General features: G+C 57.7%; 83 protein-coding genes (2 of these 83 cut by a window edge). 34 read left to right on the top strand and 49 right to left on the bottom strand.

Translation table 11 applies throughout. The features are described 5' to 3' along the window. Together dxs and L1A08_RS00855 are read right to left on the bottom strand one after the other, a co-directional pair. Positions 1-741 carry the start of a 1-deoxy-D-xylulose-5-phosphate synthase gene (dxs, locus tag L1A08_RS00860; RefSeq protein ID WP_238753162.1) on the bottom strand. It extends 1,173 nt beyond the left edge of the window, so the window shows 741 of its 1,914 coding nt (coding positions 1-741); the start codon lies at positions 739-741; its stop codon lies beyond the left edge, outside the window. Between the two features lie 104 nt (positions 742-845). After that, complete coding sequence (locus L1A08_RS00855; protein ID WP_238753160.1) at positions 846-1,736, bottom strand: polyprenyl synthetase family protein; 891 nt, start codon at positions 1,734-1,736, stop codon at positions 846-848. A 101-nt stretch (positions 1,737-1,837) separates the two neighbouring features. Here L1A08_RS00855 and argJ point away from each other — a divergent pair, with 101 nt between their 5' ends. Further along, a complete protein-coding gene (gene argJ / locus L1A08_RS00850) occupies positions 1,838-3,040 on the top strand; it encodes a bifunctional glutamate N-acetyltransferase/amino-acid acetyltransferase ArgJ (RefSeq protein ID WP_238753157.1) in 1,203 nt (400 codons plus the stop codon). A 337-nt stretch (positions 3,041-3,377) separates the two neighbouring features. Then, positions 3,378-4,163 carry a hypothetical protein gene (locus L1A08_RS00845; protein WP_238753154.1) on the top strand — a complete coding sequence of 262 codons (786 nt, stop codon included), beginning with the start codon at positions 3,378-3,380 and terminating at the stop codon, positions 4,161-4,163. A gap of 286 nt (positions 4,164-4,449) precedes the next feature. On the opposite strand, the gene L1A08_RS00840 is transcribed toward L1A08_RS00845, so the two are convergent. The 3 genes from L1A08_RS00840 to L1A08_RS00830 form a co-directional block, all read right to left on the bottom strand. Next, positions 4,450-5,745, bottom strand: coding sequence for a cytochrome-c peroxidase (locus L1A08_RS00840; RefSeq protein WP_238753152.1), 1,296 nt, complete (start codon positions 5,743-5,745; stop codon positions 4,450-4,452). A 293-nt stretch (positions 5,746-6,038) separates the two neighbouring features. Further along, positions 6,039-6,377, bottom strand: a complete 339-nt coding sequence (locus tag L1A08_RS00835) for a P-II family nitrogen regulator (RefSeq protein WP_238753150.1) — start codon at positions 6,375-6,377, stop codon at positions 6,039-6,041. Positions 6,378-6,543: 166 nt separating this feature from the next. Continuing rightward, a complete protein-coding gene (locus tag L1A08_RS00830) occupies positions 6,544-8,022 on the bottom strand; it encodes an ammonium transporter (RefSeq protein ID WP_238753147.1) in 1,479 nt (492 codons plus the stop codon). 577 nt (positions 8,023-8,599) lie between these two features. Between L1A08_RS00830 and L1A08_RS00825 the strand changes: the two genes are divergently transcribed. Next, positions 8,600-9,247 carry a class I SAM-dependent methyltransferase gene (locus L1A08_RS00825; RefSeq protein ID WP_238753145.1) on the top strand — a complete coding sequence of 216 codons (648 nt, stop codon included), beginning with the start codon at positions 8,600-8,602 and terminating at the stop codon, positions 9,245-9,247. A gap of 172 nt (positions 9,248-9,419) precedes the next feature. On the opposite strand, the gene L1A08_RS00820 is transcribed toward L1A08_RS00825, so the two are convergent. Both L1A08_RS00820 and L1A08_RS00815 read right to left on the bottom strand, forming a co-directional pair. Continuing rightward, positions 9,420-9,932 (bottom strand): GAF domain-containing protein, encoded by a 513-nt coding sequence (locus L1A08_RS00820; protein ID WP_238753143.1) that lies wholly within the window; start codon positions 9,930-9,932, stop codon positions 9,420-9,422. Between the two features lie 30 nt (positions 9,933-9,962). Next, positions 9,963-11,081 carry a methyltransferase domain-containing protein gene (locus tag L1A08_RS00815; RefSeq protein WP_238753141.1) on the bottom strand — a complete coding sequence of 373 codons (1,119 nt, stop codon included), beginning with the start codon at positions 11,079-11,081 and terminating at the stop codon, positions 9,963-9,965. A 302-nt stretch (positions 11,082-11,383) separates the two neighbouring features. Here L1A08_RS00815 and L1A08_RS00810 point away from each other — a divergent pair, with 302 nt between their 5' ends. From L1A08_RS00810 to L1A08_RS00790, 5 genes are all read left to right on the top strand, one after another. Beyond that, entirely contained in the window at positions 11,384-13,819 is a 2,436-nt protein-coding gene (locus tag L1A08_RS00810) for a zinc ribbon domain-containing protein (protein ID WP_238753138.1), read from the top strand. Positions 13,820-14,118: 299 nt separating this feature from the next. Next, on the top strand, positions 14,119-15,864 hold the full coding sequence (locus tag L1A08_RS00805) for a hypothetical protein (protein ID WP_238753136.1): 1,746 nt from the start codon (positions 14,119-14,121) through the stop codon (positions 15,862-15,864). Between the two features lie 172 nt (positions 15,865-16,036). Continuing rightward, the gene (locus L1A08_RS00800; RefSeq protein WP_238753134.1) at positions 16,037-18,166 is read left to right on the top strand and encodes an FAD-dependent oxidoreductase; all 2,130 of its coding nucleotides are present in this window, start codon (positions 16,037-16,039) and stop codon (positions 18,164-18,166) included. Positions 18,167-18,454: 288 nt separating this feature from the next. Beyond that, positions 18,455-19,981 (top strand): serine/threonine-protein kinase, encoded by a 1,527-nt coding sequence (locus tag L1A08_RS00795; protein ID WP_238753132.1) that lies wholly within the window; start codon positions 18,455-18,457, stop codon positions 19,979-19,981. A 45-nt stretch (positions 19,982-20,026) separates the two neighbouring features. Then, complete coding sequence (locus L1A08_RS00790) at positions 20,027-20,950, top strand: D-alanine--D-alanine ligase family protein (RefSeq protein ID WP_238753130.1); 924 nt, start codon at positions 20,027-20,029, stop codon at positions 20,948-20,950. On the opposite strand, the gene L1A08_RS00785 is transcribed toward L1A08_RS00790, so the two are convergent. From L1A08_RS00785 to L1A08_RS00725, 13 genes are all read right to left on the bottom strand, one after another. Continuing rightward, positions 20,943-21,197 carry a hypothetical protein gene (locus L1A08_RS00785; RefSeq protein ID WP_238753128.1) on the bottom strand — a complete coding sequence of 85 codons (255 nt, stop codon included), beginning with the start codon at positions 21,195-21,197 and terminating at the stop codon, positions 20,943-20,945. The two genes, L1A08_RS00790 and L1A08_RS00785, sit on opposite strands and share 8 nt — an antisense overlap. Positions 21,198-21,295: 98 nt before the next feature. Then, positions 21,296-22,183: a DUF58 domain-containing protein gene (locus tag L1A08_RS00780; RefSeq protein ID WP_238753125.1), complete on the bottom strand. Its 888-nt coding sequence runs from the start codon at positions 22,181-22,183 to the stop codon at positions 21,296-21,298. Between the two features lie 243 nt (positions 22,184-22,426). Further along, positions 22,427-23,578 (bottom strand): DUF1559 family PulG-like putative transporter, encoded by a 1,152-nt coding sequence (locus tag L1A08_RS00775; protein WP_238753123.1) that lies wholly within the window; start codon positions 23,576-23,578, stop codon positions 22,427-22,429. Between the two features lie 452 nt (positions 23,579-24,030). Continuing rightward, complete coding sequence (locus L1A08_RS00770; protein WP_238753121.1) at positions 24,031-29,361, bottom strand: hypothetical protein; 5,331 nt, start codon at positions 29,359-29,361, stop codon at positions 24,031-24,033. A gap of 77 nt (positions 29,362-29,438) precedes the next feature. Further along, entirely contained in the window at positions 29,439-31,328 is a 1,890-nt protein-coding gene (locus L1A08_RS00765; protein ID WP_238753119.1) for a PulJ/GspJ family protein, read from the bottom strand. Positions 31,329-31,463: 135 nt separating this feature from the next. Beyond that, the gene (locus L1A08_RS00760; RefSeq protein WP_238753117.1) at positions 31,464-32,921 is read right to left on the bottom strand and encodes a type IV pilus modification PilV family protein; all 1,458 of its coding nucleotides are present in this window, start codon (positions 32,919-32,921) and stop codon (positions 31,464-31,466) included. Between the two features lie 86 nt (positions 32,922-33,007). Further along, the gene (locus L1A08_RS00755; RefSeq protein WP_238753115.1) at positions 33,008-34,291 is read right to left on the bottom strand and encodes a pilus assembly FimT family protein; all 1,284 of its coding nucleotides are present in this window, start codon (positions 34,289-34,291) and stop codon (positions 33,008-33,010) included. 59 nt (positions 34,292-34,350) lie between these two features. Beyond that, positions 34,351-35,448, bottom strand: coding sequence for a type II secretion system protein (locus tag L1A08_RS00750; RefSeq protein ID WP_238753112.1), 1,098 nt, complete (start codon positions 35,446-35,448; stop codon positions 34,351-34,353). A gap of 54 nt (positions 35,449-35,502) precedes the next feature. Next, positions 35,503-36,375: a type II secretion system protein gene (locus tag L1A08_RS00745; RefSeq protein WP_238753110.1), complete on the bottom strand. Its 873-nt coding sequence runs from the start codon at positions 36,373-36,375 to the stop codon at positions 35,503-35,505. A gap of 213 nt (positions 36,376-36,588) precedes the next feature. Further along, positions 36,589-37,842 carry a type II secretion system F family protein gene (locus tag L1A08_RS00740; RefSeq protein WP_238753108.1) on the bottom strand — a complete coding sequence of 418 codons (1,254 nt, stop codon included), beginning with the start codon at positions 37,840-37,842 and terminating at the stop codon, positions 36,589-36,591. Positions 37,843-37,957: 115 nt separating this feature from the next. Beyond that, positions 37,958-39,664, bottom strand: a complete 1,707-nt coding sequence (locus L1A08_RS00735; RefSeq protein WP_238753106.1) for a GspE/PulE family protein — start codon at positions 39,662-39,664, stop codon at positions 37,958-37,960. 102 nt (positions 39,665-39,766) lie between these two features. Beyond that, positions 39,767-40,882 carry a type IV pilus twitching motility protein PilT gene (locus tag L1A08_RS00730; protein WP_238753104.1) on the bottom strand — a complete coding sequence of 372 codons (1,116 nt, stop codon included), beginning with the start codon at positions 40,880-40,882 and terminating at the stop codon, positions 39,767-39,769. A gap of 579 nt (positions 40,883-41,461) precedes the next feature. Further along, positions 41,462-43,156, bottom strand: coding sequence for a GspE/PulE family protein (locus L1A08_RS00725; protein ID WP_238753102.1), 1,695 nt, complete (start codon positions 43,154-43,156; stop codon positions 41,462-41,464). 416 nt (positions 43,157-43,572) lie between these two features. Between L1A08_RS00725 and L1A08_RS00720 the strand changes: the two genes are divergently transcribed. The 3 genes from L1A08_RS00720 (at position 43,573) to L1A08_RS00710 (ending at position 46,181) form a co-directional block, all read left to right on the top strand. After that, the gene (locus L1A08_RS00720; RefSeq protein WP_238753100.1) at positions 43,573-44,871 is read left to right on the top strand and encodes an enolase C-terminal domain-like protein; all 1,299 of its coding nucleotides are present in this window, start codon (positions 43,573-43,575) and stop codon (positions 44,869-44,871) included. A 104-nt stretch (positions 44,872-44,975) separates the two neighbouring features. Then, positions 44,976-45,458: a metallophosphoesterase gene (locus tag L1A08_RS00715; RefSeq protein ID WP_238753098.1), complete on the top strand. Its 483-nt coding sequence runs from the start codon at positions 44,976-44,978 to the stop codon at positions 45,456-45,458. A gap of 72 nt (positions 45,459-45,530) precedes the next feature. Beyond that, a complete protein-coding gene (locus tag L1A08_RS00710; protein WP_238753096.1) occupies positions 45,531-46,181 on the top strand; it encodes an LON peptidase substrate-binding domain-containing protein in 651 nt (216 codons plus the stop codon). Positions 46,182-46,746: 565 nt separating this feature from the next. On the opposite strand, the gene L1A08_RS00705 is transcribed toward L1A08_RS00710, so the two are convergent. Then, on the bottom strand, positions 46,747-47,868 hold the full coding sequence (locus tag L1A08_RS00705) for a glycosyltransferase (protein WP_238753094.1): 1,122 nt from the start codon (positions 47,866-47,868) through the stop codon (positions 46,747-46,749). A gap of 200 nt (positions 47,869-48,068) precedes the next feature. Between L1A08_RS00705 and queA the strand changes: the two genes are divergently transcribed. Both queA and L1A08_RS00695 read left to right on the top strand, forming a co-directional pair. Then, positions 48,069-49,136 (top strand): tRNA preQ1(34) S-adenosylmethionine ribosyltransferase-isomerase QueA, encoded by a 1,068-nt coding sequence (queA, locus tag L1A08_RS00700; protein WP_238753092.1) that lies wholly within the window; start codon positions 48,069-48,071, stop codon positions 49,134-49,136. A gap of 289 nt (positions 49,137-49,425) precedes the next feature. Next, positions 49,426-49,902, top strand: coding sequence for a hypothetical protein (locus L1A08_RS00695; RefSeq protein WP_238753090.1), 477 nt, complete (start codon positions 49,426-49,428; stop codon positions 49,900-49,902). Positions 49,903-50,060: 158 nt separating this feature from the next. Here L1A08_RS00695 and L1A08_RS00690 read toward each other — a convergent pair whose 3' ends face one another. The 3 genes from L1A08_RS00690 to eboE all read right to left on the bottom strand — a co-directional run bounded on the left by L1A08_RS00690 (position 50,061) and on the right by eboE (position 56,464). Continuing rightward, positions 50,061-53,699, bottom strand: a complete 3,639-nt coding sequence (locus L1A08_RS00690) for a choice-of-anchor Q domain-containing protein (RefSeq protein WP_238753088.1) — start codon at positions 53,697-53,699, stop codon at positions 50,061-50,063. 793 nt (positions 53,700-54,492) lie between these two features. Beyond that, positions 54,493-55,290 (bottom strand): class I SAM-dependent methyltransferase, encoded by a 798-nt coding sequence (locus L1A08_RS00685; RefSeq protein WP_238753086.1) that lies wholly within the window; start codon positions 55,288-55,290, stop codon positions 54,493-54,495. Between the two features lies 1 nt (position 55,291). Further along, complete coding sequence (gene eboE, locus L1A08_RS00680) at positions 55,292-56,464, bottom strand: metabolite traffic protein EboE (protein ID WP_238753084.1); 1,173 nt, start codon at positions 56,462-56,464, stop codon at positions 55,292-55,294. A gap of 331 nt (positions 56,465-56,795) precedes the next feature. Here eboE and L1A08_RS00675 point away from each other — a divergent pair, with 331 nt between their 5' ends. The 3 genes from L1A08_RS00675 to L1A08_RS00665 all read left to right on the top strand — a co-directional run bounded on the left by L1A08_RS00675 (position 56,796) and on the right by L1A08_RS00665 (position 59,302). Then, a complete protein-coding gene (locus L1A08_RS00675) occupies positions 56,796-57,416 on the top strand; it encodes an RNA polymerase sigma factor (protein WP_238753082.1) in 621 nt (206 codons plus the stop codon). 100 nt (positions 57,417-57,516) lie between these two features. After that, positions 57,517-58,035: an anti-sigma factor family protein gene (locus L1A08_RS00670; RefSeq protein WP_238753080.1), complete on the top strand. Its 519-nt coding sequence runs from the start codon at positions 57,517-57,519 to the stop codon at positions 58,033-58,035. Position 58,036: 1 nt separating this feature from the next. Further along, entirely contained in the window at positions 58,037-59,302 is a 1,266-nt protein-coding gene (locus L1A08_RS00665) for a hypothetical protein (RefSeq protein WP_238753078.1), read from the top strand. 11 nt (positions 59,303-59,313) lie between these two features. Here the strand turns inward: L1A08_RS00665 and L1A08_RS00660 are convergent, their stop codons facing one another. Together L1A08_RS00660 and L1A08_RS00655 are read right to left on the bottom strand one after the other, a co-directional pair. Continuing rightward, a complete protein-coding gene (locus tag L1A08_RS00660) occupies positions 59,314-60,762 on the bottom strand; it encodes a DUF1501 domain-containing protein (protein ID WP_238753076.1) in 1,449 nt (482 codons plus the stop codon). 147 nt (positions 60,763-60,909) lie between these two features. Next, positions 60,910-63,918: a DUF1553 domain-containing protein gene (locus L1A08_RS00655; protein WP_238753075.1), complete on the bottom strand. Its 3,009-nt coding sequence runs from the start codon at positions 63,916-63,918 to the stop codon at positions 60,910-60,912. Positions 63,919-64,354: 436 nt separating this feature from the next. Here L1A08_RS00655 and floA point away from each other — a divergent pair, with 436 nt between their 5' ends. Together floA and L1A08_RS00645 are read left to right on the top strand one after the other, a co-directional pair. Continuing rightward, positions 64,355-65,314 carry a flotillin-like protein FloA gene (gene floA, locus L1A08_RS00650; RefSeq protein ID WP_238753073.1) on the top strand — a complete coding sequence of 320 codons (960 nt, stop codon included), beginning with the start codon at positions 64,355-64,357 and terminating at the stop codon, positions 65,312-65,314. Positions 65,315-65,761: 447 nt separating this feature from the next. Further along, a complete protein-coding gene (locus tag L1A08_RS00645) occupies positions 65,762-65,977 on the top strand; it encodes a hypothetical protein (protein ID WP_238753071.1) in 216 nt (71 codons plus the stop codon). Positions 65,978-66,088: 111 nt separating this feature from the next. Here L1A08_RS00645 and tsaD read toward each other — a convergent pair whose 3' ends face one another. The 4 genes from tsaD to L1A08_RS00625 form a co-directional block, all read right to left on the bottom strand. After that, a complete protein-coding gene (tsaD, locus tag L1A08_RS00640) occupies positions 66,089-67,120 on the bottom strand; it encodes a tRNA (adenosine(37)-N6)-threonylcarbamoyltransferase complex transferase subunit TsaD (RefSeq protein WP_238753069.1) in 1,032 nt (343 codons plus the stop codon). 219 nt (positions 67,121-67,339) lie between these two features. Continuing rightward, positions 67,340-68,839 (bottom strand): S41 family peptidase, encoded by a 1,500-nt coding sequence (locus L1A08_RS00635; RefSeq protein WP_238753066.1) that lies wholly within the window; start codon positions 68,837-68,839, stop codon positions 67,340-67,342. A 184-nt stretch (positions 68,840-69,023) separates the two neighbouring features. Continuing rightward, positions 69,024-69,341 carry a hypothetical protein gene (locus tag L1A08_RS00630; protein WP_238753064.1) on the bottom strand — a complete coding sequence of 106 codons (318 nt, stop codon included), beginning with the start codon at positions 69,339-69,341 and terminating at the stop codon, positions 69,024-69,026. Positions 69,342-69,475: 134 nt separating this feature from the next. Next, positions 69,476-69,946, bottom strand: coding sequence for a VOC family protein (locus L1A08_RS00625; RefSeq protein ID WP_238753061.1), 471 nt, complete (start codon positions 69,944-69,946; stop codon positions 69,476-69,478). Between the two features lie 478 nt (positions 69,947-70,424). On the opposite strand from L1A08_RS00625, the gene L1A08_RS00620 reads away from it, so the two are divergent. Beyond that, a complete protein-coding gene (locus L1A08_RS00620; RefSeq protein WP_238753059.1) occupies positions 70,425-70,733 on the top strand; it encodes a branched-chain amino acid aminotransferase in 309 nt (102 codons plus the stop codon). 196 nt (positions 70,734-70,929) lie between these two features. Here L1A08_RS00620 and L1A08_RS00615 read toward each other — a convergent pair whose 3' ends face one another. The 7 genes from L1A08_RS00615 to L1A08_RS00585 all read right to left on the bottom strand — a co-directional run bounded on the left by L1A08_RS00615 (position 70,930) and on the right by L1A08_RS00585 (position 78,768). Then, entirely contained in the window at positions 70,930-71,424 is a 495-nt protein-coding gene (locus L1A08_RS00615; protein ID WP_238753057.1) for a 6-pyruvoyl trahydropterin synthase family protein, read from the bottom strand. Between the two features lie 259 nt (positions 71,425-71,683). Then, positions 71,684-72,529 carry a triphosphoribosyl-dephospho-CoA synthase gene (locus tag L1A08_RS00610; protein ID WP_238753055.1) on the bottom strand — a complete coding sequence of 282 codons (846 nt, stop codon included), beginning with the start codon at positions 72,527-72,529 and terminating at the stop codon, positions 71,684-71,686. Positions 72,530-72,776: 247 nt separating this feature from the next. Further along, positions 72,777-74,924: an elongation factor G gene (gene fusA, locus L1A08_RS00605; RefSeq protein ID WP_238753053.1), complete on the bottom strand. Its 2,148-nt coding sequence runs from the start codon at positions 74,922-74,924 to the stop codon at positions 72,777-72,779. A 501-nt stretch (positions 74,925-75,425) separates the two neighbouring features. After that, on the bottom strand, positions 75,426-76,706 hold the full coding sequence (locus L1A08_RS00600) for a glucuronate isomerase (protein WP_238753051.1): 1,281 nt from the start codon (positions 76,704-76,706) through the stop codon (positions 75,426-75,428). A 129-nt stretch (positions 76,707-76,835) separates the two neighbouring features. Further along, on the bottom strand, positions 76,836-77,192 hold the full coding sequence (locus L1A08_RS00595) for a Spy/CpxP family protein refolding chaperone (RefSeq protein ID WP_238753047.1): 357 nt from the start codon (positions 77,190-77,192) through the stop codon (positions 76,836-76,838). Between the two features lie 193 nt (positions 77,193-77,385). Continuing rightward, positions 77,386-78,120 carry a sensor histidine kinase gene (locus tag L1A08_RS00590; protein ID WP_238753045.1) on the bottom strand — a complete coding sequence of 245 codons (735 nt, stop codon included), beginning with the start codon at positions 78,118-78,120 and terminating at the stop codon, positions 77,386-77,388. A gap of 69 nt (positions 78,121-78,189) precedes the next feature. Next, positions 78,190-78,768, bottom strand: coding sequence for a response regulator (locus L1A08_RS00585; RefSeq protein WP_238753042.1), 579 nt, complete (start codon positions 78,766-78,768; stop codon positions 78,190-78,192). A 747-nt stretch (positions 78,769-79,515) separates the two neighbouring features. Here L1A08_RS00585 and L1A08_RS00580 point away from each other — a divergent pair. The 9 genes from L1A08_RS00580 to L1A08_RS00535 all read left to right on the top strand — a co-directional run bounded on the left by L1A08_RS00580 (position 79,516) and on the right by L1A08_RS00535 (position 92,542). Then, the gene (locus L1A08_RS00580; protein ID WP_238753040.1) at positions 79,516-80,505 is read left to right on the top strand and encodes an ROK family protein; all 990 of its coding nucleotides are present in this window, start codon (positions 79,516-79,518) and stop codon (positions 80,503-80,505) included. Between the two features lie 45 nt (positions 80,506-80,550). Then, positions 80,551-82,110, top strand: a complete 1,560-nt coding sequence (locus L1A08_RS00575; RefSeq protein ID WP_238753038.1) for a Ppx/GppA phosphatase family protein — start codon at positions 80,551-80,553, stop codon at positions 82,108-82,110. A gap of 29 nt (positions 82,111-82,139) precedes the next feature. After that, complete coding sequence (ppk1, locus tag L1A08_RS00570) at positions 82,140-84,236, top strand: polyphosphate kinase 1 (RefSeq protein WP_238753036.1); 2,097 nt, start codon at positions 82,140-82,142, stop codon at positions 84,234-84,236. A gap of 172 nt (positions 84,237-84,408) precedes the next feature. Further along, the gene (locus L1A08_RS00565; RefSeq protein ID WP_238753034.1) at positions 84,409-85,380 is read left to right on the top strand and encodes a vWA domain-containing protein; all 972 of its coding nucleotides are present in this window, start codon (positions 84,409-84,411) and stop codon (positions 85,378-85,380) included. A 427-nt stretch (positions 85,381-85,807) separates the two neighbouring features. Further along, on the top strand, positions 85,808-86,818 hold the full coding sequence (locus L1A08_RS00555) for a DUF1559 domain-containing protein (protein ID WP_261362667.1): 1,011 nt from the start codon (positions 85,808-85,810) through the stop codon (positions 86,816-86,818). Positions 86,819-87,721: 903 nt separating this feature from the next. Continuing rightward, positions 87,722-88,132: an ArsR/SmtB family transcription factor gene (locus tag L1A08_RS00550; RefSeq protein WP_238753032.1), complete on the top strand. Its 411-nt coding sequence runs from the start codon at positions 87,722-87,724 to the stop codon at positions 88,130-88,132. Between the two features lie 255 nt (positions 88,133-88,387). Next, positions 88,388-89,548 carry a glutamine-hydrolyzing carbamoyl-phosphate synthase small subunit gene (carA, locus tag L1A08_RS00545; RefSeq protein ID WP_238753029.1) on the top strand — a complete coding sequence of 387 codons (1,161 nt, stop codon included), beginning with the start codon at positions 88,388-88,390 and terminating at the stop codon, positions 89,546-89,548. Positions 89,549-89,581: 33 nt separating this feature from the next. Further along, positions 89,582-90,046: a nucleoside-diphosphate kinase gene (ndk, locus tag L1A08_RS00540; protein WP_238753027.1), complete on the top strand. Its 465-nt coding sequence runs from the start codon at positions 89,582-89,584 to the stop codon at positions 90,044-90,046. Positions 90,047-90,238: 192 nt separating this feature from the next. Then, complete coding sequence (locus L1A08_RS00535) at positions 90,239-92,542, top strand: serine/threonine protein kinase (RefSeq protein WP_238753024.1); 2,304 nt, start codon at positions 90,239-90,241, stop codon at positions 92,540-92,542. Positions 92,543-92,572: 30 nt separating this feature from the next. On the opposite strand, the gene L1A08_RS00530 is transcribed toward L1A08_RS00535, so the two are convergent. After that, a complete protein-coding gene (locus L1A08_RS00530; protein ID WP_238753022.1) occupies positions 92,573-93,412 on the bottom strand; it encodes an FAD-dependent oxidoreductase in 840 nt (279 codons plus the stop codon). A gap of 372 nt (positions 93,413-93,784) precedes the next feature. Between L1A08_RS00530 and L1A08_RS00525 the strand changes: the two genes are divergently transcribed. Then, on the top strand, positions 93,785-95,395 hold the full coding sequence (locus L1A08_RS00525) for an SPFH domain-containing protein (protein WP_238753020.1): 1,611 nt from the start codon (positions 93,785-93,787) through the stop codon (positions 95,393-95,395). A 62-nt stretch (positions 95,396-95,457) separates the two neighbouring features. Continuing rightward, positions 95,458-97,122, top strand: a complete 1,665-nt coding sequence (locus L1A08_RS00520) for an SPFH domain-containing protein (protein ID WP_238753018.1) — start codon at positions 95,458-95,460, stop codon at positions 97,120-97,122. Positions 97,123-97,241: 119 nt separating this feature from the next. On the opposite strand, the gene L1A08_RS00515 is transcribed toward L1A08_RS00520, so the two are convergent. Together L1A08_RS00515 and L1A08_RS00510 are read right to left on the bottom strand one after the other, a co-directional pair. Beyond that, a complete protein-coding gene (locus L1A08_RS00515) occupies positions 97,242-97,565 on the bottom strand; it encodes a hypothetical protein (RefSeq protein WP_238753016.1) in 324 nt (107 codons plus the stop codon). Next, on the bottom strand, positions 97,555-98,619 hold the full coding sequence (locus L1A08_RS00510) for a DUF1559 domain-containing protein (RefSeq protein ID WP_238753014.1): 1,065 nt from the start codon (positions 98,617-98,619) through the stop codon (positions 97,555-97,557). The genes L1A08_RS00515 and L1A08_RS00510 overlap by 11 nt, the downstream gene beginning before the upstream one ends. 118 nt (positions 98,620-98,737) lie before the next feature. On the opposite strand from L1A08_RS00510, the gene mntR reads away from it, so the two are divergent. Together mntR and L1A08_RS00500 are read left to right on the top strand one after the other, a co-directional pair. After that, positions 98,738-99,211: a manganese-binding transcriptional regulator MntR gene (gene mntR / locus L1A08_RS00505; RefSeq protein ID WP_261362666.1), complete on the top strand. Its 474-nt coding sequence runs from the start codon at positions 98,738-98,740 to the stop codon at positions 99,209-99,211. Positions 99,212-99,256: 45 nt separating this feature from the next. Next, complete coding sequence (locus L1A08_RS00500; protein ID WP_238753010.1) at positions 99,257-100,276, top strand: hypothetical protein; 1,020 nt, start codon at positions 99,257-99,259, stop codon at positions 100,274-100,276. Between the two features lie 263 nt (positions 100,277-100,539). Here L1A08_RS00500 and ybeY read toward each other — a convergent pair whose 3' ends face one another. The 3 genes from ybeY to L1A08_RS00485 all read right to left on the bottom strand — a co-directional run bounded on the left by ybeY (position 100,540) and on the right by L1A08_RS00485 (position 104,536). After that, positions 100,540-100,998 carry an rRNA maturation RNase YbeY gene (gene ybeY, locus L1A08_RS00495; RefSeq protein WP_238753008.1) on the bottom strand — a complete coding sequence of 153 codons (459 nt, stop codon included), beginning with the start codon at positions 100,996-100,998 and terminating at the stop codon, positions 100,540-100,542. A 9-nt stretch (positions 100,999-101,007) separates the two neighbouring features. After that, positions 101,008-103,413 carry an HD family phosphohydrolase gene (locus L1A08_RS00490; RefSeq protein ID WP_238753006.1) on the bottom strand — a complete coding sequence of 802 codons (2,406 nt, stop codon included), beginning with the start codon at positions 103,411-103,413 and terminating at the stop codon, positions 101,008-101,010. A gap of 139 nt (positions 103,414-103,552) precedes the next feature. Further along, complete coding sequence (locus L1A08_RS00485; protein ID WP_238753003.1) at positions 103,553-104,536, bottom strand: PhoH family protein; 984 nt, start codon at positions 104,534-104,536, stop codon at positions 103,553-103,555. Between the two features lie 395 nt (positions 104,537-104,931). Here L1A08_RS00485 and L1A08_RS00480 point away from each other — a divergent pair, with 395 nt between their 5' ends. Then, a complete protein-coding gene (locus L1A08_RS00480) occupies positions 104,932-106,713 on the top strand; it encodes an ExeA family protein (RefSeq protein WP_238753001.1) in 1,782 nt (593 codons plus the stop codon). Positions 106,714-106,720: 7 nt separating this feature from the next. Here L1A08_RS00480 and L1A08_RS00475 read toward each other — a convergent pair whose 3' ends face one another. The 6 genes from L1A08_RS00475 to L1A08_RS00450 all read right to left on the bottom strand — a co-directional run bounded on the left by L1A08_RS00475 (position 106,721) and on the right by L1A08_RS00450 (position 112,948). Continuing rightward, a complete protein-coding gene (locus tag L1A08_RS00475) occupies positions 106,721-106,909 on the bottom strand; it encodes a CPXCG motif-containing cysteine-rich protein (protein WP_238752999.1) in 189 nt (62 codons plus the stop codon). A 54-nt stretch (positions 106,910-106,963) separates the two neighbouring features. Then, complete coding sequence (locus L1A08_RS00470) at positions 106,964-108,502, bottom strand: sensor histidine kinase (protein ID WP_238752998.1); 1,539 nt, start codon at positions 108,500-108,502, stop codon at positions 106,964-106,966. 170 nt (positions 108,503-108,672) lie between these two features. Beyond that, positions 108,673-109,368, bottom strand: coding sequence for a DUF502 domain-containing protein (locus L1A08_RS00465; RefSeq protein WP_238752997.1), 696 nt, complete (start codon positions 109,366-109,368; stop codon positions 108,673-108,675). A 26-nt stretch (positions 109,369-109,394) separates the two neighbouring features. Beyond that, entirely contained in the window at positions 109,395-110,555 is a 1,161-nt protein-coding gene (gene corA, locus L1A08_RS00460) for a magnesium/cobalt transporter CorA (protein WP_238752996.1), read from the bottom strand. Continuing rightward, positions 110,555-111,688, bottom strand: a complete 1,134-nt coding sequence (locus tag L1A08_RS00455) for a succinylglutamate desuccinylase/aspartoacylase family protein (protein WP_238752995.1) — start codon at positions 111,686-111,688, stop codon at positions 110,555-110,557. The genes corA and L1A08_RS00455 overlap by 1 nt, the downstream gene beginning before the upstream one ends. A 66-nt stretch (positions 111,689-111,754) precedes the next feature. Further along, positions 111,755-112,948, bottom strand: coding sequence for a RimK family alpha-L-glutamate ligase (locus L1A08_RS00450; protein ID WP_238752994.1), 1,194 nt, complete (start codon positions 112,946-112,948; stop codon positions 111,755-111,757). Between the two features lie 1,013 nt (positions 112,949-113,961). Here L1A08_RS00450 and L1A08_RS00445 point away from each other — a divergent pair. Continuing rightward, positions 113,962-115,343, top strand: partial view of an outer membrane protein assembly factor BamB family protein gene (locus L1A08_RS00445; protein WP_238752993.1) — the beginning only. It continues 3,736 nt past the right edge of the window; the window shows 1,382 of its 5,118 coding nt (coding positions 1-1,382); it begins with the start codon at positions 113,962-113,964; its stop codon lies beyond the right edge, outside the window.

The raw sequence follows: 115,343 nt of genomic DNA, 5'->3' as shown, positions 1-115,343 counted from the left end.
GCCGAGTTGTTCGAAGAGCATGCCGCCATGCAGCAGCGTCTTGAGAGCTTCTTTGACGTTCGACAGCCCCTTCAGAGTCGGATCGCCGACCATGGGGAACTTGTTGAGTGCCCAGGCGATGTCCCGCTTCAAACCGTTATAGAACGGCGCGACGCGAGCCTTATCGAGATACTCAGCCAGTCCTCCGACACGCGGGCAGATCCCCATCTGATTGTCGTTGAGGATGACGAGGATATCTTTATTCAGACCGGCGGCATTATTGAAGGCTTCAAAGACGACGCCAGACGGAAGCGCGCCATCTCCGATAACGGCGACCGATCGGCGGCCATCGTTGAACAGCATGTCGTCGGCGGTCTGCATTCCGAGAACGGTCGAAACCGAAGAGCCGGCGTGGCCGGTCATAAACAGGTCGTACGGGCTTTCATTGGGATTGGGGAAACCCATGAGGCCGCCGCGATCCCGAATCGTGCGGACCTGCGGGAAGCGCCCGGTGATCATTTTGTGCGGATAGATCTGATGCCCCGTGTCCCAGATCAGGCGATCTTTCGAGAAGTCGAAGACCAGATGCAGCGCAAGACACAGTTCGACGACGCCGAGATTGCTGGCGAAGTGGGCAGGCTTCGTTTCGACGATCTGGCAGAGTGCCTCACGGATTTCGGCTGAGAGTTTGGTCAGCTGGGTATCCGAGAGAGTTTTGAGATCGTGCGGCGACGAAATGAGCGGCAGGAGTTCGTAATCCATCACTTCGGAATCCGATTTCAATAGAGGCAGAAGAGAGACTCGCGTACGGCAACGTCACTCCTGCCCTGCGGTCAAAGTTGTCATCTCAGGTGGGAAAACCGTCGTCAGTGGTCTCTGACAATACTATATCGAGCCAGCGACCTTAATGCAGTGGTTTCGTTCTCAAAAATGTCGAGAGCGGCAATCGCATCAGCAACCAGTTGTTCAGCTCGCGCCCGACTTTCGTCCAGCCCGAGCAACGCGGGAAAGGTGAGTTTCGAGTGGGAATCGTCTTTAGCGACCTGTTTCCCCATTTTTTCCTGTGTTCCAGTGCGATCGAGCACATCATCGGCAATCTGAAAGGCCAGGCCGATTGCCTCCCCGTATTTCGTCAAGGCCGCAAATTGCCGTTCTGACGCATCCGCGACGATTGCTCCCATCCGAAGTGCACAACGGATCAGACACCCGGTTTTTCGCCGATGAATCTCCAGCAGGTCCGCGAATCCGAGTGCTCCGGGAGCAGCCGTTTCAGCTTCCAGATCCGCCTGCTGTCCGCCGACCATTCCTGTGGCTCCAGCGGCTTCGGCCAATTCACGGCAACAGGCTGCCGCGTGTCGCGAATCGCCGAGCCCTGAAGTGATGGTGTAGAACGCGTGCGTCAGCAGTCCATCTCCGGCGAGAATCGCGGTCGCTTCTCCAAACTGGACATGATTCGTCGGACGTCCGCGGCGGAGAGCGTCGTCGTCCATGGCCGGCAGGTCATCGTGAATCAGCGAATAGGTGTGAACCATTTCCAGGGCGATGGCGGCCGGCATGGCCTGTAACGGATCGGTTCCACAGGTGCGACAGGCGAGTAATGTCAGCACAGGGCGAAGCCGCTTACCGCCCGCGAGCAGACTGTACCGCATCGATTCACGCAGACGATCCGGGCAGTCGGCCGGGAGTTGGGTGGACTGATCGAGAGCCCGCTCGATCTGTTCGAGCAATTCGGAAACGGGATCGGGAAAGAGATGCACGAAAGGCCTGTTTTCATTACGATGCGCGGGTTTCAAAAGTGCGATGCCGACTGACAGCCAGTCGGCGCGACAGTTTAACAATTCATGGTCGAGATCACATCATGAGCAAGACGCCATCCCTGTTTCTGCCGAACGGATTCACCACGGCCGGCATTTCCTGCGGCATCAAATCCAGAGCGTCTGCCCGAGATCTGGCTCTCTTTCATTCTTCGGCTCCCTGCGTGGCTGCGGGCGTCTTCACCACGAACGCCGTTTGCGGTGCTCCGGTTCAGGTTTCGCGCTCGCGACTTCCATCCGATCAGGTCCGAGCCGTGATCATCAACGCCGGCAACGCAAACGCATGCACGGGCGACGAAGGACTCGAAAACGCCCGCACGATGACAGCGGCGCTGGCCGAACAGATTGGGTGTGCCCCAGAAGCTGTGCTCGTCTGTTCCACGGGAGTGATTGGCGTTCCTCTGCCGATTGAGAAGGTGCAGGCCGGCATTCCGAAACTGGTTGCCGAACAGGGTGACTCCAGCGTGCATGTGCAGCAGGTCGCGGAAGCGATGATGACGACAGATACGCATCCGAAGATTGTCAGTCGCCGTGTGGACCTCGAAACGGGCAGCGTGACCATCACCGGCGTCTGCAAAGGAGCAGCCATGATCGCTCCCAACATGGCGACGATGCTCGCCGTCATTATGACCGATGTCGAACTGACGGAGGCACAGGCCGAGGAGTTGCTGCCCACCGCAGTGAATAGTTCCTTCAATTGCATCAGTGTCGAAGGCCATACGAGTACCAGCGACTCTGTTCTGCTCATGGCGAATGGCAAAGCCGATGTTCGTCTCGCAGATCGCGGCGACGTCGCTCAGTTCCAGGCCGCCCTTTCCGCCGTGTGCGCGGAACTTGCTCAGAAGATCGTTCGCGATGCCGAAGGAGCCGAACACTTTATCACGGTCGATGTCGAAGGCGCCCGCAGTTACGAGGACGCTGAAAAGATCGCCCGCACGGTCGCTGATGATGTGCTCGTGAAAACAGCGATCACCGGCAACGATCCGAACTGGGGCCGCATTGTTTCCGCCTGCGGCCGCACCGGCTGCGTCGATTCCGAAGCCGACGTCTCGCTGGCGATCAACAATCAGGCCGTCTTCAAGCAGGGCAAACCGGTCGACTTCAACGAGACCACCGTCTCGAACGCGATGAAAACCGGCGAAGTCGTGATCGACATCACCCTCAAATACGGCGGCGGCCGCTGGCGAATCTGGACCTGCGACCTGACCACGGAATACGTGCGGCTGAACTCCGAATACACCACGTAGTCGACACGGATGGCACAGAGTTTTAACTCTGTGTTGCGGAGCAACAAGCGGCTTGTCTTCGACCGAGGTTCTGTTCGAGCACGCCCTTCTTTAAACCGTGCCGCGTCGAACTCGGATACCACGTTCGCTATTTATCGATCGTCTTTTCCCAGCTTGCTGATGCGTTGAAACACAGAGATCACTCTCTTTGCCATCCTTCTTTGTTTCCTCATCGCCGGACCGAGTGTACACTAATCGTGGCGAGACTGCTCACAGTCGTTTTATACACGTGTGAGAACCGTCCGCCGTTCGGCCAGTCCACTCCAGTGACAGCGCGGGGGGAAACGTGACACGAGAAATGATCGAGGGTCTGCGTACGACGAAGGACCTGATAATTCGTGTGCCGGGCGGGTTATCGCTTATCACGGAGACGACCGCAGTCGAAGACGCCACCAACGACTTCGCATTTCCGAAGGGATTGCGAGTCACGCTGAACGTTCTCTGGCCGAAGTTGCACTTGCGGGCTGAGGGGATCACTGGAGATGGCTATCAGATCGACCGGGAGTCGATTCACGACTTCGCAGAGAATATCTCGCTGGCCATCAGCCGCCCGAACGGCGAGGTCCACCGCATGCCAGGCCGTCATCCATTCTCTTCGGGATACAGCCTCTACTTCAAAGCACTGCACTGGGCCGAAGGATGGCAGAGTTATCGCGAAGGCGAGCGATCCGAAGATTCGGAATTGTGGATGCCCGAATTCATGGACGATTCGACTTACGAGATCATGGGGAACGAACGAATCGGCGAGACCGGTTGTTGGCATGCGAGAACGCTCGATGACGAACTCTGGCTGTCGCACGGCAATGGCTGGTTCGTTCACAGGAGAGTCCGAAAGCACCCGGGCACAGACGTGGTGAAATCAAGTTCGGAGATCCTCTCGTATCAGCACGTCGATGGCCTTCCGGCTCCCCTGCCTGCTGTTGTTCTTTGCAGCGAATACGACTCAGACGGAACAACGAATCTGGCCCCTACACTCGTGACGCGAACCGAACTCGTGAAAGCAACCGCAGGAGCAGTGTCTCCCGACGTGTTCGAACTGAACCTGCCTGAGAATGCTCGGATGCAGGATCTCGTCAGTCGTTGAAGTTAAATCGACTCGTCATCCAGCATGGGATGGCACAGAGTTTTAACTCTGTGTTGCGTAGCAACACCCGGCTTGTCTTCCACCGAGGCTCTGTTTGAGCACGCACTTCTTTAAACCGTGCTCCGCGTCGAACGCCATAACCTCGTTCGCTCTTCAACGATCGTCTTTTCCCAGCCTTCTGTTGCGTGGCAACACAGAGGTGAATCTCTGTGCCATCCTTTGGGGCGCATGAAAAAAGAGCCGCGATTGATCGTGGCTCTTTTTAGTTTCTCCTCGATGCTGCCGCTTACTGAGGCAGGCGGCCGCGTTCGACGATTTGCAGGTCGCCGGTGCAGGCTTCCATGAAGGCGACAAGGTCTTCCTTCTCCTGCTGGGTCAGGTTGATCTTCTCGATCTTGTCGCTCAGCCAGGGATTGGGCACGCCTCCCTTGGCGTAATGCTCGACCACTTCCATCAGTGTCTTCTGGCTGCCGTCGTGCATGTACGGAGCCGTGAGGGCGACGTTGCGAATGGTCGGCGTTTTGAACGCTCCCTTGTCTTTCTCATCGCCGGTGACGGCAAAGCGGCCGAGGTCCGGGTTCGGCTGGTCCATGCCCACGCCGATATTGTGGAACTTCTCATCGGTCAGGTTGGCCCCCACGTGGCAGGCGGCGCAGTTGACCCGTTCACTGAAGAACAGGTTGCGGCCGCGAATTGCCGATTCCGACATCGGATTGGCTTCCAGTTCGGCCATGACCGCGTCGTATTCTTCCTTCAGATCCGGATCGTCTTCAAGATCTTCCGAAGTGAAGTTCAGAAACGGCTTGAGGCGTTCGTAGTAATCATACGGCGAAGGGCCAGTCACGATGACACGTTCAAAAGAGGCAATCGCTTTGCCGATCGTTTCGATCGTCACGCCTTCCTTCGGGAAGACCTTTTCGAACTGAGCGACGTAGCCAGGAATATCGCCGACGGTCTTCACGCAGACTTCGTGCGTATTGCCCATTTCGATCGGATTAGCAATCGGGCCGACGGCCTGTTCTTCCAGCGAGGCGGCTCGCCCATCCCAGAACTGAGCAGTGCTGAGAATGCGGTTGTAGCTGGTCGGCGAGTTTCGGTTGCCGGTCAGCCCCTGAATGCCGACGCCAAACTGCGTTTCACGGGCATAGCCGACATCGGGATCGTGACAGCTGGCACAGCTGATCGAGTTATCGACCGAGAGTCGGGTATCGAAATAGAGCTGACGCCCGAGTTCGATTTTGGCCCGCGTGAGCGGGTTGGCATCCAGAACCCCGTCCGGAATCCGGGCGACATTCAAACCGAGTGGCAGTTCGACCTTGAGTGGCTTGTGAACATCGTCCCGACTGATCCAGGCTTTGATCTGCTCCATGGTCAACGGACCGGAGCCGGGAATTCCTTGTGTAAGTTCGCCATTGCCGAGCAGAACTTCGTCCGACAGTTCTTCGGCGATCTCCTTGACCTGTTCCTTCGAAAGGTCCTTCGGTGGTTTGACCGGTTCATTAGCGATTGCACTCTGCCCCAGAGTGGCGACTGCGAAAACAACTGCAACAGAAAGCAGGTTCCGACGGATCGGACTGACCATACTCAAAATCTCCCGTAAAGACGAAAATCATAGGTGGATCGATCAAAGTTTATCTTAACTGAGACGACGCTGACCTCAAGGGCCCGGGCGGCTGCGGAATCGTCGCAGTTCATAGAGTCGACATGGCCCGAGGCAGAATCTGTGTGTCACGGTAGAGCCATCCGCAGCGATTCTTCTCAGCCATTCACATCGGTGCCATAAAAAAAGAGTCACCTCCAGGGAAGTGACTCTTCAGCATTCGGCGTCGTCGTGACGCTTGTCCTGTCGTCCTGACAGTCGTTCCATCGATCGTTCTAGATTGCTTCGTCGCCGGTTTCGCCGGTGCGGATGCGAATGACCTGTTCGACATCGGAGACGAAGATCTTTCCGTCGCCAATGTTGCCGGTCCGGGCGGCGTCCGAGATGACCTGGATGGCTTTGTCGGCCATGGTATCGGAGATGACGATCTCGACTTTCACTTTCGGCATGAAGTCGACGACGTACTCAGCTCCACGATAAGTTTCCTTGTGACCCTTCTGACGGCCGAAGCCGCGAACTTCTGCGACGGTCATTCCTTCGATCTGGGCAGCAACTAGAGCAGACTTCACGTCTTCCAGCTTGAAGTGCCTGATAATGGCTTCAATCTTTTTCATAATGCGATTCCGGTCTGAGAGGCGTATTGTGTGTCCGTGATCAAGTCGCGGAGAGATTTTTGACAGTTACAGGCCGCAGGCAGATGGCTGCGGATTCTAGTGAAAAGACCGTTGGGATCAAATCGATCGTGAGAGGGATTTGATCCCAACGGCACACCAACGAGCATTAAGCGGATTCCAGGCTCTGCAGGTAAGGATAGGCCGCCATGCCATGCTCTGTAATGTCGAGGCCTCGCAGTTCCTCTTCTTCGGAGACTCGCAGTCCGATGGTCAGCTTGATGACCAGGAAGATGACGAGCGAGACACCAAAGCCCCAGACGAAGTAAGCACCGATGCCGATCAGCTGCGTGATCAGCTGGCTGACTCCACCACCGAAGAACAGACCATTGGTTCCGTTGATCGCTTCCTGAGCGAACAGACCAGCCGACAGCGTTCCCCAGGCTCCACACACACCGTGAACCGAGATGGCACCAACGGGATCGTCGACTTTGATCTTGTCGAAGAACAGGACCGAGAGAACACAGACGACGCCGCCGATCAGACCGATGATCAGAGCCGACATCGGGGAAACGTCGTAACAGGGAGCGGTGATCGAGACCAGACCAGCCAGGGCACCGTTGAGTGCGAAGCTGACATCCGGCTTGCCGAACATGATCCAGGAAAGAATCATCGAGGAAATACAGCCACCGACAGCCGACAGGTTCGTGGTGACAGCGACGCGGGCGAAGTTACCATCGTCCAGCGAAGTCGTCGAACCCGGGTTGAAGCCGAACCAGCCGAGCCAGAGGATGAACACACCCAGAGCAGCCAGCGGCATCGAATGTCCCATGATCGGGGTGACGGTTCCGTCAGCAGCGTACTTGCCTTTACGGGCACCGATTACAATGGCACCAGCCAGAGCGGCCCAGCCACCCAGCGAGTGCACCACAGTAGACCCCGCAAAGTCGATGAAGCCCATCCCTTCGAGCCATCCACTTCCATTGTAGAGGCTACCCCAGGCCCATGACCCGGAGATCGGGTAAACGATGGCCGTAATGGCCACGGTGTAGAGCAGGTAAGCGGAGAATTTCGTTCGTTCGGCCATGGCTCCCGAGACGATCGTCGCGGCGGTTGCGGCGAATACGGTCTGGAAGATCAGGAAGGCGAGTTCCCAGTTGTCATAGGCACCATCGACCATACCGTCGACGAAGAAATCGGTTGTTCCAATGTATCCGGAAGGGCTGGCACCGAACATCAGTCCGAAGCCGACAGCCCAGAAGATGATCGAACCGAGACTGAAGTCCATCAGGTTCTTCATAATGATGTTCACACAGTTCTTCGAGCGTGTGAACCCCGCTTCGACGAGGGCGAAACCGGCCTGCATGAAGAAGACCAGGAAAGCGGCAATACAGGTCCACAGCCAGCCCGTTTCCGTTTCCACGGTCTCAACCGCGGCACTGAGGGATTCGAGTGTGACAGGTTCTGCTTCTTCTTCGGCGGCTGCTTCTTCGACAGCGGGTTCTTCAGCAGCAGCGGCTGCGGTCGGCTCTTCGGCAGGAGGATCTTCCTGAGCGAAAGTCTGGGACGTGACGGATAAACATCCCACCACTGCGAGCAGCAGTGATGCCTTCCATAGCATTTGGATGTTATCGAACGCAGTTAACATTCTCAAAAAATTCATTCGTTCTCTTTCTGATGAAAATACGGAGCCGTCAAGACTACACATAGCGACTATCGCTATCGTTATTCACTGCAGATCGTTCTCAGGTTGCGACTCAAAAGGTGAGTTGTCGGCAGGACGACAGGTGTTCCCGGAGATCGACGGATTCCGGAGTCTGGAAAGTTCGCCGAAGAGGCAAAAACGGTCTTGCCTCCGAGCGATTTGTAAGTAATGCAAGTGGTGCGCCATTTTCCCTCACCGAATGCGAAGAGGGCGTGCAGACCCCTGTTTTTCAGGCGGTTTTTTTTACCTGTTTTTTTAAAACTGCCACTTGACCTTTCCTCGTCGCCCAAATCAGCAGCAGCATGCCAACGCCTTCAGCACCCGCTGCTCACTAAGGCTGCACGGGAATGTGGCAACCTTGCTTCCGGAGGTCCGCAAGAGGGAAATCAAAGTGGTCTAGGCGACTTCTGGAACTCTCTGTTAGATTCCGATCGCCCTTCTTTTACCCTCAATTTCCGTTCGGAGATGCTGGTGCGCCATTAGAGCGCGTCGTTGATCCTTCTGCAGGAGCCTTCAGATCATGGCCGATCACCAACCCACGAGCCTCGGCGAGGTTTACGAGACGCACCATAGAACGGGCGACCGCATCGGAAACTCGTTCATGGAGGACGTTCGGGCCGGCCTGTTTCGGGACTGGATTGGGGAAGGCAAAGTGATTCTGGATCTGGGCGGACGCGACGGCACGCTGACCCGGCACTTCTCAGAAGGGAATCAGGTCGTAATCGGCGACATCGATACGTCGGCCATGGCTCTTGCTGCCCAGACATTGGGCGTCGATACGATTGAGGTGAATCTCAACGAACCGCTGCCGTTTGAAGATGCCTCGTTCGACGTCATCGTCCTGGCCGAAGTTCTTGAGCATCTCCCCTACCCGGCCATCACGTTCACGCAGATCGAACGACTCCTGAAGCCGAATGGAATTCTGGTCGGCAGCGTCCCGCTGGCCTATCACCTGAAAGACCGCTGGCAGGTTCTCCGCGGCCGCAAGCTCTGGGTGAACGGCGATCCGACTCACGTCCAGTTCTTCAAATACGATGAACTGCTCTCGTTCTTCGATCGCTATCTCGACGTCGAAAACGTCGTCTCTATCAAGGGAGGCCGCAAGGCGCACATGTTCCCGAAACTGTTCGCCCGCGACGTCGCCTTCTGCTGCCGTAAGGCGGCGTGAGGCTCGTTGAGCGCGGGACATCGACGTCAGTCTCGCAGATAACGCCCGGTTTCAGGGATGGCCCAGACGCGTGCGTCTGGGTGGCAACGCCACAAGAGGAAGGTAGCCACCGACGCGATCTACATTCGACAGGATGTGCTGCTGACGCGGTTCTGGCTGGCGTTCTCGGCTACTACGTGTTCTCGGTGAGGTGCATCGAGATGGCGTCGGCGAGTTTCTGCAGTTCCTGGGGCCAGGCGTCATTCTCCTGGTACGCGTCTTTCCAGGAGACGGCGAAGACGCCGATAATGTCTTCGCCAGCCATCACCGGGCAGGACAACGAACAGCGGGCCCCGAAGCGGCCCAGCCAGCCGGCGGATTTCTGCAGATCGCCCGTCAATTCCTCGGCTCGGGCCAGCGCGGGACGGTTGTGAACGACGGCGTTTACGATGCCGAGCTGGGTCTGATCGAGCGGAACACGCCGGGTCGCAACTGTGAACTCTTTCGCGACCGTTTCGTCGAAGCCCTCGGCTGCGGCAAAGACACACAGACGAAGTTCGGTCCCTTTCTTCCGCCAGAGTCCCACAGCCCAGGCGTTGGTTTCCTGAACGAGGCGGCCGGGAAGATCGTCGGAAACCGGTGCGGAGCCGGCGTGAATCAGCAGTTCTCCCAGTTGAGCGGGGAGCGGCAGGTCGGACTGAGCCATCGAAATCTCCTCAAACGATGCGTGTCAAAATCAGCAGCAGGAACCGCCCGGACTGCAGCAATCCGTCGTCTGCAGTGGAAACGTCTGTAGTTCGGTGGAAGCAGCTGTTTCCGAAGAAACCGGGGTGATCTGCTGCCCGCAGGGAGTTTGACCGTACTGCCGCAGCGTCGAGGAACTTACACGGCTGCGTTCGCCCCGACGAAGTCGGTTTCCCTGGTCATCCACAACTTCGAGCCAGGGCCCGTTGTAGAAAACTTCTTCGGAACGATCTCCAGCATTCCCCGGAAGAGGCTTGCTGGCCTGAATCGTCATGCTGCGGAATTCGATGTCCTTCACCGTGGTCCACGGCTGCGCCTGGCGTTCGAGAATCACACACGCCTGAAAGCCCGCCTGTTCGAAGGCGGCCATGAATTGATCGTCTCGGAACGCGCCGCTGATGCAGCCGCTCCAGAGAGTCGGGTCGTTCTGCAGTTCGAGAGGCACCTCTCGATCACAGGTGATATCGCTGATGACGGCCCGGCCGCCCGGCTTCAGGACGCGGAAGATCTCGGCGAAGAGCTGACGACGATGCTCATAACTCACGAGATTCAGCACGCAATTGGACACAACGACATCGACCGTATTGTCGGGAATGAGAGGTTCTGTGCGGCGAAGTTCATCGGCTGCCCCCTGAGCGCGGAGCCAGTCGGCACTGGAGTGGACCGGGTTCTCCTGCAGATATTTCTCGAAGAGATCCAGATCGAGCTGCAGATCTTCGATGCGTCCTTTGCGGAACGAGACGACATCGTAGCCGAGCCGCTTTGCCATTTCCGGCTGGTATTGTCGAGCCAGCCCGAGCATTTCGACATTGCAGTCGACACCGATCACCTGCCCGGCCGCGCCGACGATCTGGGCGGCGATGTAACAGATCTTCCCGCCGCCGGAGCCGAGATCGAGTACGGTTTCCCCCTCCCGGACGTGCCGGGACGGATCGCCGCAGCCGTAGTCCCGTTCGATGATCTCATTGGGGATGATTTTCAGATAGCGGGCGTCGTAGTCGACCGGACAGCAGAGAGCCGCTTCCCGTTCCTGAGCAGCTCCGGAATATCGGTCCCGCACGGCTGCCTCGACATTCAGCGTGGCGTTGGACTCGTTCTGGGGCGAATTCATCTTCATTCTCCGTCCTGGTTCGTTCGTTCAGCGTTCGATCGGCTGTACATCTCCGGTTCCATGCCGAATAATAACGTAACGACCCATTCGGGTCGAAGCGTGTTCTCACGCTTTGATTCTTCAAATCACTTTCACATCTGTTATTCTGCCGATCCGGGTCAAACAGAGACCCAGCGAAAGCAGGTCTTTAAGGCTTCAGCTTCCGTGGACATTCTCTGTTCCCCACCGAAACCAGCCATTGATCAGACATCCGCGTTTCGCAGGACTGGATCGAGTCTCCGATAAAATTGAAGGATACATCTATGGATTTGCGCATGTGCCCGTCCTGCAAGCAATCGGTGCTGGACGACGAGGCTCAGGTCTGTCCGTTCTGTGGTGCCGCAATGGATGGGTCATCCGGTCCGTCGAAAGCTCCCGCGAAACCCGCCGCCAAAAAGCAGGAAAAGAAAGAGCCCGAGCCTGCGACCGCTCCAGCAGCAGCAACGACCTCGGCCGACGAAGATCCCTTCGCCGTCAAACCGAAGAAGGCCTCCAAGGCAATTCGTCTGCAGCGGAAACCGACCGCGAAGATTAATCATCGCGTCATCTGCCCGATGTGTGACACCAACGGTTTCGGAACGCCGGCTGTGGCCGGGAAAGAAGTCCGCTGCCCGAATCCGGACTGCCTGATGCCGGTCTTTGTCGCCCCGGAAATCAAGAAGGAAGCGCCCCCCCCGCCGCCGAAGCCGATCGTCACTCCGGTCCGCGTGTTCGCGCTCGCGGCTGTGCTCGTGATGGGAGGCATCGCGGGTTACTTCTACTCCCAGCTTCCTCCCGCTGAGCCGCCGGCTCCCGAAGACGATCCGCTGATCGTCACGCCGAACGTGAATCAGAATGTCAGTCCAGTGGCGACAACCACACCGGACGTCCCCGACACGCCCCCCGCTCCCGAACCCGTGGATGTCGCTGCTCTGGAGAAAACAATTCTCGAAGCGAGTATCGATGCCGCTTTGCAGCGGAACGACAACCGCAGCAAGCCGTTTTGTCGGCAGCTCAATGCGGAAGCTTTCGCCGCGGCCGGCGACATCGCCGGAGCGTTGAAGGAACTCGATGCACTCGATCGGCTGGAAGCGAATCTGAACTTCCTCAAGATTACGCCGCTGGCTCGCATTGGCTGGCTGCATTTGGAGAACGACAACAAGACCGGCGCGATGAAGATGGCCGATCAGGCGATCGAATACTCCGCTCAACTCCCGAAGGCAGGGGCGGAAGCCGTTCGGCATGCCGTTGCACTCGGAACGCTGTTGATTGCGCTCGAGCGTCATGAAGAGGCACGATCGTTGATGGAAACGCGGGAAGACGTTCAGGACGTCACGCAATCCGCGGCTCGCGTCGCCATGGTAATCGAAGATGGCACGTTCGCCCTCTCCGACAGCTACGACTGGCTGCCACGGATCCGATGGACATCTCCACTGACCCTGGCAACGGTCTACTCAGCCACCTTCCGCGGGTACGACGTCGAGGCGACCGCGTTCGTCAATGCGATTCTCGATGCGGAACGAAAGAGCGAAGCTCTGGCGGGCCTGGCCACAGGTCTGGCTCACCGGGCGACTCAAAAAGGAGAAGCCTTCAGTGTCGACAGCATTCCAGAGATCGCCGGCCTGACCGAGCAGGACCGGAATCGAGCACTGGCTCAGGCTCTGCAGTCGCTGCCAGAAGGTCCGGCGGCATCGGCACTCGGGGAAGGGATTTCGACACGGATCGCCGACTGGAGCGCCCCGGCCCCGTACGCCATTCCCGCCTTCCGCGAAATTTACGATGGCAATTTTGCCTTTGGAACTCCGGAGAGTCGGGCGGCTGCCCACACTCACCTTCTGCTCGCCCGCTACCTCGCTTCAACCGGAAAGAAAGCCGAGGCCTGGCAGCAGGTCGAGTCCGCCCTGGCCTACACGGCAACCCTCGGAGCCACTCGAGTGGAGGCTGACGAACTGGTGAAAGACGTGGAGCGAAACCGAAGTTCGATACAGTCGCGACTCGCGACCGAGCTCAACCTCACGGAGCTGATTCGACAACGTTCCGCCTTCAACCGGTATCGCAACAATGCGGGCACCATCTCGGACCGCGCTCAGCAGCGATACGAACTTGAAGCTCTCGTGTACGAGGTGGCAATTGAATGGGGACTGGCCGAGCAGTACTTCCAGGCGCTGCAGAGCGGATCGTCCCAGAGTTCGAACATGCCTCACCTCACCGAGCAATCGCTGGCCGATGATCTGACGCACGCCTTGAAGGAGGCCGGGAACCAGGAAGCCGTGACCGCGATGCAGCAGAAGCACCCGGCCGCGTCCAAGATTTCTCCGGCGTTGAAAAACCAAATTGAAATCGAGCGACTGCTGGCTGCTGGAAACGTTGCCGGCGTGCGGGAGCTGATGCGGCAGGTTCCCGAGGAGAACCGCGAGCCTTTGATTGAATTGCGCTACGCCTGCGAACTGGCCCGGGACGAATCGCCGAACGTCGTGCTGGAGTGGAACGGTAACATCTCCTCTCTGACTGAGCAGGAGCTCGCCTATCGGTTCTCCGCCATCCTGATTACCCGGCGGGGCGATGTCGAGGAGTTCTGGAAGGAGAGTCTCCGCATGAATCTCTCTGCAACCGAGATGTGCTCCCGCAATCTCGGTCTGATCGAGGGTCTGAATTCCACCGACGCCTACGACGTGACCCCGGCCGTGGTGCCTGCGCCCAAACCCAAAGCGACTCCGTGATCCCCCGCGGGCGTCGATCTCGAGCGGAACGACTCCCGCGCAACGGAAACGGTTTTCGAGCCAGAATTTGACTTGTTCAGCCAATTTTTGATCCGACAATGGAATGAAACCGACGTGACCGCCCGTCGCCGAACCGTGCTTTCGGGACGACTCACAGCCGGGACTGGGCGACGGAGAGTGTCAAATCCTCTCTTTTCCCCATTCTTCGGATTCAATACACTTACCGGCAATTCACGACCATCCCGGCCTGAAGGGTCCAGACTGCGTCTCGACTTCGCCAGATTTCGGGAGCTCTGCCAATGGACTGCGAACGCGAGACAACTATGCAATACGTGATGAAGACCATCGTGAAATGGACCTCAGACTGCCGCCCGGGACTGCTGGCAGGATTGTTGGCGGGACTGGTATTGTCAGTCGCCCCGACAGGTGATCTTTCCGCTCAGGAGAAAGAAAACCGCATCAGCTACGTCATCAGCAATGCAGACGGACTGCTCGCCGATGTCGAATATATGGTCAAGGATCTGGCCGGTCGGACCAAGACCTGGAACGAGCTGATCAAAGAAAACATCGACCTGTTCCTGGACGGTGTGAACCGCGAAGAGCCCGTTCGCATCGACATGATGTTCGACGAGAAGAATGGCGAATTCTATCGCCCGTTCTTTCCGGTGTCCGACCTGCGTGACTTCCGCAACAACGTCGATGCCTTCGGCATTACGAACAAGCCGAGGTCGAGAGTGCTCTATACGTGCACCAATGCATTCGACGGCTTCATGCTGATCCATGAGGACTACGGAATCTTCATTCCCAAAGACAAGCTGTCTCTCATCGACCCCGATGCTCCGGAGATCGTCGACCCGATTCAGCCGCTGCTCGATGCGAAATACGATGCCGGCGTTCTGATCGATCACGATGCCGCCGGAATGGAACAGCGTCGCAGCAGTCTCGCCGAAGTCCGCAACCAGGTGCTGGCTGGCATCAAGAAGAAGTCGACCGAGTCGCCGGAAGAGTTCGAGTATCGCAAGCTGCTCGCTCTAAATCGCATTCTCGAATTCGAGACCCTCTACGTTGAAATTGAACGTCTGGAAGCCGGCTGGATTACCGATCCCGCCAAAGGTTCCGGCGTTGGCACACTCAATATTTCAGGAATCGAAGGGACTGTTCTGGCAGAGACCTTCTCGAAGATTCCCGAGCTCAAGAGCCGCTTTCATGTCGTGCCTCCCGTAAAGGACTTCGTCGCTTCAGGCGACATGCTCTACCCGATCGATGCTCCTCACCAGGACCGATTCACTTCGACGATCAAGGCTTATCAGCCGATCGCCGATCAGAAGATCGATCGTAAAGACGACCTGAACGCTGATCAGAAGAAGGCCGCCAAAGAAGCCGTCGACAAGACGGTCAAGATTCTCGAAAAGGGAATCACGATGGGTGTCTTCGATGGTTTCATCGAAATGCGGAAGGCGGAACCGGGCAAGAGCGAATCGCTGCACGAAGCGGTCATCGGCCTGCGGGCGACTTCGGGTCGTGAGATCGACGAAGTCGTGAAACTGCTGCCGAAGATTCGGGACTCGTTCAAGGCGAAAGTCGACTCCGAAACCGTCGGCGATTTCCATATCCACGAAATCGTTCTCGAGTCAAACGTCCCTCCGATGATTGACTCCCTGTTCGGCACGCCGTGTCATATCTTCCTCGCCACGAGTGAAAACATGGTCCTCTTCAGTCTCGGGGAAAAGTCGCTGCCTTGGCTCAAAGAGACGTTGGAACTGGTCAACAACTCCACCGAAGAGAAGACCCCCGAGCTGTTTCTCGAGTTCAAGGGTCACGTTGGGCCGTTCGCCAAGGCCCTCAGTGCCCGCAAGCCGAATCAGGATCTCGTTAAGTTCCGCGATGCGGTCATCGAAGCGTTCTCAGAAAAGTTCACCGACGACTACATCGAAATGACCGACGAGTATGTCGACGGTACGATCAAAGGCACCCTCAACGCCGAACCCGGTCTGCTTCGCCTGCTGGGAATCATGGTCGCGAATTTCGCCGAAGAGAATCTGTAATCGTCGAGCGTGTCTCTCAAACACCAGCCGGCTGCTTTCATCATGCAGACCGGCTTTTTCTTTGCGCGGACATCAGGCCGGGGTTCCGGACCGTGCTGGACATCAGCGGATGGGCATGAAATAATCAGCACTTGTGCATATTGATTCCCACCTGAGATTAAGGCACCTTCTGATGAGATTGATTTTCACCATCTCTCGCACGCTGACCTTGCGATCGATCTATTCGATCGCGGCGGCCGTGCTCCTGATTCTATCCAGCTCCAGCGTTCGAGCAGCCGATGAACCGATCGAAGCCGACGTCATCATCTACGGCGGAACTTCGGCCGGGGTCGCCGCAGCCGTCCAGCTCGATCGCATGGGCAAATCGTCGGTCATTATTGAACCGTCCCAGCACTTGGGCGGGCTTTCCGCCGGGGGACTCGGATGGACTGATTCCGGCAACAAGTCGGTCATCGGCGGCGTCTCGCTCGAGTTCTACCAGCGAGTCAAAGACGAGTACGACAAGGAAGAAACCTGGAAGTGGCAGGACTCGGAAGACTACTCCCGCTACTCGCCAGATGCCGAAGCGATCTGGGTCTTCGAACCGCACATCGCCGAGCGCGTCTTCAACAACTGGGTCAAGGAAACGAAGACGCCTGTCTATCTGGGCGAACGTCTCGATCTGAAGGACGGCGTCACCGTCGAGAATGGCCGCATCACTGAGATCCGCATGGAGTCAGGCCAGGCCTACCGGGGAAAGATCTTCATCGACGCCACTTATGAAGGCGACCTGATGGCCAAGGCGGGCGTGTCTTACACGGTTGGCCGTGAAGGCAACGATGTCTACGGCGAGACGCTCAACGGCGTTCAGAAGGCTCGGACCGTCAGCCATCAGTTTGAACACCAGATCAGCCCGTATCGTATCCCCGGCAATCCCGCCAGCGGATTGCTCCCCGGCGTGCACGGCAACGATCCCGGCGAAGATGGCACCGGCGATCATCGGGTCCAGGCTTACTGCTTCCGCATGTGCCTGTCCAATCACCCCGACAACCGCGTCCCGTTTCCCAAGCCGGACCAGTACGACCCGGAACGCTACGAACTGCTGGCTCGCATTCTCGACGCGGGATGGAACCGGGTGTTTCAGAAGTTCGATGTCATTCCGAACCGGAAAACGGACACCAACAATCACGGCCCCTTCTCCACCGATAACATCGGGATGAACTACGACTATCCCGACGGTGACTACGAGACCCGCGAACAGATTATTGAAGAGCATCGCAATTACCAGCAGGGCCTGATGTGGTTCCTGGCCAATGATCCGCGCATTCCGACGGACATCCAGACGCGAATCCGTGAATGGGGCCTGGCTGCGGACGAGTTTCAGGACAACGGCAACTGGCCGCATCAGATCTATGTTCGCGAAGCCCGCCGCATGGTGTCCGACTTCGTGATGACCGAGTGGCATCTTCGTGCCAAGAAGCCAACTCCGGAATCGATCGGCATGGGGTCCTACAACATGGACTCGCATAACGTTCAACGCTACGTCACCGAAGAAGGCTACGCTCGCAACGAAGGCGACATCCAGATCAACCCTGGTGGACCTTATCCGGTCAGCTATCGGGCCATCGTCCCGCCGAAGAAGGAATGCGAAAACCTGCTGGTGCCGGTTTGCCTGTCATCGTCGCACATCGCCTACGGTTCCATTCGCATGGAGCCTGTCTTCATGATTCTGGCTCAGTCGGCTGCCACCGCCGCCAGCCAGTCGATCGACAATAACATCGCCGTTCAGGATGTGAAGTACGAAGATCTGCAGAAGAAGCTGCTGGAAGATGGACAGGTCCTGGAGTACTCCGGTCCCCGCCGACAGGCCCGCACGGGCATCGATCCGAAATCGCTCGAGGGCATCGTGATCGACAATACCGAAGCCAAGGTCAGTGGACTCTGGCAGCACAGCACGTCCGCGCCCGTCTTCGTGGGCGTCGACTATCTGCACAACGAAGAATTCGGCAGCCCCGACAAATCGGTAACCTTTGAATTCCTCGTCACCGAGGAAGGCGAGTACGACGTGCGACTCGGCTACCCGCCCAATCCGAACCGGGCCAGCAATGTCACCGTCGAGATTGAGAGCAAAACTGGCACATCGAGCACGAATGTGAACCAGAAGAAAACGCCTGCAATCTCGAATGCGTTCGTTTCTCTGGGAGCTTATGAGTTTTCTCCGCAGTCGCCGGGGCGCGTCATTATTCAGACTGAAAACGCCAACGGCTACGTGATCGCCGATGCGGTCTGGATTGTTCGTGTCGATGCGGACTCCAATCAGTAACGTGTCGTCATCGGTCACACTCTCCGTCGACTCGCTTCAGAAGTCGGCGGAGTCGTGGGCCTGTCCCCTCACCCATCTGATTTCGACATTCGTCGATCGGTTTTCTGAATCAAAAATTGGTCGGACTCCCGCAGAATCTTCCGACTCTTTTCTTCATATTTCACTCATTCATTTTCATGAGAGTCTTTCCGAAAACCCGTTGTCACACCGAGTCGAATCGCGAAGACGACTATAAAGACGGTTTCGGAGAGCCTCTTACTCTTCTCATGAACTCAGTTGAGGTAAGCAATGGGTGGCTCAGGCAACAGGGACAAGACCCGCGCCGAAGGCAACACCGAGCCGGCTGGTAAACCGTCCTCCTCGCAGCAGGCGAGTACGAGGAAGCAGAAGGTCCAGAAGCTCGGTGATTTCGAACTGGTTCGCAAGCTCGGCCAGGGCGGCATGGGAGCCGTCTACCTGGCCCATCAGGTGAGCCTGGACCGGAAGTGTGCCCTGAAGGTGATGTCGTCCCAGTTGTCCCAGAAGAAGGATTTTGTCGAGCGGTTCATTCGCGAAGCTCGCGTCGGAGCGAAGATCGAGCATCCCAACGTCGTCCGCTGTTACGCGGTTGGCGAGCACAAAGGCATCTACTTCGCCGCGCTCGAATTCATCGACGGCCCCAGCATGCAGGACTGGATCAAAAAGCTGGGAACGCTCGAAGTGGGCGATGCCGTCCACATCACGATCGTCTGTGCCCAGGCACTCGGCCATGCCCACAAAATGAACCTGATCCATCGGGATATCAAACCGGACAACATCCTTGTTACGAAGACGGGAATGGTGAAAGTGGCCGACCTCGGTCTGGCCAAAGCCGTTGACGACGATCAGTCGATGACTCAATCCGGGACCGGCATGGGCACACCGCTTTACATGCCTCCCGAACAGGCCCGGAACGCCAAGTATGTCGACCAGCGAAGCGATATCTACGCACTGGGCTGCACTCTTTATCGATACCTGACGGGCGTCCCTCCCTTCAAAGCCGACTCCACCATGGAGCTGATTCTCGCCAAGGAGAACTCCAAATACACGCCGGCTGCCAGGATCAATAAAGCCGTTCCGGAGAAGCTGGATCTGATCATCGATAAGATGATGGCCAAAGACCCGAAACATCGGTATCAGACCTGCGACGAACTTCTGGCCGAGCTGATCCCGCTCGGTCTTGAGAACCCATCGCTCAGTTTCATCGATTCCAACGAAAAATACGTCCTGGGAGCAGCCGCTTCAGGCGTTTCCTCGGCCGTGATTACACCGCCTCAACCGAGGAACGTTCAGCCTGAGGTCAAGGCCCCCAGATCCTCCCGCGAGGAAGCCGTCGAGCAGAAACGGGCAGAGGCGAGTTCGAAACGCGACGTCTGGCTGGTCCGTTACAAAGACCGGACCGGCAAATTGCAGGTCCAGAAGATGGCCGCCGATCAGATTCATCGCGGGCTGGCGACTCAACTCCTCGACGAAACGGCTCAGCTGTCCCGGGCGAAGAACGTTCCTTTCGCCCCGATTGGTTCTGTCAAGGAGTTTCGCGATCAGGTGGGCGAACTTCTGCTCAAGAAGAAGGACCGCAGCAAGAAACAGGAAATCAAATCGATCTACGAGAAGATCGATCGACAGCACAAGCGGCGGAAATGGTGGCGGGTGCTCGAAAATATCAAGGAAGGGACATTCGGCTGGATCAGTCTGGTGGTCTGGCTGGCCCTCGTCGGCGGCATCGGCTATGGACTCTACCTCGGCGTGCCGATGGCCTGGCAGTTGATTGCGGACAACTTCGGACTGACGCAGTAGCCCCTGCCCGGCAAACCGATTCCAGCGGGCTCACAGGAACGGGAAATGGACGTCATTGTACTCGCCGGCGGGTCTTCGGCCGAAAGAGAAATCAGCCTGAAAAGCGGAGCGGCCGCTTCCGCGGCGCTGCGTTCCCGCGGACACACCGTGACGGTCTGGGATCCAGCCGAGGTCGATCTGACCAACACCGCCATCGCGCCGCATCAGCTCGTGTTCATCGCGCTGCACGGCACGTTTGGCGAAGACGGTCAACTGCAGCGACTGCTCGAACAGCGGAAAATCCGCTACACCGGCAGCAACGCCTTCGCGTCCGAGCTGGCCTTTCAGAAAGTGCGAACCAAAAGACTCCTGAAAGAGCACGGACTACCGACTCCCGAATGGATTGTGCATGCCCCGGATCAGAGTGCACTTCACGAGACGGAGACAGCTCTCACCTGGCCGGTGGTCGTCAAGCCGAATGCCCAGGGGTCGAGCGTGGGGATCTCCATCGTCTATCACCCCGATGAATTCGCGGCGGGGGTCGAAGAGGCGCTCTGCTACGATTCGGTTGTCCTTATCGAAAACTACATCGCCGGAACCGAATGGACGGTTTCCGTGTTCGAGGATGTCGCGCTCCCGCCCATTCGAATTCAGCCGGGAGAACGATTCTACGACTACGAAGCGAAGTATCATTCCCCCGCCACCACGTATGAAGTCGTAACGACAGAGGACGAAGTCTCCAGTAGCCTGAAAACGGCTGCTCTGCAGGCCTGCCGATTGATTGGCACTGCGGGACTGGCTCGGGTCGATCTGATGCTTGACGAGACGGGGCAGCCGTGGATTCTTGAAGTCAACACCCTGCCCGGCCTCACGGAACGAAGCCTGGCGCCGAAAGCAGCCGCGGCGATCGGCTGGAGTTACGAGGATCTTTGCGAGCGGATTTGCGACTGTGCAATCGGCGGCGAGCCGCAGACCGATCCGACTACGTGATGAGTTCGGTATCTTCAGTCGAGCCAACAATGCCCATCAGTCGGCTGTAAGAGGCTCGTGTTTTCGCCGTGATATGGAAGTCGCGGTAAGGCCTGCCGACCGGAGCCAGTTCGTCGTGGAACTCGGTGATTCCATTTCGGAGCAGCTTCACTTTAAGCCGCTTGGTCGCCGGAATTCCCTTCGCTCGCACAACGCATTCCACGTGAAGTTGATCAGGTCGCAGATGGATGTGACGATTGGCTGACATGACGGGGTCCTTCGGTTGCGCGCTGACAGAAGTTCTCCCTCGATTATCCCGTATCGAGTCGCCGATCGACAAGCTCAATCTGCCTCACGCCTGCAGTTTCAGCGACCGCGGGACCGGAAGGCCAGATAGCGGCCAAGCGTGTGCACAAAGGAATCCCGGGTCGTCACTTTCAGCAGATCGACGCCGGAACGGGTACACATTTGCTCGACCCGTTTCATAAAGGCTTCGTATTGCTCCAGATAGTGCCGCCGCAACCGATGAGGATCCACGAGCATTCGCTGCCCCGCCTGCTCCAGATTGCGGAACTGGGTCGGCCGGCTGAACGGAAACTCTTCTTCTTCAGGCGCCACGGTCTGCACGACGATCACTTCGTGATGATAGTGGCGGAACCGCTTGATGGCCGCCTGGAGCGGCTCGACCTCATCGTACAGGTCGCTCAGAAGGACCACGAGACTGCGTCGCTTGAGCCGGGGAATGATGTCCGAGAAGACTTTTCCCAGGCTGGTCTCTCCCCCCGTCTCCGATTCTTCCAGCGTCTTGATCAGGCGGGGAAACTGCATGGCGTGCGTCGAAGGTTCAATCAACTGCCGCAGCTTGTTGTCAAAGATACAGAGCCCGACGGCGTCCCGCTGCCTGAGCAGAAGAAACGCAAGCACGGCTGTCATCTGCCGTGCGTAAGCGTACTTGGAGAGGGTCGACTGTCCGTATCCCATGCTTCCGGACGCATCGAGCATGAGATAACAGCGGAGATTGGTTTCATCTTCGTACTCCTTGACGTAGTACCGGCCGGTCTTGCCGTACGCTCGCCAGTCGATGTGGCGGATCTCATCGCCCGGGTAGTACTGGCGATGCTCCACGAATTCGACACTGCTCCCTTTGAAGGGGCTTTTATGCTGCCCCATCATGTAGCCCTCGACCACCAGCCGCGCGACGACATCGAGCCGCCCGAACTGAGCCAGGGCGGTCGGATCCGCGAACGCATTCATTTCAGACGATGCCGACATGGATTTTTGAGAGCGTTCCAGTGAAGTGTTCCGAATCCGCGAAAACCGAGCAAACAACCAGCGACTCGACGCAGATTCAACCGGTCAATTCTACCCCGGGAGGGCACTCACACCATTGTCACTCCCATGCCCGCCTGTCGTCCAGTGACAGCCGCATGCTCCACGAAAAAAGCCGCCGAGAAGCAATTCCCGACGGCTTGGATTCAAACGGCATCAGTCAGACGATTAGAAGTTGGTGTCTCGCAGAACATTCTGACCGTATTTGGTTCCGGCCGGAGTCATCAGACGAGCATAGACGCCCTGGTCCATCGACGCATTCAGCGAGCCGGCATGACCGTCACAGTAGAAAACGTTGACGTTGCCACCAACGTGATTCGAAGAGGGACGCCAAGCCTGTGATCCACTCGGACGATCGGCACTAATCTTAGAGTCTCCAGCCGAGAAAGAGGCCAGGCCGTAATCTTCGATCATTGCCAGTGCCCGTTCCGGATTGGAAGATCCCGCGTCATCCCCGCGGCCAAAGCCTCGGTCGTTCTGAGTCGCACTGCCTGGCACGGCTCCTGGAAGTCCCGATCCGTCAACTGGGACCTGCAGAGCGAAACCAATGTCCTGCACGAACGGACGAGACCATTCTCCAGCGTCGGTATTCTCAGAAAGCATCAGAGTTTGAGTCTGACCATCGTTATTGGAAACATAGTCCAATGTTACGATGGATCGATCACTCCCGGTATCCCGCCAGAAAACACCGGTCGACTGGCTGATCCGCTTCGATTCATCGCTGCCGATCGTGTAATTATCACGCCAGTTAATGTTGTTAAAATCATGACCAGTGCCTGCGGCCAGAATGGCATGATTCTCACTTATTCCCCATTGTCCATTTCCGTTTCCTTCAGCCGCATAGCCAGCATTCGCGACGTAGCTGATCTGACCATCGATCTGGAAGGCCGTATCGTCATCCGGGCAGCTGAAAACAGCGATCTGTGTTGCGAACAAAGTCCCGTGAGTCTGCGTCCCCGTGTTGAAGTCTTCGAGCAGCAGGCGTTGGAGAGCGGCGTTGTCCAAGACGGACAACAGGGCAACCGGCCAGCCATACTGATACGTGACATTCGGAGTCACCGTCGTATCGGTATAGGTCGTATCCCCCGACAGACGCGGCAGACGGCCGCCGTTCTGGGAGGCGAAGTTCATCGCCGCCGTGCCGATGTTGCGAATGTTGTTAACACACTGCAGGTTTCGAGCAGAGGACCGGGCGCCCTGAATACCTGGCAGAATGAGGGCTGCCAGCGTGGCGATGATAGAGATCACCACCAGCAGCTCGATAAGGGTGAATCCGCGACGACGCGAGTTGGCGACGCGGACTGTGTTTTGAATCTTCATTCCAGTGCTCCTTGAATCCCGTGAGATGTAGTGGTTCTGCCCTCGGACAGCGGCAAAGGCCCGGAACACCGCTTCCCTGATCAGGTTTGCCCGTTAAGACACAAAAAAGTTGAGTAATGAGTCCGTTGAGTAATTCGTTATCGCCAGAGACAAGGCGACTTCTGTGACGTGACTACGCTCTGTCCGCCGTACGGCTTCCGCCATGATTGCGTTCGCCGTTTCTGCGGCCGTCAGCACTGCGTGGAATCACGAGCCGGCTGAAATCGGTCGCTGCGCCCAATGAGCGAGGTCCGACAGAACGTAAGTGGCCCGTGAAACTTGATTTGCGACGTTATGCAGACAAATGCTCCTCCTATTATGCGTGATCAGACCCGCAAAAATCCAGTGCAATTCAACTGGTTCCCTAAAAATTCTTATCCGCTCACTGATTTATCGAACGTGACGGTCATGCGTCAGTTCGTCAGGTTTCGTCTCAACAGCACAAACTTCCGCCAGTCGAAGGTCTGAGTCCGGGGATCCCAGGCGTCTTCCAGCTTCGAACGGTCAATCACAAAGAACGCCCGTTTCGACTTATGTGCCGTGCCGGTCAGCTGTCCGCCCACCTGGACATTGCCGAATTCGTCCTCGGCAGCCTCGTGGAACTGCACCTGAATCCAGCAGTAGAAGACGTTGCTGCGGACCGTGGCGTTGTTGGCGACCTTGTTCAGCAACCGGTTTCTCGTGTGATAATCGACGGCGTTAATCGCAGTGCCATTGAAGTCGGCATCGATATCCGTGCGAGCCTCGAACAGCCGGCGGCGGGTCATGATGTCCCGGATATTCGCATCGAGATCCGTCGGGTCGCCTGTCCAGAGGCCGGTCAGGGCATCCGTGTTCCCGTTCTCCGGCATGATGGCCGTTGGGCTGATCGTATAAGGAAGCTGCCGCAGGATCGTGTGTTCGATGCTCTGCGTCTTATCGTAATTGGCTCCCAGCGATCCGATCGGCGTATAGCTCAACGGTCGAAATGGTCGTGATCCCGGGATACCGGGGAGATAGATCGCCGTGTACGGATCGCGACGATCGCGGCTGATGAGGAACTGCTGGTACCAGTTCCGCTCGGCTTCGTGGGGATCGAGCAGCTGCAGATACGGATACCGCATTTTCTGGTCGTCGTTATAGGAAACGACCTCTGCGGGCGTCGGGAAGCCGTCGAGATGGAAATCATCATCGATCAGTCCTGCCAGCACACCGGGCTGTCGAATCGTATTCAGGTTGATCTTGCCGGGAGAACGCGGCGAGGGCATTTCGTCGCGAATCGCTGCCTGCATTCCATCGGGAACTTCCAGGAACTCAAGCAGGCGATACCAGCGATTGTCGTCCGACGTATCCGAAGGAGTCCCCGGATCGGGAATGGCGAACTTTGTAAACGCAGTATTCAGCCCGCTCATCTCGGCAGTATCGCCATTCATTTCACTCAGCATTCCCGGCGCCACGATTGGCACGCTGAGCAGTTCGTATACCGACGTGTAATCGCGGTCGAAGTGCGGCTGCCAGAGTGTAAAGGTTTCGACGCTGTCGACGGTCGGGGCATTTGAGTTGTGAGCCACGTACGGCGTATAAGTCCCCGTGTTCGCAGGGTCGAGCGTGTTGTACGCCAGCGGAGCCTGTGGTCCGAAGGAATGACGACGCGGTCCGCCCCCCGTGCTGTTCCGGCGGCTTCCGGGAACTCCACCCGAGGCGCCGTCGCTCCGAGGATAACGGTGCATCGGTTGCGGACGTTCGATGCTGAGCTGACCATCGAAGCCGCTCAGATCGATCGCCCCCGCGTTGATCGGGTCAACCACATGGCTATCGCGGTCGACCAGCATGTAGTCCACGGGAACCCAGGGGTTGACGACCGGATCGTCGTAGATCCCGGCTCCGTCCATATGCAGACGCCGTTCGAGCACCACTTCAAACTTCCCGGTCGTTTCTCCGGAAAGGAATTCGTAGGGATCAATCGTTGTCCCGTTGCGGGTGAGGGTTCGCCATGTTTCGTGATCGGTGTGATGAATATCGAGATGGCAGAGCGGCTTGACGGCACTGGCCGAGGTGAAGTCGGCATCCATCTCGCGGCTGGGACAGATCACCTCGTTGGCCTGAATGGTGCCGTCGTCGTTTTCATCCAGCAGGATGGCAGCCGGGCCATCGTAATTCTGATCGTCGTGCGCTCCGATCCAGAAGTTCTCCCCTGCTGCGATCATGTCGAGTGGAATGGCACTCAGACGCTGAAACGCAATCGCGGGGTCATCGCTTCCGCTCACGAAATCGTCGGTGCCGACGACCCGACGCAATCGCCAGGAATCGGTGCGGTATTGAACCTTGAATGGCGAAGCATTCCGCAACTCGACGAACAGGAACTGAATCGGAGCCGTGTCCGCATCGTTCCACGGCGTCTTGTTACTGTCCGTCATTTCGCTACGGGTAATCTGAGCGTAGTACGTCTCACTCAGAGTGAGTTCCTGACGTTCGACGCCGAAAACGCGGGCGGCATCGGTTTCAGTGAGCTCTCCGGTCGAGGTGTTCTTCTCGCCGATGATGTTCCAGCCGTCCGAGAGGTTCACATCGAAGACAAACTCCGTCATCACGCTGTCTCGATCGAGCCCGTCGACATAGTTAACGGCGAACTGGGCCATCGCCTGCAGTTGATCGTTGACGCCATCTCCGTCGGCGTTGCCGTCCAGGTCGATGTCTTCATTGTCAGTCACGCCGACAGTGACCGGGTAAGGGCCGGTCGAGGGATCGTCTTCAGCCATATTGAAGGCGTCGTCGCCCGCTCCCAGCAGGTAGAGCATCACGTAAATATCGCGGGCCAGACGCTGGCGATCGTAACGGGCCCACCATTCCTGAACGAACTTGTCGCCTTCCATGGATGCGAAAGCGACTTCGGCTGGAATGGGATTGTTCGTCGAATTGCCGTACTGCTTCACGACCGAAATGTCATTCGTGTTTGTCGAGTCTCCCGGGTACATCAGCTTGAAGATCTCGTTGTCGTCTGTGTCGGCGGATTCAAAGACAGGATGCGGCGTGAGCTGACGCTGGCGGAAGCGACCTTCGGGATCCTTGTCGAGAATCCGGTTGATATTGAGCCGTCGCTGAGGCAGCGGGAAGTTGGCAAACTCCTCGTCGCGGTTCAGTTCAATCGTGAGCCACTGACGAAGTTCATGACGGAATGGATCTTCATTGTCGAAGCGGCGAACAGAACCGAATTCCGGCGGGAAGGCGAGTCGCTCGTTGTCGTTGTTAACGGGACTGAATTCCCAGCCGCGTGTCGTGTCGTAGGCGGTATCGGCTGGATCGACGATGGCGCCAATGGCCGGCGAGAACGCGAATTCCCAGCGATCCCAGCTGTCGGTCGTGTACTGACTTCGCAGCCACCAGTCGTCATCGATATCGGGTGTTGAGGTCAGATAGCCCCCTGTCACCTGCTCGAAGTTGTACCGCACCAGCTTATCGAGCCGGGAAGGTGTGGACGCCTTTGTGTCGTCCCAATCATCTTCCGAGAAGTGCAGGAACTGCATCTCTCCGACAGAGAAGAGCGTGTCGTGATCCTGATTGCGGAAGCTGTGATCGACGATGATTTCATCCGGCTCGTCGGCCAGGAACAGGTTGGCTCGCGAGTTCGACTGCTTCAGCTGATACGTCGTGACCGTGCCGTCGCTGGTTTCGCCATCGGACCAGGGGCGGACGCCGGTCCAGTCTTCCATCAGGTCGACTTCATCGACATCGCCAGCAACATCGCCTGAATAAGCGTACGAGCTGTCGAGAACCTGTCGTTCCCAACGGCTGCTGTAAGACGGCAACCGCAGCGGACTGCCGGCTTCCGGTTTCTGCGACGCCCGAAGACGGCCGTAATCGTCGGGTGCCCCGTGAACGGTATCGTTGAGGGCGAACGCGTAATCGGCATCGGTCGTGTGGAACGAAATCGATGCGTTGGAGCCCGAGAGGTAGCCGATCCCGGCAGCCGCTTCGTCGATCGGATGAACACCCGACGGCACCGTAATTCCCAGCGGTCCGAAGACGGGATCGCGGTGATTCGACCCGGCGAACTGCACCTTGCCGCCGCCGACGAGGTAATCGTCGTCATCATCGACGCCTGTATTTCCCGGCAGCGGGAACAGCGGCGATCCCCAGCTGGCGCGTGGGAATGGCGGCGTCGGAGGAAGGTCGGAAGCGATGGCATTGTCGAGACGGTTTTCGTCTCCGCTGCCAACGAATCCATTGGCTTCCCCCCAGCGACCCCAGACAATTTCATCGGTCGTTGAGTTGTCCCCGTCGGCGAACCCGACCAGCAGTCGAGCCAGTTCCATATTGGCCATATCGAGCTGAGTCACCTGATTGACGCCAACGGCTGTGCTGTAGCTGAACATCTCTTCGTAGCCGTATCCGGCTGTCGGAAGCGTGGACGCCGGGCTCGACGATGAGGTTTCCAGCGGGCGATAGAACCCGCGGCCGAGGTTCACTTCGGCGGGCGAGAGTCCCAGGTTCGAGTTCGAGACGAAATGTCCGTCGCCGAAGGGATCATCTCCTGATCCGCCAGCGGGTGTGCGGGCATGGGTGAGCTGAGTGCTCTCGCCAAACAGGTTGCCGCCGGTGTTGAGGTTCATCAGCCCGTCGGCGTCCATAATCGTGATCGCGAATATCGGCACCCGTTTCGTGCCGTCAGACATCACTTCGACACGGTGATCCAGATCGAGCAGAATCGCCTCGTTCCCGTTTTCGGAGATGCCATCGGCGTCCACGTCGTACGTGATCGTATCGTGGCCCGCGACCCCGTGCGTCCAGATTCCGGCCCGGTATCCATTGGCTGAGAAGTCCGGGAATGGGAACGGATTGGCCGGGGCCCCGCCGCCGGTGTAGGCATCGAAACCGCCGGAGGTCACATATCGCGGCACACTTTTGAAGGTCACCGAACCGCTGGAGTACTGCTTGAGCTGAACGCGGTGTTCGCGGTGAGGACGCAGCACGCGGTTGGCATAGGTCGGATCGGTGTAGATGTCGGTCAGCGGAAGAGAGTCGGCCACTTCGTGCCGCGGCAGATACTGCGGACGATGGAACGACGGAATCCAGACCTTCACCAGATTGACCGTGTTCGGATCGGGATTGGTGTCGACCAGCGAAAAGTGGCCGAGGAACATGCTGTTGATATCGGGATAGGTATAACCGGCATCCGGTTCGAAGGCTGGAATGGCGTTCGGGTGGTTGGGCTGCAGCGGCGAGAACGGAATGTTCCGTGGTCCAACCGGATTGGCCCCCGGGCTGAAGTTAATGACCTGTCCGTCGGGGGTTCCGTCGCCATCGTAGTCGAATCGCCAGTTGTCGTTGACGTTCGTCGTGTCGTTGGGCAGATGTTCGGAATCCTGCTGGAAAGTGACTGTGATGCCACGTCCGGAGAACAGGTGCAGATCGTCCGGCTTCAGATCGGGACCAAAGTTGCCGACCATGTTCGGGATGATCGAATAAACGCGGCCACCCAGAGCGGAGTTGGGAAACTCATCGGAAGGGCCGATCAGCACCTGCTGCAGGGCGAAATCGAAGTAGTCGCCTTCGGAAATCTCGCGGTTGGCAGAGATCGCGAACCAGCTCGCGCTGTTTCGTTCGGCTGAGATGTAGGAGAAGAAGAAGAATCCCAGGAAGGCCAGCATGCCGGTCATGGCGATGACGATGATCATCGCCGCTCCCCCCTTGCGGTCGCTGAGCGCGACAGCAGAGTGGGAAGACCGCCTGGTCTCCACCGTGGTTGCCAGATTTGTTTTCAACATGCCAAACATAGTCCACTCCAGAGACAAGCCCGCCTCTCGGATTGTATGAGTTCAGAACCGCCGACAGGGGTCGGTCGTCAGTCCCGGTCTTCGTTAAATGAATGCACCATCGTCACCTGCCGCAACTGCCGGCTCTGCGGATCAATCAGCCGCAACGAGATACGAATCGCTTTGATTGGGCGTCGGTTGTCGATTGCACGCCATCTGATATCTGGTTCGTTTGGATCTAATACGCTTCCGTCAACCAGTTCCACAGTGGAGCCCCAGGTTGGCTCGTTGATCGGGCTGCCTGTGTAAGTGATTGGTTGAGGAACCATGGAATCGATCTCGGCTTCCCACATGATCGCATCGCCATACGGTGGCGCCGTCGCAGGGAAGACTCTTGTGCCATCACTGATCGACATTCCGCTGCTCCAACGCTGAATGTTGATTCGTCCCGGATAGACTGCGCTGTAGTTTGTCGGCGCCGTTACACCGCTCGGATAGTTGACATACGGCACGAACTGAGCACTGCCCGTCCCAATCGCATTGACACCAAGTGACGTAATATCCGGCACGGAATGCCAGGTATCGAAGATGTTGTTCTGAATGACGGCGGTGCCGTTGATGACTCCGTATCCGCTTCCGCCAGGGTTCCGCTTCTGATTACTTTGAAAATCGGAAGCGGCACTGGCGTCGCCGATATCAACAAATCCTCCGACTCCCCCGAATGCGGTCGAATCCCAGATTTCGATATCCATGCTGTGGACACTGGTCAGGAGAATGTCGCCACCTCGGCGGGAACCTCCCACGAATCGGGGAACACGACCGGTCCCACGAAACGTATCCACATCGTAGTCCGTACGGGCGAAGACGTTCCCGGCTGTCGAGTGGGGATACTGGAACAGTCCATGGGAAGTCTCTTCATGAGTGAACCGGCCAATAAAGGCGCTGCCGCCCGGTCCGGTAATGAACTCGCGAGGCCGACCGCGAATGGCAGCCGTTCCGTTGCTGGTGTCGTTATTGAATCCGAAACGGAAGTGAGGCACGCCCAGTGGAAAGTTGTTGGTCGACGCGTGATTCAAACTGCCGTGAAAAACCGCGAGCGGCCCTGAAGCCAGCGTCGAGGACGGTGGCGTCGGGATGATCGAACTGACGACGGCGTTATACGGAGACGTTCCGAAGTGAGCCGAGTAGTCGTACGACGTGTAGAAGTTCCCGGTGAAGTCCCGCATCAAATCGCGCGGGATCTCGTAAGTGGTTCCGGAGATGGTCGTTGACTGCCAGGCTCCCGGTTGCGCCAGAGCGGTCTGGTTTCCCTGATCGAATCGCGCCATGTTCGGCGGCGTTCCGACTTTGTTGTTTCGCAGCAGGAGGACTCGGCGATACAGCGTACCGTGCCGCAGAAAGTAAACGATCTCGGCCTGTTGCGAGGAACCCACATTGTCGCCCGGAGTGCCGTCATCCCAGTCGGGCTGATCGCGTACGCCGGTTGACGACGACAGAGACAGGGCTCGGCCGAACAGCGGCAGAGGGGCTTGTCCGGCGTACCGCTGAGCCCCCGGATAGGCGCCCGTGACCGAGGTATCGACCGTGAACTGCAGGACGTCGTCGGTATCGTTATCCGGATCGTTCTCTGAGTAGTAGATGTAACCCTGCTGTTCGTCAGCCGAGCCTTCTCCGTTGTACTGCAGACCAGGGGCGAGCGGCTTGACTCCCCCGTCGCCGGTGACACTGCGATAGGACATCCGCTTCAGATCGGCATCGAGCACGGCGAAGACCGTACGGGCCTGCTGGTTGTTGTTGGCCAGGCCCTTCTGCCGGGTCATTGCCGTGACAGCCAGCGAGAAGATCTGCGCGAAGATGACCATGATGACCATCAGCAGACCGACCGCGACCAGCATTTCGGTCAGCGTGAAGGCCGCACGCCGCGAAGGCGACGCTCCGACCTGCTGTCGATGACTGTTTCTGGAAATGTTGTATGACATGATTTCACTTCTGGTGTTGAATGCGGCCCGAACTGTTCTGCGTCTCAGGTTCGATTCCGTTTCCAGGACGACTCCGTTGCACGTTCTGGATGTCTGTCACCGGCCGAGCCGATGCACCTTGTTTTCCACTGTGTTCTAGAAGCCCGGATAATCAAAGACTTCGACGACTCCTTCTGGAACCATCAGGAACTGACCACTCGCCTGGGGAGGCTTGTCGAGCAGAATGACTGCTTCCCGGTCGTTGGTGCTGTTCCGGGGTTGCTGGGACGCCCGTTCGTCGATCACGACCGATCGAATCTGATACCAGTAGCCATTGGAGGGATCGAAAACATACGCCCCTTCCTTCAGCCGCGGTTTGGAATCGGCAATGGAACTCGACCAGCGGATCGTGATCTGCGGAGGAGCGACGTTCGACTGTCCAGTCAACAGCCCCTTCCGCAGGTTGCCGGCTTCATAAACCTGTTCAGAGATCGGTGTGAAGTCGCGACGGAAGAAGACGACAACATTCGCGCCGAGGCTGCGAATCCGGTCATCGGTCCCCGGCCAGCCGACTTCACGAAAATCGTCGGCATTGGTCGTGTCGTCGTCGTCGCCGTCGAGGTTGTCATCGTCGGTCAGGTCGGCTCCCGGCGTTCCGGCTGGCCCGAGCGACATCAGTTGACGCCGCACGGTAATCATACAGCTGTATCGCGGCTCGAAGATCTCGATCACCACCTCGGAGATGTAATCGAACAGGCCATTGGTGGGGAGAGCCTTCGTGAGAACGATGGAGTTACCGCCTGCACTGGTCACAGGACTGACATGCGACTGCCGCAGGTTCTCATCGAATACGATCGCCCGCACGTTGACTCCGGAGTTGATCGTATCCTGAACCACGGCGATATCGGTGGAGTCGATGTCGTTCAGTGTCAGTTGAGTGCCGCTGGTTTTCACCACTTCGGCGGCGACCAGCGTACGGGTCCAGCTGTCGTTCGAAGAGAACATCTGCAGAGCCAGGTTACTGGCAGTGGAATTGGACAGATTGAACCCGCCGTTCTTTCGATCATTCTGAAAGAGCGGCTCGGCCCCGGCCGGGTGGAGTCCGAAGAAATCCGTGCCGAACGAAGACGTGTCGCCTACCGGACTGAGCAGAATGCCGACCGGGTCGATGACGGTGACGACCTTCGGGGAAGCCAGCCCGAGATAGTCGAGCCAGTCATCCTGTCCGTTGCCTGAGGGAGCTGGGTAATCGTCATTGGTATCGGTTGCATCGACCCCGACTCGGCCCCATGCCTTCGAGTTCGGCGTGTATTCGAGATTCGGAACCGTTCGGTCGTCCGCCAGGTTGGCGGGCGTGCCGTTGTTGTCGTAGTGGTCGCGGGTAATTTCCGGGAAGGCGCGGATGTAGTCCTCACACTGATAATTGAGCAGAGCCGCATTGGTCAGCTGTGTGGCCTGAATCGACCGCAGCATGGCAATTGGAAACAGCGACGCCACGGACACCAGTCCGACCCCCATGATCATCAGCGACATGAGGATCTCCACCAGCGTCGCACCACGGAAGTGGACTCCGTCGACCTGTCGATCTGATTGTGTCTGCCTGATATTTTTCATAACAACCGCCCCCAGCGGTTTACTTTCTCGTGTTCTCAGCCCACTCCAGTTGAACTCAACGTTTCTGTCGACCCCACGCAAAGACGTCACCTCGCCACCGAGCCGCGGATGGCGAACTCGAACAGGTTGTCGGCGATGCCGTCGCTGTTCGCATCCGTCTGATCGATCGGGCTGACGTTGACCGCGCCACTTGAGGTAAAGACCGTGACCACGCGATAGGAACCGATGTGATCGGGCTCTCCATCGCCACTATGGTCCCGCACGTCCCAGGCCTGCAGTCCAACCGTTGTGCCGCCGCTGGCTGTGGGATCGTTCTCGAAAACGGCTCGTGTATCTCGAGTTTCCGCCAGAGTAAAATGCAGCAACCCTTCGGCCGCCACCCGTCCGTAGACCGTTCCCTGCGGCGTGAAAATGACGTCGAGTTGAGGCGTCGCGTAACACCGCCAAGTCACGCCGTTGTCGACGATCGTATCATTGACATTCTGCGCGTTCTTCCAGATCGGTTGCGTTCCGCCGGAGAGGCCGCCGGCTTCGGCCCGGTAAACCCGGATGATGGTGGACGCCCCGTTATCAATCACTCCGGCGACCCAGTCGCCGACCGCATAGGTTTGGTTGGCCTGCCAGCGGTTGATATTCCAGTTACTCGGCAGCTTACTGCTCCGCAGATCGACACAGGTTCCGGTCGCCAGCACCTGCGGTTCCTCACCGGCCAGAGGCACCATGACGGAGGTCAGATCGATCTCGAAGGAGACTGGCGTCCCGGCTCCGATAACGGTGCCCCGAGGAACCCATCCCGCGACATCCAGCGGCACTTCGTTGAGCTGCATGACCGTCCCGTTCTCAATGCTGGAATCGAGAAAGTTTCGGGACGAAATCGAATACCAGGAGCCGGTTTCCGCAGGGATCCGGATCCGCATTCCGGCTCGCAACATGTCGAGCTGTCGCATCTCCAGCCAGGACATGGCACTCCCCCGTCGAACGAACTGGATCGCTTTGTCGCTGTCCGAGACGATGCTGGGATCCCCATCGTTCTCCAGATCGAGAAACCGCAGGTATCCGCGCTGATAGAGATCTCCCCCCGGGTCGACAACCGAGGAGACGAGCATCATGGTGTTGACTTCGCCGGGAAAGTTCGGATCGAGCATGAAGCGGACACCAACCGGTCGCTGCAGCTTGAAGGCTCGTGAGCGGGCCCCTTCGAGGAAGCCCTGCATCTGCCGCGAAGCCGCTGAGATCCGCTCGTTCCCCAGGTTCAGATTGAACGAGCCGACGGTCAGCGCGGTCAGCAGCACGAAGATAGACACGGCGACCAGCAACTCCACCAGAGTGAAGCCGCCCCGTCGTTCAGATTGTCGAGATGTGATGTGCATGAATAGACCGTTTGTTGCCCGCTGTAAATGTCCTCGGCTGCCCGGTATTGAAGCAGCGATTATTGATCGACTTTCAGGTTCGTCAGATTGTCGGACAGGCCGTGGTTATAAAGGTCAGCCGCATCAACATCTGGAGATTCCCCCTGGGGTTGCGCCAGATGCCCGTAGTTGGCCACGTCGTGAGGTTCGAAAAGTCCGAGAGCCAGGTCCGGTCCGCCCGAGATAATCAGGAAGTTCGTATAGGTTTCCGGTGTATGGAACGTGCAAAAATCCGGAGTACCCGAGGTGGCGTTAAACTCCGCGGCGAGCATGCCGTTCCGACCGCCTCCGAGTTGCTGAAGGTATCGGTAGAAGGCAGCCTTGGGGTCATCCGGGTCGCGACCAAGCGTGGCATTGTCGAGTTCCGCGCCGGAAACGAGTTTCCAATACTGAGGCCGAACTTTCGGCAGCAGCGACCTTTGAGAATCGGCAGGGTTGGAGCCACCAAGAGCCGTCGCACTCGGCGGAAACATCGGTCGCACCAGCCGGGTTGGCCAGCGATAGAACCGCAACGGCTCTTCCCAGGAATCGACCAGTTCCAGGAGCCCATCTTTGTCAGTGTCCTGAATCATCTTCGGCGGAATCTCACCGGCGTCGACCGTACTCGAGGCAAATGACGAGCCCTGTGTCACGATCAGGTAAAGGAGTTCAGCACTCTCAGTATCGGGGTCTTGAGTGCTTACACCCAGGTTGACTTCTCCACTCGTAATTTTGGACGCGATATAGGTCCCCAACTGTCCTCCACCGAAGGCGGTCCCATCCGCTCCATCGAGATCACCGAATCGTTGCGGGAAAGCCTGACGGAACAATCGCTTCCGTTCCAGCAGAGCCGCCACTTCCAGTCCGACATCGATCGAGCCGAGACAGACATCCTGTGTTCGCCGCGGAGGACTTGCCTCCATCGCTGAGGCGAACTCGACCTGCTGCTGTTTCAAGGTGTTGTTGACCAGGGTGATCAACGTCAACGTCTGCTTCTCCCGCGCACTCGACATTACGCCGATGAGCGTTGGCACCGTAATGGCGACCAGCCCGACGATGATGCCGATGACCACCAGCAGTTCCACCATGGTGAAACCGCGGCGGCCGTTCGAGTTCGTGTTGTGAACATTCCGCATCATGTGAAAACCTTCGCCCTGGTCCCGCAGAGAGTTGGAGAAACCGGTCAGCACCGCTTACCGAAGCGTGCCGCCGGAAAAATTCGTAATGTTGTCGGTATCTTCCACGCTCAGGTTCGAGCTGCCTTTGGTCGAATAAAGTCCGCCGGTTCCATACTCTCCATCCGCACCCGGCGAGATCAGCTGAAACGTATCCCGCTTCCAGGGAACATTCGCAGCTTCCAGATAGATGTTGGCCCCGGTGAGAGCCATGTCATCAGGGCGATAACCACGTCCCTCATACGAGCTGAAATAGACGACCGGCCGGGACTGGCCCGACAGGGTGTCCAGATATTCCATGATTCCATCCCCATCACGATCGATGATTCGATCAAGCGCGAATTCGTGATAAGGACCACGACGAACGGTACCACCCCGGGCAAACGGATTCGTCGGATTGGCCGAGAAACCGATCGGTACGTTCGCCTGGGAGGCGTTGGTCAAACCGCCGAGGAAAAACATCAGGCACTCGGCTCCGTCGAGAACCAGACGATCGGTCATGTCGCCGTCGTCGTTAATGTGAGAATCAACCGGTGTGAAATCGGGCCACAGCTTGAGAAGAGCATTCCGCGATCGCACCGCTTCTCGATAGTCCGCATGACTGGAATCATTCAGAACCGTGTTCCAGTCGGATGCGGCCTCGTACAGCAGCAGACTGCTCGGCGGATAGGAACCGAACTCCGACTGAAACTTCGCCAGATCCGTTTCAAGCGTCCGAATTTCCTGAGCACACTGAGCGGTGGCCACGGCTCGACGAGAGGCCTGGATGCCGGTCAACAGCAGTCCCGCGAGAATGGCGACGATGCTGATTGAGACCAGCAGTTCGATCAACGTAAAGCCGCGATGACCGCAATGATGATTTGTGCGCATCGGGTGATGAACTGGATGCATGTTTCAAGTTCCTTCGTGTGGCCGGGAGCCTGCGATTGGGATTGCCTGCGGAGCCAGCCAGGATCGTCTGACCGCGCAGAGCATTACCAGAAGTTCAGTCAGCGGCCCGCTGAGTGATTTGGTATCGGGTGATGTCTCGTCAGAACCGCATTCGAGTGCGATTCGGCACGGGAATCGACACGGCAACCGTGTCGACCCCACCTGCCCATTCCGTTAGCTCAGGTCGTTCATCAGCTGAATCAGCGGATAGAACAACGCGATGACAATGAATCCGACGATCAGACCGAGGACGACGACCATCAGAGGTTCGAGCATGTTGATCAAACCTTCGACGAGCACTTCCACTTCTTCCTCGTAGACGTCGGCCACTTTATAAAGCATGTTATCGAGTGCACCGGTCTCTTCCCCGACGTCCACCATGTTGACGACGATCTCATCGACGATGCGAGTTTCTTTGAGCGGCACGGCCATCGATTCCCCTTCGCGAATCGCGGCGTAGATATGATCGAACGCCCGTCGAAACACGTGGTTCCCCGCCGTATCGCGGGAAATTGAGAGGGCTTCGAGAATCGGCACACCCGACGCGATCAACGTTCCGAGCGTCCGACAGGTTCGAGCCGTGGTCGACTTCGAGAGGATCAGCCCCAGGATCGGAATCTTGAGAGCCAGCCAGTCGGTGACGTACGCCCCCGTTTTGTTCTTGCGTATGATCTTCAACATCAGCCAGACCGCGAACGGAATAGCCGGGATGAGATAGAAGTAAGTCACCACCAGGTCGCTGACCGTGATCAGCATCACCGTGATGGCCGGCAGTTCGATGCCGAAGCCCAGGAAGATCTCCTTAAACTTCGGAATGATGAAGTACATAATGAAGCCCACGATACCGCCGGCCACGGTGATGACCGAGACCGGGTAAATCATGGCCCCCTGCACCTTCCGTTTCAGGCTCTGGGACTTTTCCTTGAACTCGGCCAGACGCTGGAGAATGACTTCAAGAGCTCCCCCGGCCTCCCCGGCCTTCACCATGTTCACGTACAGGTTATCGAACGCCTTGGGCTGCCGGGACATCGCTTCGGAGAGCGTGTTCCCCGATTCGACATCTTCAATCACGCCGATCAGGGCGTTCTTCAACGGTCCCGGCTTGGACTGTGTTTCCAGAATGCGGAGAGAGCGGAGAATCGGCAGACCGGCATCCTGCAGCGTCGAGAGCTGACGGGTGAAGGCACACAGTTTCTTGGCCTTCACCTTGCCGAGACTGAAGGATTTCTTCTTGCCCTGTTGCTGCTGCGTTTTGGCAGCGACCTTGCCTTTGTCCTTCTTCTTCTTGACGCTCTTTTCCTGAATCTTCGTGACAAAGAAACCTCTCTCACGAATCTTCTGCTGAGCTTCCTGTTCGGACCCGGCCTCGATTGTCTCTTTGACTTCGAGCCCCGTATTGTCCATCGCCTCGTAAACGTACGTTGGCATGCTTCTGCTCCGTGTCCCGCTCAGTGTTGTCCGGTCGGCGTCAGACCGACAGGAGAGTCCATCAGGCACTCACCAGGGAATGAGATTCCGTTCGGAATCCCGTAATGTTCAATCGTTAGTCCAGGTCTTCCATGACGGTCTCGCGGACCACCTCGTCGATTGTCGTGACTCCGTCGAAGATCAACTTGAGTCCCGACTCCCGCAGCGTGGTCATTCCCTGGCTTCGTGCCAGGTTCCGCATTTCATCCACCGACGCGTTGCTCGACACCAGGTCGCGGATGTCGTCGTCGACATTCATCAGTTCGTACAGCCCGGTTCGACCTTTGTAACCGCCGTTGTTACAGCGGGCACAGCCCTTGCCGTAATAGAATTTGTATTGTCGTGCCTGTTGAATCGGCAGCTGAAGTTCCATCAGCAGTTCGTCGGAAGGTTCGAACTCAGACCGACATTCGGTGCAGATCTTTCGCACCAGTCGCTGAGCGAGAATCCCTTCCACAGTCGCTGTAATGAGGAACGGCTGGACTCCCATATCTCGCAGACGCGTGACAGCCGAAGGAGCGTCGTTCGTGTGCAGCGTGCTGAATACGAGGTGACCCGTGAGCGCCGACTGCACGGCGATTTCCGCCGTTTCGTAGTCTCGAATTTCGCCAATCAGAATCTTGTCCGGATCGTGCCGCAGAATGGCCCGCAGCACGTTCGCGAAGGTCACATCGATGTCCGGATTGACCGGCACCTGAATGAGACCATCGATTTCGTATTCGATCGGGTCTTCGGTCGTGATGACCTTGGTTTCAATATCGTTGAGTTCGTTCAGAGCCGAGTAGAGCGTCGTCGTCTTGCCGGACCCCGTGGGACCCGTGACCAGGACGATACCGTTCGGCAGCTTCAGCATCCGGCGGAACCGGTTGAGTGTATTGGCATCCATCCCGATCTTATTCAGATCGAGCTGAATCACGGTCCGGTCGAGCACTCGCATAACGACCGATTCGCCGTTAATGGTCGGCAGCACCGAGACACGCAGGTCGACCGGGTTGCCCCCGACGTTAAGTTCGATTCGACCGTCCTGCGGCAGACGCCGCTCGGCGATATCGAGCTCGGACATGACCTTGATTCGGGAAACAATGGCGTTCGCGAGGTGGCGTGGTGGCGGCACCATTTCGTAGAGCACGCCGTCCGCCTTGACGCGAACCTTGAATTCGTCTTCGAATGGCTCAAAGTGAATATCGCTCGCCTGGTCCTTGATGGCCAGCAGCAAAATCATATTGAGCAGCTTACGGATTGGAGCGGCATCGGACATTTCTTCCATGTCGCCGATGTCGATCCCGCGCATCTTGCCGTCGTCTTCGTTGCCCGCCTCAAGCTGGCCGATAACGTCTTCAATGCTGTCCTCGTGACCGGCATAAACCCGTGTCAGAGCCGCTTCGACATCCGCCAGTGATGAGACCGCTCCGCGAACCTCAACGCCGAGGAAGTTCCGCAGATCGTCCAGAGCCGCCACGTTGGCCGGGTTGGCCATGGCGACGGTCAGAATGCCATCTTTCTGCGAGATCGGGATGATCTTATAAACGGCGGCCATGGTTTCCGGAACAAGTTCCAGCACCTTGGGCGGGATGTTGGTCTCTGCCAGGTTGACGACCGGCATCCCATGTTGCTCCGCCAGAGCTTCCGTGACCTGTGATTCCGTCACGAAGCCCATGCGGACGGCAACCTGGCCAATCAGTTCACCGGGACTTTGCTTTTGTTCTTCAAGCACATCCCAGAGCTGATCCTCGGTCATGTAACCGAGATCGACCAGAACCTGTCCCAGCTTACGCCGTGCCATATGTCAACCTGCTTCCCGACTCATCGTTGTTGTTGGCCTGTCTTCGTTGGTTCATCCTGCGGAGTGCTCCGCGATTCCCGTCGGCTGTCACCGACCTGAGAATCAATCGTCGTCGTCTTCGTCCTCATCTTCGTCGTCCTCGAGCAGACCCTTCTTGGCCATCGTAATCTTGGCCTTGAGTTCGCCCGGGTTGTTCGACTTCATCACAACATCGTCTTCTTTACACAGACCGGTCTTCCAGAGATTGAACAGGGCGTCATCGAGCAGCTGCATCCCGTACTTACGTCCGGTCTGAATACTCGAGTTGATTCGATAGGTCTTGGCTTCGCGAATCAGGTTCGCGATGGCCGGCGTGACCACCAGCAGTTCATAAGCGGCGACCAGCCCTTTAGGCTGCTTCGGCATCAGCGCCTGGCTGAGCACCCCGATAATGGCGACCGACAGCTGGGTACGAATCTGTTCCTGCTGTGTGGTCGGGAAGACGTCGATGATTCGGTCGACCGTACCCTGGGCCCCCGTCGTATGCAGCGTGCCGAACACTACGTGGCCGGTTTCAGCCGCGGTAATCGCAGCCGAGATGGTATCGAGGTCTCGCATTTCCCCCACGAGGATCACGTCCGGATCCATTCGCAGGGCTCGACGCAACGCTTCAGGAAAGTCGGGAACGTCAACGCCGATTTCGCGCTGATTGATCGTGCACTTTTTGTGCTTGTGGTAATACTCGATCGGGTCTTCGAGCGTGATGATATGATGGTCGATCGTGTCGTTCAGGTAGTTGATCATACTGGCGAGACTGGTCGTCTTGCCCGATCCGGTCGGCCCCGTCACCAGAAACAAACCACGAGGCCGTTTGATCAAATCGGCGATAATCGGCGGCAGCCCCAGCTGGGCGAACGTGAGGAACTCGTTCGGAATACGCCGCAGCACCATGCCGATCTGGCCACGCTGCTTGAAGACGGCGACTCGGAATCGAGCCTTCTCTCCAAACGCGAAACCGAAGTCGGTCCCTCCGACTTCCTGGAGCTCCTGCTGATTTCGCTCCGGCGTGATACTTTTCATGAGCGCGACGGTGTCGTCGGGCGTCAAAGTCTTGGTTTCCAGTCGCAACATTCGTCCGCCCGAACGAATTACGGGCGGCTGCTCTGTGGTAATGTGGAGGTCGCTGACCCGCTCCCGGACCACCGTCTCCAGCAGTTTATCGATTTGGACTGTTGCCATTGGAATCCTTTTTCTCAATCACGGCGACAAGATCGAGTTATGAAAACAGCAGATGTAATTTCAATGAAGAGACAACCAAACTCGCGCGAGAACCGCGACCGAGAGAGAAAAATCAGTTCCACTCGCCATGTCTTTGACACGCCAGAAAGGATGTTTCAGTGAACGGCGAAAGGATACAGAATCGACCCAGAAGTCTCGCCGGAATAAACTCACTTCGACTTGCCGAGCGAACCTCGGCGACGCAACCGGGTTTCAGTCCCGCCTGCAGACTCATTATTCGCATCAGTAAACGTTGACCTCAAGAAAAACCTGATTCCCGGCTGAACGCCGTCGAATTGGATTCTCTGCCCACACTCCCTCCAACCGGCCCCCCTGTCGACAACCTCGCCTTCCGGCGATGCATGGCCCAATTGCCGAGACAAAGTCTCCTTCCTCCTCACCAGGCCCGACCAAGCTGCGGGATTCCCTCACCCCTCTGTAAGACTTTCCCGGAGTCCCCTCCGGCACCGCCACGCCCCTGAAACCGCATCGCGCACGAGAATCGCAATCTCTGGCGATCGGGATTCTGCGAACGCGTGATCAGTGACCTCCAGTTTTGAGCTTGTACGCTTCCGCGAGCGTCGTAACTCCTTGCATAGCCTTATCTACGGAATCTTCAACCAGTGTTTTCATCCCGAACAAACGTGCCTGTCGGCGAATGTGCTGAGTTGGCTCGCTGTTAAAGGACATTTCCCGCAACTTCGCATTCATCATCATCAATTCGAAGACGGCGCGACGCCCGCGATACCCGGTATGCTGGCAGTGATTACACCCCTTGCCACGTTGAAAATCGGCGTTCGCAATCATCTCCTGGGTTAGCCCGAACTCTTCCAGTTCGCTCGGCTCGGGCATGTACGGACCTTTACACTTTGGGCAAACGACGCGCACCAGACGCTGGGCCATGGCGGCCATAATGCTGGATGCGACGAGGAATGGCTGCACTCCCATGTCGATCAGACGTGTAATAGAACCGGGCGCATCGTTCGTGTGAAGTGTACTGAAAACTAAGTGTCCGGTCAAAGAAGCCTGAATTGCCATTTCGCCCGTCTCCGTATCTCGGATTTCTCCGACGAGGATGACGTTCGGGGCCTGTCGCAGCATCGCTCGAATGATCCGGGCAAAGGTCATCCCAATGTTGTGCTTTACTTCCACCTGATTGATCCCGGGAAGGTAGTACTCCACGGGGTCTTCCGCAGTGATGATCTTTCGGTCAGGCCGATTCAGTTCACCAAGAGCACTGTACAGCGTTGTGGTCTTACCAGAACCGGTCGGGCCGGTCACCAGAAAGATCCCGTTCGGACGGCGAATAATTTTCAGGAAGTTGCGATAATTCTGTTCACTGAATCCGAGATTGCGGATACCGACTTTAATGTTGTCGCGGTCCAGGATTCGCATGACGATCGCCTGGCCGTAGTGGGTAGGGAGAATACTGACCCGCAGGTCGAATTCGCGTCCGCCGACTCGGGTCTTGATTCGACCGTCCTGGGGACGCCGCTTCTCCGAGATGTCGATACTTCCCATGATCTTGAGACGGGACGTGAGTGCCGAGAGAAGTCGCTTCGGCGGGCTGTCGCGCTCGACGAGAACACCGTCGATGCGGTAGCGAATCCGAATCCGGTCATCGAAGGGCTCGATGTGAATATCCGAGGCCCGCATATTGATCGCTTCGGAAATCACCAGGTTCACGAGCCGCACAATAGGTGAACTTTCGTCCGCCTCTGCCTCCGCCTCGGCTTCGGAGAGTTCGGTCTCGGTGAAGTCGATCGCCGTTTCCGTGAATTCAGCGATGATCGAGTCGACCGACTCGGTCTCGTGCTGGCCGTAGTGTGTGTTGATGGCACCCTGAATCGCTTCAGTCGGAGCGACAACCACCTGGATTTCGCGGTTGAGAATGAAGCGGAGCTTATCGAGCACTTCGAGGTTCATCGGATCGTTCATGGCGACCACGAGGGCCTCGCCCCGCATTTCGACCGGGAAGACGATATTCTCGCGGGCCACCGATTCGGGAACCTGCTCAATCACAGCCGGGTTCGGCTCGACGCTGCTCAGATCGACCATCTCATAGCCCAGAGCAGCCGACTGGTACTCGCGAAGCGAAGACTGAGTCACGTAGCCGAGTTCGACGAGAACCGCTTCGGGCTTCTTGCCCTTGCTCTTGGAGATCGCCAGGGCCTCCTGCAACTGATCGGCACTGATCTGTCCGTCGGAAACCAGCTTCTTTAACCACTTTGCCATAGTTCACCTTTTCAGGACCACACCGGGTTTGAGGCCGGCATCGTTCAGGATCAGCGCTAAGAGTTCACGTGTTGAAGCAGATTGCCCGTAACCGCTGACGAGCAGTCCCGGGAAACTCCCTGCGACAAAGGACGTGCGAGCTTCCGGAATCGTAATGAAACCGATCAGCTTTCGCTATTATGAGATAGGAATCGGGCAACGGAGCGGAACCGCTCCTGCCGTTGTGATGAAAAATCCAGAGACTCGGCAAACCGACATGCAGTTCACCTGCAATCATCATCACGAGTCCGTTCTCAAATTGCAATAAGCTGAGCCCCGGAAGCCAGTTAAGTTCGGGCCGGATGACGTCCTCCCTTCGAGGCAGTAGACTGACCTCTCAGGTGCTTCGCTCATCCGAGTCATAGAAAGACCCGCTCTTGGCTACTCGCATCCTTGATCTGCACGTTGATGACCTCCGCTTCCCCACCTCCCGCGAACTCGATGGTTCCGATGCGATGAACGAGGCTCCCGACTACTCGGTCGCCTATGTTACACTCGACACCAGCGACCACGATCTGCGAGGAAACGGAATCACGTTCACAATCGGGCGGGGAAATGAGATCGTCGTCTCAGGGGTCGAGGCACTTCGTGATCGGGTTGTCGGCCTGACACTCGAAGAAATCACAGCCGACATGGGCGGCTTCTGGCGGCACATTACCAGCGACAGCCAGCTTCGCTGGATCGGGCCAGAGAAAGGCGTCATCCATCTCGCGACGGCGGCCGTGGTCAATGCGGTCTGGGATCTGTGGGCAAAGTCGACAGGCAAACCGTTGTGGAAGCTGGTCGCAGACTTTTCCCCGGAAGAGTTTGTCCGCTGTATCGACTTCCGATATTTGACCGACGTCGTCACCCCGGAAGCGGCTCTGGAACGGCTGCGGAAACTGAAGGCGACTCAACCGGAGCGACTCTCTCGGCTTCAGCAGCAGGGATACCCGGCTTACACCACCTCCGCTGGCTGGCTGGGGTATTCCGATGAGCGACTTCGGGAGCTTTGCCGGCTGCGGCTCAGTGAAGGCTGGGAGGTCTTCAAGATCAAAGTCGGTCGCGATCTGGAGGATGACCGACGCCGCTGCCGCATTATCCGGGAAGAAATTGGCCCCGATCGACTGCTGCTCACCGACGCCAATCAGGTGTGGGACGTGCAGACCGCCATCGACTGGATGCAGCAGCTCGCCGAGTTCAATCCCTGGGCCATCGAAGAGCCGACCAGTCCCGACGACGTGCTCGGATACGCCAAGATCTCAAAGGCATTGCATCCGATTCGCGTCGCCGGCGGCGAGCACTGCGCAAACCGGGTGATGTTCAAGCAGTTCCTCGAAGCAGGCGGGATGCAGGTCTGTCAGATCGATGCCTGCCGTCTCGGCGGCGTGAATGAGGTTCTGGCCGTGCTGCTGCTGGCGGCTGAGTTCGATGTCCCGGTTTGCCCGCATGCCGGTGGCGTGGGGCTCTGCGAATACGTCCAGCACCTGTCGATCATTGATTATCTCTGCGTGTCCGGCTCCCTCGAGAATCGCATGGCCGAACACGCCGGCACCTGCCACGAACACTTCGTCGATCCAATCCGCATTCGCAACGGGCACTACCTGCTTCCGAAAAAACCGGGGTACAGCATCACGATGTTCCCGGAGTCGATCGAAAAGGCGAAGTTCCCCAGCGGCGAGTACTGGCGTGATTGAACTCCGCTGAAGCAGACAGGGTTCCCGATGCATCAACCGGAGCCCTATACTGACCGGACGAAATCCCCAGCAACCGACGGCTTCCTGACGAAGACGAACAGCTCATGAAAATTGGCATAGTCAGCGACACTCACGGCAACGTGGCCAACACCGAACGAGCCGTGGAAATTCTGAGGCAGTCTGATGTTTCGGCCGTCCTGCATTGCGGTGATATCTGCGGCGTTCGCATTGTCGACCTGTTCGTCGAATGGCCGACGCATTTCGTTACCGGCAACTGCGACAATGCGATGATGATGCAGAACGCGGTCGAAACGATCGAACAGACGTGGCACGGGATGTTTGGTGAGATCGAACTCGGCAACCGCAAGATCGCCCTGCTCCACAGCCACGAACCGGGTCGGCTGGCATACGCGGCGGAATCAGGCGATTTCGACCTCGTCTGCTACGGGCATACGCATCAGCGCGAACAGCACAAGGTCGGCGAGACGCTCGTACTCAATCCGGGAGCGATTCATCGGGCCAATCCGCATACGATCGCGATAGTTGATCTGGAGACCATGACGGCGGAGCACATTGTGATCGACTGAGAAGCAATGATTGGGATCCGTTCGGGGCGGCTATAATAGAAGGCATCGAATTCTGCGAGAGAGGTGGTCGTCATGATCAGCGAATTGATTCCCCTGCCTTCCGACTTCGACGGCTCCGTGCGGCTGTTTCCGCTGCCCGATCTCGTCCTGTTTCCGCGGATGATCCTGCCGCTGCATATCTTCGAGCCGCGTTATTGCGAAATGCTCCATGACGCCCTGCAGACAGACCAGTTGATCACGATGGCAACGCTCCAGCCGAAAGATGGCGAAGCCGAAGCGATTGCCCCCACCGCCTGCATCGGGCTGGTTGTCGCTCAGGAAGAAACTGTTCAGGGAACTTATAAAGTGGTCTTGGCGGGAATCGAACGAGCCGCCATTCGACACGAAATCGAGTCGCCGAACCGGTTTCGACGGGCCATGGTTGAAGTCATCCACAGCGACAACCCCGACTCGGAAGAAACGCAGCGGCTCTTCGCCGAACGCCTGCTCGGCTGCTTCACCGAAACGGCTTCGGAAGTCGAACAGATCCGCAAGCTGATCGACGAACAGAACCTCGACCTCGGCACCCTGACCGACCTGATCACCTATCACTCCGAACTGCAAACCCAGAGTAAACTGAACCTGCTGGCCGAGCCGGAAACGGCCACACGCGCGAATCAACTGCTGCGACTCTTCGGCAACGCGAACAAGTATCCGTTCCCGCCAAAGTTCAGTGAGAATTGAATGGAAAGCAACAGCAGCACCGAACCTGCTGAGGACGGCAGGAAAGAAAGGTGGACACTGTCGAACACCATCTACACGCTTGTCATGTATGGCGTATTTTTCTGCGTGTACGTGTGGAGTGCGGTGCCGACAGCGAAGCTGCTTCAGGCGGTCGGCCCCTCCTCAGAGACGCCCCGCTGGGTACACAGGATCGTCTACGATCCCGCTCATCGATTTTCAAGAATCTGCCCGGCCTTTGAGTCGTTTCAACGGGAGCAGTCCTTCTGGTGGGAAGAGTTTGTCCTGCGTCACGTCTTGTAGACAGCAGCGGGTCACCTGTTGAGACATACTGATGTGGGGTGGCCCGTCCGCCTCAGCGGGCGGGTCGCGCAAACGACAAGAGGCAGCGCCATCCGCGTGTAGAACTGGAATCGTCCGGTATTCAAAGAAACCGCAGCCATGGCCCGTCCCATTTGAGAACACCACTCCTGTTGTCCCGCCCGGGACTACTCCAGGCAGTGCTGGGACGGCAGCCGTACTCCAGTACCGAGCACATTTGCTGGGATACGCCTTCGGCTATCCCAGCCTACTTTTTCTGCTCGAGCACCAAGAGTTCGCGGTACAGCTCCTGATACTGCTCCGCGACCGCGTCCCAGGTCGGACATCGCCCAACCGCTCGCGACGCCTGGCTCGCATATCGTTCGCGAGTTTCCGGCTGCTCAATGAGCTGTTCAATTCGCACAGCCAATGCTGCATTCTCGCCGATTGGAACAATCGCTCCTGACATATCGTCCTTTAACAGATCCTCAATCCCCTCCACGGCGGTGGAGACGATCGGCAGTCCGGCCGCCATCGCTTCGAGAATGACATTCGGCATCCCTTCCCAGCGAGAAGGGAAGACGAACAGATCGGCGGTTTTCATTAATTCCGGGATGTCGTCCCGGGAGCCGAGCAGTTGCACGGTCTCCGTCAGGCCTCTGCTCTGAATCTGCTGCTTGAGTTCACCGCGCAGCGGCCCCTCCCCAGCGATGAGCCACCGCAATTGAGGATACTTCGGCTTCAGTCTTTCAGCGAGATCCGGCAGCGACAGCACGCCTTTCTGTGGATCGAGGCGGCCGGCGAAGAGAATCAGGAAGTCGGAGTCGCTGCAGTGGAGTTCCGTTCGCAACACCGGCTCCGCGGTCCGGAAGCGATCAAGATCAACGCCGTTCGGAATGACGAGCAGCTTTTCCGCCGGAAGCCCGCCCTGTTCGACCGTGAATCTTCGCACCGCTTCGCTGACACAAACGTGCCGCGTCACCCAGCGATCGGTCCAGCGGTCGAGCTTCAGATAAGAATTGGAGCGCCGTTCGGCGACGCGAATTCCGCAGACCATCACCGGCACGCCCGCCATGCGAGCGGCGATGCGGGCCAGCAGATTCGCATGGAACAGATAAGACTGAACCAGACGCGGGCGGAATCGTCGCATCTCGCGACGAAGTTTTAGCAGAGCCGCCAGAGGCCGCCGGCGGCTCGCATGCAGACAGACGACCTCGATTCCGTTCTGCCGCAATTGCTCGACCAGTTCCCCTTCTCCGCTGAGGCAAACAACACGCGGATTCCATTCCGTACGATCGAGCCGGGTGATCAGCTGAACGAATGCCCGCTCCGCGCCGCCGGGATCGAGCTCGGTGATGCAGAACAAAATGGGGACCGGAGTCTGTGGCATGTCGTGACGGAGCAAATTGCTAAACTGTGTGTGAATGGATATAAACCGGCCTCTCAAGGACCGCAGCGAGCCGGATTGGAATCGAAGTTGATTCCGGCAAACGCGCTGAAGACTAGCCGCTTGTGGCTGCGCCACCCAGACTTAAACGTCTGGGCCATCCTCTTGAGTCCCTTCTACTACGAAACGAGACACACCTGCCGATGGCGGATCTTAATCAGATTTCCTCTTACGATTACACTCTTCCCGAGGAATTAATCGCTCAGTCCCCTGCTCCGCACCGCACCGACTCGCGGCTGCTCGTCTTCGATCGCAGTTCGGGAGCGAAGACTCATCGCCATTTTCGCGATCTGCTGGAGTTCGTTCGTCCGGGCGATTGTCTCGTGCTGAACCGCACCCGCGTCGTCCCGGCTCGACTGCGGGGATTTCGCGATCAGACCGGCGGAAAGTGGGAGGGGCTCTTCCTCCGGCTCGATGCCGACAACAGCTGGATTCTCATCGGCAGAACCAAAGGAAAGCTGCAGCTGGGTGAAACCGTCACCGTTCACAGCGAAGATCAGCAGTCGAAGCTGCAGCTGAAGTTTCTGGAATGCGACGAACAGGGAACGTGGCGTGTGCAGCCGGTCCTGAACGACGGCGACACGGCGACCGCCTGGGAACTGCTCGACCGCGTCGGCGCGATTCCGCTGCCGCCTTATATTCAGCATGGCAAAGCCGCACCTGAGGATCGGGAACGATATCAGACCGTTTACGCAAGTACGCCGGGAGCCGTCGCGGCTCCGACAGCCGGACTGCACTTCACGCCCGAACTTCTTGATCGCTGCCGGGAATCGGGAGTCGGCATCGCGGAAGTGACGCTGCATGTCGGACTGGGCACGTTCCGTCCGATTGCCGTCGAGAATCTCGATGAACACGAGATGCACTCCGAATGGTGCGAGGTCTCCGAAGAGACCGTCAACAAGCTCGCCGAAACTCGAGCCAGCGGAGGCCGTGTCATCGCGGTCGGCACGACGACGGTTCGCACTCTGGAAACAGCCGCCCAATCGGGGTCGCTGCAGCCGTGGCAGGGAGAATCGACCCTGTTCATCCGCCCGGGGTTCGAGTTCCATGCGATCGACGGAATGATCACGAACTTCCATCTGCCAAAATCAAGCCTGCTGGTGATGCTGAGTGCCTTCACCGGGTACGAGCAGATCATGGCCTGTTACGCCGAAGCGATTCGGGAGCAATATCGATTCTACAGCTACGGGGACGCGATGCTGATTGTTTGAACGTCGATGACAAGCATGCCCACGCAAGCGTGGGCATGGCACCCGACTTCCGGAAGAACTCATTCGAAGGGATGGCCCGGAAGTTCACTTCCGGGTGACGAAGTCACAAGCAGCTGCCCGTGGGACGTTGGTGATTAGAAGACGTGGGAACACGAGTACCGAACAACTTGCTTCTCGTTGGGAATGCATGCACAATCGATCGAATTCGCCGATGGGCAACTGTTTGTTGCTCCGCAACCCGGAGGTAGCCCTCCGGGCCATCCCGCCGTTATTTGTTTAGAGACCGCTGATGGATCCAATCGCAATAATCGCTGTGGCCTTCTTCGCTACGACGGCATTGATTGTCACTTGGACCCTTCAACGATGGGCTTCAAAACGAATCATCAAGCGGATAGTTGATGAGGCCTTGGCAAACCCCGACAGGAAGCCACAACTGATACCAGAAAGCCAATACATCGTTGACATCTCTGACATTGATGTCCGTTGTTCACGTCCCGACGGGACAATTGAATCAATAAGTTGGAATGACCTTCAGCTTGTAGAAATACATACAACGGATGAAGGACCATTCTTGCCCGACGTCTTCTGGGTTTTGCACGGCTCCGATGGCGGTTGCATCATTCCGCAAGGTGCAACCGGCGAAGCTAAGCTCTTAGAGAGTCTTCAGGCTTTGCCTCAGTTTCGCGATGAGGCGATGATTGACGCAATGAGTTCAGCCGAGAATAATCGATTTGTGTGTTGGCAGCGTTCCGAAAAAAACGCATAACAACGAATTGCAGCAGTCGAGTGCGGCAGGATGGCCCGGAAGTTCACTTCCGGGTGACGAAGTCACAAGCAGTCGCCCGTGGGCCGATGGCAGACATGGAACCGATAGAACACAGGTTGCTTTCCCATTGAGACCTCTCGACCGACTTTCGCAGCCGCTTACGAAGCGAAGAGGAGATCGAGAAGACTGGATTCTCCGAAGACGCCGTACTCTTCAGAATCGATTTCCTCGGGATGCTCGTGGCCGAAGGCTGGGAGGGTGTTAACGCCTGGCGAGTCGATTGCCTGATTCGTCTCTTCAGGTCCACTCCAGCGGCTTGCGAGATCCTGGGCGGGTTCATTCGTCTGGAGCGAGGACTGTGGGGTGAACAGTTCGTCTTTACTCGCCGGAGCGGCTGGTGGTGTGCTGTAGTCGCCACCGTTGACGAACTGCCAGTTGACTGGGGCCCACGTTTCGATCACGCGGTTCGTCAGACCGGTGCCATTTGATTCTGCGCTGTACCAGTTTCCGTTGCTGCCACGGCCCAGAATATCGCTGTTAGCGTCTCCGTTCGTGCTGCCGATGTGAATATCGTTGACTCCGCTGGACGCGAACGACCACGTGGTGCCGAATGTGAAGTTGAAGACGTTCACGCCAGCCAGGCCGAGCCACCATTTGGTGGTGTTGAGCCGGGCGGCGACATCATCCTTGCCATCGCCATTGAAATCGCCCACGACAAACGAGTCGAGCGATTGCGTCGCGGTGAGATCGGAGAACTTGAGGCTCGCAAAACCGGCGGCCGGGCCGAGAGATTTCGCGACGAAGATACTCTTGCTGGCTCCGCTGCCGAAGACGGCGACCAGGTCTTCGCGACCGTCGCCGTTGAAGTCGCCCGGCTGGAAGAAATTGAAGCCGGAGTTCACACTCCAGTTGTGCGAGAACAGGTACTGGAACGACGAGTTGCTCGTTTTGGCCATGAAGATGTTGCCAGTCGCGGTGATGATCGCCAGGTCGTCCCCCTTCACACCATCGAAGTTGCCGACCGCCACATCCAGAATTCCGGAGAAGTTGCCAAAGTCGCCCCAGCTTCGGTTGGTAAATCGAGTTCCATCCGACAGGCCAACCCACCAGCGGCCGCGGTTCCGATTCGAAATTTCGAACAGACCGATGATGTCGTCGAGTCCGTCGTTGTTGAAATCGCCGACGTGCACTTCCTTGATATTCGGCCCTGACCAGGTCGTCCAGGGGGTGAAGTTGTAATTTCCGTTGCCGTCATTCAGGCCGACACGCCACTGTCCGCTCAAGAGCCAGGCGGCGAGGTCGTCGTGTCCGTCTCCGTTAAAGTCTCCGGTGAGGACTTTCTGGAAGGTACTGGCCGGGCCGGAGGCGGCGACATTGGTGTCGTAACTTCCGTTCGCATCGGGAGTCGCCAGCCACCAGTTCCCGTTGAAGAAGCCGGTGAACGAGGTCATCGGATCCCGAAAGCCTTCGAAGGCGCCCATGTCGACGCGGGTAAGGACTCGATCAAAGCCAACTCCCCGCTGATCGGAAGTGAGCGGGTCATCATTCTCGTCAACAGCCAGAGCGTTGTTGCCGCGATTAATGGCCGGAGAATTCGGGATGAGAGCATGCGTCGGTGTGGAGCCGCCGTTGTCGCGAAGGACGGGATCGAGCACCTCGTGAATCTTGACGCCGACGATATTGCCGTTGGTTCCATCAACAAGGCCGCCAGATGCGTTCGCCGTGCCGATAAGATTGTTGCTGGAACTCATTTCGACTGTGCCGCGAATATCATGCGCAGCTTCTTGGGTTCCTGAAAAATTCCCTGCCACGATCGTGTTATTGAGCGTGATCGCCCCACCGTCGTTGGAGATTCCTCCGCCTCCATCAGAGGCAGTCCCGTCGAAAATGGCATGATTACCGGTGATCGTCGAGTTGGTGACGATCGAAACACCGTTATTGTAGATCGCTCCGCCGTCTGTTTTAGACTCGTTCCCGGACAGCGTCGTATTGATTACGGTGAGCGATCCTGAATTGTAGATTGCCCCTCCGCTGAATGACGTGCGGTTGTTTTCCAACAAACTGTCGATGAGCGTCAGCGTCGCGACACCCCCGCTTCGATGATTGTCAACCGCTCCTGCGATAAGAGCCTGATTGCCTGTGAGCCACATTTCTCTCAATGTCAATTGGCCTTGATTAACGATCGCCCCTCCGGCGAAACCGTTGCGGCCTTCCGTCAGCTTGAGCCCGCTGATTTCGACGATTCCGGTAGACGCCACGCCAAGAATACTGGATTGATCATTTGCACTGATGGTGAGCAGATCGGCTCCCCGCCCCTCGATTCTGGTTCGACCTGACATGACCTGCAAAGCGGTTCCATTGAGCGTGATCGTCCCGCCATCGAGTGTCGACGAGAAGAGAATCTCGTCGGTCGAGCCCCCCACATTGGAACCGATGTCTTGAGCATTCGCCGCCTGAAGCGCTTCTCTCAGCGAGAAGGTCTCGGGATCGTCGGTTTCGTCGGCGAGAGTATTGACCGCGAAGCGGGGTTGAAGTTCATAGGCGCCAATGTCAACGGTCGCGCCCGCGTTCGCGGTGCCGATACCGAACCTCGTGAAGGGAGCCCCCCGGCCGTCGGAGTCCAGGAAATTTCCGTTTTCATCCCGGGCCAGCTGACTGTCGCCATTGTTCACGGCTATGGATGTCTGCAGCAAAGCGTGTGTCGGCCAGGTTCCGCCATTGTTCTGCAGCGTTGTGTCGAGAATCGTCGTGATGTCACGCGTTCCGGAGCCATTGACGCCGACAATGTTGTCAAACTGACCGTCGGACAATCCCCCTGACGAGTTCGCATCACCAATCAGATTGTTGGACCCCGTGAAGGAACTGGAATTGAAGACATCATTCGGCGTGGTGCCGTTCCCCTGGAAGTTCCCGGCCACCAGCGTGTTCTCAACAACCACAACGCCATTTCCGCTGACTCCGATCCCCCCGCCAGGTTGACCGCTTTCATCAAGGGTATCTGAGCGATTTCCCGTAAACGTGCTGTTGGTGATTCCCAGGTTCGCTCCGGATTGTGCCCACAGGCCTCCGGCGAATTGATCGGCTTCATTTCCGCTCACGGTACTATTGATGATCTTTCCCGGAACTCCAAGATAGAGTCCCGCAGCTTCAGCCGCAGTGTTGTTGGAGATTGTACTGTCAATCACATTGATCGAGCCGATGAGACTGGAGACCCCGCCCCCCCGACCGATTCCAGCCGTGTTTCCGTGAATCCACATTGAGCGAAGCGTCAGACTTCCAAAATTCTGGATAGCACCTCCCTGCTGTTGCCCCGATCCCGAATCGGTCCCGTTTCCCCCGTAAAGCATGAGCCCGCTGATCTCGACGATTGAACCGGAGGCGATAAAGAAATGCCGAGAGGCGTTCGAGGCATTGATGCGAGGGAGGTTGGTTGCGATCCCGTCGATGACACCGTCGATCTTCAGATTGCCCGCAATGAGAAAGTCATCTCCCTGAATCGTGATCGTTTGCCCCCGCATCGAGGGAGCGAACCGAATAATATCTGTTGTCCCGGATGACCCGGCCGGAGCATCTCCAAATGCAGCGTTGTTGTTCGCGGCGGTGATCGCTTCCCGCAGACTGATCAAGCCATCGGAATTACTGTTCGTATTGACGGTAACATCGGTCGCCGTGTTAACAACATATACCGTGAGCAGAGCCCGAGCCTCCAGCACCTCAGCAGCCGCACCGCAACCGATTCCTCGTAGTCGAGACCGGCGAACACAACCTGAGGGCACTGAAAGACGTCGATTAGGCATTGCAGAGCCCTTCTGAGGGGGGGGGACAGATCGGACGGGCATGAGGCATTTTGCTGGTGGGGCCACATTCCAGGGTCAACTCTCGCCAATCGACCATACCAGACGGGGATCCGTAATACCATTACTGTTACGGCACAGCTCGATTCTGAACAGGATTGGAACGGGCTCTGGACCGAGTCCATCAACGGGCGACCACCTGTTGCTGTGCAACCCCGAAAAAGCATGCCCACGCGAGCGTGGGCATGGCACCCACTTTCGGCGGAATTCGGTCAACAAGGATGGCCCGGAAGTTCACTTCCGGGTGACGAAGTCACAAGCAGTTGACGTGGGCCGATGATGAATGGCAGACGTGAGGACCGTGCACGGCGTGATTTGCTTAGAACTATGGTTTGCCGAATAGACCGAATTAGTCGAAGGGCAACGGCTTGTTGCTGCGCACCTCCGAGATAAACTCCGGAGCCATCCCGCGACCTTACTGTTATGGGGATGCGATGCTGATTGCCTGGGAACGTCGAAGACAGGCATGCCCACGCGAGCGTGGGCATGGCACCCCGCTTTCGGCGGAACTCGACGAACAAGGATGGCCCGGAAGTTCACTTCCGGGTGACGAAGTCACCAGCAGCTGACCGTGGGACGTTGGTGATTAGCAGACGTGGGAACACGAGTACCGAACAACTTGCTTCTCGTTGGGAATGCATGCACAATCGATCGAATTCGCCGATGGGCAACTGCTTGTTGCTCCGCAACCCGGAGGTAAACCTCCGGGCCATCCCGTGTCTCTAAGTTTGCCGGATCACGGGGTCCAGAGCTTCGACGATTCCTCGTTCTTCATCGTAGTCTGCAGTTTGCGGGCTTTGATGCGGAGGTAGGGGGCGATGTAGTTGCCGCGGTGGCGGAAGTCGCCCGGGGTGGCCTGGCGGTGGGCGCGTTTGGGTTCGGCGAAGGCTTCGATGACAAGGCCGGCTGCGCACATGCCGCCGAGGATCTGGTCGTAGCGGTGCAGGAACTCGACGGCTCCCGGTTCGCGGTACGACTTGTCTTCGACCGCCGGAAGCGGTCCGGAGTGGTAGTAGTCGACGCCGATCGCGTATTCGTCCCGTTCCGTGCGGCGGGTCACCTGCAGGCTGATTGGGGATTTGTGCTGGCTGATGTAGAGACCATCGACACGCAGCACGCGAGCCACTTCCCGGAAAACGGGGGCCAGATCGGGCACGTAACAGGTGCTGACCGGGTGATGAACGATGTCGAACTGCTCATCGCCGAGCATGTTCAGGTCGTCCATCGAAGCCTCGATCAGTTTCAGCTTCAGGTTGCGAATGCGGGCTTCGCGATCGTCCAGGGCAAGCATGCCCGGGCTGAGGTCCACCACAGTGACTTGAGCCCCGGCGCTGGCGTAGAGGATCGATTGCCAGCCGCCGCCCGCGGCGAGACAGAGGACCTGCTTCCCCTGCACCGAACTCGGCAGCCAGCCGCGAGAGTCGAGGACGGCTAACGGCCGCTGGCATTCTTCATCGGTCGCAACGCGGGAGAAGACCGCGCCGTCGCTGACGAGCTGGTTATAAGCCGCCCGGTTTCTGGTGCGATAGTCCATCTCAGGGCTTCGGCAGTTCGTTGAGCAGGCGATGCGTCGCGGCCAGTTCTTCGGTCAGTCCGTCGCACACATCCGGCAGATCTTTCCCGGGCATCACGGTCCAGGTGTAAGTTTCGACTTCGAGATGCGGGGCGTATTCGAGACCAGCGACGGCTGCGAGAGCCTTCTTCAGATCGGCCCGGGTTGTCGAGAGCGGCCCGAGGGAATCGGCGTGCACGGGGACATGGAAATGAATCCGCCAGCTATCGGCTTCGAGCCACTCGGCTGGGGGATTGCGAGCGAACTCGGCTGTCAGATCGAGCTCAGAGACCGTCCCCGTTGAACTGTTTCGAAACGTCTGGTGCAAATAACGTTTTTCGGCAAAATCCGCGAGGAACTCTCGGCCTGCGGTATTCTGAGCCGGATTCTCCAGATCGATCGCGCAGGTGATGTGCACCTTATTAATGCGGATCTGATGACGATTCAGGTCAGCGATCGACTCGGCAACGTCTTCAAACTCGACCGACTGATGGCAGACGTCGTAACAGACGCCGAGATGCCGGTCGACGATTTCCCGCAGTGCTTCGGAATCGACGCGGGCCCGTAAAGCGTTGAAGAAGTCGATGACTTCTCTGGTCGTTTCGAGCACACAAAGTGGTTCGGGTTCGATGGCCAGGCGAATCACCTGTCCGGTGGCGTCGTGCAGTTCGTCGAGCTGGCGGGCCAGTTCAAGCAGATTGGTAATGCACTGCTGCTCGAAATCGGGCTTATCGGCCAGAGCTTTGAAGCCGAGCGGCACGGTCGAAATGCTCCCTTCCACGCCGTCGGGAAGCAAACGTGTCAGCAGGCGGGCACACCGCATCGTGTACTCGAGCCGTTGCGGATCGGTCCAGTCGGGCAGGTAGACCTGCTCTTTCACGCGTTCCAAATGGAAGTTGCCAAACGGAAAAGCATTCAGAGTGTAGCAGGCCAGCTGATTCTCGCGCAGCGCGGTCGCGACTGGTTCCAGCCTGGCTGGCGACTCTTCGAGTTCGCGGGTGATGGCATCGGGCAGCCAGAGGCCAGCCGCGATCGGAAACTCGGACTGCCGCTGAACGCGGGCGGTTTGCGTGGTCAGGACTTGTGTCAATTCGGCGACGGTCTGAGCCGGATGAACATTCCCGCAATAGCTGATCGGCAAAGTCGAAAGTGTCATTTTGGAAAAAACGAAAAGCCCAAAGTGGAAAGCGGTCGGGGATGCTGTAACAATACGTTCATCACTCATTCCCGACACAGCGAATACCGCCGACCGGTGCTCGAATGACGAAACTTCGAGCGATCGGGCGGGTTTATAGTCTTAGTGCGAGACCAGCACATCAAATCTCGACGGGGAACTCTGCCATCGTAAGAAGTCTCTCCGTCGAGTCAATTGAGCTGGAATCCACGCCGGAAATGCCGCCGTTTGTTCGGCCCGAGAAACTGCATCCCAGAGTGAATTCAATCACAGCGGATCATCCGGATCTCAGAACCTGAAAAGTTCCCTCATCGTGAATGCGTCAACGCAAACTGCGAATAATCCCTACCTGAGCGATCCCGACGTGCAGCTGATGCTCCGAGTCCGCGAAGGAGACGAGGAAGCATTTGGTGAAATCGTCGAGGGTTATCAGGATCGTGTGATCAGTATCTTTGCCACAATTCTCGGCTCCCAGGACGCAGCCGAGGATCTGGCTCAGGAAACTTTTCTGCGCGTTTACCGGGCCCGACACGCCTATGAACCGCAGGCCAAGTTCTCGACCTGGTTGTTCCGAATCGCCAATAACCTGGCGAGCAACTCGCGACGCTCCAAACAGCGCCGCAAGGAAGTGCAGTTCGGAACCGGGGAGAGCGGACCGCAGAGCATGCGGATTCCGGAGAAAAACGTCGCGGAGAAATCCTCGTTGATGCCGGCCCGTCAGCTCGACCGTACGGAGTTGTCGGCGGTCATCCAGGACGCGCTGGAGAATCTGAATGATCGGCAGCGGATCGCCGTCCTGCTCAACAAGTTCGAAGAGATGAGCTACGCCGATATCGCCGAAACACTCGAGTTGAGCCCGTCCGCAGTGAAGTCGCTGCTGTCGCGGGCTCGCGAGAATCTGAGAGAACACCTTGAGAACTATCTGCAGACCTGACCAAAACTGACATCCAACGGCACCGACATCCAAACTGCTCCGTGAAAAACCAGAGCCCTTCTGACCCATCGCGGCTCGCCGCAACATTCCGAGTATTCCCATGGTCGACAAACTGGCAAGACTGACAGCCGAGCAACGATCCAACTTCGTTGCTTATCTGGACGGCGAGCTCAACGAAGATGAAGCGCAGCGCATCGAACAGTTGCTGGCGCAGAATGAGGTCGCCCGTCACGATATGGAGTCGCTGGCTTCAACGTGGGAGATGCTCGACACGCTTCCTCGCGTGAAGGCTTCCGACGAGTTCGCGCAGAACACGCTGGCGACCGTGAAAATGGAGGATGATCAACGGCCGTGGAGCGAACCGGAATGGATGAGCGAAGCGCGGCGGATTGGTGTCCGGGCGGTCGGCTGGGTGCTCGTCATGGCCTGCGGGCTGGGAGGTTACCTGCTGGCTCGCTCTGTCCCCCCGACAACGACAGATGCAATGATCGAGAATTATCCCCTGCTGAAGAACTTCGACAGCTATGAAGAAGTCGGCTCGATCGAGTTTCTCCAGAAGCTGCAGAGCAATCCGGAATGGCAACGACGCCGCGTCGAATTCGGTCAGGGAGGGCGATGATATGAAACCGCAAATCCCCGAAAACGATCAGACAGATCAGATTCCTCGCTGGCAGCTCTCGAAGCGTTCGCCGATGCTCATCGCCTCCCTCTGCACGTTCGGCCTGTTCTGGCTGTGTGGAGCCGGCTACAGCCATCGGCTCAGCTACTCAGAGTTCCGTTCGATCAAACGGGAAATTGCCGACCTTCCGCAGGAAGAACGCAATCGACTGGAGCGGAACCTGGCCCGATACCAGAAACTGTCCCCCGCCGAGCAGCAACGCTACTGGGAACTGCACAACTACGTCGAACAACAGCAGCTCGAACCGCTCGTTGACGGATACATCGAATGGCTGCAGTCGCTCAACCCGTTCGAACGGGAACGCCTGCGGAATTCTCCGGAACCGGCTGCCCAGATCGCCGTTGTGGAAGCGATTTTGCGGGAAAGCCGTCAGAAGGACGTCCAACTGCTGCCCGAGCTGATCTCGCGAATGCTCGATCGCAATGATCGCCGCATGTCGAGTCTGCTGTGGATGCTCGATCCCAGCCGGAGTGTCAACAACACCACTCCGTATCTGATGACCGAAGAACAGCTCAATAAGATAATCGATGAGATCCTGTTTGATCAGCTCGGCACCGCTCAGCGGGATCAGATCGAACAGACGAAAGCGACTGGCATTAAGAAGAAGTTCCACATCCTCAGCGCTTCATTGGCCAACACGCACGATGCTCCAGCGAACTGGCCCCCCGAACAGACGATGCGGATCGTCCGGCAGGAAGGTTTTGAGTTCCAGCCTTCTCCAGAGCAGAATGACCGGGCCTGGTCGCCTTCGACCGCCGTCTATGAGCGGATCGCGTTTCGCAGTCTGCTGATCCGGAGTCTGCTCGTCTCCGAGATGAACAGCTTCGCCCAGAAGGATCAGGTAAGCAATAACGAACTTCAGTCGTTCTTCGCCCGACTCGAACCGAACAAACAGGCGGCTCTCCTCGACAGCCCCGCCGATTATCAGGCCGAAGCGTTGAAATGGCTCTACCTGTGGGATGCCCACCAGAACGAAAGCGTCTTCACCAACGGCGTGTTCGTGCAAAGCGTGCTCTGGGAAATGCGGCCGAGCTTCAGCGGCTTCCGCCGTGGCGGCTCGTCCGAGGGACGGGGACCAGATGGGCGAGGTTCCGATGATCGTCGACCAGGCGATCGGCGACCGGACGATCGTCCCGGTCCGCCCCCCTTCAATGGACCGAACGGAAACCCGCCGGACCGCCCCGAACCGCTGCCTCCTCGCGAATAACTGCGGCCGGATCAGGCGAGAATTTCGCGGACGACGTGACCGTGCACGTCGGTCAGTCGGAACTGACGGCCCTGATATTTGAACGTCAGCCGCTCGTGATTCATGCCGAGCAGATGAAGAATCGTGGCGTTCAGATCGTGTACATGGACTGGATTTTCGACCGGAGCATAGCCCAGCTCGTCGGTCTTTCCGTGAACATACCCCCCCTTCACGCCGCCGCCGGCCATCCAGATGGAATAGGCTTCCTTGTGATGATCGCGGCCCGCTTTGGTCATGGCTCCGGTCCCGTTCTTTCCTTGTGCCATGGGCGTGCGGCCGAATTCGGATGACCAGACCACCAGCGTTTCGTCAAGCAAGCCACGTTCTTTCAGATCTTTGAGGAGTGCCGCAATGGGCTGGTCTACCTGCTTGCACTTCCGCGGCAGATTATTGAAAACCCCGCCGTGCATATCCCAGCCTTCGTCGAACAGCTGGACAAAACGGACGCCTCGTTCAACCAGTCGGCGAGCCAGCAGACAGTTGTTCGCAAAGCTCGTTTTCCCGGGCTCGGTGCCGTACATCTGGTGAATCTCCGGAGATTCCGAGTTGATGTCCATGAGTTCCGGCACGCTGGTCTGCATCCGGTAGGCCATCTCGTACTGGCTGATGCGAGTCGCGATCTCGGGATCAGCCACGTCGCCGTAGTGGACCTGATTGAGCCCGTTGACGGCATCAATAATATCGCGGCGGCTGCCCGGCGAGACGCCATCCGGATTTGACAGATAGAGCACAGGATCGCCCTGGCTGCGGAACTCGACTCCCTGATAAACAGTTGGGATAAATCCGCTGCCCCAGGCACTACTGCCGGCTCCGAGCACCTGGCCGGTAATCAGCACGACGAAACCGGGAAGGTTCTGGTTCTCAGAGCCGAGTCCGTAAGTGACCCAGGAGCCGAGACTTGGTCGACCGAACTGACCAAACCCGGTGAGAAGAAATAACTGAGCCGGGGCATGATTAAACTGATCGGTGGTGACGGTCTTGATCACTGTGATGTCATCGGCGACGGTCTGGAGATGGGGCAGGAGACTCGACATCTCAAGTCCCGATTCTCCACAGCTGTTGAACTTGAAACTCGGATCGTCCGGTGTTCCCAGAAGCGTCGGCTGCTCTCGGATGAACGCCAGCTTCTTCCCTTCGAAGAACTCATTCGGACAAAGCTCGCCTGTTCGTTTCTGTAACTCCGGCTTGTAATCAAACAGATCGAGATGCGAGGGTGCTCCAACCAGGTGAATGTAAATCACATTCTTCGCCCGAGCTGGAAAATCCGTGGTTTGCGGAGACAGTGGGTTCTCTCTCGATTTCGCTGCCGCATCCTGAAGGAACAGCGAAGCCAGCGCGCAGGAGCCGATGCCATAGCCGGACTTCTGGAGGAAGTACCGTCGCGTGAGATCCTGCTGCGACTTTATCTGAGAAGGATGCATCTGCGTTACTCCTGCCCGCTTCGGGCGAATTGTCCTGATCGATCACGATCACGATGACACAACTGTTGTCCGCCTGCTCCTGATCTCTGGAAGAGACATCCACTTCGACGATCGAGAGCAGAATCGAACGTTGGACGGGTTGTTCTGCTATTCCTGAGTGACTGTTTCGTCGAGATTCAACAGCACGTTCGCGACCGCGAACCATGCGGCCGCTTCTTTCTGATCGACGTTTCTCTCCGGAAAACCCGGTAGTTTCAGACCGGTCCGTTGTTCGACCAGCTTCGGGTCGTCCTGGACACGCTGCCGTTCCGACTGCAGCAGACCATAAAGAACTTCGACTTCTTTGGGTCGGGCGTCCCGAGCGACGGCGATTTGAAAGCCGCGATCAATTCGGCTGTGATCGGTTTCATCGACAGATTCCTCCAGCATCCGCAGGGTCAACCCGAGCGCCATTTCGGCATACGCCGGATCATTGAGCAGCGTCAGGGCCTGGAGCGGAGTGTTCGTCCGGGGCCGCTGTGGAACACACGCGGTTCGATCGGGAGCATCGAAGCTGACGAGCGAGGTGTAGGGCGCATCCCGCTTCCAGACGATATACACGCCACGACGGAAGCGATCCTCGTCTTTGGCGGTCACCCATTTCGGCTGGTTCCGACCAATCGAACGCCAGATCCCATCGGGCTGGTAGGGCATGACCGGCGGACCGGACATCTCTTCAGACAACAGCCCGCTGATGGCCAGCGCATTGTCGCGAACGATCTCAGCCGTCAGGCGAAAGCGCGGTCCACGTGCGTAGAGTTCATTCTTCGGATCACCTTCCAGCAGCTCCGGTGTGAATCGCGACGACTGCCGGAAAGTGGAGGAAAGAACGATCTGCCTCAGTACATGTTTCATCGACCACTCGTTTTCACGAAGTTCGCTGGCGAGCCAGTCGAGCAGTTCCGGATGCGTCGGCGGCTCTCCCTGAGTCCCAAAGTCTTCCGTCGTCGCCACCAGACCGTGACCGAACAGCTCGGCCCACCAGCGGTTGACGGTTACCCGGGCAAGAAGTGGATTCTCATCGCTGACCAGCCACTGGGCGAATCCGAGTCGATTCTCCGGGTACTCCCCTGCACTGCCCTGAAACAACGCGGGAACAGCCGGAGAAACCTCCTGACCGGGCGAGAGGTAATCGCCGCGATTCAGCACGCAGGTCTTTCGCGGCTCCTCCATTTCGACCATCACCAGAGTTGTCGGCGGGGCCAGCGCATTGAGCTGTTTCTCAACCGCCTTCATCTTGCGATCAAGCCGGGTCAGCTGAGGGTCCGCTTCATTGAAGTGGTCGCGGAGTTTATTCTCCTCCGCCCTGGACCGCTTCTCTTTCGCGGCCAGCTGCTGAAGTTCTTCTGGAACATCGAGCAGAAGTGGATCGCCCGCAAAGGCCGAAAGGCGGAAACGGCCAATCGTTCGCCCGCGCCCGTAGTTCTGCACCATCTCGATCCGCAGTCGGTCGTCATTGGCGAAGGTTGTTGGCTTGAGCAGCTGGAAGCGGGCCCAGTGCGGCTTCTGAAACTCCTGACCGATGGCCCATCCGGTCGACGGATCGCCGTCGATTGCCTTGGGAACTTCCCAGCGTGGCTGCGAGTAATCAGCGGCGGCTGCCGTCAGTTCGATCTTCTGATCGCGGTCGCTTCCGATTTTCGTGACCACGAACTCACTCAGAATGAAATTGCTGCGAACCGGATCGCCACGCCCCGGCCCGTGTCCCGGAATCTCAGGATGCGTCAGCGCTTCGATGCGGAGCGCCGTGAGTTTCTTCAACTCCGACTGCACGATGGCGGTGTAGGTGGTTTTGTCGGGGACCTTGCCGGTGACCAGAATCGACTGATCGTCGAGAGCTTCCCAGGTTTCGCCGCCGGTCGTGTTAAACTCAACGACAGTGAGCGGCTGCCAGTCGGCTTCCCCGGCGTCATCCCGCAAGTCGGCCAGCCATTGTTCATACTCAGTCTCAGCCTCCTGCAGTCGCTGGTCTCGCTGTTCCTGCAACTTGGCGAGTTCGGCTTTTAACTCGGAACGACGATCCGCTTCTTCAGGCTCCATCGGAAGTTCCATCGACGGGCCGTAAAAGTCGAACGTGACCCCAGCCGTCTGCTTCACTTCAAGCGGGGTGTTATTAAAGTAGGCAAACAGCTGATAGTAGTCGGTCTGTGTAAACGGATCGTACTTGTGATCGTGACACTGGGCGCATTCCATCGAAGTCCCCATGAAGACCGTGCCGGTTGTGTTAACCCGGTCGAACACTTGATTGATGCGGTTCTCTTCAGGATGCACTCCCGCTTCCACATTGCAGGTGACCGTCCGATGAAAACCGGTTGCGATCCGCTGATCCGCGGTGGCGTCCGGAAGCAGATCACCGGCGAGTTGTTCGATCACGAATTCGTCAAACGGCTTGTTCTGATTGAAGGCCTCAATCACCCAGTCTCGGTAGGCCCAGCTGTCGCGGAGTTGATCGGCCTGAAAGCCGTTGGAGTCCGCGTAGCGAGCCAGATCGAGCCAGCCCACGGCCCACTTCTCTCCGAACCGGGGTGATGCCAGCAGGCGGTCGACAACTTTTCGTTCGGCGTCGACGGAATCATCACTCACGAACTCGGCGACGTCTTCCGGAGTCGGCGGCAAGCCGATCAGAGCGAGCGAAACTCGCCGCAGCCAGCCGGCGCGATCCTGATCAGGAGCCGGCTTCAGTTTTTCTTCATCGAGACGCGAGAGGATGAAGTGATCCACCGGAGTGCGGATCCACGGTTGTTCTTGAACTTCGGGCAGCTCCGGACGAGCGATCGGTTCGTACGCCCAGTGTCGACTGACAGCGGCGGAATCGGGCCAGTTCGATCCCTCGGTAATCCATTGCCGGAGCACTGCGATCTGCTCGGTCGACAGCGGTTCTCCATCGAGCGGCATCACATCGCCGTAATCAGGATCCGCGATTCGGTGAATTAACAGGCTCTCGTCGGGCTTCCCGGGCGTGATAATCGATTCGCCGGAATCCGCGGAACCGAGTGCCGCTTCGCGTCGAGACAGCCGCAGACCGCCTTTGTCGTGAGATTCGCCATGACAGCGGAAGCAATGCTGCCGGAGAATCGGCTGGACGTGCTTCTCAAAGTCGACCGGTCCGCTGAGCACGGGAGACGCCGCGCATAGAAAACAGAACGCGATTACGAGTAAGCTCGGAAAAAGTCGCAGCGATCGGACACTACGAGTTCGCGTTGTTGCGAATACAATCTTCATGCAGCGACCTCGGAAGAGCGGAGAGTCACGGAGCGGAAACGCACCGGAAGCTGCGGCCGGGACGCATCAGTCCGGGCCGATCTATCTCCCTTTATACCGGAAGTAAGACGACTTTCTCAATAGCCAACTTCAGACAGTCCCTGCGGCAGGGGGCATTCGAGGGATTCCGAGCCGGGGCGGGCTCGTTTGCCAACTGTTCCGGCTCGGAACGGCGAACCTGCCGCAGCAATGCTTGCATGGAGGAAGTTTGGCGAAGTAAACTCAATCGAAGGCGAACCATTGCCCTCCCGGGGTTCATAAAACTCTGCCGCACCTGAGAAAGACAACCACCATGATCCCACAAGAGTTAATCATCTTCGCCGCGATCGTTCTCGCGGTCATCATGGGTATCGTGCTGTTCGTACTCTTCACGAAGTACTTCCATCTCTGGCTGCGTGGTTTCGTAACCGGAGCCCACGTCAATCCGATTCGCCTCGTGCTGATGTCGCTGCGTAAGGTGAACCCGACGAGTATCATCGATGCCCGCGTGATGGCCGTGCAGGCCGGTTTGCCGAAGATTCCAACGGCTGCATTTGAAGCTCACTATCTGGCCGGCGGAAACATTCGCCGCGTCGTTCAGGCGATGATCGCCGCTCAGCGAGCAAGCATCGATCTCGACTGGGACACGGCTTCGGCGATCGATTTGGCGGGCCGCGATGTCGTGGACGCTGTGCGAACGAGCGTCGACCCCAAAGTCATCGACTGCCCGGATCCCCGTCGTCATTCCCGGAATACGCTGGACGGGGTGGCGAAGGATGGCATTCAACTCAAAGCCCGTGCCCGCGTGACTGTTCGGACGAACCTGGCTCAGCTGATTGGTGGAGCCACAGAAGATACAATTATTGCCCGCGTTGGTGAGGGAATCGTCTCGGCCATTGGCTCGAGCGAAAGCCACAAAGATGTGCTCGCCAATCCGATGCTGATCGCGAAAGCCGTGCTTAACAAGAGTCTCGATTCGCAAACCGCTTACGAGATCGTTTCGATCGACATCGCCGATATCGATGTGGGAGACAACGTGGGGGCTCGACTGCAGGGCGATCAGGCCGAAGCAGACATGCGTGTGGCCCGTGCCCGGGCGGAAGAAAAGCGGGCTCGTGCCGTCGCTACCGAAGCCGAGATGGTCGCCCTCACCCAGGAAAACCGGGCTCGCGTCGTCCTGGCTGAGGCGAATGTTCCCAAAGCCATGGCCGAATCGTTCCGCAACGGCAACTGGCGTGCACACGACACACATGAGAACAACGGCTCAAATTGAACGATCCGCCTGCCGGGTCTTTCAGCGTCGCCTGTTGAGTTGACGGGCGCCCGGGCCGGACGAAGACCACTGGCCGTTGTAAGGTTTGCGTAACGATTGAAACGGATTTGCATAATTTCGCAAAAGACCGTCTGTAGCCGTCGTAAGCTCCCGGACAGCGAAAGCAAATTTGGACGCCGGGAAGTTCGATAATAAAGACGTGGGTCAATACTGACACGTTCCGACCACTCCGCCGGGGCGTAACCGTTCTCAGTTCTCCCCTTTCCGAGAGTTTGCCCGCAGCCAGAACTGTAATCGATTGAGTTTGGTCTGACAGTTGCTACCATAACATCCAGTAATCGTCACACAGACAGGTCGGGCTGACCTGCCAGACGACGGGAACGTTTACAAAGTCGGCCACTGAAACAGGAAGTTCTGCAGCCGCGTTTCAAATAAGGATTTTGAATCATGTCCACGAATGATCGCATGACTGTGGAAATCACCGGCCGTCAACAGGAACTCCTGCTCGAAGGCCTTCGTTATATTGCCAGCTCCATCCGTCTCCGCCGCGAAGATCCGACTGCGGAAACCATCAAAGCCCGCCGCGAAGAACTCGAAGAAGTTCGCCGCCTGGCAGATGTGATTGAAGGAAACGCCCCTGCTGAAATGGCAATGAATTCGTAAGCTGCCAGCGCGCACAGAGAATCTAAAGAGCCGCGATGGGATTCCCGTCGCGGCTTTTCTTCATTTTGCCTGGGTGAAAGCAATCCGCGACGGAGCGGCCTGCGGGCGGCTTCACATCGGAGCGCGAACAAGCCCGGGAGTCGGATCGATATTAAGTGGGGCAAACAGTCCGCGTTCGTACTTCTCCCAGGCGATCGCCCCCATCGCCGCGTTGTCGGTGCAGTACTCCATGGGAGCGACGACCAGCTTAATCCTACGCTTCCCGGCCATTTTCTGCAGAGCAATTCTCAGCCGTCGATTTGCTGCCACTCCGCCTCCGACGCACAGATTTTTCGCCCCCGTCTGCGCGAGTGCCTGTTCGCACTTTCGGACCAGGACTTCAACAACCGCTTTCTCGAAGGAGGCCGCGATATCAGCTCGGCGCTGATCGGTCATCGGCGGCGGGACGTTCTGGTGCCCCGGTTTGCCCCGAACTTCGTAGAGCACGGCTGTCTTCAATCCGCTGAAACTGAACGCGAGTCGTGACTGATCGTAGAACGAACGCGGGAACGGAAAGGCATCTTCATTCCCCTGCTCGCCACACTTCTGAATCGAAGGCCCCCCCGGATACGGCAGCTCAAGAATAGCCGCGACTTTATCGAAGGCTTCCCCGGCGGCGTCATCGATCGTCGACCCGAGTAGAGTCGCCGTCAGGGCATCGCGGCAATCGTAGAGGTTCGTGTGGCCGCCACTCACCACCAGGCCAACCGCTGGAAAGATCTTCTCTCTGGACACCATCTGACAGGCGTAGATGTGGGCGGTGACATGGTCGATGGCGATCAACGGAACGTCGAGTGTCATCGCCAGCGTCTTGGCCGCGGTCACCCCCACAAGCAATGACCCAATCAGGCCCGGATGAGTAGCGACGGCAACCGCGGAGAGCTGATTCAGCTGCACGCCCGCCTGTTGCAGTGATCGATCGATGACGGGCAGAATGCGTTCGAGGTGGGCGCGAGCGGCCACTTCAGGCACAACGCCGCCGTAACGCTCATGGAGATCAGTCTGAGAAGAAACGATCGAACTTAAGACCGTTCCGTCTCGTTGGATCACGGCGGCAGCAGTTTCGTCGCATGTCGATTCGAGAGAGAGCAGCAATTCGGCCATAAGTCGAGTTCGGTTCCACTTCGACAATAAAAAAGGTCCACTGCGGGCAAGCCCGGCAATGGACCGTCACTTCAATGCACAGATTCCAGAGCAAATCGCTCGGCCCGTTGCCGGTTACGCCTGGAAACCGCTCTACCGTATGTTCGCGAATGAGCGTTGAATCGCCTGAAACGCTGCATCTTTCGCGGACCGAACGGTTACACCAAAAAGTAAACTGCTCTAGAGCACCGTGATCGCGGGCACCACAAAGAACGATCGCGGAATGAAGGCGGCCTTCTTGCCATCAGCCGGAGCCACGGCGTCTTCCGGCTTTTCCTTGGCCTCCCGTGCTTCATCCTCAGGATTGAGTTCAGAAAGGACGTGCTCCAGAGCCTTCTTCAGCTGCTGATCGACATAGTCGCTTTCTTCCGGTCCGTTTTCGCTCAGCACATCCCGTTCGCTGCGATACTTTCGGTACTCGATCATCTCTTTCGTCGTGAACTCGACCTTGTATCCGTCATCCGGCATCACGCCCCATTCGTCTTCCGGCTTGGCCTTGGGAAAGCGATGGATGTTCTTGCCGCTCGGACGGTGATAGCTGGCGGTGGTCAGTTTCAGGGCACTGTCGCCATCTTCGAGTTCGATGATGTTCTGCACGCTCCCTTTGCCCCAGGACCGTTCGCCGATGATGACGGCCCGGCCGTGATCCTGCAGGCAGGCGCTTACGATTTCGCTGGCCGAAGCCGAGAACCGGTTGATCATCACGGCCATTGGAAAGCCGCTGAACGTGCCTCGCTTCTTGGCGCGCCAGGTTCGTTCCTGAGTATTGCGGCCTTTGGTGCTCACGATCTTTCCGGACTCAACGAACAGGTCCGAGATCTCTGTCGCGGAAGTCAGCAGTCCGCCCGGATTCCAGCGGAGATCCAGAATCAGCCCCTGCATGCCTTCTTTTTCCAGCTGCTTCAAGGCCGCCTGGAGTTCGCTCGCACTGTTGCGGCTGAAATGAGACAGACGGATGTAGCCGATCTTCTTGTCGTCATCGATCATGAAATCCCAGGTGCCGTCCGCGTTGTAACGATCACCCATGACGGTCGCGACTTTGATCACGTCCCGCTCGATCTCAAGCTTTTCGATCAGGCTTTTCACTTCCACCGGCTCGTCCTCGAAGACTTCGTCGGTGTCTGTCTCGGTGACGGCAGCTCCCTGAAGGGGATCTTCCGGTTCATGCTTCACGGTGATCGTGACCTTGGCACCGGCAGGGCCTTTGAGCAGTTTCACCGCAGTTGCGAGTTCTTTGCCGACCTCGAACTCCGAAACGTTCTGGCCTTCGATGCTGATGATGCGATCGCCAGCGCGAACTCCGGCTTTGTAAGCGGGAGTGCCGGGGAGTGGTGTCATCACCACGATTTGCCGATGATCCGGGTCGAAGTGAACCTGGATGCCGATGCCGCCGAACTCCTGCTGCACATCCTGTTCGAACGAGGCCAGGTCATCGGGGCTGATGTAGTTGGAATAAGGGTCCAGTTTGGCCAGCATGCCCTGGACAGCCGCCTCAATCAGCTCGCGACGGTCAATGTCTTTGACGTAGTTGTCGTCAATTTCCTCAAACGTATCCACGAACAGCCGCATCAGTTCGTAGGTGTCCGCCTCATCCTCCTCGGCGTGAGTCACCTTCACCCAAACCACGGACAACGACAGGCACAAACACATCAGCCACGCAAAGTTGGCGGAATTCCGCATCAGACGGCTCCTCTTGAAAAGCGATTTTCGTCCATCGGCCTCACTACGACTACGTCCTGGAAGGCGAGACCGTGGGGCAACTTATTCTAAGTCATCGTTAAGACTTGGACAAGATGCATCGTTCGGGAAGCCGATCGCGACTGAAACGCCTTTCGTAAGCTTCGGAGCCTCGCGAAGAGTCGAACTAAGCTTCCAGAACATCAACCGTTTCGTCTTCGCCGGCTCCATGGAGGAGATAGTAGTCGTCCCAGCCATTTTCCCCGGTGCAGCAGACGATCGACGCGTCAGCGAGAGCGGCGTTCGCAGCCAGCAGCTTCTGGACATGTTGCCAGACGGGCAGAAGTTTCCGCCGCGATGTGCAGAAAATATCGACGTAAGCCTCATCGGGAGGCCCTTCTTCCAGTTCGACGTCAACGCCGGTCTGCTCCAGATCCGCAACGATGGCGTCTCCGTCGAAGTGCTCGATCTGTTCCAGATCGACGTGGATAACCAGATAATTCATCTCAGCTTGCTCCGCTCTGTTTAGAAAATTGCCTGCTAAGAATAGATTCCGACAAGCCGGATTCCCAGCAAGTCAGGAAAACCGGCACATCGTCCGGAAGCAGAACCGATCTACCGCATCTGGCAGCCGCGATCTCAGGCGTTGTAAGCCTCGCGGAGCTTGTTGAGGTCGAGTTTGACCATCTGCATCATGGCTCCCATCGCCCGTTCTTTTCGAGCGGAATCCGGATCTTCGATCATCTGCAGCAGTTCCGGCGGAGTGATCTGCCACGACAGTCCGAACTTATCCGTCAGCCAGCCACACTGAACCGGCTCCCCTCCGGCAGACAACGCATCCCAGTAGCGATCGAGTTCCTCCTGAGAATCGACTTCGACCATGAACGAAATGGCCGGCGTCAGCGGATAGTTCGGCCCTCCGTTCATCGCGACGAATTTCTGTCCGGCCAGTTCGAAATTCACCGTCATCACGGTTCCCTCCGGCATGTGCGTGTTGCTGCCGTAGTAGGACGTGCTCAGAATTTTCGAGTCTGGAAAGATCGAGGTGTAGAAGCGGGCGGCTTCTTCAGCTTCGGTGTTGTACCAGAGAAACGGAGTGATCAATTGCATTACAGATTCCTTCTAAAGAGTTCGGGGCACTCGTGAGCTTCACGCATCTCAAACTCAGTCGAACGGGACTCTGCCCCATCGACCGTCTCGGGACATGTTTCCAGATTTTTTCAGGCTTCGGTTCGCGTGCCCGAGGGCAGGGGTCGCCGTGTGGTGCGACGGCAACACGTTGTTTTTCGAAAACGTGGACTTAAGCCGTTACTACACGGTGAGTTACATCGCGCCGACAACGGCGCGGATGCTGGGTGTGGATAAAGCACAACATCGCCTGAGCCGGCTGTAAGCGGACTGTCAACGATTCGTTACAGTTTTTCGATTTGTCCTAAATAGCTTTACAGAAGGAACTTAGAATCCCAACGCGATGGGGATTTCCGCAGCTCTCGTCCGAGCGGCGGCGGGACTGGCACACTGCCTGCTTTATCTCCCTTCACCAAACAACCACCACACTTCGAATAAACACCTTCTGGAGACCACAACAATGACGAACATCATCAACGCTCTGTACAACGACGAAGCTGGCTTCATCATCTCGGCTGAACTGGTCCTGGTCGCCACCATCTGTGTCCTGGGAATGGTCGTTGGACTTTCGGAAGTCGCCTTCAACGTCAATCAGGAGCTCGAAGACGTCGGAGCCGCCTTCGGCAGCATCAATCAGAACTTCGCCTACAACGGGACCGCCGGTCACAAGGGAAGCATCGCTGGCAGCACCTACAACGACGAATGGGATCAGTGCGACGACAGCTGCGATGTGACCTGCGATGTCAGACCGACCCCGGAAAACTACTAGAGCGAATCGCTCTACCGTCTATCCGCGAATGAGCGTTGAATCGCCTGAAACGCTGCATCTTTCGCGGACCGGACGGTCACACCAAAAAGTACACTGCTCCAAGCACTCCGGCCGGGCCAGTGAAGACCCGACTCATCGCCTGACACTGACACCACCTCTCAGGTTGAGTCCACTAAAGTGCACCTCGCACCAGCTCCTACGGGAGCTGTAATTCACACTGAGCCCACTGGCCGAAGTTCTCTTCAACATCGACACGAACGCTCTGCAGTTCGTGTCGATGTTTTTTTATGACGTCATCAACCAGCCGCTGAACCATCCACTGCGCAATCTCTTCAGCGGTCGTATTCTGCACCGGCAGAATAACGGCGTCTTCTCGAGGGAAGATCCACCGTCGTTCTTCGAATGTTGCTTCAACCTCGTGACCATGATCGGTGACCCGGATCATCGGATGCGACTCGGGCAACAGCACCCGATGATCGAGTTCATTCACGAGATTCTGCGTCGCATCCCGGAGAGCGATGAAGTCGAAAACATATCGATTCTCATCCAGTCCCCCGGTGACTTCCACGGCGACCCGCCAGTTATGCCCGTGCAGCCGTTCGCAGATGTTGCCGTTGAACGTAATAAAGTGAGCGGCACTGAAAACCAGATGGTCTTTGGTCACCCGAACGCGGAAGGATGGCTGAGGCATGTCAGAGGGTCTTGCTTGAGAGTTCGAAAGAGGAGGATGCCGGAGGCAGACGTAATCGGTCGACGGTTCAATGAACCGCCTCGTAGCGGCGGCATCCTGCCGGCGAATAGACTTGGCTCTCGCGTTTGTGAAGCAGGTCAATCAACCAGCTTTTCGCAGCAGCAACGCAATCGTCGGCGCCGCCTATCTGTTCCAGAATGACACGCATTCGGCGGCAGGATGCCGCCGCTACGGTTGGGGGTAGGGCCTGCCGTAAAGTTTAGCGAATCGTGTCTTCGCACAATCCCACAAACAGGCACGCGGCTACCAGGTCGGCTGAGGTCCCGGGGTTCAGGCGGTTACCGTCGCTGCGAAGCCAGGTATCGAATTCCGTGAAGGCTTCCGCGGATTCCGGTGCCTCCGGCCAGCCGGCTTCCAGGAGTGCGGAGGCCTTGCGGCTCACTTCTTCAGCGGTTGCGCGGCCGCATTTTCGTTCGATTAGAGAGTCGGGATAGTTGGCCATCCAGTCGAGATGCAGACCGATGATCGCGGTCTCTCGTGATTCAGGACAGCGGGTCCACCACTGTTGAAGGCGTTCGCTTCCGAAGCCGAGCACGTCCGCGAAGCTGTTCGCGTACTGGCGGGCGATCAGATCGCGGTCAGCGGCCAGTTGCATGATCTCGCGAATGGGTGCGGTTGGCTCCTGAGAGACATCCTGGTTAGCCACCTCGCCCATCCCCCCCGGGCGGGCGGTGCGGATCGCCTCGTAAACCTGCTTCGAGTCTTCGACAGTCATGCGGTCGATCACATCGGAAATACTCGCCTCGATGGGTCCTTCCTGGGCGGCGGTCAGCAACGGCGCCAGCAGCAGGATGATGCCGAGATTGGTGTTCTTCCCGACCTGCAGGCGGACGGCTTTGCTGGTGTCGAGAATCGCCCGTCCGACGCCGCGATGAGAGCGGGCCAGCATAAACGCCGTGATCCGGGCGGAGCGAACGAAGTCGTTGTGCGTCAGGTCGCTGAAGCTGGCCTGTGGATGCACGTTTCCCGCCTTCGGAGCGGCAACTTCCCAGAGACAGGCCGTCTCAATCCAGCGGGTGATTTGCTCAATGTTGTGGTGCGGCATGGTGAGAGATATGTTGTCGTGCGGAAGCCGAATGTGCAACTCCAACCGGAGTCTTCGGCAGCAACATGAGATGTCGTTTTGATCAGACCACACACGAAAAAAAAAGCCGCGTACTGATGTACGCGGCTTTCTCCGTTGAACGGAATCTTTCAGCTTCTGGGTTTTGATCGTCAGGCCGATGATGGCTCAGTGAGCGACACCGGAGCGAGGCTGGTCACCTCGCGTTTCGACCAAAGCCGAACAGGGCCTACTTTCTGTTGCGACGCTCTTCGAGTTCCTTGCGGCGGCGTTCGACAACTTCCTCCTGAACGTTGCGAGGACAGCGGGCGTAACGGGCGAATTCCATGCTGAATCCCCCCTTACCCTGCGTCATCGAACGCAGTTCGTTGGCGTAGTCGAACATCGAGGCCAGCGGCACTTCGGCGAGAATGTAGCAGGTCAGGCTCTTCGTCTCCGACGAAGTCACGATCCCACGCTTACTCGACAGGTGACCGGTGATCGAACCCTGATATTCTTCAGGAGCTTCGATTTCGAGCTTCATGATCGGCTCAAGCAGAGCCATGTCGGAGTTCTTCAGATTCTCCCGCATGCAGTCGAAGCCACAGATCTTGAACGCCATTTCCGACGAGTCGACATCGTGGTAGCTACCATCGGAAAGGTGAGCATCGACACCCACCACTTCGCACTCGCACAGAGGTCCCTTTTCGAGAGCGCGACGGAAGCCGGCATCGACAGCCGGAATGTATTCCTTGGGAATACGTCCCCCGGTCACCTCGTTATGGAACTTGTAAGGAGTTTCGAACCCTTCCGGCATCGGAGCCATCTTACCGACGACGTGAGCGTACTGACCGGAACCCCCGGTCTGCTTCTTGTGCTTGTAGTTGAACTCGACGGTTTTGCTTGGCGTTTCTTTATAGGCCACGCGCGGCTCGCCGATGATACACTCGCACTTGTACTCACGCTTAATACGTTCGATGTAAACGTCCAGGTGCAGCTGACCCATTCCGGCAATAATCGTCTGGCCGGTCTCTTCATCAGTCATCACGTGGAACGTCGGATCTTCGCGACGGAAACGTTCCAGGGCTTTACCGAGCTTGTCGGCACTGTCCCGCTGAGCCGGCTCGATGGAGAGTCGGATCACCGCTTCCGGAACGTAAATGTTTTCCAGAGCGTAGTTGACACCGCCACCGCAGAACGTATCCCCAGAGGCACAGTCGACACCGACGATGGCGACAATGTCACCGGCGCCCGCTTCGTCCACGTCTTCACGATCGTTGGAGTGCATACGCACAATACGACCGAACCGGGTTGGCTTGCCGGTACGGGTATTGATATAGCTGTCACCCTTTTTGATCGTACCCTGGTAGATACGGGTGTAAGTCAGCTGGCCGAACTGTTCCATCACGGTCTTGAACGCCATGCAGACGAGCGGATCGTCGTCGCTGGTGGTCAGAGCCACTTTGAACTGATTCGGGTCTGGCTTCTCGCTCGTTTCGTTTTCCTTGTCGGCCTTTTCCATCTTGTCGACGTCGATGGCCTTCACTTCGCGTTCGAGCGGCGAGGGCAGGAACGACACCACTGCATCGAGCAGTTCCTGGACACCCTTATTCTTGAACGCGCTTCCCATCATCACGGGAGCAATGCTCTGAGACAGACAGGCTTCGCGAACGATCGACTTAATCTTTTCCACCGGAACTTCTGCTTCTTCAAGCAGCATTTCCATCAGTTCGTCGTCGTACAGCGAGAGCTGCTCGAGCATATGAGCGCGAGCTTCAGCGGCCTGGTCCTGCAGGTCGGCTGGAATCTCATCGTACCGAACCTGCTCACCATGATCGCCATCGAAGAAGACGGCCCGCATGTTGATCAGGTCGACGACACCCTTGTGATTCTGTTCCAGACCGATCGGGATCTGGATGGGGACCGGCGTCACGCCCAGTTTTTCCTGAATCTGACGGCAGACGGCATCCGGATCGGCACCTGTACGGTCGCACTTGTTGATGAACGCAATGCGAGGAATCCCGTATCGCTTCATCTGACGGTCGACGGTCAGGGACTGGCTCTGGACACCACCGACCGAGCAGAGAACCAGAATGGCCCCGTCCAGAACGCGGAGAGAACGCTCCACTTCGACGGTGAAGTCGACGTGGCCCGGCGTATCGATCACGTTGACGATGTGGTTCTTCCAGCCGACCTGGGTCGCGGCGGAAGTAATCGTGATTCCGCGTTCGCGTTCCAGTTCCATGTGGTCCATAACGGCCCCGGCTGCACCGTCTTTCACATCACCGATTTTGTAGGTCTTGCCGGCGTAGAACAAAATACGTTCCGTCAGCGTGGTCTTACCGGAGTCGATGTGGGCAGAGATCCCGATATTCCGTACTTTGTCGAGGTTTTTCATGGTTCCGTAAACAATAATCCCTGAGTGTTAAAACATTCCGGCCGACTCTCAGCCTGGAAAATAAGGTGTTCCCGCGTGGGCGGGACAGCTTAGCGGGCTCTGCGATCGACAGCGCGTTCGATCGTGGTCACACAGCAAGCATCTCGTGGCAGTGAACCCTCTTCAACAGCTCCCTGTTCACAGGGGCGTCAGTCCGTACGTTGCCCGTCAAATCGGAGGATTCAGGCGGAATCTTAACGATGTGCCTGCGCTGTGAAAAGAGGAAAAGACTGTTTTATGAGTGACTTTTCATCCCGCCTGCGGCGTTCTCACTCGCTGAAATTGTAGGCAGGAGCAGTCTCCGAGTCGAAGCGCTGGTTGCCTCGATTGCTCTTCTGTCAGCCCCGACGCTGTCTGCAACAGCTGCTGATTCGACGACGATCTCCCCCTGCCCTGCCTGCGACTTTGCCACCCCGGCTGTAGCAACCGGGGTGGCCGGGGCGTACTCGTCGTCATCGGATCTCAGCCTCCGAAAATTGACTCGACATTTCCGCGAAGCACCAGTTTGCCGAGATCGAGAGCCCGGCTCTCCGACCAACCCCGATCCTGAACGAAGTCCTGTGCGAGCACCCTGGCGAGAATGCGGCGGTACATCCGAAACTTGGGCAAGGCGAACTCCAGCTTGTACATATCGCTGTAGTAGCCGACATATTTGGTCTGCGGAATGGCTGTCAGGCGAGTCCGGCAATCGGATTCGATGTACGGCGGCGTATTTGAGTACCACCAGTGACCGTTGGCGATCACGTTCGGGAAGATCCAGGCGTAACTGACCAGTTCCTGATTACTGGTCGTCGTCAGCACCGAGATCGGGAACTTGACCCGCGGAAAGCTGTTGAACAGCTGACGATACTGAATCAGCGAAGTCCGCTTGTCGTACAGGTCCTGTCCCTGGAAAACGCCATCTTCGTAGACACGACGGTTCACGCCAATCATCAGGTCGAACGGCAGGTTGAACACGGAGCAGTTCTCGGCCAGTTGCCAGAAGATGAACTGGCTCAGTTCCCGGCTCTCGCAGTCACTCAGCTTTTCGCCGTTGCCGAGGCGCAGCCAGGACGCGGCGACGGTGTTCGCTGAAACCAGTGTGGGCGAGAAGTCTGGCGGCAGCGAAATGGCACAGGCCCGAGCCCCGTTTTTCGTGAAGTGAGTGAACAGATCGCGAATGGCCGCCTGAACGTCTTCGATCGTTCCCAGTTCCCGATCGGTCGCCTTGGCCAGTCGTTCGCGAACTTCGGATTTGCCAAGGTGGAACACGAGATCGTCGGTTCGCAGGCAGGGAACATAGAGATTGGTATCGAACCCGGTCAGAGCATCGTCGAAGTCGTTGGTCAGGTAAACCTGTTCCAGGCCAGACTTCTTGAGCACCTGTTGCTCCCAGTCGGACTGGCCGAGCACCTGGTCGGCCTGATCGTAGAGCTTCTCCCAGTTATCGACGGTGATCCGGTCCTCTTTGAAGCCGAAGAATTCCTGACAAATCTCGAGCAGCCACGAGTACTGAGCGGTGTTCTCGATCGTGCTCAGCTTGGGGATAAGTCGGCCGACTTTCTCCTTCGGGGAGATGCCGGGCTCTTCGATCTTCTCTTTCGCCAGTCCAGCCGAGTGAGCCAGTTCCGTGTAGTAGTGATATCCCATGATGTCGGCGAGGTTCTTCGAAGCAGCCGCGTGGGGATTGATGTGCGTATGGGGATCAATCAGCGGAAGGGCTTCGAGTTCGTCGAACAGTCTCTGGACCAGGGATTCACTCATGTCGAACCTGCGGAAGATGAAGTTGGAGCGAGGCTAAATAAAGTCGACTTCGCCGGGTGTTCCCATGCGAAGTCGACGTCAACCCGTAATGTAGCGATCGGCTCGGCCGATGCAAAACGTCCGCAGTTGTCAGCGGTTATTCGACGCCGTCTGCCGTCGCTGGCGGGCTTCTTCGAGATGCTTGTTCAGTTCCACCCGCTGCGTCTCCGTGAGTACTGACTGAATCTGCAGGCTCTGTTCGTCGCGAAGATCTTCGAGTTCCTGCAACAGGGACTGAATCTTCGAGCGATAGTCGGACTGGATCGAATAGATCTTCTCCCGCTGCTCATCGCTCAAGCCGAGCTTGCCGTAGTGATTCGGCAGACGGTTACCACTCCGACGGGTTCCTTCGTCGGGCCTGGCGGGCATCGTCTGGGAGATGGCAGTCGAAGCTAGCAGGCAGGCAGCGAGACAGACGGGGACAACAGCAGAGCATTTTTTGAACATGGTCGGTCTTTCCTCAGCGATCAGTAACGTGGTCGACGCCAGACGCCTCGCGTGGCGTTTGGACGAATTTCCACCATTCTGATCAACTGGTGCCGATACGATCAACCAATCACGGCCGTTCACTGCTGAAAAAATCAAAGGCCATCAACGCCGAGACTGCTGAGACGGCAATGCGACCGCATGTAGACAATGGCTACTGCGGGAACACGCGTGGCCAGAGAACGCGGAATTCGGTTTCCGTCTCCGCCTCGCGGTTTGCAGAGCGAGCTTCGATGTTGGCGCCGTGCATACGGGCAAACTGCCACGCTTTCGAGAGCCCAAAGCCCAGTCCGCGGCCAGCCTGGCGGCCTGAGTAGAACGGGTCAAAAAGATGCTGACGCTCTTCCTCCGACATTCCGCGGCCGTTGTCAGAAATCTGCAAATGCAGCGATTCCTCGTCAGCAGTGAGATGCACGGTGATGTGATCAGCTTCAACAGTGGGATGCAAAGCATTTCTCAGCAACTCCCCCACGACGGTCGCGAACTGATCGCGATCCGCATGAACTGAGATCGATTTGTCGGCTTTGAGTTCGATCTCGGGCGTGCGGCCGTATTGCTGCCGGGCGATTTTCTGCTGCCGATCCATCACTTCGCGGACAATTTGTGTCGCGTCAAGTTCAACGGGATCCGGCGGAGGCGGATCGGCGAAGAGCATGACGTCGCCGATCATATCCCGGATACGTCCGGCCTGTCCGGCGATCGTTTCCAGCGACTGACGACGGACGGGATCGGCTTCGTCTTTCAACAGGAGATAAACACGGCCAAGAATGACAGCCAGAGGATTGTTGATCTCGTGGCCGGCGGCGGCGCTGAACTGCATCAGCGCCGCCAAATGCCGTGCATCCGGGGTCAGCGTCTCGCTGGTCCTGTTGTCGCCACCCGATTCCATTCCGTTTTCCATAAAAAAAGCCGCACTGACTGGAGTGCGGCCTGATTCGTTATTGGAGAACAACCGGCGTTAAACGCCGACCGGTTCCACATCGAGAAGCTTGCAGACGCGGTTCATCAGAGTTTCCACGTCGAACGGCTTCTGCAGGAAGTCGTTGGCACCGGCTTCCTTGAGTTCTTCGATCTTCTCGCGTTCGACCATCCCGCTGATGCAGATGATCCGAACATCGTCCATGCTGGAGTCGCTGCGAACCCGCTGACAGACTTCTTTGCCATTAATATCCGGGAGCATCACATCCAGGACAATCACATCCGGATGGTACTCTTTAACCATCATACCGGCGTCGAACCCGTTGTTGGCGACGCGGACTTCGAATCGGCCATCCGATTCGAGGACATCGCGAATCAGTTCTACCAGTTCCTGATCGTCGTCGACCACCAGGGCTTTGCGTTTTCCGCTCTCAAGGGCGTCCGTCGGGATGCCATTTTCCCGCATGAACTTGAAGAGCACGTCCCGCGGAATACGGCGAAACTTGGAGCCGGGGACCCGAAATCCTTTCAGCTGGCCGGAATCGAAGCAACGAATGATCGTCTGCTGGCTAACCTTGCAGATCTTCGCTGCTTCACCCGTCGTAAATACAGTCTTCATGTCGCTCCATCCTTTTTGTGGACATGGCAAGCATCATTGATCTTCCCCGCGTGCAAGGCAGGTGCGAGGGCATCGCGAGGAAGAGTTCTTGCCAGAGAGCGATTGGCACGAAGATGGGCCAACCGCCAGGTCACGTCATTCCATTGATTTGACCATGATTTCGAAGACAGACTGAACAAACCGATCATCCTTCGGTTCAAACTGTTCACCTGTCCCGTTCGAGATGGGCTCCCTGATCAACTCGGAAAGCAGACACTCACGAAATCGTGGTAATGTTCTCCCAGAGAGAATTCCAAATTCTCCCGTTTATCCATGTAACGTGATTGTAGTCAAACTCTCATACTGGTCAATAGGCGTTTGGCGGGGCGAAATGAGAGGATTCGTGCACACAGGAGTGCTGGGCAAAACCCGAAGTCCCAACAAACTAGGTACTTACGAACCGGCTCTGCTCCTGCTGAACGCCCGGCGGAGAACCGTAACAAATTTACAAGTCTGAATTCCGTGAAGAATCGGCCTCCCCGGCCGCAGATCTTTCCCGTCGCACTGACAGCCGTTCTCAGAATCGATATTATAAGTGACGCAGAGCCGCGGAATGAGTAAGTCGCTCGAACATCTGTCACGCCCGTCGGGTTTCCCGAGAGCTGCGATCAGACCTGACTTATTCCGTGTTCAACAATGGCGGACCAGTTTCAGAAGGGGAACCGCGGCTGCCCGCAGTTCCTCCAGCAATGACAACGGGAGTTCCTGGTGAGTGAACGGAAATGGATTGGGTTCGATCTCGGCGGCACGAAGATGCTCTGCGCCGTATTCGACGAAAAGATGCGAGATCTGGGACGAGAGCGAAAAAAGACCAAGGGGTTCCTTGGTCCCGACGCCGGTATCGAACGGATCATCAAATGCATTTATGAAGCCGTGGAGAACTCCGGCGTCCCCCTGAGCGAGATCGCAGGGATCGGAATTGGCTGCCCGGGTCCGATTCAGCCGAAAAAAGGCATCCTGCTTGAGGCTCCCAATCTTGGCTGGAAGAACGTCGCGGTCGCTGAGCGACTGAATAAAGAGTTCAAGAAGCCGGTTATGGTCATCAACGATGTCGATGCCGGGGTTTATGGTGAATATCTGTTTGGAGCGGGCCAGGGAGCGGAAAGCCTGCTCGGTGTCTTCCCGGGAACGGGGATCGGCGGCGGATTCGTTCAGAACGGGGTCATCTTTCAGGGGGCGAAGATCTCGTGCATGGAAATCGGACATATTCCGACCGTGCCCGATGGTCCAATCGCGTCCGCCGGACTGCCCGGCTCTCTTGAAGCGGTTGCCAGCCGACTCGCGATGAGTGCGCTGATCGCCCAGGCATCCTACCGTGGACAGGCCCCGACAATCGCCGAGAGCGCCGGAACGGATCTGGCCAACATCCGGAGCGGTCTTCTGGCTGAGGCATTGAAGAAAGAGGAACCGATGGTGGTCGAGATCATGTCTCGAGCCGTCACCCAGCTTGGTCGCAGCATCGCGGGCTTTGTCCATATGTTAGCCCCCGAACGGATTGTCCTCGGCGGCGGACTTGTCGAAGCGATGCCCGATTTCTTCAGCAAGAAGATCAAGGAAGGCATGAAGCAGTGGCTGCTCCCGGCTTACCGGGATGCCTCCGAGGTCGTCGTCGCCAAGCTGGGCGATGATGCCGGCATCCGCGGGGCGGCTGCCTGGGTTCGTAAGAACATCGAGAGTGAACCCGGGACTTCGAACTGAGTCCCTCTGTCGTTTCGGCTTTTCCGTAGTTGCGAACATCCTCCCATGATGCGTCGAATTGCTGTCATTGAAATTGGTACGACCTCGATCCGGATGGCCATTGCCGAAGGATCTGAGGAAGGGAAAATCCGGGCGTTGGAGAAGCTGGTCCAGTCGGTCGCGATTGGCGAGGACACGTATTCCGTCGGTCGAATTTCCCGGCAGACCATGGAAACCTGTGTCCGTGTCCTTCAAACCTACCAGGAGAAGCTGCGCGAGTATCGGCTGACCGACCACCAGAATATCCGCGTCGTTGCGACCAGTGCCGTCCGTGAAGCCGAGAACACCCTGGCGTTCGTGGACCGCATCTACATTGCCACGGGCTGGGTCGTACATGTTCTCGATGCAGCCGAGATCCACCGCGTGATCTATCAGGGCATCCAGGTCTGGCGGAATCTGCTTCCCGCCCTGTCTCAAGATCGTTGGGTCATCGCCGAAGTCGGAGGAGGCAACACCGAATACCTGATGCTTCAGCACGGCGAGGTCGAGGTGGCCAACGCGGTGAGGCTTGGTTCACTGCGGTTGAGCGCTCTGCTGAAAACGTACGATGCCCCGGAAGCCCAATGGCCCTCCCTGCTGCGAAGCCATGCCCAGCGTTCGCTGGCGGGGACACGGCTACTGGCCGAGAAGTCGCCGCCGCCCAAGCTTCTGGCGCTGGGAGGAGAGATGCGGTTCACGGTCGAGCGACTCAAAGGCATTGAGACGACACAACAGTCGGCTCGGATTGAACTGGCCGAACTCGAAGCATTCACGAACCGGATCGTGTCGATGAAAGTCGACGAGATCGTTCACCACTTCCATATCCCCCTGCCGGATGCGGAAATCCTCGGCCCTGCCCTGGTGGCCAACACCGAATTGGCTCGCGAACTGAGTGTGAAGCATATTCATGTTCTGCCGGCTTCCGTGCGGGACGGACTGACGCGGGAAATGATCGACCGCGACGTCTGGTCGGACGAACTGGTCACGCAGATCATCCGTTCCGCGATCGATGTCGGACGCAAGTTTCACTTTGATGAATCGCACGCCGTTCATGTCTCGCGGGTCTCGAAGACACTGTTTAATCAACTGACGAATCTGCACGGTCTCGACCGCCGCTACGAGTTGATGCTCGTCCTGGCCGCCCTGCTCCACGAGATCGGTCTGTTCATCGGCACCAGTGCCTATCACAAGCACTCGATGTATCTGATCACGAATTCCGAGCTGTTCGGCATCGGCCGGAAGCAGTTGATGCTGATCGGCCTGATCACCCGCTATCACCGGCGGACATCGCCCAAATCTTCTCACACGGGATTTACCAATCTGGAACGCGAGGATCGGGTCGTGGTGATCAAACTGGCGGCGATCCTGCGTGTGGCACTCGCGCTGAGCAGTTCCCGCAATCAACGGATTCACGATTTCGAATGCACGGTCGATCGCAAGCGGCTGATCATTACCGTGCCTGATATTTCCGATCTGGCGATGGAGCAGCTCGCCATTCGACAGGTCGGCTCTCTGTTTGAAGAAACCTTTGGACTTCCGATTCTGATCCGCGGTCAGCCAACCCTGGCCATGCGTCGTCGGCGATAATTTCCCCGGCTCTCCTGAGAGACGTCAACATGAGCAATGAACGGTATATCAATCGAGAGTTGAGCTGGCTGGAGTTCAATCAGCGAGTGCTGGACCAGGCCCGTTCGAATAGCCTTCCTCTCCTGGAGCGCGTGAAGTTCCTCGCGATTACGGCCTCCAATCTCGATGAATTCTTCATGGTGCGAGTCGGCGGCCTGCAGCTGCTGAGCCGAAAGAATGTCCTCCGGCCGGACTTCGCCGGAATGACGGCCGATGAGCAGCTGGGCGCGATTCGGGACCGCGTTCGCGAGATGCTTCGTGACCAGTACGACTGCTACAACACGATGCTCGAACCCTCGCTGTCTTCGCACGGCATCCGCCGTCTTCACGCCAACGACATCGCTCCACACCAGTTGAAGGTAATTGAAGAGCGTTTCGAGGATGAACTCGCTTCGATCCTCACGCCGATCGCGGTCTGGCCCAACGAAGAAGTGCCGATGCTGCCGGATCCGGACCTCTGCCTGTGTGTCCGACTCCGCTGCGTGCCAGATTCCGAGGAACCATTCCGTTATGCACTTATTCCGCTGGGCCGCAGGCTCCCTCGGTTCCTGACTGTGCCTTCGGAATCCGGCTACGAGTACATGCTGCTGGAGGATGTCGTCGCCAGTTTCGCGAACCGCTTCTTTCCCGAGGAACAGGTACTCGAAGTCGTCCCCTTCCGGATGACACGCAATGCCGACCTGACCGTCAGCGATGATGTCGCCAACGACTTCATGGCCGAGATGGAGCATCTTCTGCAGGCGCGGAAAGAAAGCCATTGTGTGCGGCTCGAGATCGACGCGCGAGCCACGGCTTCTGTCCAGGCCTTTCTGACGAATGCGTATCAGGTCGCTCCGGCTGATGTGTATGCCCTGCAGGGTCCGCTCGGTCTGGGGCAGTTCATGGCTCTGGCCAGCGTCAAGGGATTCGACAATCTGGTCGATGAACCCTGGGAAACAAGCCAGCCGCTCGATATCGAGCCCGGCGTCGACATGTTCGAACAGATCTCCCAGCGCGATATCCTCATCCTGCACCCGTACGAGAGCTTCGATCCTGTTGTTCAACTGGTCGAAGAAGCCGCGAACGATCCCGATGTTCTCTCGATCAAGCAGACTCTTTACCGTACGAGTTCCAATAGCCCGATCGTGAACGCCCTGATGAAGGCGGCTCTCAGTGGGAAGTACGTCACGGCGGTGGTCGAATTGAAGGCCCGCTTCGACGAAGCCCGGAATATCGAATGGGCCCGGCAACTGGAACGAGTCGGAGTCCAGGTCATCTACGGAGTCCGCGGACTGAAGACCCATGCGAAGATCTGTGTGATTGTTCGTCAGGAATCTCAGGGGATTCGCCGCTACGTGCATTTTGGCACTGGAAATTACAACGAGAAGACGTCCCGTCTCTATAGTGATGTCAGCTTCATGACGACCGACGTCGACCTGACCGATGACGCCGTCGCGTTTTTCAATGCCATTACGGCGTACTCGCAGCCTCAGCCGTTTCACAAGATCGAATCCGCTCCGTCGGGTTTGAAAGACCGACTGCTCGACATGATCGACGTCGAAATCGACCAGGCCAATCACGGACATCGTGCCTTCATCAACGCCAAGGTGAACTCGCTGGTCGATCAGGAGATCATCGATGCGATGTATCGGGCCTCGGCGGCCGGCGTGACCGTTCGACTCAACATTCGCGGAATCTGCTGCCTGCGTCCAGGCATCCCGGGGTTGAGCGAGAATATCACGGTCACGAGTATCATTGACCGCTATCTCGAACATGCCCGCGTCGTGCATTTCCATCACGGCGGCGACGATCGAATTTTCATCTCCTCGGCCGACTGGATGCCACGAAATCTGGACCGCCGCATCGAACTACTCGTTCCGGTCGATCACGATCCGTGTCGACAGCGGTTGATTTCAATCCTTGAGACGTATTTCCGCGACAATGTTCAGGCCACCCGACTCGAATCCGACGGCAGCTACGTGCCGGTTCACGATGATGGCGAACCATTCCGGGCCCAGAAGTACTTCTCCGACGCGATTCACAACGAAGCCAAAAAGCGGCGCGACGAACAGCTGACGACGTTCGAGCCCCACCGTTCTCCGATCTGATTTCGGGTGAATCGCCGGTATGCTGGTTCGCCGAAATGAAACCCGCAACGACGGTTGGCCGTAGAGATCGGTTGAAGAAACGGGCACAATGAGGTGCGAAGCCAGCCCTTTTCGCTGCGGCATCGTGTCGCCGCGGAACGGGGACGATCCGAAAAGGCCGGAGTTCTCCGCGATGTCGACGACAGCCGCAGATCACATTCACCATCATCAGTCCGGCCGACTGCTTCCGTGGTCGTCAGCTGTTGTAGCTCATGCGGTTCTGCTGGCGCTCTGCGGCTTGATCGGCTGGTCGTCTCCCGGAACGCACAACATCAGCTCCATCCAGTCCGAATGGACACAGCTGGAAAATCTTTCACGTCCGGAGCCGCTCGATCTCGAGGTGGAAACGGAGATTCCGATCGCGGAGCACGACGGACGGTCGAATGCTCTGGACAGCTCGACGGCCAGCAGTTCCCGTATGTTCACAGAACCGGTCGTCTCGCCGCTGGAACCGGTGCTGTTCGCAGAACGCCCCCGGCCGGTTTCCCCAGTTGAACTGGTCGAGTACGCCGAGGTGTCGACGCATACTCTGGAGGGACTTCTGCACCTCGCTCGCATGGGAAGCGGAATTGATCGGGCAGGAGCGGGACAGGGCGCTTTTCTGGGCAAAGCGACCCGAGCGATCGATCGACGGATCGCCTATGTCGTCGATGCTTCGGCGAGTATGAACCACAAGCATGACAGCGCCGCCGGCACCCGCTTTGGTCGTGTGAAGGTTGAGTTGCTGCACTCCATCGAAAGCCTCCAGCCCGACCAGGAGTTCTGCGTCTACTTCTTCAATGATGGTCCTGAGTCCATGCCTCCCGGTCATAGTGTGTTTCGCGGGCAGAAGAGTCCGATGGAGCTGTACCGCTGGATCGCCGAGTTTCGAGCTCGAGGCACGACAAAACCCCTGCCGGCGCTAGAAGCTGCCATTCGTGAGCAGCCCGACCTCATCTATTTCCTGACGGACGGCGCGATCTCGAAACGCGATCTGGAAAAGGCTTCGGTATTGAATCGACATCGTGCGCGGATCTGCACAATCTGCATCGGCGTCGCAACCAGTGAACAGCAGTTGCGGTTTTTGTCCGAGGAAAACGGCGGGACGTTTACCTTTGTTCCGTAGCGGATTCGCAAAGCTGTCCGCAGAGAGTGAACACCTGCAGACCCGTTCGAGACAACTCCGATTTCTTTTCGAAAGTTTCGCACTTTTCGACGAATATTTCGCGGGACATCGGAGTTTTCATTCGTCTACATGAGGCAACGCGTGTAGTATCACGGCGACTTGGAGATACCGCTGCTCATCTCTCCGCCTTGAACCTGTTGTACCCGACACACGATTCACCCAACACGACGACGCAACAGGTCCCACCCCCGCTGCTGCTAAGTAAGACCCTTCGACTGAACCGGCCACAGTCACCCCCGCTGCAAAAAGACCGTTCTCGAACGTTCGCTCGCGGTACGCTCACGCAACCGTTGCGTTCGAGAAAGGACCAATCCACAGGGATCCTGCAATGTGACAGGATCGAGTTTTTAATCAATCTGGAGGTTCGATGAAGATTTCGGTGCGGATGCGTAAAGGTTTTACTCTGATTGAACTGCTGGTAGTGATCGCAATCATCGCCATTCTTGTTGCTTTGCTGCTGCCAGCAGTTCAGCAGGCTCGCGAAGCCGCTCGACGCAGTTCCTGCAAGAACAATCTCAAGCAGATCGGACTCGCTCTGCATAACTATCACGACACCTTCTCGACCTTTCCTCCGGGTTACGTCGCACAACAGACCGGCGTGACGACCGGAACCGACGCCGCCAGCTTCTGGGGATGGCAGACCTACATCCTGCCCCAGATTGAACAGAGCGCCTTGTACGACCTGATGCAGGTCGGTCAGTTGAATCTGCCCCAGGCTCTGGCCATCGCCGCCACGCGTCAGCAGATGCAGCAGCCGATCGACTCGCTGACCTGTCCGTCGGATATCGCTCCCTCGAGCAACTCCAACAATCAGATCAACGACGCCACCCCGACTCCGTACTCGCTGAGCAGCTCGACTTATGTCGGCAACAACTCCAGCTTCGCTTCACTGGCTGTCGCCACCGGCGATACCCTTGTGAGTACCTTCCACGAAACCAGCACGGCCAACGGCTGCTTCTGGCGGAACTCGAAGCTTCAGATGCGCGACATCACCGACGGAACCAGCAACACGATTATGGTTGGTGAACGGGCGTGGCAGTTGAGCAACTCGGGCGGCAACAAGCGCGAATGCGACGGCGGTGTGGTCTTCGGACTCAACTCCGGCGAAAACCAGAACCTTCGCTCGACGATGGGCAACGGTTCGGTCGCCCTCAACTCGACCGCGACGAGTGTCGGCGGTGTCGCCGCCCCGGGTGGAGACGCCTGTCAGTTCGGTTTCAGCAGCCTGCACCAGGGCGGAGCTCAGTTCCTGCTCGCCGATGGAGCTGTTCGCTTCATCAGTGAGAACATTTCGGCCGCTCCGAACAACGCTCATAACGACGTTGTCTTCGAGAACCTGCTGAATCGCCAGGACGGCAACGTACTCGGCGAATTCTAGAACATTTTCATGCTTCTCCTGCAGTCGAATCTTGCAATTGCTCCAGTCTCGATCAGGGGGCAATCCGCTCGACCGGAATTGTTGCTGAAAGGCCATTTTCTCAGATCCTGAGTTTCGCCCCAAGCCTTGATCGAAAATCGCCGATTTGAGGCGAACTATTTGACTTTCTGCAAGAAGGCCAGTTCAAAGCGAACTGGCCTTCTTCTTTTCGTTCCCGGCTGCCAGCAAACCGATCAATGATCTCGGGGGTAACACTCCCTCGAAAAACTCAGACTTCCCCTGATGGTTTTCGACCGATGCTGAGATCCGCCCTCGCGAACCCCACCGGTGCATTCTCGCATCAACATGTTTAAACCTGAGGATTGATGCCCGATTTTTCCGCAAACTTTGGCCCGACAGCCAGACCCGCCTTCCGAGTAAATGAGAGAGGATCTTCCCCTAAGGTGTTCTCAGGAAGTGACTTAGCGGCTTCCACGAAAAAACCTCACGTTCTGGACTGGCATTTGCGAACCTGATTCTGGCAAACCGGAAACCGGCCTTCGTACCGCCGCGAACCTCGAAGCTGATATTGACATCATATTAGTAAGGTTGATAATTCGGTCTGCCGCGGGTGAATGGACTTAAGCACTCGAAAGGCACGTCCACTTGTCTGAAGGTTCGAAAGCAGAAATCATCGCCTTTTGTCTGTTGGGATTAATGTCAGATCAAGATTTCTTGAATTGTGCACCAACTTCTGGTAAGACCAGTTGACATAGGTAGAAACCACGATACGATTTCCTCAACTTGAAGGACCCCCATCGAGGATTCTGAGTAACGAAACTTCGCACGTTGAACGTCCAACCTGGTTGGAAACGTGCTTTTGACCACCGGCCACGACAATGCGGCCACAAAGGAAAATTGCTAATGATTACCCCAGTCCCCACGACGACTCAGTCTCGGCAGAACGAGGTTCTGCGGGATCGCACACCAGCACACACCGAAATCGATGAGCAGCTGGAAAAGGACCTTGTTCAGTCCTTCAAACTGCTGGCAGACGAAACCCGTCTGCGGATCCTGCTTTATCTGCAGAGCTCGGGTGAACTCCACGTGACCGCCCTCTGCGATCTGCTCAAGCAGAGCCAGCCGGCCGTCAGCCATCACCTCGCTCTGATGCGGGTTGCCGGTCTGATCGAAGCTCGTCGGGACGGCAAGCACAACTTCTACTCGATCCGCACGATCCACTTCTACCGGTTGATGTCCGAGTTCTTCTCGGCCATGAAGAAGGATCAGAACGAGATCACCTTCGAAGACTTCACCCTGACTCGTGAAGCCTAATTCGAAGTCGATGGAACAGAGCCGCGAAGAATGATCTTCGCGGCTTTTTTTACGCGCAGCATGTCGTTCCGCCGATCGTCGCATCAGCGCAGTTCAAAGTGGCGATGGAAGTGCCGTCGGCCTGAGAGTCTTGCTGGGCGGAGTCTCGCATCAGCCCGTTGACTGTTGAGGGTCCGATCCTTTTAATTTGCCGATCGGTCTGGTAAATTCCGACCGAAATCCTGTTCCGCTCAGTGAAGGAAGATCTCACCGCTCATGTCTGAATCTCGTCCCGCGAAACTCGCGCTCGCCGATGGTACTGTCTTCACCGGAACCGCATTTGGAGCAGAAGGTGAATCCTTCGGGGAAGTCGTTTTCAACACCAGCATGACCGGCTACCAGGAGATCATCACCGACCCGTCCTACTGCGGTCAGATCATCGTGATGACCTACCCGCAAATTGGAAACTACGGCGTCAATCCGGAAGATGTCGAAAGCGGACGCCCTGCCCTGAAGGGCTTTGTCTGCCGCGAGCTGTGCGAGAAACCGAGCAACCATCGCGCGACGCACTCCCTGTCTTCGTACCTGAAAGAGAACGGCGTCATCGGAATCCAGGGAATCGATACCCGGGCGCTGGTCCGTCGGCTCCGCAGCCAGGGAGCGATGACCGGTGTGCTCTCCACCACCGATCTGGACGATGAATCGCTGATCAAGAAGGCTCAGACTTCTCCCGAACTCGTCGGACAGGACTACGTTCGCGAAGTGATGCCGACCGAATGTGTCGGCTGGACCGAACCGCTCTCCGAACTGGCCCGCAATACCTCGGGCAGCCCGATTCCCAAAGCGGGCAGCGGCAAGCGGCCCAAAGTGGTCGCCGTTGACTACGGAATGAAATGGAACATTCCCCGCCACCTGGTTGAATCGGGTTGCGAAGTCGACATCGTCCCGGGCACCGCGACCGCCGAAGAGATTCTGGCCCGGAACCCGGACGGCGTGTTCCTTTCGAACGGCCCCGGCGATCCGCGTCCTCTTGATTACGCCATCAACACGATCAAAGAGCTGATCGACAAGAAGCCGATCTTCGGGATCTGCCTCGGTCAGCAGTTGCTCGGTCTGGCGATGGGGGGAGAGATCTTCAAACTGAAATTCGGCCATCGAGGCGGCAACCAGCCAGTCCTCAACAAGGAAACCGGTCGGGTTGAAGTGACCAGCCAGAATCACGGCTTCGCAATTGATGAAAAATCGCTTCCCGACGATGTGGAAGTGACGCATATCAACCTCAATGACAATACAGTATCTGGTATCCGCCACCGGACGAAACCGGTGTTCGGAGTCCAGTACCATCCGGAAGCTTCGGCCGGTCCGCACGACAGTCGGTACCTGTTCGACCGCTTTCTGGAATCGATGGAACAGACCTCCGGCCAAGCCGCCCAGTAATCTCACCGACTCAGCAATTTGATTGAAAGCGCCATGTCACAAGAGCGGACGTTGATTCTCCTGAAACCCGATGCCGTACAGCGCCGCCTGATTGGCCGCATTCTCAGCCGGATTGAAGACAAAGGCTACAAGATCGCCGGCCTGAAACTGATTCAGGTCACCCCGGAACTCGCTCGGAAGCATTACGCCGAACACGTCGAAAAGCCGTTCTATCCGAACCTTGAAGAGTTCATCACCAGTTCTCCCGTGGTGGCTCTCGTTGTCGAAGGCCCGGAAGCGATCACGGTGATGCGGAGTATGATGGGCGCCACAAACGGTCGAGCCGCAAATTCAGGCACGATTCGTGGCGATTTCGGGTCCTCCCGCCAGATGAACCTGATTCACGGCAGCGATGGTCCGGATGCCGCCAGGCGGGAAATTGAGATCTATTTCGAGCCGCACGAACTCCATGACTACTCTCTGGCGCTCAGCAGCGTCCTCGTCGCCAGCGACGAATAGTCATCGACGGCATCCGCCGAACCGCATTGCTCCCGGTGCGCCGCGACTGATCTTTCGGTCCCGCGAGCATTTGCGGTATATTGCGAGCCAGAAACGCTGGGGTCGGGCAGACGTGCCCTCAGGACCGGACGCATTGCGCAGCCGCTGAAGTCACCCCAGACATTCTCCAGGCGGGAAGGGACTCCCCGGGGCATGTACGATCCCCCCTCACGTGATCTGATTGCGCGGCTCGAACAGTACACATCCTGCCGTGAGCGGGATGTGCTTCGCTGTCGCGCGGCAGTTCATCGCCTGGCGACGGACTTACCAGCCTTCGATTCCATCTGGCTGGACGCGCTCGTTCAACGCCGCAAACTGTCGCCCTATCAGGCCGACTGCCTGGCCTCCGGTCGGGACGCCCAGCTTCGCATTGGAAATTTCTACGTGATCGCGCCGATCGCTGGCGATCGTGTGACCCGTCGTTTTCTGGGACAGTCCGCAACGGGCAGGCAGTTCGTGCTGATCGATCAGTACTTCGCAGGCGATCACTCGCCGTCGGAGCTTCAGGACAGCCTCACGGAATTGCGAAGACGGCTCGGGAGCCAGTCGCGGCTCGCTTCGACGGGAGCCCCGGTCGAAATCCTCGAACACCACGGCTCCGCATGTGCGATCCACGAATACCAGCACGGCGTGACGATCGAAGAACTGCTCGTTCGCCGAGGTCGCTTTCCGGAGCCGCTTGTCCGAACGATTGCTCAACAACTGCTGCATCACTTGCGGACGTTTGATCAGGCTGGGCTTGTCCATGGAGATTTGCGTCCTCGAAATCTGATGCTCAATCGACGCGGTCAGCTGCGGGTGATGAACACCGGGGTTCTCCCTGCGTCTCAACCGATGTGGACTCTGCAGACTCCCCTTCCCTTCGATGCCTACGACCATCTGGCTCCTGAGATGATCCGCACCGGATCCTGGACGACAGAGACGGATCTGTATGCAGCCGGGTGCCTGCTCTGGCAGATGGCCTGTGGCCGTCCCCCACACTATTCGGCGGATCCGTTTTTCAAGATCAACGCTCACATCGAGCAGACGATTCCGCATGTTCACGAGTTCGCCCCGGATATCGACACCGAAACCGCGGATCTGATCTTCGCACTGACTCGGCCCGATCCCGCCGAGAGACTCCGCGTACTCAGCGGTGCCGATTCCCGTCGCCCGGGCGAGCGGGTTACGGGGCCGCAGCAGGTCGCTCGTTATGTGAGGCGATTCGAACAGCCTCGGTCGGCAATTCCACGAACGCGAGCCGAACTCGCCGCCGACTATGGTGTCCTCACCACGGTCGCCTGCATTCTGTGTGCACTGCTCTGGGTGGCTGGAGTCTCCGTTCCTTCGACCTGGCAGATGGCCGAGTCGCTCATCGAGACTCCGGCAGTCGAAGTTGGGACGGGAATCGAATCCAAGAAAGACGAGGCTTCTCATCAGGGAGATAACAGCAAGCTGGCCGAACTGCCTCAACCGGATCAGCGTGGCATCATCCGGTTGACACCCGGCACAAAATACCGGGCACGGGAGATTGGAGCCGTCGGTCCGCTGACCGTTGTCGTTGTCGACGATGCGAAACGGGACGATGCCGCTCCTCCCCAACCCCCCGAGATCATTATCGGGGACGATCCCTGGCGAATCGCGGCCACGGAGTTTTCTCTCTCCCAGGTCACACTCAGGCACGAGTCTCCGGCCGCTGGCAGCCGACCGCCTGGAGCGCTGCTGGTCTGCCAGTCATCAAATCTTCGAGTCAACTCCTGTAGTTTCCGAGATGAGCAAAGCGACCCACGAACGGAGCCAGCAGATCCCCGCCCGCCGATGAGAGCGATTGCCTGGAAGCCTATCAGCGAGGACGAGGCCAATAGCGGGCGAATTGAGCTGGCGAACTGTCAGTTCCTGCAACAGGGAGCCGGCCTGCTCGTAGCGGGAACCGCCCGCGAGATTTCGCTCGTCAATTGCCTGAAAGTTCGTCAGGGGAATGGTATCGAGATCATCTGTCGCGCCAGTCGATCGCTTCCCGCCATCCGCTGCGAACAGGTGACGCTGCGGGAAGCCGATAATCTCGTCTATCTCGACTGCACCGGGTATGAGCCGGCCGGACTGATTCAACTCGACATCGAAGCGACGAACTGCGTGTTCAAATTCCGGGAAGAGAATTCGAGTCTCGTGGCGATCGCGTCGACTTCGTCCCCAGCTCGCAACATTCGAGCGATCAATCTGCTCGGACAGATGCTGCTGGTGTCCAACCCCGGCCCCACGGTTTCGTGGTGGAATCCAACTCGAAAAGTGGCGACGCCGCTTCAGACGGAAGGTGTGATTGAAGGCATTCTGCCCTACCCGGTCGAGTTCGCCGGACCAATTTCCAACCAGTTCCGTGACTCCGAACTGAATAGCTATGAGGGGCCACGCTGGAATTCGATGATGCCCGGAATCCAGACAGCGACGACATTCGCACCCGCGGAGAGTCTGTTCCGCTAAAACAGTCCTCTCCAGTAGACCGCTCCCGCCTCAGCTGGCCGTGGCCAGTGTCGAGCGGCCGGTCATGGCGGTCAGGACGACATCGAGGTCGGATCCAGAAACGTGGCTTTCCTGAGCGAATCCCACAACCGAACCGATCGCGTAGATTCCCGGGGTCCACGTTTCGTAATCGGAGTTACACCAGATGCGGCCCGAATCATCGGCCTGAAGTCCTGCTGCACTCAGGTTGAGTCGCCCCGTGTTACCGATTCGTCCCACAGCGAGAACGACACGATCGACGTGAAGGATCTCGCTCGATTCCAGGTACAGGGTCAACTCGTGTGGCTCTGCATCGATACCGGCAAGGCCGTTGCCGAGGTGCACAGTTTCCCGCGTGGCCAATGCCGTGGCCTGCAGTCGCGTCCTGGCAATCCGATTCGAGGACAGCCGCAGCTTCTCGCTCGATTCGATGCAGTGGAGCTCGCGACAGCAGCCCAGCAGTTGTTCCCGGATCGACTGCCCGGTCAGCCCCATTCCCACAATCGCGACGCGCTCCTCGGATCCACATGCAGTGAACTCCTCCGCCTGCTGAATGCGGACGGAATCGGGGAGATGCGGAAGCCGCCGCGGCATGCTTCCCGTCGCGATCACGATTCGCTCGGCGGAAATCCGGTGGGGACCTGGGGGTGTCTCACAGCAGATCTGCTTCGAGGAAACAAAATGAAACGGGCCCACAAAGCGATCGACATTCCAAGGGAGAGCAATGTCGTCGGCTTCATCCGCAATCAGCCACGCAATGCGGGCAAACTCCAGCGACGCCTTCTGAAGCAACGCGCCTGCCACGGTATCGTTGCCCAGAAGAATCAGATCATAGTGTTGCGTCGTGTTCATGATGTGAGTTCCGTTTCACAGCATCCGCTTAGGAAGACCAGAGAGACTTTTCCGTCGAGTGACACTAACAAGGATCGGCAGGCTGGAGAATCTGAGGAAGAGATTCCTTACATTCACCGCAACGGCTGAATAATCTGCTGCGGCTACGCGGACTTTGACGGTTATACTGCTGGCGCCCTTTCTTCGGCGTGGCGATTTCCGTGAAGTGGTGAATCTGGCGAATTCTGCGGCAATTGGCACCGGCATCGTGAACCAGCACGAATTTCGTGCGTTAGGTTTGCATCACGTCACTACGGAATCTCTGCAGCAACGGGGGTCGATGCTGCGAGAACTCTTCCGGACCCATATCCCAACTCTGAGGATAGATTCACGATGGCTCGCGAAGTCGATAAAGGAGTCCGTGCGATTAAGGCGGCAATGTTTGGACTGGGAGGCCTTGTTTTCATGGTCTTCGCAATCCTGCTCGGCGGCTTTCTGGCACTGAACTTCTTCCGCATCGATGTGCCGACTGCTCACATGGCGGTACTGATCAAGAAAACGGGACTGAACCTGGATAACGATCAGGAAATTGCTCCGACCGCCGAATACAAAGGCGTTCAGCGCGACTTTCTGCTCGACGGAAAGCATTGGCGCGATCCGTACAACTGGGCCTGGGAGATCCGTCCGCAGCCGGAAGTGCCTCAAGGCCAGATGGGCATTCTGGTTTCACTCACCGGGGACAATCTCGGCTACGGCGAGTTCATGGCCAGGGTCGACCCAACGAAAGAGGTGTTGAAAGGGGGCGTGCTGACCAAGGGCATTGTTCCAGGTTACCTGACTCCCGGTCGCTATCCGATCAACCCGTATCTGTTCGAGTATGAACTCCACGATCCTGTTGTCGTCCCTGCCGGATATCGCGGCGTTGTGACAAAACTCGCCGGTCCCATGCCGGAAGACCCGAATACACTGCTGGTTCCGCCAGGCTTTCGTGGCGTCCAGGCCGAAACGCTCGATACCAAAACGCACTACTACAATCCGTATGCGGAGGAAATCAATCTGGTCGACTGCCGCAGTCGGACATATCGCCTCACGGCGGATGGAGAGATGGGTTTCCCGTCGAAAGATGGATTCTGGATCCGGCTCGATGGCGTGATCGAATTCCGCGTGATGCCGGAAAAAGCCGCCGAGGTCTACATCACCTTCAACGACGACGAGAACGGTGAGAAGATCGACGAGGAAATCATCCGCAAAGTAATCATGCCGATCGCCCGGAGCTACTGCCGGACGGAAGGATCGAAGTACTCGGGACGCCAGTTTATTCAAGGCGAAACCCGGTCGGAGTTCGAAGACAAGTTCGAGTCGGTGATGCAGCTTGAATGCGAACCGCTCGGCATCGGCGTGCTGGTCGCCAAGATTACCGATATTTATCCGCCCCAGCAGATTGCCGAGCCGATCCGCGAGAGCGGACTGGCCAAGGAAGAGCGCGAACAGTTCCTGATCGAGATCAAGCAGCAGGAAGAAGAGCAGAAACTCGCTGTGCAGCAGCAGATGGCCGTCCGCAAGCAGGAACTGATCAAGGTCGAGCAGGAAGTGGTCACGCTGGTGACCGAGGCGGAGCGCGAACAGGAAGTCGCCGTGATTAAGGCCAATGAAGGGCTGGAAGTTGCGAAGTCCAAACTGCAGGCCGCAGCCGATGAAGCGAAAGCCATCGAAGCCCGCGGGCAGGCCGAAGCCGATGTGGTCCGATTCAACAACGAAGCTGAAGCAGCTGGCTGGGCTCGCTCAGTCGAAGCCTTCGGTGGAAACGGATCCGAGTTCGCTCGCTATGTGCTGAATCAGAAACTGGCTCCCGCTTACCGCCGCATCATGGCCAATACGGACAACAGTCCGATTATGGAGATCTTCCGGTCCTTTGCCCCGGGAGCTCAGCCACCTCAACCGTCCACAGAACCTGCTCCGGCACTACAGGCCAGCGAGCCGCAGTCGCCTGTCGCGTCTCCATAAGAGTGAACCGTTTCGTCTCCTGACCTCTTATCTCCGCTGACCTGAACCAACGAGATTATCCCATGAGCACGACGACTTCTTCGAGCAGATTTCCACGAAACGGTATCCTGGCCGGCATCGCACTGATCCTCCTTCTCGTCTTTGGATGGTTGATCGTCGAGTGGGGTTACAACCGGATTTATGTTCCGGAAGGCTACAGCATGCGGCTGCGATTCAAGGGGCCCCCGCTCCCGTTTCTGCCGTATCACAACCTTCCCGATTCGAAGACCGGCTTCGCCACTCTCGACGAGAACGGAAACATCATTGAGAAAGGCGTGCTGGTGGAGATGCTTGGCCCGGGCCGCCATTTCCTTTCGCCGCTCCGTTCCTACTGGGACTACGAGCTCGTTCCCGATGTGGTCATCAAGCCCGGTGAGATCGGAATCGCGACCTCGAAGACTGGCAAAGCCCTTTCCGGTGGAAAGTACCTGGTGGATGGCGATCTCGGTGAAACCGAATACAAAGGCGACCTGCGCAAGGTATTTGGTCCCGGTCGGTATCGCGTGAATGATTACGCGTATGAATTCAAGAAGGTGACGCTCGTCAAAACGACGGACGGCAATCAGACGAAGTACGCTGGCTGGGTACAGATTCCCGCCGGCCATGTCGGCGTCGTCACCAATCTGACGGACAATCCGGAAACGGGAGCCGTCAAAGGGATCCAGAATGATGTCTTCCCGCCGGGGATCTACCCGGTCAACGCTCGCGAACAACAGATCGACATCGTGGAGATCGGCTACCGCGAGAAGACCATCGAAGCGGAGCTGAATAAGAACGCAGATGGCTCACTGAAGTACGACGAAGCCGGCGAACCGACGGTGATGCAGACTCAGAAGGGAATCTCGTTCCCGTCCAACGATGCCTTCGACATCACCATGGACTTCACGGCGATCTGGGGAATCACCCCGGATCAGGCTCCGGAAGTGATCCGGAAGTTCGGAAACGTGCAGGCCATCGAAACCAAGGTCGTACTGCCACAGATTGAATCGATCTGTCGGACGATCGGCTCGAAGTACGATGCGGTCGATCTGCTCGTGGGAGAGTCGCGACAGGAGTTCCAGAAAGCCGCCACCGACGAGTTCAAGATCGCTCTCGAAGAGAAGGACATCACCCTGCTCTACGGCCTCGTCCGGCATATCTACATTCCGCAAAACATTCGCCTGTTCAAGCAAAAGGCGTTCATCTCCGAAGAACTGAAACTGACGAGAATCGAGCAGCAGATTACGGCGGAAACGCAGGGCGACCTGAAAGAAGCCGAGCAGAAAGTCGAACTGGAAACGGAAAAGATCCGTGCCGAGACCGAGAAACTTGTCGCTAACGCGATGGCGGAAGGTCTCAAGACCGCTCAGCAGACACTGGCGGAAACGCAGCGACTTGTGGCGGAGATCGACCGGGAAGTCGCGCTGCTCGAAGCCCAGGCCACCGTCCTGCTGGGACAGGCGACCGCGGAAGCCAAAAAGGTGAAAGCGGAAGCCGAAGCCGAGAAGTTCAAACTCGCTGTCGATGCCTTCGGCACCGGCGATGCCTACAACATGTGGGTCTTCGCCAACGGCCTGCCGGAAGACATCGAACTCAACCTGATCTTCGCCGGCGACGGAACCTTCTGGACCGACCTGAAAGGCTTCTCCGAAACCATGCTCGGCCGCCAGGCCCAGCAGTCGGCTCCCAAGACGAAGGCCAAGCCGTAGCCTCCACGGAAGTAGACATTCGCCGTATGGCAGACGTTGAACTGACATACGGTCGAACGTCGTGGATCGTTTTACTGTGATTGAACGAACCGGGGGGCGGAAGCCTGCCTGAAGGATTGCTAGGGCTGTCCGATCTGATCTTCCATCATTTGTCGGCAGTCCTGCATCGCGTCTTCCCAGTGATCGTTTCGAGCCTCGGCGACGATCTCCTGCAACCACTCGGCTTCCTGGGTTGTGATCTCGCCTTGGGCCTCTGCGGCGGCGATCTGCCGGGAGGCCTTTTCAAGCCCTTCGGCGTCGTGACGATTGCAGATTGAGTACAACGCTTTGGCGTATTGATACGTATTTCCGCTGACTTCGCCGTAGCTGCATCCCGAGAACAGCACCGCACATATCAACGCCAGTTGACACGCCGCCAATCGCAGTCGATTCCTAATACTCACCGACAATCTCCCCTTCTCCCATGCTGGAAAGTTCGGCCCAGGTGAGCAGCGAGATGTTCTCGCTGACAAAGCGAACGCTGCCATCTCCCAGACAGACATGCCCGCCCCCCTGGTGCTCGGAGTACATCTGCCCGACATGATAAGTCGGGAAGTTGACCGGATGGATGATCGGAGTCCCGGTAATATCGAGCTCGCCGCCTGACGGGCCACCGTGGACGAGAACCAGCGTCGCTGCAGCATCGGGGCCGTTCTCAGGAGTGGTGAAGCCGGGATGCGTGAATGCGCCGGGTACGACGCCCGCCCAGGTTTTCTCGCTCAGTTTTGAAGAGTGCTCGCCAAGGAAGATCGTGTTCGAGGTGCCGTCAGTCACATCACGAAATGCGGTTCGCGAGTTTCGATAGAGCGGGCCATCGGCCACTTTCGAGACATCACCATTCACGCCGCTGATCACGGTCGTGGTCGACGTATAGATGTTGGTGAAAATGATGTTCGTCGGAGCAGATCCACAGTCGCCCCAGCACGACTCCTGTCCATGACTGGCGACATAGTGAGACCGTCCGAGACGAATCGGACCGTTGCCGTGGTCAAGGGGATTGCCGACGTCATCCTGAACGACAAACGACTCGTCGCCGCCCGAGGTCGAAGGACAGAGAAAGACCGGGAGCTTCGCGGCGACAGCGGCTGCGTTCTGTGGAGCCCAGACCGGCAGCTCGGTTTGAATCTGATCGATGAGATTCCCCTGTTCGAGAAAGGGCAGCAGTTGACTGGCCCAGCCCCAGCCGGGGGCGGCGTCCCAAGTATCGGGATCAATCTGTGCCCATCCCGGACCGGTTCCCGTTCGGGTCCCGTAAGAAATGTAACCCGGAGGGAAGCAGGAGTGCGTATCGTGATAGTCGTGCATGGCCAGCCCAATCTGCTTGAGATTGTTTTTGCAGGCACTGCGTCGAGCCGCTTCTCTGGCCTGCTGGACGGCCGGCAGTAACAGCCCGACTAACACGGCAATGATCGCGATCACCACCAGAAGTTCGATCAAGGTGAAGCCTCGTCTCTGCATCGAATCGCCCTTTCATAAAGTTTAGCCTGTACTACACCTCTTCGAGTTTAGCCAGTGCTAACTTTCTTGCAAGCGATCCCGCGGAGAATTCATTCAACCTAAATATCGGTATTCGCCTATGGATCGAGCGTTTAGAATCCGATATTCTGGAGCGACTTCGAGACTTACCCAGGAAATGCAAGTGGCTACCGCGAAACAGAATCGACACAGTCGGACCCGATCCGACCACGCAACCGAACTTACTGAAGACTACGTCGAGGCGATATTCGATATCATCGCCGCGAATGAAACGTGCCGCGCGGTCGATCTCGCCACGCAGTTTCAGGTCAGTCATGTTACGATCAATCGGACCGTCGGCCGCTTACAGCGGAATGGCTACGTCACCACCGAACCGTATGGACCGATCGAGCTGACAAGCAAAGGCACAAAGTTGGCCAAGGCCTCCAAAGAGAGGCACCAGATCGTCCTCGACTTTCTGCTCGCCCTGGGTGTCAGTCGCCCGACGGCGGTGGCCGACAGCGAAGGCATCGAGCACCATGTCAGCCCCGAGACGATGAAGGCGATGAAGGATTTTATCGAATCGCAGAACTGAGGCATTCGGACATCACAAGTTCACGCAGTTTCAAGGAATCGAAACATGCTCCGCACGCTCCTGCTCTTTACGCTGCTTTCCATCCCGACCTTCTCGGTTCACGCTGAGGAACAAAGGCCGGCCCTCGACGAGTCCTCTCCGGACGCGGTACTGCGGGCGTGTCTCGACCGGTTAAGCCGGAATGACTTTGAGGGGTACATCGCCCTGCTCGATGACGAAGAGATCCGGTTTCAGAGCGGACTGCTCATCGTGTATGGCGGGCTGATACAGGTCGACGCGATTCTGCAGGGGGAGGAGTTCGATCCGTCCGCGTACCTGTTGGTTCGTTCGATTAACGACCTCGTCGGGAACTCACTCGGACCGGGCATGACCGACGAATTGCCGAAAGTTCGACAGGAGGTTATGGGGACGCTCATGACGACGACTTATGATCAGGCCACGAACCGGGTGGTTCAACCGTCCGCATCGAGTTCGCTACTTCGCACCTCCTGCGTGAAAGCGAGCCGCGTGCTGCGGGATCCAAGCCAGTTTCTGGTCCGGGCTCTCGAGAACCTCGCCAGCCCTACGTACTCAATGCAAGAGGGCAAGGAAGCTGAGAAGACCGATGAAACCTGGTCAAGCACGATGGCTGCTCTGCCTCAGTTGAACTGGGACTTGTACATTCGCGGGTCTTATGCCGTCGCCGTCGTCAACATCCATCCGCCGGCCGAGGAGTCGGAGGAACAGACGTCGCTCGCCCCGAGTCCCGATGCTCCGCTATTTGACGTCGAGCATGCTCCGAAGGCGGCCCAACGTCCTGTCACATCCCCGAGGCAAACTCCTCGGATCGAAGCGGCCTCGACTGAAGTCCCTCCCCAGGTTTTGCCTGTCGAACCGTACGCGACTGCTCGAATGGCTCCAGTGCCGGCTCCTTCTCCGACATCCGGACCGATCATTACAGCCAGTGACTTGAAAGCTCCGGACGATCCTCCCGAGCCACGCATCTGCTTTGAACTGACTCGCCGGGGAAAACACTGGCGGATTACCCGGCTGCTGCCCGTTGAGGCGAGCGGTGTGTTCCGCTGAATCAACGGACGGGGTTTCCATGACTGATCGCTTCTCCGTAGCGGCGACATCCTGCCGTCGAATGGGCATAGTCGGCACTCGACGCGAGCGGAGTCTCCCGGCTGATCTTCGGCCAGCTATCTACGCCAGTGCACATGGACCGCTTTTATCGCTTCCACCGTCCATTCGGCGGCCGGATGCGCAGGATGCCGCCGCTACGAAGGGGGCGGGTCATCACCCAGCTGCCTGTTGACGCTTCCGCGGTCTTTGAATTCGACGACGGGTCAACTCCAGCGATCGTCGTTTGGTCCCGGGGTGATATCGAGGTGTTCGAGGAGCTCGCGTTCGCGAGCTCGCATCTGGAGCTGATCGGCCGGGTTCAAATCGTCGTAGCCGACCAGATGCAGGATGCCGTGGACGAGGTAGAGCGTGCATTCGTTCTGCATCGACCAGCCCATCTCGGCGGCCATGCTCGCGGCCATTTCGACGGAGATCAGCAGTTCGCCTTCCAGTAATTCGCCCGGTTCGCTCAGCGGGAATGTAATGACGTCGGTTGGGAAGTCGTGCTGAAGGGTGTTCCGGTTCCATTCGTGGATGGACGGATTATCGAGCAGAACCACACTCAGTTCCGCCTGCTCGATCCCCAGAAAGTCCAGAGCGACGCGACCCGCCCGCTGGAGTTGATCGTGATCGACGGCTGCGAATACCTGCTCGTCGATTATCTCGATGTGGAGCTGTTCCATCGGCTCGGGTCAGGCAGGCTTCTGCTCTTTGGGGGACTCGGGATAAACGATGCGGCCGTGGTGCATGCTGATGAGCGACTTGATCAGCGATTCTTCGATCTGATGAATCTCGCTCAGCTTCAGTGAGCATTCGTCGAACTGTCCATCGAGCAGTCGCTTCATTGTCAACTGGTGCACGAGCGTGCGAATACGAGCCGGGGTCGGCTCGCTGAGCGTGCGGCTCGCCGATTCGACCTGGTCGGCCAGCATCAGAATCCCCGCTTCGCGCGTCTGGGGTTTGGGGCCGGGATAGCGGAAGGCGGCTTCTTCTACATCCAGCTTGCGTTCCGGATCGGCATCGGCCTTCATGTTGGCCGCGTGGTAGAAGTACTCCACCAGGGTGGTCCCATGATGCTGTTCGATGAAATCGATCAACACCTGAGGAAGATGATATTCTTCCGCCAGATCGACGCCGTCTTTCACGTGGCCAATGATAATCAGCGTGCTCATGGCCGGAGCGAGCGTATCGTGTCGGTTCACCGCGCCGGCGGCCCGGTTCTCGATGAAGTACTCGGCTTTGGGAATCTTCCCGACATCGTGGAAGTAGGCGCCCACCCGCACGAGCAAGCCGTCGGCTCCGATCGTCTTGGCAGCTGCTTCGGCAATCGTGGCCAGGGCCATGGAGTGGTTGTAAGTCCCGGGAGCTTTGCGGACCAGTTCCTGCAAGAGAGGATGAGAGGGATCACTCATCTCCAGCAGACTGATGCCTGTCACAACGCCGAAGGTCGACTCGATAAACGGAAGGCTGCCGGCGAGGATAAATCCGGCCAGCACGCACCAGCCGGCATATTTGAGGCAGAGCTGCAGTTGAACCAGATCGAACCAGACATAAGGCGATGCGGAGGGGTAAATCAGTACCGTCATGCCCCAGGACACGATCAGTGTCGTCACTCCGGAAACGAAGCCGGCAATGATGATGGTCGAACGGGACTGGACACGCTGCAGACAAATAACGGCTGCCGTCGCCGCGGCAAGCATGACCGTAAACTGCGAGACGTTGATCCGCGTCGCCATGGTAATCAGAAGACTCAGCAGAAACGCCGTGACAATGGCGAGCCGCTGGTTGTACGCAATCGAGATGACCATCGTTGTGGCGACAACCACAGCGATTTCCCCGCGGACCGGATCGAAGGAACTCAGCAGGCCAACGAACGACGCGATGGCGATTACAGCGAGATAGACCGAAAGCCGCGCCCAGCTGTTGACCACGACCGGTTCAAAACGTTTCCAGTACCAGCTTGAGATCAGAAGCAGGACTGAAACCATCAGGAAGACGATCGCGAGTCGCCCGAGCCGGGCCTCGATCGGGAAGATGGCGAGAAACGCATCGTACTCCGCACGGAGAATATTCAGTCGACTCTGGTCGATCAGTTCGCCCGGGGGAACGAGTTCGTCTCCCTCGTTAATGAGGTCGTAAACCGGTTCAACCTGTTGCCCCGCCCAGCGACGAGCGGTCTGGGTCATCGCCTGATCGTATTCCAGCGTGGGGCGAACGGTATTCCTCATCCAGCGTTCCAGCGATCGCCGGATTGGCTCCAGTCGGGCGTAGTCCGACCACAACTGGCTGAGCAGACCGGCGTCGTTCAGCAGGTCACTCAGAGAGACATCGGTAATCGTGGCCGGATTCCAGACCTCGGTGTTTTCAAGCGGATTGGGCCGCGGCAGATCGACATCTGCATCGACAATGGCCAACGTCGAATCGAGCGAGAGTTCGCGCCGTTCCAGATCGCGTGGATCCAGAATTCCGGTCTTGATAATCGGACGCAGGAACCGGGTGAACTCATCGATGATACTTGCGATATGCGTATCGAACTGCTGGGCATCCAGCGGGGTAATTGCCTGCTTGAGCTGCTCGAAGCGGAATCGAACATCCTGAGATTGATCAGTCGCCGCTGGATCCGTCTGTCCGGGGACAGCGGGAGCTTCAGCGGCCGGGGGTGCCTGAACGAGCCCGAACGCCTGACGAACCTCGGGATTCAGATCGGCCAGCGTATCGGCTTCCGCGACAGCGCCGAGCGCGGCTTTCAACTGCTGGGGAGCCATTTTCAGCGGTTCAGGATTGTTGCGGAAGATCAGCGGGACGAGCCGCTCGCGTTCCTTGGCAAGTCGCGCGGTCTCAAAACTGTTGGTCACCTGGAAGGTCATCCGGGCGACCACGCCGTCGGGACACCGGTCCCCAATGCGATAGGTGAAGGGATGCACCCAGCTCTGCAGCGAAGTGACGATCGCAATCGCTCCCACGAGACCGATCAACAGCCGAAGCAGTCGGCCGCGATGGTACTTCAGCGAGAAGAACTGCGTGACCACATGGTGGGCGGGCCGGTGCGGGGACTTTCTCGTGACCCGGGAACGTTTATGAGAAGTGAAGATTTTCATGTGGTACCAGGCACACGCAATACGGGCAGGGCATGCGGTGACAGACTCGAGCTAAGCCTTCTGAGTTGTCAGGCGATGCACCGCCGGTCAGGCGTCGACGTGTGCGGCGGCGCTATTCTAGCGAGGTGACTGAAATCTTTCATTCCGAAGAGCGGTTCGGCGAGCTGCCGATGTCGTAAGCTTTGACAATTTCCCGGACGAGTCGGTGTCGCACGATATCGCGACCATCGAGTTTGACGGCCGACGTCCCTGGAATTCCCCGCAGCCGTTTCATGGCATCGTTGAGTCCCGACGTGACATGGGGCGGCAGGTCATTCTGCGTCTGATCTCCCGTAACCACAATCTTAGAACCGGTTCCCATTCGCGTCAAAAACATCTTCATCTGGGTCACGGTCGTGTTCTGGGCTTCATCCAGAATCATGAAAGTCTCGTTGAGGGTTCGACCTCGCATGAATGCCAGCGGGACAATCTCGATGACATCGTGTTCCATGTATCTCTGGACCTGATCATAGTCGAGCATATCGCGCAAAGCGTCAAGCAAAGGGCGCAAAAAGGGGTTCACTTTGGCCAGCAGGTCCCCCGGCAGAAATCCCAGTTTCTCACCGGCTTCCACGGCCGGACGAACCAGAACCAGCTTGCGAACCTGTTCGGCTTTGAGGGCTTCGAGTGCCAGGGCGACGGCGAGATAGGTCTTTCCTGAACCGGCCGGGCCGCTGCAGAACACCAGATCGCTATCCCGAATGGCGTTCATGTACCGAGCCTGCCCCTGCGTCTTGGGAGAAACAATGCCCGCAGGACGGATCTGCAGTTCTCCGAGAGGCTCAGCATCTTCTGCGGTCATTTTTGGGATCGGAGTGACAGGCGCGAGCACCCGATCGAGATCCCGGTCGGAAATCTGGCGGCGTCGACTGGCAATCTGGCAGAGTTCTTCAAAGACCTGCCGCGCCTCATCAACCGCTTTCTCAGTGTTACCGGTGATCCGAATCTCGTTTTCGACTGAGACCACACGAACGGGCAAAACGTCCTGAATCTTGCGGAGATTCGCGTCCTGCAGTCCGAAGACGAGGCGAATGGCATCAATGGTCGAAGAAACACGGGCAGTGTATTCAGTGTGTTCTGTCAAAATCTCAGAGACCTTATGCGGCGCTGTCAAAATTGATATCCGACGGGAAGCAGGTTTGAGGTGCACAACGCATACCAGTTGCCGGTTCGGTTTTCTGGAAGACGAAAGCACCTCGGGAATTCCGTGGGCATCGAATTATATCCCACAACATGACCAGGCGGTACGAATCGCAGTCACTGGATATGTCCGCCATCACGATAGAGCCATTCAAGGTTTTGGCAAATTATGCCGATTTTGACGATATCGTCGATTCCTCGGCAGACTCAGCACGGACGCTGGGCAATCTGGGAAGCGACGGCACTTTCCGCTCATGCGGGTTCGGACGCCGCGGGCTAACGCGCATTCCGATGGTCAATTCTTATTAGTGACACACTGGGAACAGGGATGTTCGGCGCATGTATGAGACACATTTTCATCTGAAGGGCCGCCCATTCACATCGGTCCCGGATCCTCGCTTCGCCTACTTTTCCGAATCATTCGTACATGCTCTCAACACCCTCGATCTGACGGTGCGTCAGGGCGTCGGAATTGGGCTGATGACGGGCGCTGCGGGCACCGGCAAGACACTTCTGTGCAAGACACTGGCAGAAAAGCTGGCAGACGATCCTCTGCCCGTTCTGCTGTTGAATGCCAGTTTTCCAACCCGCAGCTCGCTGCTGCAGGCAATTCTGTTTGAACTGAAGCGGCCTTATCGGCGGATGACCGAACAGGAACTTCGGCTCGAGCTGGTTTCCCACGGCCGGGATCTGGCCATGTACCGGACCGGCATCGCTCTGATTGTCGACGAAGCCCACATGCTCAAAGAGCATATTCTGGAAGAGCTTCGTTCGCTCACGAACTTCATCTATCAGTCGCGATCGGTCTTTCGGGTCGTGCTGTCCGGCCAGCCGGTGCTCGAAGAAGTTCTGGCGCGTCGCAGTCTGCAGGCGATCAATCACAAACTCGAAGCCCACGTCTGCCTCGATGAGCTGACGCAGAAGGAATCCGTCGAGTTCATTCTCACCCGCGTTCAGGAATGCGGCGGCGAGCTTCTGGAGATGTTCGACGAAGCCGCCCTGGAACTCATCGTGTATGCCGCCGACGGAAATCCTCGGTGTCTGAATCAGCTGTGCGATCACGCCTGCATGCTGGCCTTCGAAGGCAAGGCCAGCCGGGTCAGTGTCACCCACGTCCAGCGGGCACTCTCCGAACTGCAGAAGCTTCCGTTGCATTGGAACATTCCTCCAACGACCGAGGTCGAAACGCTCGAACAGGGCGTCTCCGATACGATCGAAATTGGCGGCGAGTCCGACGTTCAGCGACAGAACCTTCCCACAGAAGCCGAACTCGAAATCGAGTCAGCAACGAGTTTCGAAGTGGGCGCTCCTGCTGAACCGGTCCGACGTGAACCCGTCTCACAGCACTCGCCCCAGATTCCTGAAGCTGTCGAAATTGATGACGATGATCTCGAGGCTCTCGAAATCGATCTCGATGACGAACCACTCGACGAAAGCACGAGCGACTTCGAGCTGGCAACCCTCGAAATGGAATTGCGAGCCGAACAGGAAGAACAACAGGTCAGCAAACAGCCGACCGTTGCCGAAGAGGCTTCGTTTGAGGACGAACCAGTGACAGCCGAGAACGTGGACGAAGTTGAGTGTTCGCTCGCACACACCCGCGATGTCGACCAGACGACGGTCAGCGAAACCTCGGGCCTGGACTGTCCATTCGATAAGAACTGGGACATCGAGACCGAGATGGCCGAGCTCGAGTACGACGCTTCCTTTGAAGCGCACGCCCAGATTCCGCTGGAGGAATCTGACGACGAGGATCGATTCGAAATTTCCGTCATTCCGGTGACCGAAATCGAAGAGGATCCAGAACCATTCGAAGCGGAAGCGGTCTTCGATCGTTACGCATTGATGGACGCACGGCGTCTCGGACAGTTGGATCAGTTCGAACGGACCATAACTCCCGCACCGACGAACAAATCACGGCGGTGCGACGATGTCGAGATGGAGATTGCCAACTCGGTGATTGGTCTGTGCACGGAAGTGGGCTCCGGATTCTATCTGGACGAGGACTACGTGCCGCGACCGGATGAAGTACTCGGAACGCCGATTGATTCGGCCACAGCCCGTCACGATCCCGTGGACCCTGACTACGGTCTGGACGAAGACGACCTCGCGGGATTCTGAGGACCGATCACTCGCTCTCCGGTTCCGCCCAGACATGAATCGTCTCTGCGTCGAGCACTTCGACGTGGACGACATTGGGGTGGCAACAAACCGGGCAGTCTTCGACGTACTGTTGATGAGAGCCAGCGGCGAGATCGATCGGTACGATGATCTCTTCGCCACACGAGTCACAGATGTAAGAGGCTTCGTCCTGCATATCTGGCTGCCGTGGATCTCTGAGGCGATCGGGACGTCGAAATTGCGATTCCGATCAGGCCGCGTAGTAACTCGAAGACTGATCATTGGCGATGTAGGATTCTTCACCGACGATGCCGGAACTGGCCGTGCGGGGAAGCTTGATCCGGAATGTGCTTCCTTTGCCGAGGCCGTCGCTGGACACTTCGATTGACCCGTCATGGTCGTCAACAATTCGAAGTGTAATCGAGAGTCCCAGTCCGGTTCCCCCGCCCCCCTTGCGCTGGGTGAAGAAAGGATCGAACAACTGATCCTGCACTTCGGGCGTCATTCCGCAACCATCGTCGCGGAAGATCAGCTGGACTTCGTCTCCGAGCGACATCAGCTCGATATCGAGACGTCCTCCGCTCTCTGTCGCTTCCAGAGCGTTCGAGACCAGATTGAGCACGACCTGTTTCATCTCGCCGGCGTTCACTTCCGCGTAGACCGACTCCTGGGTGAGAAGTTCGACGTGGCGATCGCGAAACTTGCTGAGATGCGAAACCATGCTCACGACATCCCGGCTGAGTTCCGTCAGGTCCGTCATTGCTCGCGGCGTCTCCTGACCTCGGGCAAAACTGAGCAGTTTCTCCGTGATTCCCTGACAGCGGAAGGCTTCGGTCTGAATCATCGAGAGATACTTCGTGAACATCTCCCGGTCCGACTCGTCGCAGCCTGAAAGAACAGTCTCGGCCTGCATTTCGAGAGACTCGGAAATCGTCGAGATCACGTGCAGCGGATTGTTGATCTCGTGAGCGACACCGGACGCGAGGAAACCGACCCCGGCCAGCCGCTCGGAACGAATCAGAGCCTTGGTCTTCTCGCGGACCTTTCGATCGAGGTCCTGGTTGATCTCGTAGAACTGGGCGGTGACCTGGTTGAAGACGTCGGCCAGTTCGTTCATTTCGTCTTTGGTATACAGTTCCGCCCGGTACTGGAAGTCGCCATTGGCGACCCGCTTGGCCGCCCGGTGCAGGGTTTTGATCGGCTCGAAGATCCAGTGATTGCTGCTGCCGACGACGCAGAGGAATAGAATCAGCGCGATGACGCTGGACACCACGACGATGTTCAGACACATCTGCAGATTCTTCTCGGCCTCGGCCAGACGCGGCAGGAAGATATCAAATGGATCGGGCACGCTGCTGATGAACTGGTTGAGGGCATTCAACTGCTGAAGACAACAGTTGACAGCCTCGGCTCGCTGGCGGGGATCCATAATCCGTCCCCGTTCGTACTCTTCATCGAGGTACTGCACCGTATTGACGACGCGTTGCCGCAGCAGAGAATAATCGTCGATCTGAATCGATGACTGATCGGGCAAGGTTTCGAGGCGACTGAGAAAATCGCGGACGGCGACCTTCGAACGTCGGAGAGCCGTTCCGAACTGGCCGTGCTGGGTCTGTGCGAACGCAGCGGGATCGAAGCCCGTCTGTGGCGGATGCAGCAGCAGCGGCTGGAACAGAATGTCCACAGCGGCAATCAGTTCGGCTTTTCGTGGCGCATCGTTAATGCTGTACTGGAGATCGGACACGACGTCCCGATACGAAACCAGCCCAACGATGGACGCTATGGCCATCAACAATAGCATTGAAAACACTAAGCCAAACTGCACAAACAGCTTGCGCCGAATGGAACACGTCAGAAACACATCGTCCCTCCCTGCCCGGATGCGTTATTTCGACTGATAACTTAACAACCGACACCGGTTTGGGGAAGTAGAATCGCCGGCAGCGATTCATCCGCCTGCTATTCCGGCGTGCGATTAAGCTGGAACGGGATTTGATCGGGGAGCGTCAATCCCGCGGAAAGCAGGATCTTCCAGCCATCCGCCGCATCCCAGTCAGTGAAGATGATGTCTTCAGCCCGGTAGATCAACGTGTACCCGGCGGGCGGAAACAGCGAAAGCGGAATGTAGACACAGCAGAGTTCTTCGCCCGTAGCCGCGTCCTTCGTTCGCGACATCAGATACCCCGCCATGCGGGCTTTGTCGCTGGGGAACGGCACGAGAACAACTTCGTCAATTTTCTTCAGGCCGTCGGGTCCCTGATAGGCGTAAACGACGTCGAGTATCGCTTTGTAGATCGTCGAGACACCCGGAACGTGCGAAAAGAGCCAGTTCAACCAGGTGCGAATCCGCGTCTGAAACAGATAGCCGGCCAGATAGAGCACGCCCAGGACCACGAGCAGCGAGAGCGGCGGCGTAACGTAATCTTCAATCGCCTGCCAGTACTGATTTTCCAGACGTGGCGGGATAATCAGCATGGCGACCGGTTCGATGATCCAGTGACTGACGAGCAGATAAATCTGGTAGACCACGGCGATCGTCACCACGGCTGGCAGGACGAAGAGCACCCCGGCGATGAATCGACGAAAGATCCGTTGCCCGAATGTTGGAGGAGCCGTGGGAGTTGGAACTCGTTCGGTGGAAGATGTCGCTGTCATGCCGGGCCTCGCGGGAGTCTGCAGGTTTATTTGACCGAATGGCGGGTCGCGATCTCGGAGAAATGCTCGCGAAGCGTCTGGTCCAGATCTCGATTGTGATCGGTGATCCATCCTTTGCGATAGAAATAGATCATCAGGGCCATCGCGGTCGCCGCCATGACAATCCAGACGGCTGGATATCCCCAGACGACGTGTAACTCGGGCATGTAATCGAAGTTCATCCCGTAAACACCGGCAATGAACGTCAACGGAATGAAGATACTGGCCATGATGGTCAGCACCTTCATTTTGTCGTTGGTATGGTTGGCCATCGACGACATGTAGAGATTGAGCAGATTGATCGACATCTCACGAAGCGTATCGGTGACATCGGCAGCCTGGATCGTGTGGTCATGGGAGTCGTTGAGATACATCCGGACTTCCTCGCTCAACAGACTGGTCTTGTCTCGAAGCATCCCGGCGAAGAGCTCTTTCTGCGGTTTGACGGCCCGATGCAGCCTCAGAGCGTCGTTTCGAGCCGAGACCAGATGCCGCAGCAGCCCCGAAGTGGGCCGCATGAGGGCGTAATGCTCCAGAATCTGCAGCCGGTCAGCCATATGTTCCAGCAGCGGGAAGTAGGCATCGACGATTGTGGCGAGCAGCGTGTAAGCGAGGAAGTCGGCCTTACTGTTTCGCAGCGGACCTTTGGCATTGTGGAGTCGCTGACGAATGGCGGAAAACACGTCCCCTTCTTCTTCCTGGAACGTCACGATGATGTTCTCGTAAACGTAAATACTGACCTGCTCGATCGAAATCGCTCCCGTCTTGTCCGGTCGAATCATGCGGGTCACGATCAACAGTCGACCATCGACAGAATCGCTGCGGCTGCGCTGGGGAACGTTGACGATGTCTTCGAGCATCAGATCAGGAATCGAAGCGAGCTTTGCGATCCGCTTGATTTCGACTTCGCTCTTCAGCCCCTGCACGTCGATCCAGCAAAGCACGTCTTTGTTGGCGACGAGGTCTTCCAGGTCCTCAGGATTGTGCCGCAGGACATCCGGCGAATAACAGATGGAATTGACCTGCGTTTCGGTCGCTTCATCCGAGAAAACGAGCACGCCGGGCCGCGCGCCCACGTTCGGTCGGCGGAAGCGGAGTCTCTTCGTGTTCCGCATGAATCTCTTACGAAGCAAAGCCAGTCGCGTCATTATTCCGTCGTTTCCTCCTGAGCGATTCCTTCGCTGTCGTCCGACTCCGGCTCCAGTCTGTCTGTCACTCTGATATTGGTCGAGAGGTGTTCCAGGACCCGCCCGTGCAGGTCGTCCTGGGTGAGCGATGCCTGAATTCTTTCAAGTTCCCGGTACCGCTTTGGAATCAACCCGAGATGACAGATCGGATCGCCGGGGGCGATGGCCGGGAGTGTCGTCATACCGAGGACGATGGCCTTCGCCGGAGAAATCAACACGTTGTTCTCAACGCCGGTGAGACTCGAGTTCGTGGCCAACGGCGTGCCACGTCGAACGAGATCTCCCGGTCGCACGTGAAAGTGCAGAAATCCGCCGCGTGAGGCACGAATCCATTTTGTTCGTTGGATCGTCACCTGAAACGGGGGTTCGGCTCGGTGCCCTTCCACCATTCGCAGTTCGGACAGTACGGAGTGGATGCCGTTCACGGCGTACTCGACTACGCCGGGCTCGACCTTCCAGACTTCGCCGGCTTCCAGAATCACGGTCGGGCAACCGGCTTCCGTTGCTGTGCGGCGAAAGGATCCATCCGGTCCGGTTCCACTGAGGATGATTTCGCATCCGAAGGCTTTGGCAAGACGGGCGACCTCGGGGTTGGTCATGTCGGCCCGCACATTCGGAAAGTTCGTCCTCCGCACGGCGGCCGTATGCAGGTCGATCCCGTAGTCGGACCTGCCGATGATCTCTTCGTAAATCAGCCGGGCCATGCGGCCCGCGAGACTCCCCTCGATCGATCCGGGGAAACAGCGATTCAAATCGCGTCGATCAGGGAGATAGCGGGAGTGACGGTCGAACCCGAGAATGTTGACCACGGGGACAAAGATAACCGTTCCTCGCAACAGGTTCAGCCGCCGGTGACTGATTAACTCCCGAATCGCGCCGGTGCCGTTAATCTCGTCGCCATGCAGAGCTGCCGTCACGAAGACGGTTGGTCCATCTTCCAACCCCCGCTGCACAATGACCGGAATCGGTATCGAGAGACTGCTGTAGCTTTCCGCGACAACCAGCGACACTTCCACCGACTGCCCCGGTTCGACTCTCACGTCTCCCCAGCGATGAGGCGAACGCTTTTTCAGTCGATACTTTCGGTCCGGCATGCCGTCGCTTCCTTCTCGTCATCCTCCGCCTGCGTCGTCATTCCGCAGTGCCCGCATGACTGCACTTTAATGCGGAGTGCTCTGATCGGGAAGCTTCTTGACCTTGGGTCGGCGGGCTTTGCGGGTTCGCTCCGGCACGAGATCTCGCATCGCTTCCTGTTTTCCGAAGCAGAGCAGCCGATCGCCCGGTTCCAGAACGCGGCTTGATTTTGGATTGGGAATGATCATTGTCGCTCGATTCAGCGTGAGGACGTTAATGTCCCGTTCCCGCAGCCCCGATTCCAGAATCGTCTTGCCGACGATCTCCGAACCTTCCCGAATCGACAGTTCCGCCACCCCGTAGCCACGGCTCACAGTGAGTCGTTGCCGGATATCGAGATCGGGGAAAGAAACTTCAGCCGACATGTAATCGACGATCGCTCCGGCGATATCGAGATCGGTCGCTCCCTCAATGCCTTCCAGCCCCGGCGACGAATTGATCTCCATGATCTGGGGACCTTCGTTGCTCTCGAGCATGTCGACTCCAGCAACGCGAAGTCCCATGATTTGTGCGGCCCGGACCGCGGTCTCGCGAAACTTCTCATCCAGGTTAACCGCTTCGGTCCGACCGCCCCGGTGCACGTTGCTGCGGAATTCGGTCCCCTGGGCGATTCGCCGCATTGCTCCGACAACGCGATCGCCCACCACGAAGGCCCGTATGTCCCGCCCTTTGCTTTCTTTGACGAACTTCTGAACAAGAACATTCTGTCGGGCACTCTGCAGAGTCTCGATAATCGCTTCTGCGACCTTCACGGTATCGGCCAGTATAACGCCAACGCCCTGCGTTCCTTCGAGCAACTTGATGATGACCGGAGCCCCGCCGATGCGTTCGATCGCCGGAATGACGTCGGACCGATCCCGGACGAAGGTCGTCTCTGGAATGCCGATCTGATGCCGACTCAGGATCTGCAGACTGCGGAGTTTGTCCCGGGAATTCGCGATCCCGTTGGACGAATTCGCACAGAAGACATCCATCTGCTCGAATTGTCGTACAACGGCGGTGCCGAAGTAGGTGATCGAATTGCCGATCCGCGGAAGCACAGCGTCGTAGTCGCTGAGAGGCTTGCCGCGATAGTAAAGATCGGGATCGCCCTGGGCGACATCAATACTGAATCGGAGCGTGTTGAGCACTTTGACTTTGTGTCCGCGGTACTCCGCTGCTTCACGGAGTCGACGCGTGCTGTAACAGTTCGGGCTGCACGACAGAATTCCCAGCTTCATCCGATCCTTCCTTCAGTATGCGTATCAGAGTCGATGTCAGATCATCTTCAGATGTGCCTGCATCACAGGATCAGGACAAATGAGGTTCGACAGGGGCAGTCCCCTGAGTTTAGCCGATTTGAATCGACCTGCGAGTCCGTTTTCGAACAGTCCGTCATGGAGATGGACTCCAGGGCTATTCTCTGCCGATGCCTCAACGCCCGGTGCTTCATTAAGAGGCACTCTCGCACAACGAACGGGAATCCGGTTGCGGCCGACCTGAGGATCGGGCTGTCGTACTTCCGCCATATTCAGATTTCTCACTAGGAAGAAAACGAGTTTTGTGTTAAATCCCGTCCCGCGGATGACCGATATTTAGAGTTGGTGCCCTGTGCACAGCGTCGTGACTTGCCGATTCATTCGACAAATCACTGGAGAAAACCAGCGGATCGCAAGGAAAACGAAGAGCGGAATCACCTCGGAAGGCTGATCTTTGCTCTGGAACTGCTGACTCCCGGAGTTTTCTTCCCCCAGAATGATTTCAGCCGCATGCAAAGCGGCTGGCTGCATACTTTTTCAACATGAATGCCTGAGACAAACGACGTCGCCACTTTCAATTCGGTCTGAAGCGTATCAACAGACGTAGATGACTGACGGTGAAATCGCCCGCCCAAGCGAGCGGTTTTCCTCCGACCTGAAGACAACAGGATGCCCTAACTCTTTATGAGCAGGGCATCTGCAAGCTGAACGATCGCCGACAGTGTGAATCACGCTGCCGGTTGCCGGTGAGGGTCTTGCCCTCAGGGCTCGATCTCCAGCATGCGACGAAGTTTTGCGGTGAAGGCCGCAAACTTATTAGGCATGGCTTTTGCTTCGCACCTCGAGAACTACAACGTGCCGTGTTTGTCGGACTGATCTGGCTGAGGAAAAAGCGAGTCCTGGCACACGCTTTTCTTCCGGGCAGGAATCCGACTTACCCAGGGGCAAGACGCTCCAGGAAAAGACTTCCTGGTCATTCTCATGAGGAGAAGACAATGCAGCGATTACGCAGCATGGCGAAGTTTCGCCGCAAGCAGACATCAGATCTGCCTCGCAGAAACTCTTCCCGCCCCAGGTCCGATTCTTCCGTGAAAGCGAACCGGCGGTTCCAGTTTCTCTCGAGCGTGCTGGCCGTTGTTTCCCTCTCAACCGCCGTCACTCGTGTTGCCGCGGAAGACTCTCCATTCTATGAAGCTGACACAGATTTCCGCCGTGAACGGGTCGTGAACCAGACATTGCTGCGCCGGCCGGATCTGGCCGTGATGCTCGATCGGTTCGAAGCCCTGGCGAATGAAGAACAGTGGGTCGAAGCCGCCGGCATCTACCAGCAGCTCATGGATCAGCCGAATGATTCCTTCGAATGGACGAGCGGGCAGCAGATCCGCACGATTCGTCAGCTGTCGGCCGACGTGTTTAACCGCTATCGCGGTCTCTGGTCCGTCTACGAACAGCTCTACGGCTCGAAGGCCCAGGCTCTGCTCGACGTGAACGACGCTGACAGTTGCCGCCATGTGGCCCGCTGCTATTTCGAGACGGATGCAGGCCGGACGGCGATGTTGAAGCTGATCAGCAACGCCTGGGACAAGGGCGAACTGGAGCAGTCGATCCGTGGGATGACGGAGCTGCTGGAATCGCGACGCCATACCCGTCATCTGCCGGAAGCATTTTATGCTCGGGCCCACGTGGCCGCAGCGACGCTCGATGCCCCCGCTCTTGAATCAGCGCTGTCGGAGTCCAGGGTTGCGAGACCCGAAGCCCTGCTCGCGATGAGCCGTGAGCTGTCGGACTACCATACGAGCATAATTAGCGATAATAGCGATTGGCACCATGGACGTCAGTTAACGTCTGGCACGGCGCTCAAACATTCCTCGCCCATGTCGAGTGTTCAGTGGCAGATCTTACGCCAGGCTTTCGGACTACAGCCTGAGACGGAGTCGAGGACGCTGCGAGCCAGCCTTGAAGACTGGTCGGCACAACGCAGCGAGCAACTTCAACCGGCGATTACCTCGCTCTTCGCAGTCTGTGCGGGTGATGTGCTCGTGTTCCGGGATCTCGATGTCATCAGCGCCTATCCCCTGCCCTCGCAATCCCGGGCTTCATCAGAGCAGCCATTATGGCAATACCAAAGTCAGAGCCCGCTCTCGGTCGTGTATGAGCAGCAGGTCGATCCGTACACGGGAATCACGACCAGTCACCCGGGCCTGGAACGGTTGCACATTTCCAATTCTGTCATCAGCCGGCTTTCGACCGACGGCGAACGGATCTTTGCCGTCGAAGACATTCAGCGACGTCCCGACCCTGCTTTCAATCGAACAGCCGCCTATCCTCCGCTCGATGAGTCCAGCCCAGCTCATCACAATGCGGAGGATGTGGCGGT

This window comes from Rubinisphaera margarita, assembly GCF_022267515.1.
GTDB classification, from domain to species: domain Bacteria; phylum Planctomycetota; class Planctomycetia; order Planctomycetales; family Planctomycetaceae; genus Rubinisphaera; species Rubinisphaera margarita.
This window is presented reverse-complemented; position numbering and strand designations above follow the sequence as displayed.

What these genes read in the sequence shown, in the direction of transcription:
- argJ (WP_238753157.1), top strand. Translation starts at nt 1,838, where the DNA reads ATGAGCAAGACGCCATCCCTGTTTCTGCCGAACGGATTCACCACGGCC.
- L1A08_RS00845 (WP_238753154.1), top strand. Translation starts at nt 3,378, where the DNA reads ATGATCGAGGGTCTGCGTACGACGAAGGACCTGATAATTCGTGTGCCG.
- L1A08_RS00840 (WP_238753152.1), bottom strand. Translation starts at nt 5,745, where the DNA reads ATGGTCAGTCCGATCCGTCGGAACCTGCTTTCTGTTGCAGTTGTTTTC.
- L1A08_RS00835 (WP_238753150.1), bottom strand. Translation starts at nt 6,377, where the DNA reads ATGAAAAAGATTGAAGCCATTATCAGGCACTTCAAGCTGGAAGACGTG.
- L1A08_RS00830 (WP_238753147.1), bottom strand. Translation starts at nt 8,022, where the DNA reads ATGTTAACTGCGTTCGATAACATCCAAATGCTATGGAAGGCATCACTG.
- L1A08_RS00825 (WP_238753145.1), top strand. Translation starts at nt 8,600, where the DNA reads ATGGCCGATCACCAACCCACGAGCCTCGGCGAGGTTTACGAGACGCAC.
- L1A08_RS00820 (WP_238753143.1), bottom strand. Translation starts at nt 9,932, where the DNA reads ATGGCTCAGTCCGACCTGCCGCTCCCCGCTCAACTGGGAGAACTGCTG.
- L1A08_RS00815 (WP_238753141.1), bottom strand. Translation starts at nt 11,081, where the DNA reads ATGAATTCGCCCCAGAACGAGTCCAACGCCACGCTGAATGTCGAGGCA.
- L1A08_RS00810 (WP_238753138.1), top strand. Translation starts at nt 11,384, where the DNA reads ATGGATTTGCGCATGTGCCCGTCCTGCAAGCAATCGGTGCTGGACGAC.
- L1A08_RS00805 (WP_238753136.1), top strand. Translation starts at nt 14,119, where the DNA reads ATGGACTGCGAACGCGAGACAACTATGCAATACGTGATGAAGACCATC.
- L1A08_RS00800 (WP_238753134.1), top strand. Translation starts at nt 16,037, where the DNA reads ATGAGATTGATTTTCACCATCTCTCGCACGCTGACCTTGCGATCGATC.
- L1A08_RS00795 (WP_238753132.1), top strand. Translation starts at nt 18,455, where the DNA reads ATGGGTGGCTCAGGCAACAGGGACAAGACCCGCGCCGAAGGCAACACC.
- L1A08_RS00790 (WP_238753130.1), top strand. Translation starts at nt 20,027, where the DNA reads ATGGACGTCATTGTACTCGCCGGCGGGTCTTCGGCCGAAAGAGAAATC.
- L1A08_RS00785 (WP_238753128.1), bottom strand. Translation starts at nt 21,197, where the DNA reads ATGTCAGCCAATCGTCACATCCATCTGCGACCTGATCAACTTCACGTG.
- L1A08_RS00780 (WP_238753125.1), bottom strand. Translation starts at nt 22,183, where the DNA reads ATGAATGCGTTCGCGGATCCGACCGCCCTGGCTCAGTTCGGGCGGCTC.
- L1A08_RS00775 (WP_238753123.1), bottom strand. Translation starts at nt 23,578, where the DNA reads ATGAAGATTCAAAACACAGTCCGCGTCGCCAACTCGCGTCGTCGCGGA.
- L1A08_RS00770 (WP_238753121.1), bottom strand. Translation starts at nt 29,361, where the DNA reads ATGTTGAAAACAAATCTGGCAACCACGGTGGAGACCAGGCGGTCTTCC.
- L1A08_RS00765 (WP_238753119.1), bottom strand. Translation starts at nt 31,328, where the DNA reads ATGTCATACAACATTTCCAGAAACAGTCATCGACAGCAGGTCGGAGCG.
- L1A08_RS00760 (WP_238753117.1), bottom strand. Translation starts at nt 32,921, where the DNA reads ATGAAAAATATCAGGCAGACACAATCAGATCGACAGGTCGACGGAGTC.
- L1A08_RS00755 (WP_238753115.1), bottom strand. Translation starts at nt 34,291, where the DNA reads ATGCACATCACATCTCGACAATCTGAACGACGGGGCGGCTTCACTCTG.
- L1A08_RS00750 (WP_238753112.1), bottom strand. Translation starts at nt 35,448, where the DNA reads ATGATGCGGAATGTTCACAACACGAACTCGAACGGCCGCCGCGGTTTC.
- L1A08_RS00745 (WP_238753110.1), bottom strand. Translation starts at nt 36,375, where the DNA reads ATGCATCCAGTTCATCACCCGATGCGCACAAATCATCATTGCGGTCAT.
- L1A08_RS00740 (WP_238753108.1), bottom strand. Translation starts at nt 37,842, where the DNA reads ATGCCAACGTACGTTTACGAGGCGATGGACAATACGGGGCTCGAAGTC.
- L1A08_RS00735 (WP_238753106.1), bottom strand. Translation starts at nt 39,664, where the DNA reads ATGGCACGGCGTAAGCTGGGACAGGTTCTGGTCGATCTCGGTTACATG.
- L1A08_RS00730 (WP_238753104.1), bottom strand. Translation starts at nt 40,882, where the DNA reads ATGGCAACAGTCCAAATCGATAAACTGCTGGAGACGGTGGTCCGGGAG.
- L1A08_RS00725 (WP_238753102.1), bottom strand. Translation starts at nt 43,156, where the DNA reads ATGGCAAAGTGGTTAAAGAAGCTGGTTTCCGACGGACAGATCAGTGCC.
- L1A08_RS00715 (WP_238753098.1), top strand. Translation starts at nt 44,976, where the DNA reads ATGAAAATTGGCATAGTCAGCGACACTCACGGCAACGTGGCCAACACC.
- L1A08_RS00710 (WP_238753096.1), top strand. Translation starts at nt 45,531, where the DNA reads ATGATCAGCGAATTGATTCCCCTGCCTTCCGACTTCGACGGCTCCGTG.
- L1A08_RS00705 (WP_238753094.1), bottom strand. Translation starts at nt 47,868, where the DNA reads ATGCCACAGACTCCGGTCCCCATTTTGTTCTGCATCACCGAGCTCGAT.
- queA (WP_238753092.1), top strand. Translation starts at nt 48,069, where the DNA reads ATGGCGGATCTTAATCAGATTTCCTCTTACGATTACACTCTTCCCGAG.
- L1A08_RS00695 (WP_238753090.1), top strand. Translation starts at nt 49,426, where the DNA reads ATGGATCCAATCGCAATAATCGCTGTGGCCTTCTTCGCTACGACGGCA.
- L1A08_RS00690 (WP_238753088.1), bottom strand. Translation starts at nt 53,699, where the DNA reads ATGCCTAATCGACGTCTTTCAGTGCCCTCAGGTTGTGTTCGCCGGTCT.
- L1A08_RS00685 (WP_238753086.1), bottom strand. Translation starts at nt 55,290, where the DNA reads ATGGACTATCGCACCAGAAACCGGGCGGCTTATAACCAGCTCGTCAGC.
- eboE (WP_238753084.1), bottom strand. Translation starts at nt 56,464, where the DNA reads ATGACACTTTCGACTTTGCCGATCAGCTATTGCGGGAATGTTCATCCG.
- L1A08_RS00670 (WP_238753080.1), top strand. Translation starts at nt 57,517, where the DNA reads ATGGTCGACAAACTGGCAAGACTGACAGCCGAGCAACGATCCAACTTC.
- L1A08_RS00665 (WP_238753078.1), top strand. Translation starts at nt 58,037, where the DNA reads ATGAAACCGCAAATCCCCGAAAACGATCAGACAGATCAGATTCCTCGC.
- L1A08_RS00660 (WP_238753076.1), bottom strand. Translation starts at nt 60,762, where the DNA reads ATGCATCCTTCTCAGATAAAGTCGCAGCAGGATCTCACGCGACGGTAC.
- floA (WP_238753073.1), top strand. Translation starts at nt 64,355, where the DNA reads ATGATCCCACAAGAGTTAATCATCTTCGCCGCGATCGTTCTCGCGGTC.
- L1A08_RS00645 (WP_238753071.1), top strand. Translation starts at nt 65,762, where the DNA reads ATGTCCACGAATGATCGCATGACTGTGGAAATCACCGGCCGTCAACAG.
- tsaD (WP_238753069.1), bottom strand. Translation starts at nt 67,120, where the DNA reads ATGGCCGAATTGCTGCTCTCTCTCGAATCGACATGCGACGAAACTGCT.
- L1A08_RS00635 (WP_238753066.1), bottom strand. Translation starts at nt 68,839, where the DNA reads ATGCGGAATTCCGCCAACTTTGCGTGGCTGATGTGTTTGTGCCTGTCG.
- L1A08_RS00630 (WP_238753064.1), bottom strand. Translation starts at nt 69,341, where the DNA reads ATGAATTATCTGGTTATCCACGTCGATCTGGAACAGATCGAGCACTTC.
- L1A08_RS00625 (WP_238753061.1), bottom strand. Translation starts at nt 69,946, where the DNA reads ATGCAATTGATCACTCCGTTTCTCTGGTACAACACCGAAGCTGAAGAA.
- L1A08_RS00620 (WP_238753059.1), top strand. Translation starts at nt 70,425, where the DNA reads ATGACGAACATCATCAACGCTCTGTACAACGACGAAGCTGGCTTCATC.
- L1A08_RS00615 (WP_238753057.1), bottom strand. Translation starts at nt 71,424, where the DNA reads ATGCCTCAGCCATCCTTCCGCGTTCGGGTGACCAAAGACCATCTGGTT.
- L1A08_RS00610 (WP_238753055.1), bottom strand. Translation starts at nt 72,529, where the DNA reads ATGCCGCACCACAACATTGAGCAAATCACCCGCTGGATTGAGACGGCC.
- fusA (WP_238753053.1), bottom strand. Translation starts at nt 74,924, where the DNA reads ATGAAAAACCTCGACAAAGTACGGAATATCGGGATCTCTGCCCACATC.
- L1A08_RS00600 (WP_238753051.1), bottom strand. Translation starts at nt 76,706, where the DNA reads ATGAGTGAATCCCTGGTCCAGAGACTGTTCGACGAACTCGAAGCCCTT.
- L1A08_RS00595 (WP_238753047.1), bottom strand. Translation starts at nt 77,192, where the DNA reads ATGTTCAAAAAATGCTCTGCTGTTGTCCCCGTCTGTCTCGCTGCCTGC.
- L1A08_RS00590 (WP_238753045.1), bottom strand. Translation starts at nt 78,120, where the DNA reads ATGGAATCGGGTGGCGACAACAGGACCAGCGAGACGCTGACCCCGGAT.
- L1A08_RS00585 (WP_238753042.1), bottom strand. Translation starts at nt 78,768, where the DNA reads ATGAAGACTGTATTTACGACGGGTGAAGCAGCGAAGATCTGCAAGGTT.
- L1A08_RS00575 (WP_238753038.1), top strand. Translation starts at nt 80,551, where the DNA reads ATGATGCGTCGAATTGCTGTCATTGAAATTGGTACGACCTCGATCCGG.
- ppk1 (WP_238753036.1), top strand. Translation starts at nt 82,140, where the DNA reads ATGAGCAATGAACGGTATATCAATCGAGAGTTGAGCTGGCTGGAGTTC.
- L1A08_RS00565 (WP_238753034.1), top strand. Translation starts at nt 84,409, where the DNA reads ATGTCGACGACAGCCGCAGATCACATTCACCATCATCAGTCCGGCCGA.
- L1A08_RS00555 (WP_261362667.1), top strand. Translation starts at nt 85,808, where the DNA reads ATGAAGATTTCGGTGCGGATGCGTAAAGGTTTTACTCTGATTGAACTG.
- L1A08_RS00550 (WP_238753032.1), top strand. Translation starts at nt 87,722, where the DNA reads ATGATTACCCCAGTCCCCACGACGACTCAGTCTCGGCAGAACGAGGTT.
- carA (WP_238753029.1), top strand. Translation starts at nt 88,388, where the DNA reads ATGTCTGAATCTCGTCCCGCGAAACTCGCGCTCGCCGATGGTACTGTC.
- ndk (WP_238753027.1), top strand. Translation starts at nt 89,582, where the DNA reads ATGTCACAAGAGCGGACGTTGATTCTCCTGAAACCCGATGCCGTACAG.
- L1A08_RS00535 (WP_238753024.1), top strand. Translation starts at nt 90,239, where the DNA reads ATGTACGATCCCCCCTCACGTGATCTGATTGCGCGGCTCGAACAGTAC.
- L1A08_RS00530 (WP_238753022.1), bottom strand. Translation starts at nt 93,412, where the DNA reads ATGAACACGACGCAACACTATGATCTGATTCTTCTGGGCAACGATACC.
- L1A08_RS00525 (WP_238753020.1), top strand. Translation starts at nt 93,785, where the DNA reads ATGGCTCGCGAAGTCGATAAAGGAGTCCGTGCGATTAAGGCGGCAATG.
- L1A08_RS00520 (WP_238753018.1), top strand. Translation starts at nt 95,458, where the DNA reads ATGAGCACGACGACTTCTTCGAGCAGATTTCCACGAAACGGTATCCTG.
- L1A08_RS00510 (WP_238753014.1), bottom strand. Translation starts at nt 98,619, where the DNA reads ATGCAGAGACGAGGCTTCACCTTGATCGAACTTCTGGTGGTGATCGCG.
- mntR (WP_261362666.1), top strand. Translation starts at nt 98,738, where the DNA reads ATGGATCGAGCGTTTAGAATCCGATATTCTGGAGCGACTTCGAGACTT.
- L1A08_RS00500 (WP_238753010.1), top strand. Translation starts at nt 99,257, where the DNA reads ATGCTCCGCACGCTCCTGCTCTTTACGCTGCTTTCCATCCCGACCTTC.
- ybeY (WP_238753008.1), bottom strand. Translation starts at nt 100,998, where the DNA reads ATGGAACAGCTCCACATCGAGATAATCGACGAGCAGGTATTCGCAGCC.
- L1A08_RS00490 (WP_238753006.1), bottom strand. Translation starts at nt 103,413, where the DNA reads ATGAAAATCTTCACTTCTCATAAACGTTCCCGGGTCACGAGAAAGTCC.
- L1A08_RS00480 (WP_238753001.1), top strand. Translation starts at nt 104,932, where the DNA reads ATGTATGAGACACATTTTCATCTGAAGGGCCGCCCATTCACATCGGTC.
- L1A08_RS00475 (WP_238752999.1), bottom strand. Translation starts at nt 106,909, where the DNA reads ATGCAGGACGAAGCCTCTTACATCTGTGACTCGTGTGGCGAAGAGATC.
- L1A08_RS00470 (WP_238752998.1), bottom strand. Translation starts at nt 108,502, where the DNA reads ATGGCCATAGCGTCCATCGTTGGGCTGGTTTCGTATCGGGACGTCGTG.
- L1A08_RS00465 (WP_238752997.1), bottom strand. Translation starts at nt 109,368, where the DNA reads ATGACAGCGACATCTTCCACCGAACGAGTTCCAACTCCCACGGCTCCT.
- corA (WP_238752996.1), bottom strand. Translation starts at nt 110,555, where the DNA reads ATGACGCGACTGGCTTTGCTTCGTAAGAGATTCATGCGGAACACGAAG.
- L1A08_RS00455 (WP_238752995.1), bottom strand. Translation starts at nt 111,688, where the DNA reads ATGCCGGACCGAAAGTATCGACTGAAAAAGCGTTCGCCTCATCGCTGG.
- L1A08_RS00450 (WP_238752994.1), bottom strand. Translation starts at nt 112,948, where the DNA reads ATGAAGCTGGGAATTCTGTCGTGCAGCCCGAACTGTTACAGCACGCGT.